At 39.5% G+C, this 115343-nt stretch carries 114 protein-coding genes, 3 tRNA genes and 1 pseudogene (2 of these 118 only partly in view); 93 read left to right on the plus strand and 25 right to left on the minus strand.

What is annotated here, in order from left to right; genetic code table 11:
* The 3 genes from nrdE to nrdH form a co-directional block, all read right to left on the minus strand.
* Positions 1-2034, minus strand: the 5' portion of a protein-coding gene (gene nrdE / locus A2G56_RS00745) for a class 1b ribonucleoside-diphosphate reductase subunit alpha (RefSeq protein ID WP_062707657.1). The gene continues 129 nt to the left of window position 1, outside the view; only the first 2034 of its 2163 coding nucleotides appear in the window; its start codon is at positions 2032-2034; its stop codon lies off the left edge, out of view.
* A gap of 82 nt (positions 2035-2116) precedes the next feature.
* Complete coding sequence (locus A2G56_RS00750; RefSeq protein WP_157761181.1) at positions 2117-2368, minus strand: class Ib ribonucleoside-diphosphate reductase assembly flavoprotein NrdI; 252 nt, start codon at positions 2366-2368, stop codon at positions 2117-2119.
* Between the two features lie 36 nt (positions 2369-2404).
* Positions 2405-2629, minus strand: coding sequence for a glutaredoxin-like protein NrdH (nrdH, locus tag A2G56_RS00755; RefSeq protein WP_062707665.1), 225 nt, complete (start codon positions 2627-2629; stop codon positions 2405-2407).
* Between the two features lie 391 nt (positions 2630-3020).
* On the opposite strand from nrdH, the gene A2G56_RS00760 reads away from it, so the two are divergent.
* The 4 genes from A2G56_RS00760 to A2G56_RS00775 all read left to right on the plus strand — a co-directional run bounded on the left by A2G56_RS00760 (position 3021) and on the right by A2G56_RS00775 (position 7987).
* Entirely contained in the window at positions 3021-3284 is a 264-nt protein-coding gene (locus A2G56_RS00760) for a phosphocarrier protein HPr (RefSeq protein ID WP_003064009.1), read from the plus strand.
* A gap of 4 nt (positions 3285-3288) precedes the next feature.
* Positions 3289-5013, plus strand: a complete 1725-nt coding sequence (ptsP, locus tag A2G56_RS00765) for a phosphoenolpyruvate--protein phosphotransferase (protein WP_062707669.1) — start codon at positions 3289-3291, stop codon at positions 5011-5013.
* A gap of 150 nt (positions 5014-5163) precedes the next feature.
* Positions 5164-6591 carry an NADP-dependent glyceraldehyde-3-phosphate dehydrogenase gene (locus A2G56_RS00770; protein ID WP_062707672.1) on the plus strand — a complete coding sequence of 476 codons (1428 nt, stop codon included), beginning with the start codon at positions 5164-5166 and terminating at the stop codon, positions 6589-6591.
* A 94-nt stretch (positions 6592-6685) separates the two neighbouring features.
* On the plus strand, positions 6686-7987 hold the full coding sequence (locus A2G56_RS00775) for a polysaccharide deacetylase family protein (RefSeq protein WP_062707675.1): 1302 nt from the start codon (positions 6686-6688) through the stop codon (positions 7985-7987).
* Positions 7988-8035: 48 nt separating this feature from the next.
* Here the strand turns inward: A2G56_RS00775 and A2G56_RS00780 are convergent, their stop codons facing one another.
* Complete coding sequence (locus tag A2G56_RS00780; protein WP_062707678.1) at positions 8036-9121, minus strand: DEAD/DEAH box helicase; 1086 nt, start codon at positions 9119-9121, stop codon at positions 8036-8038.
* A gap of 93 nt (positions 9122-9214) precedes the next feature.
* On the opposite strand from A2G56_RS00780, the gene udk reads away from it, so the two are divergent.
* The 6 genes from udk to A2G56_RS00810 all read left to right on the plus strand — a co-directional run bounded on the left by udk (position 9215) and on the right by A2G56_RS00810 (position 13592).
* Positions 9215-9844: a uridine kinase gene (gene udk, locus A2G56_RS00785; RefSeq protein ID WP_062707679.1), complete on the plus strand. Its 630-nt coding sequence runs from the start codon at positions 9215-9217 to the stop codon at positions 9842-9844.
* Between the two features lie 69 nt (positions 9845-9913).
* Entirely contained in the window at positions 9914-10189 is a 276-nt protein-coding gene (locus tag A2G56_RS00790; RefSeq protein WP_062707682.1) for a DUF1294 domain-containing protein, read from the plus strand.
* Between the two features lie 77 nt (positions 10190-10266).
* A complete protein-coding gene (locus tag A2G56_RS00795; protein ID WP_062712299.1) occupies positions 10267-10764 on the plus strand; it encodes a GAF domain-containing protein in 498 nt (165 codons plus the stop codon).
* On the plus strand, positions 10764-12434 hold the full coding sequence (dnaX, locus tag A2G56_RS00800; protein WP_062707685.1) for a DNA polymerase III subunit gamma/tau: 1671 nt from the start codon (positions 10764-10766) through the stop codon (positions 12432-12434). Before A2G56_RS00795 ends, dnaX begins: the two co-directional genes overlap by 1 nt.
* Positions 12435-12698: 264 nt before the next feature.
* Complete coding sequence (tnpA, locus tag A2G56_RS00805; RefSeq protein WP_062707688.1) at positions 12699-13163, plus strand: IS200/IS605 family transposase; 465 nt, start codon at positions 12699-12701, stop codon at positions 13161-13163.
* A gap of 231 nt (positions 13164-13394) precedes the next feature.
* Positions 13395-13592: a DUF3272 family protein gene (locus A2G56_RS00810; RefSeq protein WP_062707691.1), complete on the plus strand. Its 198-nt coding sequence runs from the start codon at positions 13395-13397 to the stop codon at positions 13590-13592.
* Here A2G56_RS00810 and birA read toward each other — a convergent pair.
* Positions 13573-14505 carry a bifunctional biotin--[acetyl-CoA-carboxylase] ligase/biotin operon repressor BirA gene (birA, locus tag A2G56_RS00815; protein WP_062712301.1) on the minus strand — a complete coding sequence of 311 codons (933 nt, stop codon included), beginning with the start codon at positions 14503-14505 and terminating at the stop codon, positions 13573-13575. The genes A2G56_RS00810 and birA overlap by 20 nt on opposite strands.
* Before the next feature lie 324 nt (positions 14506-14829).
* Here birA and metK point away from each other — a divergent pair, with 324 nt between their 5' ends.
* The 6 genes from metK (at position 14830) to A2G56_RS00845 (ending at position 21865) form a co-directional block, all read left to right on the plus strand.
* On the plus strand, positions 14830-16017 hold the full coding sequence (metK, locus tag A2G56_RS00820; RefSeq protein ID WP_062707693.1) for a methionine adenosyltransferase: 1188 nt from the start codon (positions 14830-14832) through the stop codon (positions 16015-16017).
* Positions 16018-16766: 749 nt separating this feature from the next.
* On the plus strand, positions 16767-18029 hold the full coding sequence (locus A2G56_RS00825; protein WP_062707697.1) for a UDP-N-acetylglucosamine 1-carboxyvinyltransferase: 1263 nt from the start codon (positions 16767-16769) through the stop codon (positions 18027-18029).
* 179 nt (positions 18030-18208) lie between these two features.
* Complete coding sequence (locus A2G56_RS00830) at positions 18209-18781, plus strand: GNAT family N-acetyltransferase (RefSeq protein ID WP_062712303.1); 573 nt, start codon at positions 18209-18211, stop codon at positions 18779-18781.
* Entirely contained in the window at positions 18756-20042 is a 1287-nt protein-coding gene (gene spxR, locus A2G56_RS00835) for a CBS-HotDog domain-containing transcription factor SpxR (RefSeq protein WP_062707700.1), read from the plus strand. The genes A2G56_RS00830 and spxR overlap by 26 nt, the downstream gene beginning before the upstream one ends.
* Positions 20043-20067: 25 nt before the next feature.
* A complete protein-coding gene (locus tag A2G56_RS00840; protein WP_062707702.1) occupies positions 20068-20928 on the plus strand; it encodes a methionyl aminopeptidase in 861 nt (286 codons plus the stop codon).
* Between the two features lie 10 nt (positions 20929-20938).
* Complete coding sequence (locus A2G56_RS00845) at positions 20939-21865, plus strand: YihY/virulence factor BrkB family protein (protein ID WP_062707704.1); 927 nt, start codon at positions 20939-20941, stop codon at positions 21863-21865.
* 35 nt (positions 21866-21900) lie between these two features.
* On the opposite strand, the gene A2G56_RS00850 is transcribed toward A2G56_RS00845, so the two are convergent.
* The 5 genes from A2G56_RS00850 to yghU all read right to left on the minus strand — a co-directional run bounded on the left by A2G56_RS00850 (position 21901) and on the right by yghU (position 25982).
* Positions 21901-23160 (minus strand): ISL3 family transposase, encoded by a 1260-nt coding sequence (locus A2G56_RS00850; RefSeq protein ID WP_062707495.1) that lies wholly within the window; start codon positions 23158-23160, stop codon positions 21901-21903.
* A 133-nt stretch (positions 23161-23293) separates the two neighbouring features.
* On the minus strand, positions 23294-23734 hold the full coding sequence (locus tag A2G56_RS00855; RefSeq protein WP_062707706.1) for a GtrA family protein: 441 nt from the start codon (positions 23732-23734) through the stop codon (positions 23294-23296).
* A gap of 1 nt (position 23735) precedes the next feature.
* Positions 23736-24677 carry a DHH family phosphoesterase gene (locus tag A2G56_RS00860; protein WP_062707707.1) on the minus strand — a complete coding sequence of 314 codons (942 nt, stop codon included), beginning with the start codon at positions 24675-24677 and terminating at the stop codon, positions 23736-23738.
* 1 nt (position 24678) lies between these two features.
* Positions 24679-25122: a GNAT family N-acetyltransferase gene (locus A2G56_RS00865; RefSeq protein WP_062707710.1), complete on the minus strand. Its 444-nt coding sequence runs from the start codon at positions 25120-25122 to the stop codon at positions 24679-24681.
* 92 nt (positions 25123-25214) lie between these two features.
* The gene (yghU, locus tag A2G56_RS00870; protein WP_062707713.1) at positions 25215-25982 is read right to left on the minus strand and encodes a glutathione-dependent disulfide-bond oxidoreductase; all 768 of its coding nucleotides are present in this window, start codon (positions 25980-25982) and stop codon (positions 25215-25217) included.
* Positions 25983-26246: 264 nt separating this feature from the next.
* Here yghU and A2G56_RS00875 point away from each other — a divergent pair, with 264 nt between their 5' ends.
* From A2G56_RS00875 to A2G56_RS00895, 5 genes are all read left to right on the plus strand, one after another.
* On the plus strand, positions 26247-26690 hold the full coding sequence (locus A2G56_RS00875; protein ID WP_062707716.1) for a flavodoxin: 444 nt from the start codon (positions 26247-26249) through the stop codon (positions 26688-26690).
* Positions 26691-26804: 114 nt separating this feature from the next.
* Positions 26805-28016, plus strand: coding sequence for a chloride channel protein (locus A2G56_RS00880; RefSeq protein ID WP_062707719.1), 1212 nt, complete (start codon positions 26805-26807; stop codon positions 28014-28016).
* A 128-nt stretch (positions 28017-28144) separates the two neighbouring features.
* The gene (rplS, locus tag A2G56_RS00885; protein WP_062707722.1) at positions 28145-28492 is read left to right on the plus strand and encodes a 50S ribosomal protein L19; all 348 of its coding nucleotides are present in this window, start codon (positions 28145-28147) and stop codon (positions 28490-28492) included.
* Between the two features lie 71 nt (positions 28493-28563).
* Positions 28564-29235 (plus strand): beta/alpha barrel domain-containing protein, encoded by a 672-nt coding sequence (locus A2G56_RS00890; RefSeq protein ID WP_062707725.1) that lies wholly within the window; start codon positions 28564-28566, stop codon positions 29233-29235.
* Between the two features lie 52 nt (positions 29236-29287).
* Positions 29288-29359: transfer RNA gene (locus A2G56_RS00895), tRNA-Arg, on the plus strand.
* A gap of 39 nt (positions 29360-29398) precedes the next feature.
* Here the strand turns inward: A2G56_RS00895 and A2G56_RS00900 are convergent.
* The 6 genes from A2G56_RS00900 to A2G56_RS00925 form a co-directional block, all read right to left on the minus strand.
* Positions 29399-30493, minus strand: a complete 1095-nt coding sequence (locus tag A2G56_RS00900; protein ID WP_062707728.1) for a tyrosine-type recombinase/integrase — start codon at positions 30491-30493, stop codon at positions 29399-29401.
* 121 nt (positions 30494-30614) lie between these two features.
* Positions 30615-31391 (minus strand): DUF1828 domain-containing protein, encoded by a 777-nt coding sequence (locus tag A2G56_RS00905; protein ID WP_062707731.1) that lies wholly within the window; start codon positions 31389-31391, stop codon positions 30615-30617.
* A 26-nt stretch (positions 31392-31417) separates the two neighbouring features.
* On the minus strand, positions 31418-31891 hold the full coding sequence (locus A2G56_RS00910; RefSeq protein ID WP_237334424.1) for a DUF6978 family protein: 474 nt from the start codon (positions 31889-31891) through the stop codon (positions 31418-31420).
* 158 nt (positions 31892-32049) lie between these two features.
* Positions 32050-32808: a hypothetical protein gene (locus A2G56_RS00915; protein ID WP_062707734.1), complete on the minus strand. Its 759-nt coding sequence runs from the start codon at positions 32806-32808 to the stop codon at positions 32050-32052.
* Between the two features lie 121 nt (positions 32809-32929).
* On the minus strand, positions 32930-33892 hold the full coding sequence (locus tag A2G56_RS00920) for an ImmA/IrrE family metallo-endopeptidase (RefSeq protein WP_062712320.1): 963 nt from the start codon (positions 33890-33892) through the stop codon (positions 32930-32932).
* A gap of 118 nt (positions 33893-34010) precedes the next feature.
* On the minus strand, positions 34011-34364 hold the full coding sequence (locus tag A2G56_RS00925; protein ID WP_237334425.1) for a helix-turn-helix domain-containing protein: 354 nt from the start codon (positions 34362-34364) through the stop codon (positions 34011-34013).
* Positions 34365-34588: 224 nt separating this feature from the next.
* Here A2G56_RS00925 and A2G56_RS00930 point away from each other — a divergent pair, with 224 nt between their 5' ends.
* The 50 genes from A2G56_RS00930 to ezrA all read left to right on the plus strand — a co-directional run bounded on the left by A2G56_RS00930 (position 34589) and on the right by ezrA (position 76305).
* On the plus strand, positions 34589-34804 hold the full coding sequence (locus A2G56_RS00930) for a DUF739 family protein (protein WP_062707739.1): 216 nt from the start codon (positions 34589-34591) through the stop codon (positions 34802-34804).
* Between the two features lie 191 nt (positions 34805-34995).
* On the plus strand, positions 34996-35601 hold the full coding sequence (locus A2G56_RS00935; protein WP_062707742.1) for a BRO-N domain-containing protein: 606 nt from the start codon (positions 34996-34998) through the stop codon (positions 35599-35601).
* A 208-nt stretch (positions 35602-35809) separates the two neighbouring features.
* Positions 35810-35995, plus strand: a complete 186-nt coding sequence (locus A2G56_RS00940; protein WP_062707745.1) for a helix-turn-helix domain-containing protein — start codon at positions 35810-35812, stop codon at positions 35993-35995.
* A 168-nt stretch (positions 35996-36163) separates the two neighbouring features.
* Positions 36164-36811: a hypothetical protein gene (locus tag A2G56_RS00945; RefSeq protein WP_062707748.1), complete on the plus strand. Its 648-nt coding sequence runs from the start codon at positions 36164-36166 to the stop codon at positions 36809-36811.
* A gap of 88 nt (positions 36812-36899) precedes the next feature.
* On the plus strand, positions 36900-37136 hold the full coding sequence (locus tag A2G56_RS00950) for a hypothetical protein (protein WP_062707751.1): 237 nt from the start codon (positions 36900-36902) through the stop codon (positions 37134-37136).
* 1 nt (position 37137) lies between these two features.
* A complete protein-coding gene (locus A2G56_RS10540) occupies positions 37138-37284 on the plus strand; it encodes a hypothetical protein (RefSeq protein ID WP_157761182.1) in 147 nt (48 codons plus the stop codon).
* Positions 37284-37505, plus strand: a complete 222-nt coding sequence (locus A2G56_RS00955; protein WP_062707754.1) for a hypothetical protein — start codon at positions 37284-37286, stop codon at positions 37503-37505. Before A2G56_RS10540 ends, A2G56_RS00955 begins: the two co-directional genes overlap by 1 nt.
* Entirely contained in the window at positions 37498-37731 is a 234-nt protein-coding gene (locus A2G56_RS00960) for a hypothetical protein (protein ID WP_062707757.1), read from the plus strand. Before A2G56_RS00955 ends, A2G56_RS00960 begins: the two co-directional genes overlap by 8 nt.
* Positions 37732-37798: 67 nt before the next feature.
* Positions 37799-38332: an HNH endonuclease signature motif containing protein gene (locus A2G56_RS00965; protein WP_216634353.1), complete on the plus strand. Its 534-nt coding sequence runs from the start codon at positions 37799-37801 to the stop codon at positions 38330-38332.
* A complete protein-coding gene (locus A2G56_RS00970) occupies positions 38316-39635 on the plus strand; it encodes an AAA family ATPase (protein WP_062707760.1) in 1320 nt (439 codons plus the stop codon). The genes A2G56_RS00965 and A2G56_RS00970 overlap by 17 nt, the downstream gene beginning before the upstream one ends.
* A 27-nt stretch (positions 39636-39662) precedes the next feature.
* A complete protein-coding gene (locus tag A2G56_RS00975) occupies positions 39663-40721 on the plus strand; it encodes an ATP-binding protein (RefSeq protein WP_062707762.1) in 1059 nt (352 codons plus the stop codon).
* 35 nt (positions 40722-40756) lie between these two features.
* Positions 40757-40894 carry a hypothetical protein gene (locus tag A2G56_RS10545; protein WP_157761183.1) on the plus strand — a complete coding sequence of 46 codons (138 nt, stop codon included), beginning with the start codon at positions 40757-40759 and terminating at the stop codon, positions 40892-40894.
* Positions 40891-41475: a hypothetical protein gene (locus A2G56_RS00980; RefSeq protein ID WP_082785082.1), complete on the plus strand. Its 585-nt coding sequence runs from the start codon at positions 40891-40893 to the stop codon at positions 41473-41475. Before A2G56_RS10545 ends, A2G56_RS00980 begins: the two co-directional genes overlap by 4 nt.
* Positions 41475-43055: a DEAD/DEAH box helicase gene (locus A2G56_RS00985; protein WP_062707765.1), complete on the plus strand. Its 1581-nt coding sequence runs from the start codon at positions 41475-41477 to the stop codon at positions 43053-43055. Before A2G56_RS00980 ends, A2G56_RS00985 begins: the two co-directional genes overlap by 1 nt.
* 7 nt (positions 43056-43062) lie before the next feature.
* Positions 43063-43302, plus strand: a complete 240-nt coding sequence (locus A2G56_RS00990) for a hypothetical protein (RefSeq protein WP_062707767.1) — start codon at positions 43063-43065, stop codon at positions 43300-43302.
* Positions 43299-45557: an AAA family ATPase gene (locus A2G56_RS00995; protein WP_062707768.1), complete on the plus strand. Its 2259-nt coding sequence runs from the start codon at positions 43299-43301 to the stop codon at positions 45555-45557. Before A2G56_RS00990 ends, A2G56_RS00995 begins: the two co-directional genes overlap by 4 nt.
* A 407-nt stretch (positions 45558-45964) precedes the next feature.
* Positions 45965-46261 carry a DUF3310 domain-containing protein gene (locus tag A2G56_RS01005; RefSeq protein ID WP_082785083.1) on the plus strand — a complete coding sequence of 99 codons (297 nt, stop codon included), beginning with the start codon at positions 45965-45967 and terminating at the stop codon, positions 46259-46261.
* Complete coding sequence (locus A2G56_RS01010) at positions 46254-46649, plus strand: RusA family crossover junction endodeoxyribonuclease (protein ID WP_062712332.1); 396 nt, start codon at positions 46254-46256, stop codon at positions 46647-46649. Before A2G56_RS01005 ends, A2G56_RS01010 begins: the two co-directional genes overlap by 8 nt.
* Before the next feature lie 2 nt (positions 46650-46651).
* Positions 46652-46867 (plus strand): hypothetical protein, encoded by a 216-nt coding sequence (locus A2G56_RS01015; protein ID WP_418080404.1) that lies wholly within the window; start codon positions 46652-46654, stop codon positions 46865-46867.
* Positions 46868-46869: 2 nt separating this feature from the next.
* A complete protein-coding gene (locus A2G56_RS10725; protein ID WP_172793777.1) occupies positions 46870-47016 on the plus strand; it encodes a hypothetical protein in 147 nt (48 codons plus the stop codon).
* The gene (locus A2G56_RS01020; protein WP_062707776.1) at positions 47013-47306 is read left to right on the plus strand and encodes a hypothetical protein; all 294 of its coding nucleotides are present in this window, start codon (positions 47013-47015) and stop codon (positions 47304-47306) included. Before A2G56_RS10725 ends, A2G56_RS01020 begins: the two co-directional genes overlap by 4 nt.
* 90 nt (positions 47307-47396) lie before the next feature.
* On the plus strand, positions 47397-47816 hold the full coding sequence (locus A2G56_RS01025) for a transcriptional regulator (RefSeq protein ID WP_062707779.1): 420 nt from the start codon (positions 47397-47399) through the stop codon (positions 47814-47816).
* Between the two features lie 111 nt (positions 47817-47927).
* Positions 47928-48458 carry a terminase small subunit gene (locus A2G56_RS01030; protein WP_062707782.1) on the plus strand — a complete coding sequence of 177 codons (531 nt, stop codon included), beginning with the start codon at positions 47928-47930 and terminating at the stop codon, positions 48456-48458.
* On the plus strand, positions 48442-49716 hold the full coding sequence (locus tag A2G56_RS01035) for a PBSX family phage terminase large subunit (protein WP_062707786.1): 1275 nt from the start codon (positions 48442-48444) through the stop codon (positions 49714-49716). Before A2G56_RS01030 ends, A2G56_RS01035 begins: the two co-directional genes overlap by 17 nt.
* Before the next feature lie 10 nt (positions 49717-49726).
* Complete coding sequence (locus A2G56_RS01040) at positions 49727-51238, plus strand: phage portal protein (protein ID WP_062707789.1); 1512 nt, start codon at positions 49727-49729, stop codon at positions 51236-51238.
* Positions 51219-52586 (plus strand): minor capsid protein, encoded by a 1368-nt coding sequence (locus tag A2G56_RS01045; RefSeq protein WP_062707792.1) that lies wholly within the window; start codon positions 51219-51221, stop codon positions 52584-52586. Before A2G56_RS01040 ends, A2G56_RS01045 begins: the two co-directional genes overlap by 20 nt.
* Positions 52587-52588: 2 nt before the next feature.
* Entirely contained in the window at positions 52589-52831 is a 243-nt protein-coding gene (locus tag A2G56_RS01050; RefSeq protein WP_062707793.1) for a hypothetical protein, read from the plus strand.
* A gap of 222 nt (positions 52832-53053) precedes the next feature.
* Positions 53054-53635, plus strand: a complete 582-nt coding sequence (locus A2G56_RS01055; RefSeq protein WP_062707796.1) for a DUF4355 domain-containing protein — start codon at positions 53054-53056, stop codon at positions 53633-53635.
* 6 nt (positions 53636-53641) lie between these two features.
* A complete protein-coding gene (locus tag A2G56_RS01060; RefSeq protein WP_062707798.1) occupies positions 53642-54529 on the plus strand; it encodes a phage major capsid protein in 888 nt (295 codons plus the stop codon).
* 5 nt (positions 54530-54534) lie between these two features.
* Positions 54535-54882, plus strand: a complete 348-nt coding sequence (locus tag A2G56_RS01065) for a phage head-tail connector protein (RefSeq protein WP_062707801.1) — start codon at positions 54535-54537, stop codon at positions 54880-54882.
* 9 nt (positions 54883-54891) lie between these two features.
* Entirely contained in the window at positions 54892-55170 is a 279-nt protein-coding gene (locus A2G56_RS01070) for a hypothetical protein (protein WP_062707803.1), read from the plus strand.
* Complete coding sequence (locus tag A2G56_RS01075) at positions 55167-55511, plus strand: HK97-gp10 family putative phage morphogenesis protein (RefSeq protein WP_062707806.1); 345 nt, start codon at positions 55167-55169, stop codon at positions 55509-55511. Before A2G56_RS01070 ends, A2G56_RS01075 begins: the two co-directional genes overlap by 4 nt.
* Before the next feature lie 9 nt (positions 55512-55520).
* The gene (locus A2G56_RS01080; protein WP_062712338.1) at positions 55521-55877 is read left to right on the plus strand and encodes a hypothetical protein; all 357 of its coding nucleotides are present in this window, start codon (positions 55521-55523) and stop codon (positions 55875-55877) included.
* A 15-nt stretch (positions 55878-55892) separates the two neighbouring features.
* Positions 55893-56462 carry a phage major tail protein, TP901-1 family gene (locus tag A2G56_RS01085; RefSeq protein WP_062707809.1) on the plus strand — a complete coding sequence of 190 codons (570 nt, stop codon included), beginning with the start codon at positions 55893-55895 and terminating at the stop codon, positions 56460-56462.
* Between the two features lie 76 nt (positions 56463-56538).
* Positions 56539-57027, plus strand: coding sequence for a tail assembly chaperone (locus tag A2G56_RS01090; RefSeq protein ID WP_062707811.1), 489 nt, complete (start codon positions 56539-56541; stop codon positions 57025-57027).
* 98 nt (positions 57028-57125) lie between these two features.
* Positions 57126-57335 (plus strand): hypothetical protein, encoded by a 210-nt coding sequence (locus A2G56_RS01095; protein ID WP_237334426.1) that lies wholly within the window; start codon positions 57126-57128, stop codon positions 57333-57335.
* Positions 57336-57350: 15 nt separating this feature from the next.
* Entirely contained in the window at positions 57351-61796 is a 4446-nt protein-coding gene (locus A2G56_RS01100) for a tape measure protein (RefSeq protein ID WP_062707817.1), read from the plus strand.
* Positions 61797-61805: 9 nt separating this feature from the next.
* Positions 61806-62648: a phage tail domain-containing protein gene (locus A2G56_RS01105; RefSeq protein ID WP_062707820.1), complete on the plus strand. Its 843-nt coding sequence runs from the start codon at positions 61806-61808 to the stop codon at positions 62646-62648.
* A 15-nt stretch (positions 62649-62663) separates the two neighbouring features.
* Entirely contained in the window at positions 62664-67010 is a 4347-nt protein-coding gene (locus A2G56_RS10030; protein ID WP_062707823.1) for a gp58-like family protein, read from the plus strand.
* An 18-nt stretch (positions 67011-67028) separates the two neighbouring features.
* Complete coding sequence (locus A2G56_RS01115; protein WP_062707826.1) at positions 67029-67238, plus strand: hypothetical protein; 210 nt, start codon at positions 67029-67031, stop codon at positions 67236-67238.
* Positions 67235-67777 carry a DUF1366 domain-containing protein gene (locus tag A2G56_RS01120; RefSeq protein ID WP_062707828.1) on the plus strand — a complete coding sequence of 181 codons (543 nt, stop codon included), beginning with the start codon at positions 67235-67237 and terminating at the stop codon, positions 67775-67777. Before A2G56_RS01115 ends, A2G56_RS01120 begins: the two co-directional genes overlap by 4 nt.
* A gap of 4 nt (positions 67778-67781) precedes the next feature.
* Complete coding sequence (locus tag A2G56_RS10730) at positions 67782-67949, plus strand: CD1375 family protein (RefSeq protein ID WP_172793778.1); 168 nt, start codon at positions 67782-67784, stop codon at positions 67947-67949.
* Between the two features lie 37 nt (positions 67950-67986).
* On the plus strand, positions 67987-68286 hold the full coding sequence (locus tag A2G56_RS01125) for a hypothetical protein (RefSeq protein WP_062707832.1): 300 nt from the start codon (positions 67987-67989) through the stop codon (positions 68284-68286).
* A gap of 1 nt (position 68287) precedes the next feature.
* A complete protein-coding gene (locus tag A2G56_RS01130; protein ID WP_062707836.1) occupies positions 68288-68542 on the plus strand; it encodes a phage holin in 255 nt (84 codons plus the stop codon).
* Positions 68543-68552: 10 nt separating this feature from the next.
* Entirely contained in the window at positions 68553-69281 is a 729-nt protein-coding gene (locus tag A2G56_RS01135) for a CHAP domain-containing protein (protein ID WP_062707838.1), read from the plus strand.
* Positions 69282-69416: 135 nt separating this feature from the next.
* Positions 69417-70547: a Fic family protein gene (locus A2G56_RS01140; protein WP_062707842.1), complete on the plus strand. Its 1131-nt coding sequence runs from the start codon at positions 69417-69419 to the stop codon at positions 70545-70547.
* Positions 70548-70743: 196 nt separating this feature from the next.
* Positions 70744-70875, plus strand: coding sequence for a hypothetical protein (locus A2G56_RS11045; RefSeq protein ID WP_257721917.1), 132 nt, complete (start codon positions 70744-70746; stop codon positions 70873-70875).
* A 250-nt stretch (positions 70876-71125) separates the two neighbouring features.
* Positions 71126-72274 carry an FtsW/RodA/SpoVE family cell cycle protein gene (locus tag A2G56_RS01145; protein WP_062712342.1) on the plus strand — a complete coding sequence of 383 codons (1149 nt, stop codon included), beginning with the start codon at positions 71126-71128 and terminating at the stop codon, positions 72272-72274.
* A gap of 255 nt (positions 72275-72529) precedes the next feature.
* Positions 72530-74482 (plus strand): DNA topoisomerase (ATP-hydrolyzing) subunit B, encoded by a 1953-nt coding sequence (gyrB, locus tag A2G56_RS01150; protein WP_062707845.1) that lies wholly within the window; start codon positions 72530-72532, stop codon positions 74480-74482.
* 98 nt (positions 74483-74580) lie between these two features.
* Positions 74581-76305 (plus strand): septation ring formation regulator EzrA, encoded by a 1725-nt coding sequence (gene ezrA, locus A2G56_RS01155; protein ID WP_062707846.1) that lies wholly within the window; start codon positions 74581-74583, stop codon positions 76303-76305.
* A gap of 19 nt (positions 76306-76324) precedes the next feature.
* On the opposite strand, the gene A2G56_RS01160 is transcribed toward ezrA, so the two are convergent.
* Both A2G56_RS01160 and A2G56_RS01165 read right to left on the minus strand, forming a co-directional pair.
* A complete protein-coding gene (locus A2G56_RS01160; protein WP_062707848.1) occupies positions 76325-76843 on the minus strand; it encodes an NUDIX hydrolase in 519 nt (172 codons plus the stop codon).
* Between the two features lie 49 nt (positions 76844-76892).
* Positions 76893-77348: a DUF1694 domain-containing protein gene (locus A2G56_RS01165; protein ID WP_062707851.1), complete on the minus strand. Its 456-nt coding sequence runs from the start codon at positions 77346-77348 to the stop codon at positions 76893-76895.
* Positions 77349-77495: 147 nt separating this feature from the next.
* Between A2G56_RS01165 and eno the strand changes: the two genes are divergently transcribed.
* Positions 77496-78797 (plus strand): surface-displayed alpha-enolase, encoded by a 1302-nt coding sequence (gene eno, locus A2G56_RS01170; protein ID WP_018380799.1) that lies wholly within the window; start codon positions 77496-77498, stop codon positions 78795-78797.
* Between the two features lie 1191 nt (positions 78798-79988).
* Here eno and A2G56_RS10875 read toward each other — a convergent pair.
* The 3 genes and pseudogenes from A2G56_RS10875 to A2G56_RS11095 form a co-directional block, all read right to left on the minus strand.
* Positions 79989-80249: pseudogene (locus A2G56_RS10875) on the minus strand (transposase); the annotation flags it as partial.
* Between the two features lie 439 nt (positions 80250-80688).
* Positions 80689-80997: a hypothetical protein gene (locus A2G56_RS01180; protein WP_062707860.1), complete on the minus strand. Its 309-nt coding sequence runs from the start codon at positions 80995-80997 to the stop codon at positions 80689-80691.
* A gap of 1215 nt (positions 80998-82212) precedes the next feature.
* A complete protein-coding gene (locus tag A2G56_RS11095) occupies positions 82213-91209 on the minus strand; it encodes a hypothetical protein (RefSeq protein ID WP_062707863.1) in 8997 nt (2998 codons plus the stop codon).
* Between A2G56_RS11095 and A2G56_RS10735 the strand changes: the two genes are divergently transcribed.
* The 10 genes from A2G56_RS10735 to A2G56_RS01240 all read left to right on the plus strand — a co-directional run bounded on the left by A2G56_RS10735 (position 91178) and on the right by A2G56_RS01240 (position 99783).
* On the plus strand, positions 91178-91582 hold the full coding sequence (locus A2G56_RS10735) for an LPXTG cell wall anchor domain-containing protein (RefSeq protein WP_172793775.1): 405 nt from the start codon (positions 91178-91180) through the stop codon (positions 91580-91582). The genes A2G56_RS11095 and A2G56_RS10735 overlap by 32 nt on opposite strands.
* A 615-nt stretch (positions 91583-92197) precedes the next feature.
* Positions 92198-92470: a 30S ribosomal protein S16 gene (gene rpsP / locus A2G56_RS01195; RefSeq protein WP_062707871.1), complete on the plus strand. Its 273-nt coding sequence runs from the start codon at positions 92198-92200 to the stop codon at positions 92468-92470.
* Positions 92471-92480: 10 nt separating this feature from the next.
* Positions 92481-92720 (plus strand): KH domain-containing protein, encoded by a 240-nt coding sequence (locus A2G56_RS01200; RefSeq protein ID WP_062712344.1) that lies wholly within the window; start codon positions 92481-92483, stop codon positions 92718-92720.
* 66 nt (positions 92721-92786) lie between these two features.
* A tRNA-Gln gene (locus A2G56_RS01205) sits at positions 92787-92858 on the plus strand.
* A gap of 52 nt (positions 92859-92910) precedes the next feature.
* Positions 92911-92982, plus strand: a tRNA-Glu gene (locus A2G56_RS01210).
* Positions 92983-94391: 1409 nt separating this feature from the next.
* Entirely contained in the window at positions 94392-95657 is a 1266-nt protein-coding gene (locus A2G56_RS01220) for a hypothetical protein (protein WP_062707874.1), read from the plus strand.
* Positions 95644-97179 carry a glycosyltransferase gene (locus A2G56_RS01225; RefSeq protein WP_237334427.1) on the plus strand — a complete coding sequence of 512 codons (1536 nt, stop codon included), beginning with the start codon at positions 95644-95646 and terminating at the stop codon, positions 97177-97179. The genes A2G56_RS01220 and A2G56_RS01225 overlap by 14 nt, the downstream gene beginning before the upstream one ends.
* 354 nt (positions 97180-97533) lie before the next feature.
* Positions 97534-98052 carry a ribosome maturation factor RimM gene (rimM, locus tag A2G56_RS01230; RefSeq protein ID WP_062707879.1) on the plus strand — a complete coding sequence of 173 codons (519 nt, stop codon included), beginning with the start codon at positions 97534-97536 and terminating at the stop codon, positions 98050-98052.
* A complete protein-coding gene (gene trmD, locus A2G56_RS01235) occupies positions 98042-98773 on the plus strand; it encodes a tRNA (guanosine(37)-N1)-methyltransferase TrmD (protein WP_062707882.1) in 732 nt (243 codons plus the stop codon). The genes rimM and trmD overlap by 11 nt, the downstream gene beginning before the upstream one ends.
* An 11-nt stretch (positions 98774-98784) precedes the next feature.
* On the plus strand, positions 98785-99783 hold the full coding sequence (locus A2G56_RS01240) for an NAD(P)/FAD-dependent oxidoreductase (protein ID WP_062707885.1): 999 nt from the start codon (positions 98785-98787) through the stop codon (positions 99781-99783).
* Positions 99784-99912: 129 nt separating this feature from the next.
* Here A2G56_RS01240 and A2G56_RS01245 read toward each other — a convergent pair whose 3' ends face one another.
* Genes A2G56_RS01245 through A2G56_RS01260 form a run of 4 tightly spaced genes read right to left on the minus strand, consistent with a single transcriptional unit; the run spans position 99913 to position 103070 of the window.
* Positions 99913-100572, minus strand: coding sequence for a Crp/Fnr family transcriptional regulator (locus tag A2G56_RS01245; RefSeq protein ID WP_062707889.1), 660 nt, complete (start codon positions 100570-100572; stop codon positions 99913-99915).
* 55 nt (positions 100573-100627) lie between these two features.
* Entirely contained in the window at positions 100628-100906 is a 279-nt protein-coding gene (locus tag A2G56_RS01250; RefSeq protein WP_062707893.1) for a hypothetical protein, read from the minus strand.
* 11 nt (positions 100907-100917) lie between these two features.
* Complete coding sequence (locus A2G56_RS01255) at positions 100918-101148, minus strand: heavy-metal-associated domain-containing protein (RefSeq protein WP_062707897.1); 231 nt, start codon at positions 101146-101148, stop codon at positions 100918-100920.
* Positions 101149-101171: 23 nt separating this feature from the next.
* Complete coding sequence (locus A2G56_RS01260) at positions 101172-103070, minus strand: heavy metal translocating P-type ATPase (protein WP_062707900.1); 1899 nt, start codon at positions 103068-103070, stop codon at positions 101172-101174.
* A gap of 222 nt (positions 103071-103292) precedes the next feature.
* On the opposite strand from A2G56_RS01260, the gene A2G56_RS01265 reads away from it, so the two are divergent.
* From A2G56_RS01265 to A2G56_RS01315, 11 genes are all read left to right on the plus strand, one after another.
* Positions 103293-104006 carry a DeoR/GlpR family DNA-binding transcription regulator gene (locus A2G56_RS01265; protein ID WP_062712350.1) on the plus strand — a complete coding sequence of 238 codons (714 nt, stop codon included), beginning with the start codon at positions 103293-103295 and terminating at the stop codon, positions 104004-104006.
* Positions 104003-104914, plus strand: a complete 912-nt coding sequence (gene pfkB, locus A2G56_RS01270) for a 1-phosphofructokinase (protein WP_062707903.1) — start codon at positions 104003-104005, stop codon at positions 104912-104914. Before A2G56_RS01265 ends, pfkB begins: the two co-directional genes overlap by 4 nt.
* The gene (locus tag A2G56_RS01275) at positions 104911-106890 is read left to right on the plus strand and encodes a PTS fructose transporter subunit IIABC (RefSeq protein WP_062707906.1); all 1980 of its coding nucleotides are present in this window, start codon (positions 104911-104913) and stop codon (positions 106888-106890) included. Before pfkB ends, A2G56_RS01275 begins: the two co-directional genes overlap by 4 nt.
* Positions 106891-107856: 966 nt before the next feature.
* A complete protein-coding gene (locus A2G56_RS01280; RefSeq protein WP_062707909.1) occupies positions 107857-108723 on the plus strand; it encodes a fructose PTS transporter subunit IIA in 867 nt (288 codons plus the stop codon).
* Positions 108724-108810: 87 nt separating this feature from the next.
* Positions 108811-109416, plus strand: coding sequence for a glucosaminidase domain-containing protein (locus A2G56_RS01285; RefSeq protein ID WP_062707912.1), 606 nt, complete (start codon positions 108811-108813; stop codon positions 109414-109416).
* A gap of 117 nt (positions 109417-109533) precedes the next feature.
* Positions 109534-110055, plus strand: coding sequence for a hypothetical protein (locus tag A2G56_RS01290; protein WP_062712353.1), 522 nt, complete (start codon positions 109534-109536; stop codon positions 110053-110055).
* 63 nt (positions 110056-110118) lie between these two features.
* A complete protein-coding gene (locus tag A2G56_RS01295; RefSeq protein WP_062707920.1) occupies positions 110119-110499 on the plus strand; it encodes a DUF1149 family protein in 381 nt (126 codons plus the stop codon).
* Positions 110499-111347 (plus strand): DegV family protein, encoded by an 849-nt coding sequence (locus tag A2G56_RS01300; protein WP_062707923.1) that lies wholly within the window; start codon positions 110499-110501, stop codon positions 111345-111347. Before A2G56_RS01295 ends, A2G56_RS01300 begins: the two co-directional genes overlap by 1 nt.
* Before the next feature lie 114 nt (positions 111348-111461).
* Positions 111462-112229 carry a 4-hydroxy-tetrahydrodipicolinate reductase gene (gene dapB / locus A2G56_RS01305; RefSeq protein WP_062707924.1) on the plus strand — a complete coding sequence of 256 codons (768 nt, stop codon included), beginning with the start codon at positions 111462-111464 and terminating at the stop codon, positions 112227-112229.
* On the plus strand, positions 112229-113431 hold the full coding sequence (locus tag A2G56_RS01310; protein ID WP_062707927.1) for a CCA tRNA nucleotidyltransferase: 1203 nt from the start codon (positions 112229-112231) through the stop codon (positions 113429-113431). The genes dapB and A2G56_RS01310 overlap by 1 nt, the downstream gene beginning before the upstream one ends.
* 47 nt (positions 113432-113478) lie before the next feature.
* A protein-coding gene (locus tag A2G56_RS01315; RefSeq protein WP_062707930.1) for an ABC-F family ATP-binding cassette domain-containing protein crosses the window boundary here: on the plus strand, positions 113479-115343 show its 5' portion. 7 nt of this gene lie beyond the right edge of the window; only the first 1865 of its 1872 coding nucleotides appear in the window; it begins with the start codon at positions 113479-113481; its stop codon lies beyond the right edge, outside the window.

Below are 115343 nucleotides of genomic sequence, written 5' to 3' on the forward strand. Positions count from 1 at the left end.
TGTTTGTTTAGTGTCGCTACCTTTCCATTCATAGAGACCAATTGGAATGTCGCTTCGCATGAAGAGTGTCAATGACAAGCCTTGATCAACGTGCTCAGTAGCAGCAGCATAAACATCGATAACTTTACGCATATTCATATCATAGGCTGATTTGTAGTAGGGAATAGTGTCTGTTGAAAGTCCTGCAGCTGGGTAATAGATTTTTCCAATTTTCTTCTCTTGGCGTTCTTCAACGCGTTGCGTAATAGGATGGATCGAAGCAGAGACATCATTGATGTAAGAGATAGAACCGTTAGGAGCAACAGCTAAGCGGTTTTGGTGGTAAAGCCCATCTGCCATAACTGCCTGACGAAGAGCTTCCCAATCTTCAGCTTGAGGAATGAAGTGGTCTTTGAAGAGCTCTTTAACCAAATCTGATTTCGGTACAAACTGGCCAGTCACATACTTGTCAAAATAGCTACCATCAGCGTATTTTGACTTGTCAAATCCAACAAAACTGGTTTGGCGTTCACGCGCAATTTCATTGGATGCGACCAGTGTCCAGTAGTTGAGTAACATAAAGTAAATATCAGTGAACTCGATTGACTCTGGGCTTCCATATTCAATGTGTTTCTGAGCAAGGAAAGAGTGAAGTCCCATCGCTCCCAGTCCAAAAGTATGGGCTTGATCATTACCATTTTTAATAGACGGGACAGCCTCGATATTTGACGAATCGGTAACAAAGGTTAGTGCACGCGTCATGGCCTTGATAGAGCGACCAAAATCAGGCGAAGTCATCATGTTAACGACGTTGGTTGAGCCAAGGTTACATGAGATATCAGTTCCCATTGAAAGGTAATTTTGCCCGTCATCGATGAGACTTGGTCTTTGCACTTGAAGAATCTCTGAACACAAGTTTGACATGATGATTTTACCATCGATAGGATTAGAACGATTGGCAGTGTCAACATTAACAATATAGGGATAACCAGACTCTTGTTGCAATTTGGAAATCTCTGTTTCTAAATCACGAGCTTTTATTTTTGTTTTCTCTATATTGGGATTGGCTACCAGTTCATCGTATTTTTCAGTGATATCGATGTAGTTGAAAGGGATGCCGTATTCTTTTTCGACACTATATGGGCTAAAGAGGTACATGTCTTCATTTTTGCGAGCCAATTCGTAGAATTTATCAGGAACTGTTACGCCAAGTGAGAGGGTTTTAACACGTACTTTTTCATCAGCGTTTTCTTTCTTAGTAGAAAGAAAAGCAATGATATCTGGGTGGAAAACATTGAGATAAACCACACCGGCACCTTGACGTTGTCCTAATTGATTAGAATATGAGAAACTATCTTCAAATAATTTCATCACTGGAACAACGCCAGAAGCAGCTCCGGCAAAGCCTTTGATAGGTGCACCAGCTTCACGAAGGTTGGAAAGAGAAATGCCAACACCGCCACCGATACGTGACAGTTGGAGAGCTGAGTTGATGGAACGACCGATTGAGTTCATATCGTCAGTAACTTGAATCAAGAAACAAGATACCAACTCACCACGTCGGCTACGTCCAGCATTGAGGAAAGAAGGTGTAGCAGGCTGGTAGCGTTGGTTAATCATCTCTTTAGCTAAATCACGCGCTAGTTCCTCGTCTCCATCAGCGAAGTAGAGGGCATTAAACATCACACGATCTACCATGCTTTCAAGGTATGACTCACCATCATTTGTTTTGAGAGCGTATTGTTGATGGAATTTATAGGCAGCCATAAATGACTTGAATTGGAAGCCTTCGTTTTCTAATTCTTGCGCTAATGATTCGATAAAGGCTTGGCTATATTTTTGGATAAAACCTGTTTCGATGTAGTCGTTTTCAATGAGATAATTGATCTTTTCTGTAACGGAAGAAAAGGACATCATGTTAGGTTTGACATTTTCTTCAAAGAAAGCAGCGAGAGCTTCTTTATCCTTATGTAAAGGAATTTGTCCATCAACGGGACGGTTAATTTCATTATTTAAACGGAAATAAGTAACATTTCCTAAATCTTTAAGACTCATTTGATAAGATTCCTTTTACTATATTAGTGTCAATTGACGTGCCACTAAATTCTAATTTATAAAGTAGCGGTAGGTGATATGTTTATGATAATTCCCTAGCTTCTCGACAAAAATCAGAACCGAAATTTCGATTGCCAATGCTAATAATGCCGTGGCGATAGGCTGAATTGTCCTCAATAAAGTCTTCGACATAATCAACGTTATCATTGTATGTAGGGATGATTAAAACAAATTTATCATGACACTGGGGTGGTTGCCCATGTGCGGTTAAGAGCACTTTATCATCCTGGGCAATATCAAGTTTGTCGATGAATCTGGCCGTCTGACCAGTCAAAGTGTGAAAAGCAACTTTCAATGGGATAACCTAATGCTAAATGATTTCTTTAAGTTTAGCGGGCTGGAATCCAGAGAAAACAATATCACCAGCTTGAATGACTGGAGCCGATGCAAACCCTAAACTTTTAACATATTCGATGTGTTCAGGTTCTTCGTCAATATTGATCTCTTTGAAAGAAACGCCTTCTTTTTCTAAGAATTTTTTAGTCATTTTACATTGCATACAATTATTTTTTGAAAAAATAGTAATATTACTCATTTAATAACTCTCCTTTTTAAGTACCACAATAGCATACCCAAAAATGATATAAATTGCAATAGATTGCTATCAACAAAACACAAAATATAGTTATACATTTTTGTTATACCCCAATATATTGTGTTTTATTGAAAATGCGAAGAAAACAGACGAAGACAGTATTCTGGCCGATAGTTACCTAAAAGTAGCTGATGATTTCTTTCTATAGCGTTTGAAAAAGCTATCCTTGTCTTTTGAGGTTGATAATGTAAGTAGGTGGAAAGCAACTTGTAAATTTTTTCAATCAAGATTATAAAATCTTGAAAAAAAAAATAGCTTATGATATAATTGGAAATTGTAAGGGTTATCATGGATGACTCAAAAATTAAAAAGAGAAAAAAGGAGAACCATCATGGCTTCTAAAGATTTTCACATTGTAGCAGAAACAGGTATTCACGCTCGTCCAGCAACTTTGCTCGTTCAAACAGCTAGCAAATTCGCTTCAGACATTACTCTTGACTACAAAGGTAAAGCAGTAAACCTTAAATCAATCATGGGTGTTATGAGTCTTGGTGTTGGTCAAGGTGCTGACGTGACTATTTCTGCAGAAGGTGCAGATGCTGATGACGCTCTTGCTGCAATCGAAGAAACAATGACAAAAGAAGGATTGGCATAAGAAAATGACAGAAATGCTTAAAGGAATTGCAGCATCTGATGGTGTTGCTGTTGCTAAAGCATACTTATTGGTTCAACCGGATTTGTCATTTGAGACTGTTTCAGTTTCAGATACAGATGCAGAAGAAGCTCGTCTGGATGCAGCTCTAGCGGCGTCTCAAGACGAGCTTTCTGTTATCCGTGAAAAAGCCGTAGGTACGCTTGGTGAAGAAGCAGCATCCGTTTTTGATGCTCATTTAATGGTTCTTGCTGACCCAGAAATGATTGGTCAGATTAAAGAAACAATTCGCGCAAAACAAGTTAACGCAGAAGCTGGTTTGAAAGAAGTTACTGACATGTTCGTAACGCTTTTTGAAGGTATGGAAGATAACCCGTACATGCAAGAGCGTGCAGCTGATATTCGTGACGTTGCAAAACGTGTCTTGGCTCACCTCCTTGGTGTGAAGCTCCCAAACCCAGCAACGATTAGTGAAGAGTCAATTGTTATTGCTCATGACTTGACCCCTTCAGATACCGCTCAACTTGATAAGAGTTTTGTTAAAGCTTTCGTAACTAATATCGGTGGTCGTACAAGTCACTCAGCTATCATGGCTCGTACTCTTGAGATTGGTGCTGTTCTTGGAACTAACAACATTACCGAACTTGTCAAAGATGGCGATATTTTAGCTGTTAATGGTATTACTGGTGAGGTTATTATTAACCCAACACAAGATCAAATTGCCGAATTTGTCGAAGCTGGTAAGGCTTATGCTGCACAGAAAGCTGAATGGGCTCTTCTTAAAAATGCGCAAACGGTCACAGCTGATGGCAAACATTTCGAATTAGCTGCTAATATTGGTACACCAAAAGATGTTGAAGGTGTTAACGATAATGGTGCCGAAGCGGTAGGACTCTACCGTACTGAGTTCTTGTACATGGATTCTCAAGACTTCCCTACAGAAGATGAGCAATATGAAGCATACAAGGCTGTACTAGAAGGTATGGACGGTAAGCCAGTTGTGGTTCGTACAATGGATATTGGTGGTGACAAGGAACTTCCTTACTTTGATCTTCCAGACGAAATGAACCCATTCCTTGGTTTCCGTGCGCTTCGTATCTCAATTTCTGAAACTGGTGATCAAATGTTCCGTACGCAGATCCGCGCTCTTCTTCGCGCATCTGTACATGGTCAATTGCGCATCATGTTCCCAATGGTTGCTTTACTGAAAGAATTCCGTGCAGCAAAAGCAGTCTTTGATGAAGAAAAAGCTAACTTGCTCTCTGAAGGTGTAGCAGTAGCAGATGATATCCAAGTAGGTATCATGATTGAGATCCCAGCAGCAGCTATGCTTGCTGATCAATTTGCTAAAGAAGTTGACTTCTTCTCAATTGGTACAAATGACCTTATCCAATACACTATGGCAGCAGACCGTATGAATGAACAAGTTTCATACCTCTACCAACCATATAACCCATCAATCCTCCGCTTGATTAACAATGTTATCAAGGCAGCTCATGCTGAAGGTAAATGGGCAGGTATGTGTGGTGAGATGGCTGGTGATCAACAGGCTGTACCACTCCTTGTCGGAATGGGTCTAGATGAGTTCTCAATGTCAGCAACATCAGTACTTCGGACACGTAGTCTGATGAAATCACTTGATTCAGCTAAAATGCAAGAGTATGCTCACCGTGCTCTTACAGAATGCTCAACTGCTGAAGAAGTTCTTGAACTTCAAAAAGAATATCTATAATTAAGGACTAAGAAGAGGGAAACCTCTTTTTAGTTTGTTTAAACTATTCAATAAAACACGAAAGTTCTAGTACGTTAGGTATCAAATAATTGTATTCCCTAGATAAAGTGTTAAAATAGAAAACATACTAAGTGTGAAGGAGGCAAGGATTTGTCTAAACAATATAAAAACCTTGTCAATGGAGAGTGGAAGCTTTCTGACAATGAAATTAAAATTTACGCTCCAGCAACAGGAGAAGAACTAGGTTCTGTTCCAGCTATGAGTCAAGAAGAAGTAGACTATGTGTATGAAACTGCAAAAGCTGCGCAACCAGCTTGGCGTGCACTTTCATACGTGGAACGTGCAGCTTATCTCCACAAAGTAGCAGATATTCTTGAGCGTGATGCAGAGAAAATCGGTGAAGTTCTGTCGAAAGAAATTGCTAAAGGTTACAAAGCAGCGGTTAGTGAAGTAACTCGTACTGCTGATATTGTTCGTTATGCAGCTGAAGAAGGTGTTCGCATGCAAGGTGAAGTCTTAGAAGGCGGTAGCTTTGATGCAGCAAGTAAGAAAAAAATAGCGATGGTACGTCGCGAACCTCTTGGTTTAGTACTGGCTATCTCACCTTTTAACTATCCTATTAATTTGGCTGGTTCGAAGATTGCTCCCGCGTTGATTTCAGGGAATGTTGTTGCCCTTAAACCACCAACGCAAGGGTCAATATCTGGTCTTGTCTTGGCTGAAGTGTTCGCTGAAGCTGGCATTCCAGCAGGTGTCTTTAGTACCATTACAGGTCGCGGTTCAGTTATCGGTGACTACATTGTAGAACATGAAGCCGTCAACTTTATCAACTTTACAGGATCAACAGCAGTTGGTGAACGGATTGGTAAAATGGCTGGTATGCGCCCAATTATGCTCGAACTCGGCGGTAAAGACTCAGCTATCGTCCTTGAAGATGCTGACCTTGAGATTGCTGCTAAAAATATCGTAGACGGTGCCTTTGGTTATTCGGGGCAACGTTGTACAGCAGTGAAACGTGTTCTGGTTATGGATAGTGTCGCTGATCAGCTAGTTGATATTATTCGTGAAAAAGTTCTTAAATTGACAGTTGGTAGTCCTGAAGAAAATGCAGACATCACATCGCTTATCGATACTGCTGCTGCTGACTTTGTTGAGGGCCTTGTAAACGATGCTGTTGAGAAAGGGGCTGATGCCAAGACTGACATCATTCGTGAAGGAAATCTTATTTGTCCAATTCTTTTTGATAAAGTGACAACTGATATGAAATTGGCTTGGGAAGAGCCATTTGGTCCAGTCCTCCCAGTTATTCGCGTGTCTTCTGTTGAAGAAGCTATCGACATTTCAAATAAGTCTGAATACGGTCTTCAAGCTTCTGTCTTTACAAATGACTTCCCGCTTGCTTTCTCAATTGCAGAACAACTTGAAGTGGGTACAGTGCATATCAATAACAAAACACAACGTGGTACAGATAACTTCCCATTCTTGGGAGCTAAAAAATCTGGTGCGGGTACGCAAGGGGTTAAATACTCTATTGAAGCCATGACAACTCTAAAATCTGTTGTTTTTGATATCAAATAATAGCGAAAGGTCGTTCTAATCATTAGAGCGGCTTTTTAAATTTTTCTTGTTTTTTTTAATGTCACTCTTTATAATGGAAGAAAGGAGATTAAGAATGAAGAAAATTGTACTAGTACTTGGATTTGTTGCTGCTGTGCTTTCATTGGTATGGTTTATGGGGAAATCGTTTTATGTTCAGCAGCGACAAGAGAAAATCATGACATTTGTCGAAGATTTTCAAAAAGAAATTAATCGCGAGATTCCAATCTCAAATGGTCAAGAAGTATGGCGTCATAAAGAGTCTTGGATCTATTTTAATACTGGCGGTGAGGGAAGCTATGTGCAGAAGAAACTAGAAGAATTCATGCCAGAAAAGAACCAATTAGGACAATATGACAATCATGACATTAATCATCTCCACTTACTTTATCCTAAAAAAGTGGCATCAGATTTAGAGCATGTTTCTGAATTACAATTAAAGAAATCGTCTTACAAAATTGATTGGTTTGATATTAAAAAGGAAAAAAAGACAAACTTAAAGTCACTTTATTTTAAAGATGGGGCTTATAAAGATCCCTTTACGCTAAATGATTTGATTAAAGATAAAGCTGCCTTTCGAAAAGTAATCGAGACCACAGCCCAAGATAAGTCGTGGTCGCAAGACAGAAAAGAGACTATTTTAAAACCCTTTGAGAGTGATGATTGGTCGGAGATTCCATTTTCTTATAAAAAAGATCAGTTAGTCTTAACAAAAGATCTTAGCCTACCTATCAATCGTTTTTTAGATTCTGTTCAGGGAAAATACCTTAAAGGGGACGCCTTAAAAACTTATCAAGCTTACGTCGCTAAAAATCGCCAAAATCTTAAGAGAGTCGCTTTGACTTTTGATGATGGTCCTAACCCAGCGACAACGCCCAAAGTTGTTGATATTTTGAAGCGATATAATGCTAAAGCGACCTTCTTCACTATTGGTCAAAAGATAGCAGGACAGGAAGAATTACTGAAAAAAATGGTTGATCAAGGAAATGAAATTGGTAACCATACATGGACTCATCCTAATTTGACAACTTTGTCTGGTGAAGCGGTCAAACAAGAAATTAATGATACAAATGCAGCTATTGAGAAGGCTATTAAGCAAAAGCCAACTCTAATGCGTCCGCCATATGGTGCAACCAATACCATGGTTCAGTCTGCTGCGGGGATGAAAGAAGTTATGTGGACGGTTGATACCTTAGACTGGCAGAGCCATTCCACACCTGCCATAATGAAAAAGGTACAGGAGCAGTTAAAACCTGGAGGTATTATTTTGATGCACGACATTCATCAAACTTCGGTTGATGCCTTACCATCAGTTTTAGAATACCTTAAATCACAAGGCTATGAAGTTGTCACAGTCAGTGAATTGAATGGTTATTAATAATTGGAAATGTACTCAAAAATAGCAGTCAGGCCAAAGGCCTAGCTGCTATTTTTTTAAGGTTAAAGACTGATTTTTGAGTTGTAATTCTTGGACAGAAGCCATTCTTTTGAGTTTTTTTAAATCTTCTTTGTGAGTAACAAGCGAGATAACCTGCCCTTCTTTACCCATGCGTCCAGTACGTCCAGCCCTGTGAGTATAAGTGTCACGATCACGAGGGATATCAAAATTAATAACGGTTTCAAGGTTGTCAATATCAATACCTCTAGCGACAAGATCGGTGGCCAGCAATAGAGTGAGGTCATGATTTTTAAATTTCTCCAAAATGACTTTTCGCATTTTGACGTTAATATCACTAGCGAGAGAAATGGCAGAAGTACCGATAAACTGAAGACGCTCTTCAACGGCTCCTAAATCAGATAGATGATTAAAAAACGTAAGTCCCCGAAAATCTGGGATATTACTTAGTTTGCGCAATAGCTCCAAACGATCGCGTTTCTCAACACTAATGTAGTAGTGTTTAATAGTGGTGTTGTCTTGATTGGAAAGATCGATAATTTTTGTATTTTCAGCTAGACTATCGCTGCTTATTTTTTGTGTGGCTGAGAGATAGACCATCTGATGATCGCGTGGCACATGATTGCTTATTTTAGTGACAAATGGCATTTGTGATTCACTTAGCAGTTCATCATATTCATCCAAAACAATGGTATTGATGTTCATCATTTTCACTTTTTTTAGTTTAATCAATTCAAAGATGCGACCAGGTGTTCCAATGATAATCTCTGGTCCTTTTTTTAGACGTTCGATTTGTCTTTTCTGACTAGATCCTGAAAGAAGCAACTGAGGTGTTAATCCGATAGGCTCGGCCCAAGTTTTAGCAACATCAAATAATTGACCAGCTAATTCACTATTTGGGGCGAGTATCAGCAATTGTTGTGCCTTTTTAGGTGTTAGGTTCAAAAGCAGAGGCCACATATAGGCCAATGTTTTACCAGTACCTGTTGGGCTAATACCTAGAATATTTTCGCCAGCAGATAGTGGTGTAAATAAGTCATTTTGGATGGGGGTTGTTTCTTTAAATCCAAGACTAGTCAGTTGATCTTGCCATTCTTTAGGAAGTTGTTTAATCATGAAAAGTTCCTTTATTTTTCTGTAGATTTGCTTTATATTATAGCATGATTTGTGATATAATAGCTAACAATGTTGTTAAAAATGGAGCGAACAATGCGTAAAAAACCTATTATTATTGGTGTTACTGGTGGTTCTGGTGGTGGAAAAACCAGTGTTTCTCGAGCAATTTTAGCTAATTTTACAGACGAAAAAATTGCCATGATTGAGCATGATTCTTATTACAAAGATCAAGCACATTTAACGTTTGATGAACGTGTGAAGACTAACTATGACCATCCGCTTGCTTTTGATACTGACTTGATGATTGATCAGTTAAATGAACTCATCGAAGGTCGGCCTGTGGATATTCCAGTTTACGATTACACTCAACATACCCGTAGCAGCAAAACTTATCGTCAAGAGCCACAAGATGTTTTTATTGTGGAAGGAATTCTTGTTTTAGAAGATAAGCGTTTGAGAGATTTGATGGACATCAAGTTATTTGTGGATACAGATGATGATATCCGTATTATCCGTCGTATCAAGCGTGATATGGAAGAGCGTGGCCGTAGTTTGGATAGTATTATCGATCAATATACCAGTGTTGTTAAGCCGATGTATCATCAATTTATTGAACCAACTAAGCGTTATGCAGATATTGTTATTCCTGAGGGCGTTTCAAATACAGTTGCACTTGATCTCATCAATACTAAGGTGGCAAGTATTTTAAGTGAATCTCATTAATCAAGCGTCAGTGATAAAATCGGTGGGCCAACGAAATATAGTTCACCGATTTTTTAGTAGGGAGAGAAGATGGGCATCGTGTTGGTGGCGGTTTTACTTATTTGGAATCTAATGGTTTTTGTAGCTTATGGATATGATAAACAGCAAGCTGTCAGGGGAAATTGGCGATTATCAGAGCGATTTTTACTGACGATCACGCTATTGTTTGGCGGCTTTGGTGCTTTACTTGGAGCAAGACTATGGCATCATAAAACACAGAAGTGGTACTTTGTGTGGACATGGTGGTTGGGTATATTAGTAACACTTGGCTTACTCTGTCTTTATTTCTATAGAGCAAGTTTGTGATGAGACACAGAAACGGATGTCTTTAAAGTTAGAGTAGAAGTATCAAGTTAGAAGTTAAATATGATATAATAATGCCTATGAACAAGAGTACAAAAAAAGATAATTACGAGATTCTTTTAGCCCAAGCTCGTGGGTTATTTGCTAATGAGACTAACGCTTTAGCTAATCTTTCCAATGCTTCAGCGATGATAAGAGCGACACTGCCTAATACTGTTTTTTCAGGATTTTACCTGTTTAATGGTCAGGAGTTGATCTTGGGACCTTTCCAAGGAAATGTTTCCTGTGTGCATATCGCACTTGGAAAAGGTGTCTGTGGCGAAGCAGCGAAGACGAATGAAACGCTTATTGTTGAGGATGTTACTAAGCATGCCAACTATATTTCTTGCGATTCTGCAGCAATGAGTGAGATTGTTGTTCCGATGGTGAAAGGGAATAAACTAGTTGGTGTTCTTGACTTAGATTCTAGTGTTATTGGTGATTATGATGTCATTGATCAAGAATACTTGGAAAAATTTGTTGCTATTTTGCTTGAAAAAACACGTTTTAATTTCCAAATGTTTGGAGTAGAGGAATAATGTATCAAGCCCTTTATCGCAAATACCGGAGCCAACGCTTTGATGATATGGTTGGGCAGACGGTCATTTCGACAACCTTAAAAAAAGCCGTTGCTTCCGGTAAAATTAGCCATGCCTATCTGTTTTCTGGTCCACGTGGAACTGGAAAAACCAGTGCAGCTAAAATTTTCGCAAAAGCCATGAACTGTCCTAATCAAGTTGATGGTGAGCCATGTAATCACTGCGATATTTGCCGTGATATTACCAAAGGTAGTCTTGAGGATGTCATTGAAATAGATGCGGCGTCAAATAATGGCGTTGATGAAATCCGTGATATTCGTGACAAATCAACCTATGCCTCAAGTCGGGCGACTTATAAGGTTTACATCATTGATGAGGTTCACATGTTATCCACCGGGGCCTTCAATGCATTGTTAAAAACCTTAGAAGAACCGACGGAAAATGTGGTCTTTATCCTGGCAACAACAGAACTACATAAAATTCCGGCGACCATTTTATCACGTGTTCAGCGTTTTGAATTTAAGGCTATCAAGTTGGCTGAGATTAGTCGTCATATGGCGACTGTTTTAGAAGAAGAGTCGATTACTTATGATAAGGATGCTCTAACCCTCATTGCCCGCAGGGCTGAGGGTGGGATGAGAGATGCCCTGTCTATTTTAGATCAGGCACTTTCTTTATCAACGGACCAGGGTGGTGTCACTCGAGAAATTGCCGAAGAAATCACAGGATCAATCAGCCTATCCAGTTTGGATGCCTATGTCGAAAGTTTGATGATCAGTGACACAGCTGCAGCCTTACACCATTTGGACATTATTTTTGACCAAGGAAAAAGCATGAGCCGCTTTGTGACAGATTTGCTACAATATCTAAGAGATCTTATCATTGTCCAATCAGGCGGTGAAAACACACACACGAGCCCTGTTTTTGAAGCTAATTTAGCTTTGGAAACACAACTTATTTTTGATATGATTGATGCTGTAACTGTCGGTTTGCAACAAATCAAACAAGGAACCCATCCTAAGATTTACGCTGAGATGCTGACCATTCGTTTGTCTGAAAAAGTGGCCAAGGGACCGAAAAACTCCGACCTACCAGATACTGTTTGGCAGGAAATCAAAGAAATGAAAAATGAAATAGTGCAGCTGAAAAAAGCCTTGTCTGAAAAAGCTAATCAGCCAGCTGCTATTTCTGAAACGAGACCGGCTAAACGCATGACACGCTTTAAAGTGGATCGGGAAAAAATCATGACGATCATGCAGGAGACAGTTGAAGATGCTGAAAAATCACGCCAGTATTTAGAGGCTTTGAAAACCTCTTGGAATGAAATTTTGGATTCAATTACACCGCAGAATCGTGCCTTACTGCTAGGTTCTGAGCCAGTTTTAGCGAATAGTGAAAATGCCATTTTAGCTTTTGATGCTGCCTTTAATGCAGAACAGGTAATGAAACGCACTGATTTAAATGATATTTTTGGAAATATCATGAGTAAAGCAGCTGGTTTTTCTCCTAATATTATGGCTGTTCCCAAATCGGATTTCAACAGTATTCGTACAGAATTTGCCAAACGCATGAAGTCGGCTAAAGAAACAACAGAGACTGAAGAAAAACAAGCGGTTATTCCAGAGGATTTTGCCTTTTTATCAGATAAAATTTCGACAGTAGAAGATTAAGGAATCAGTCTTTATTTACAGAAAGTGCTTTACGATAAGCTAGTTTAAAATAGTCATCTTTTAGTTAAAAAAGAGAAGGATAGGCTGAGCTAGTTATCCTTCTCTTATGGTTTATGTGGCTTTAAGCCCAGTCTCGCTCCGATAGGTGCGAGACAAATAAACCACCCGCTATGCGGGTGCGCATCGACTGTTATACAAAAAAATCTCCAAACGCGATACAATAAAGGTGTTCAAGCCTACTGTAAAGCGAAAGGAGATAATGATATGGCACAAAAGGCACATAGTTTATCACACACAAAATGGATGTGTAAATATCACATTGTGTTTACCCCTAAGTATAGACGAAAAGTCATTTATAATCAATATAGAAGCAGTTTGGGCGAGATATTTCGCCGATTATGCAGTTATAAGGGAGTAGAAATTATAGAAGGACATCTGATGCCAGACCATGTTCATATGCTAGTGAGCATCCCACCACGAATAAGTGTATCAAGTTTCATGGGATACTTAAAAGGTAAAAGTGCCTTAATGATGTTTGATAAACACGCCAATTTAAAATATAAATTTGGGAACCGCCATTTTTGGGCAGAGGGATATTACGTGAGTACGGTTGGTCTCAATGAAGCCACGATAAAGAAATATATTCAAGAACAAGAGAAGCATGATATAGCACTAGATAAGTTGAGTGTGAAAGAGTATGAAGATCCCTTTAGGGATAGTGGCAAGTAGTACCACTGCCTCTTTGAGAGGCTAGCGACGGGTCAAGAGCAGTGAGGCTTGAACAAAGTGAAAGCCAGCGTCTTTAGGCGCTGGCTGGTAATGTGGGCTTATAGCCCCGGTTCAAACCACCCGTTAGACGGGTGGTCATGATTATACTCTTTAATGATGTGTCTTTGGTCCAATGCTTTTTAACAGGAAAAGACTTTTGCCCAGATTTTTTCTTTTTGTTATAATAGGACTATGCCTTATTCACAATTTTTCGTAGTGGCCTTAATTTGTGCACTGGAAACTTATTTTTTTAATCAAGCCATGATCAATGGTCAGTATTTACTGGCTTTTTTCTGGGGATTGATGCTTTTTAGAAATCTGCGTCGCGTTCAGCTGGTTTCCCGTTTTACTAAACGTTTGATGGAACAGATTACCAAGAAGAAAGACTGATTTCACCACTAGCTAAGGTTAAGGTTTGCCCATCATTCATTTCTAAAACCAAATGCCCTTGGTCAGTGATATCTAAAACCTTGGCTGTCATTGATTGGCCGTCTTTTTCATAAGTCACTTGTTTGTTTAAAACAAGTGATTTTTCTTTATACACTTTGATGTGGTCGCGTTCTGGGATGTCAAAGAACAATCGCCAAATTTCACAAATCAACTCATTACGAGTGATACTTGGATTTTCAGTGAAGAGCGAGGTAGCAATATCTTTCAGTTCGTAAGGGAATTCAAGAATGTGAAAATTAAGCCCAACGCCAATGAAAACATCCGTTACTAGACCTGTTTCAACAGAGGTGACAGCTTCCGAAAGGATGCCAGCTACTTTTTTACCATCTAAGAAAATGTCATTAACCCATTTAATATCTGGGGATTTATCAGTTAATCTTGAAATGGCTTTGACAATGCTAGAGGCTACAAGGACCGTATAAGGTGGAAGTTTATCGTAAGATGCATTGGGTTTTAGGTGGAGAGTCATGTAAATGCCACCATTTTTTTCCGCATGGAAATGACGGCCTAATCTCCCTCTAGCTGCCGTTTGGTTGGGTGCCAGATAGAGGTGAGGCGCTTGGGCGCCATTTAGAGCTGCTGTTTTAGCATCTTGTTGGGTTGATTCACTACTGGTTAAGTAAGTCACAGGAATGTTCAATGCATCAGAGATAAGGTCTGAAAGAAGTAAATCACCAGAACGGATGCGATAGCCTTTTTTTTTGACAGCTTCGATAAGGATACCATTTTCCTCTAAGGTTTTAATAGCTTTCCAAACAGCCGCTCTAGAGATATTGAGTTCTTGAGCCAGTGTTTCTCCTGTAATAAAATCTTCTTCTAATAAACGTTGGTAAATATTTTCGTAGGTTTTCATAAGTTTAGTATAGTACATGCTAATCTTCTTGTCAGTAGTTTTCTCGAATTTTGGTAAAAAGATTAACAATAGCAATATTTATGATACAATAATAAGCGTTATTAAGTCCCGATAAGGCAGCTTTTGGTAATGTTTCTTTTTCTATCTGTCGTTCATATAGTAAGCCGTGCTAGAATATTGTCTACATCCTTACTGTCTCATTTAGAAAAAGGTTGTCATTTCAAAAAATACAGATTGACTGTATTTCAAGGCTGGTTCTTTGTAACCTAGTAACATGTCGCAGGACATTTCCTGTAGCCAACATTTTTTAAGGGGGACATTTTTATGTCAGAACGTAAACTTTTCACGTCTGAATCTGTTTCGGAGGGACATCCAGATAAGATTGCAGACCAGATCTCAGATGCTATTTTAGATGCTCTGCTGGAGCAGGATCCAGATGCCCATGTCGCAGCGGAAACAGTTGTTTATACGGGTTCCGTTCACGTTTTTGGTGAGATTTCAACATCAGCTTATGTCGATATTAACCGTGTGGTTCGTGATACAATTGCTGAGATTGGTTACACCAATGCAGAGTATGGCTTTGCTGCAGAATCAGTCGGTGTTCATCCGTCATTGGTTGAGCAGTCTGCCGATATTGCTCAAGGTGTCAATGAAGCCTTGGAAGTCCGTGAAGGGGATAAAGATGATTTAAGTCTCATTGGAGCAGGTGACCAAGGTCTCATGTTTGGTTTTGCTATCGATGAAACACCCGAATTGATGCCGTTACCGATTTCTTTATCACACCAATTGGTTCGTCGATTGGCTGAATTACGTAAATCAGGAGCCATAGCTTATTTGCGTCCAGATGCTAAATCGCAAGTTACTGTCGAGTATGATGAAAATGATAACCCTGTTCGAGTTGACACGGTTGTCATTTCAACACAGCATGATCCAGAAGCAACGAATGAGCAGATCCGCAAGGATGTCATTAATCAGGTGATTAAATCTGTCATTCCAGCCCAATACCTTGATGATGACACAAAATTTTTCATCAACCCAACAGGGCGCTTTGTTATCGGTGGCCCACAGGGAGATTCTGGCTTAACGGGTCGTAAAATTATTGTTGACACTTACGGTGGTTATAGCCGTCACGGTGGGGGAGCATTCTCCGGAAAAGATGCCACTAAGGTTGACCGATCAGCGTCTTACGCAGCTCGTTATATCGCTAAAAATATTGTGGCAGCTGGTTTAGCTAAGAAAGCGGAAGTACAGTTGGCCTATGCCATCGGTGTGGCTCAGCCTGTGTCTGTACGTGTGGATACTTTTGGAACATCAACTGTTTCTGAAGCAGCATTAGAAAAAGCTGTTCGTGAGATTTTTGATCTTCGTCCTGCTGGTATTATCAAGATGTTAGACTTAAAACGTCCCATTTATAAACAAACAGCAGCTTACGGACACATGGGGCGTACCGACATTAATCTCCCATGGGAAAAATTGGATAAGGTTGACGCGTTGAAAGCTGCCGTTAAGTAACGAAAACATAAGATTAAAAAAATCTCACCTCAAACAGACAAACTTTTTTGGGAAGGTTTGTCTTTTTCGTTGTCTCTTTAGAAGTGGTTTCCAAAATGATGAAGTCAACAGTCTGTCCCATTTATCCAATAGGAAAGATTTTGTATGATGATTCCAACTAAAGATAAGGAATAAATCAAATGACCTCATTTTTGAAATGGTAGGATTTTAGCCTATTCTTTTGTATGGTTATGATAATGCCTAGTTGTTTAGAAGCGTACTGTAAACGTCTTTTCTTGTGTGGTTATCACAAATGAAATGATAAAGAGATAAGGTCTAACACTCAATGAAACTCACAAGCAGTCTAGGTGACGTCTGTGCAGATTGAACTGAAGGTCATCAATTCAAGTCAACAAGGGCTGATTTTGAGTTTCGAAGCGTATAAAGCTTTTATTATCAACTAATAGCCCTTAACCACGACTCTTTTGCAGTGATATAGCTACTCGATTTTAAACCGCAATAGCATGGGAATGTGTCTAAGCCATTATGGCAAAAGTAGAGGCTTTTCGATAGCTTTCTATTTTAAAGACAAAAGGTGTTGTCTTTTTAAATCATTGGTTTTGAAAAAGAATGGGTCAATAAGCTAAAGATACGTTGTTATTGATTGGGGCAGTATTGAAAAAATTAAGTTATTTGAATTTGGCAGCTTCCTATATTTATGATAGAATGGAAGGGTTGAATTCATGTATTAGTTAAGAAAGTATTAGTTTATGCGTAAAATTGTTATTAACGGAGGGAAACCTCTACAAGGTGAGGTGGCCGTTTCGGGCGCCAAAAATAGTGTTGTCGCTTTGATTCCAGCTGTTATTTTGGCTGATGATGTCGTGATTTTAGATGGTGTACCAGCTATCTCGGATGTTGATAGTTTGGTTGAAATCATGGAAATCATGGGAGCTAGTGTAAAACGCTATGATGATACTCTGGAAATTGATCCTCGTGGTGTTAAAAATATCCCAATGCCATATGGTAAAATTAATAGTTTGCGAGCTTCCTATTATTTTTATGGTAGTCTTTTGGGTCGATTCGCTGAGGCTACTGTTGGTTTGCCAGGTGGCTGTGATCTCGGACCTCGTCCGATTGATTTACATTTAAAAGCCTTCGAAGCGATGGGAGCGACAGTCTCTTATGAAGGTGAGTCAATGCGCTTAGCAGCGAAAAATGGTGATCGTCTTCATGGAACTCATATTTATTTTGATACTGTGACCGTTGGTGCTACTATCAATACCATGCTGGCAGCGGTGAAGGCACAAGGCCGTACGGTGATTGAAAATGCCGCTCGTGAACCTGAGATTATTGATGTTGCTACTTTATTGAACAATATGGGAGCACGTGTCCGTGGGGCAGGTACCGATGTGATCACAATTGATGGTGTGGACCATTTAAGCGGCACACGCCATCAAGTCATTCCAGATCGTATTGAGGCGGGGTCTTATATTGCCTTGGCAGCAGCCGTAGGTAGCGGTATTAAAATTACCAATGTACTATATGAACATTTGGAGTCTTTCATCGCTAAATTGGAAGAGATGGGTGTTCGTATGACGGTTGAAGAAGATTCCGTCTTTGTTGAAAAACAAGATGCCCTAAAAGCAGTTGCTATTAAAACATCTCCTTACCCAGGATTTGCCACCGATTTGCAGCAACCATTGACGCCTTTATTATTGAAAACAAACGGACGTGGCACAATCTTTGATACCATTTATGAAAAGCGTGTGAATCACGTTCCGGAATTAGCCCGTATGGGAGCAAACATTTCAGTTGTTGGAGATCAGGTTGTCTATGACGGGCCAAACCAACTAACAGGGGCAGAAGTAAAAGCAACTGACTTACGAGCAGGTGCTGCGCTTGTCACAGCTGGTTTGATGGCTCAGGGACGTACAGAGATTTCAAATGTTGAATTTATCCTGCGTGGTTATTCTAATATCATCGAAAAACTACGTGCTCTAGGAGCTGATATAGCATTAATTGAAGAATAAGATGAAGGTTGAGGTTTGGAGTCTCAACCTTTTATGGTAAATGAGTGCAGGATGAACATAGTCTTTTACTGAATCTTAAGCTTAAAGAGAGTGCTATTTTTGTGAAAGAACTCGTTATTTTAAGGCTAACTTTACCTTCTGATATAGAAACAGTTCAACTGTTGTGCTATAATTTTAATATGTCAGTAGTATTAAAATTAGCACAGTTTGCCACTTTTGAAACGGATCGGCTATTTTTCCGGCCTTTTAGCTACCACGATTTAGAGGATTTTTCAGAAATGGTGTTAAACCCTCGTGTGACGACTTTTATACATCCAGGCTATCAAAGCCGACATGAGGTTGCAGAATTATTGGTCGAAGCGTTTATAAAAGAGCCTTTAGGGAAATGGGCAATCGTTAATAGAAAAACGAATAAAGTGATTGGTGCTATCCGTTTAGAAAACAGAGATGACTTGCAAAAACGAGTAGAGATGAGCTATTTTTTGTCAGAAGAATTCTGGCATCAAGGGTTTATGTCGGAGAGTCTCAGGACCTTACTTGCCCTTTGCTTTAAGGAATTTGAGATGCGTGCTATTGATATTATTGTTCATGAGGAAAACATAGCAAGTCAAGCTTTAGCAGAGGCTTGTGGGTTCAAAATAAAAGAACGTTTTAAAGGAAGCGACCGTTACACTCATAAAATGAGGCGGTATACCCGTCTGGAATTGCAAGGTGAGGATTATCAATATGAGCAAACATCAGGAAATTCTTGATTACTTAGAGAATTTAAGAATTGGTAAACGTGTCAGTGTCCGGAGCATTTCTAATCACTTGAATGTTAGTGATGGAACTGCTTATCGTGCGATTAAAGAAGCTGAAAATAGAGGGATTGTTGAGACCAGACCTAGAAGCGGAACTGTACGGATTGAAAATAAGAAAAAAATCAGTCTGGAAAAAATCACTTTTGCTGAAATTGCCCGTATTAGTGACTCAGAAGTGGTGGCTGGCCGAGAAGGGTTGTCACAAGAATTCAGCAAGTTCTCGATTGGCGCCATGACGCGAGAAAATATTTTAGACCATTTGGTCACTGGTGGTTTGCTTATCGTTGGTGATCGTGATGATATTCAATTATTAGCTTTGGAACATGGAAATGCTATTTTGGTGACAGGTGGTTTTCCAATTTCTGAGAAAGTCAAAACGACGGCTGATCAATTAGCGATTCCTGTCATGGTAACAACCTATGATACCTTTAGTGTTGCTACTTTAATCAATAAGGCTATTTCAAACGTTAGAATCAAGACGGATATCAAAACAGTTGGTCAAACCTATCTAGCCAAAGATGAGTACGGCTTTTTACGGGATAAGGACTTAGTATCTGCCTACCATGATTTGGTCAAAGAAACGAACCATGTTCGGTTTCCTGTTGTCGATAGTAAAAATCGTGTGGTTGGTATTGTTAGCATGCGAGATGTTATTGGGATGGATCAGCAGTTGCAGATTCGGAAGGTAATGGCAAAAACACCAGTAACCACAAATCCTAACATCAGCTTAGCAACGGTTAGTCAAAAGATGGTTTTTGAAGACTTTGACATGCTTCCTGTTGTGGATAAATCCAAAGATTTCTTAGGTGTTGTGACACGCAGACATGTGATGGAGACCTTGAAAAATCTGTCTAAAACGCATATTCATAGTTATAGTGAGCAGTTTGCTTCAAATTTAGAAACGTTAAAAGATGGCCAATTTCAGTTTGTGGTTGAACCACATATGATCGATAATACGGATAAATTAGCTTATGGTGTTTTAACAGAATTTTTGAAAGAAGCAACGATGTCCCTTTTAACGAAGCGCCACCAAAAGAATATCATTATTGAACAAATGATGGTATACTTTTTAGAGGCTTTGCAAATTGATGACGTCTTAACCATTACAACCAAGGTTATTGCAGAGAGCCGCCGCAGTATGACTCTCGATATTGATGTGACATCAACCGAGCAGTTAGTGGCGAAAGCACTTGTTACAACAAAAATGACTTAAAGATTGAATAGTAGGAGAATAAAAAATGATAACGTTAAAATCAGCGCGTGAAATTGAAGCGATGGATCGTGCAGGAGACTTTTTAGCTAGTATCCATATCGGATTGAGAGACATCATCAAGCCAGGTGTTGACATGTGGCAAGTTGAGGAGTATGTTCGTCGTCGCTGTAAAGAGGAAAATGTACTGCCCTTGCAGATTGGTGTTGATGGCCACCTTATGGATTACCCTTATGCCACTTGCTGTGGTCTTAATGATGAGGTGGCTCATGCCTTTCCGCGCCATTATATATTAAAAGATGGCGATCTTTTAAAAGTAGATATGGTTTTGAGTGAGCCTTTAGATAAGTCTGTTCTTGATGTTGCCAAACTGGATTTTGATAATGTTGCTGAGATGAAGCAATATACGGAATCTTACACCGGTGGTTTAGCTGATTCTTGCTGGGCTTATGCGGTAGGTGACGTTTCGGATGAAGTGAAAAACCTGATGGATGTTACCAAAGAAGCGATGTATATTGGTATTGAGAAGGCCCTTGTAGGCAATCGCATCGGTGACATTGGTGCTGCTATTCAAGAATATGCTGAAAGCCATGGTTATGGTGTTGTTCGTGACTTAGTTGGTCACGGTGTCGGTCCAACCATGCATGAAGCTCCAAATGTCCCTCATTATGGTACAGCCGGTAAAGGACTTCGTCTCAAAGAGGGAATGGTTTTGACCATTGAACCAATGATTAATACAGGAACTTGGGAAATTGATACAGATCTGAAAACTGGTTGGGCGCATAAGACACTTGATGGTGGTCTTTCTTGTCAATACGAACACCAGTTTGTTATTACTAAAGATGGTCCTGTTATTTTAACTAGCCAAGGTGAAGAAAGAACTTACTAGAGAGATTCCCGTGAAAAAATTCATTTCAAAACTACAATCCAGTGATTTTGTTAAATACTTTTTACAGTTGTTCCGATCCTCAGAGATGGATTTGTCCAGTATAGCAGTGGCATACTATCTTCTTTTAACCATATTTCCCTTTTTTGTGCTTTTAGCTAACATCTTTCCTTATATCAATATTAATACTGATCAGATATTGGTTTTCTTGCAGGAGAATTTGCCAGAAGAATTGTATCACACCACAGCTAATATTGTTGTCAATATTTTCAATGAACCGAATACTGGCTTGGTCTGGATTTCGATTGCAACTGGTTTATGGACCATGTCCCGTAGTATGACTTTTCTGCAAAAATCCATCAATAAAGCTTATGGTGTTCAGGATCACCGGGATATTGTCTTGGGGTATCTTTTTGGCTTTTTATCAAGTCTTGTTGTGATTCTCTTTTTGGCAATAGCCATTCTTTTATCGACTTTTGGTAAGGCTGCTTTACACCTGCTTTATTCAAATTATCCATTTGATCGCAACTTGTTTGATCTTCTGATGAGTTTGACGCAGCCAGTTACGGCAATAGTGTTTCTGATTGCTTTGGGGATTTTATACTATATTTTACCAAATGTTCATATCCGACATATCCGATACATTGTTCCAGGTACGGTGTTCACAGCTATCGTTTTTATGACCATGACCAGTCTCTTTGGACGTTATGTCACGTCAATGATGGACCGCTTGGACAATCTTAGAATGTTTGGCTCGATTACTATTTTGGCATTCATGCTCTGGTTTACGGTATTTGCTAAAGTCATTATTTTTGGTGCTATTTTAAATGCTTCTTATCAGAAAAAATACATGGATGAATTTGAAACACGTGATGGTAATGTCATTAGTCTTATTAAGAATACGCTAAATAACGATGAAAAAGAAAAACAAGTTGATTAACGGCTCTTTGTCAACTGTAGTGGGTTGACTTATAGTTAACACCGAGAGAGGACCAGTTTGGTCTTCTCTTTTGTTGTATTCAAAGCAAGATAAATCCGTTTTTTGAAGTTTTCGAAGTTCCTAAAGCCAAAAGCATTTCGCTTAATGACTTTAATAAGGTTGTTGGTCGCCTCTAGTTTGGCATTGGAATAAGGTAGTTTCAGGGCGTTGATAATCTTTTCCTTGTCTTTTAGAAAGGTTGATAAGACGGTCTTGAAGATGGGATGGACTTGTTTGATGGTATCAGAAATGAGTTCAAAGAAGTGTTTCTCCTGCTTTTCTTGGAAATGAAAGAGAAGGCATTGGAAGAGTTCATAGTGGTGACGTAGCTCATCAGAGTAGCTCAAAAGACGTTGCACAATCTCTTGATTGGTCAAGTGCATGCGAAAAGTTGGACGATAAAACCGTTTATCGTTTAGGTTACGACTATCTTGTTGGATGAGTTTCCAGTAACGTTTCAAGGCCTTATATTCGTGAGATTGACGCTCAAATTGGTTCATGATTTGGATACGGAGACGGTTCATAGCGCGAGATAAATGTTGAATAATGTGGAACCTATCGAGAACAATCTTCGCCTTAGGAAACAGTGTCTTAGCGATGTCATAGTAGGGACTAAACATATCCATGGTGATGACTTTAACACGACTGCGCACCTTGTGAGAATACCGCAAAAAATGATTTCTGATGACAGCTTGCGTCCGACCATCAAGGATAGCGATAATCTTGTTAGCATCGAAATCTTGGGCAATAAAGCTCATCTTTCCCTTCTTAAAAGCATACTCATCCCAGGACATGTTCTCGGGTAACCAGGTTAAATCGGTCTTGCACTCAAAGCGGTTGAGCTGCCGATAGACGGTTGACACAGAGACAGACAGGTCTTCAGAGATTTTTGTCATTGCCTCACGACTCATGAGTTTGTCGGTGATTTTGTGGTTAATGATGTTGGGAATCTGGTGATTTTCTCTGACCAGAGAGGTCTTAGCAACAGCCATTTTCCCACACGCTTGACATTTGAAGCGACGCTTTTTGAGACGAATCAGTACTTTACAACCCGCCATTTCCAGATAGGGAATTTTGCAAGGCTTTTGGAAATCGTACTTTGTCATTTTTCCTTGACAAACAGAGCATTGAGGGGGATCATAATCTAACTTGGCATGATACTCTCTGTGAGTGAAGAACTTGTCAAATGTCTTTTCAAAAGTGATGTTAGGGTCTTTAATGTCGAGCGAATCTTTGATATAATCTAGTTGTTCCATATGAGTCTTTCTAATGAGTGGTTTAGTCGCTTTTCATTATAAGTCATATGGGACTTTTTTTGCTATATTCAAAAAGACTCCATAATCTCCGAGAAGAATTTACCCACTACAGAAATTATAGAGCCTGATTAACTCAGCTTGTTTTCTTGTTTTTAAAGACGAAAAATTTACTAATGATGTAATTGACAATAACAATAATGACCTGCGCGATAAGCGATTCAATCAGGTTAACCTTGTTTAGATCCTGTCCAACGAATTGACCGATAATACCGGGGAATTGTTCCACCAACGTAAAAGCTAAGGCTAAGTCGATGAGTAGCGTGAATAGTCTAGCACCAACAAATGAAACCAATCGTTTTGGCCAACCGTTTTTTTCTTGTTTGAAAACAATGCTATCATTGGTAAAAAAGGCGAAGAGAATGGCGATAGCATTGGCAAGGACAGCTGAGAGTGTGGCCTGATGGCTGAGTGAGAATAAGAGTGTTCTAGCAACCAAGTAGACCACGGTTGTTAGAACACCGAAAATCAGGTAGGCAATCACTTCATTATTGAGTAATCTTTTGAAAATAGCCATCTTAACTCTCCTTGTTGTCAATAGCAACAATCATTTCTTGGAAAATTTGGTCATTTTCTTCCAAGCTATAGGAGTTTGCTCCGCTGGCTAATGGATGACCGCCGCCATCATGTTTTTGAGCAATCGTATTAATAATGACAGTTTTACTACGCATGCGAACACGGTAGGATTGTCCATCAGCTTGTTGGACAAAGATGGCCCAAGATTGGACGCTATCAATTTTACCGGGAGTCCCAACAATAGCAGACGATTCTGCTTCAGTAACGTCAAAGGCTTTGAGAATCTCTTGAGTCAAGGTGACACGAGCTGCCCCGTTCTCTGAAATATCCAAGTGATCTAAAACATATCCTTGTAATTTAGCAATTTTTAAAGGGAACGAGTCCATTTGTCGAGCCATACCAGCAAAGTCTACGTCAAATGCTCTAAGTTCAGCTGCTATTCGCATGGTTTTAGCAGTCGTTGCTGGGTAGAGAAAACGTCCAGTATCACCAACGATACCAGCATAAAGAAGGCGAGCGGCTTCCGCTGTTAATTGTAGGTGAGTTTCCAGAGCAAATTCAGTGATGATTTCACTAGCGCTTGAAGCATCACTATCGACATAGGAAATATCACCATAAGTATCTTCATCGGGATGGTGGTCGATTTTAATCAGAAACTCTCCCTGATGGTATCGATTATCGTCAACACGAGGTTGATTGGCTGTATCCGTGACGATAACCAATGCCCCTGTATAGGTGTCATCAGTAACCTCATCCATCTTGGCCATCCAAGACAGACTTGGCTCATTAAAGCCGGTGGCTAAAACTGTTTTTTCTGGAAAATTATAACGAAGGATTTCCCTTAGTCCCAATTGTGAACCAAGCGCATCAGGGTCAGGTCTTTGATGACGATGAATAATAATGGTTTGGTAGTTTTTGATGGTTGATAAAATATCTTGAAACATACTAGTCTTCCTTTGTTTTCAATAACATGTCAGTGTGGGGGATGTCATCTTCTAAATAAGAACCTGAGATTTTTTCAAAGCCAAAACTCTGGTATAAGGGACACAAGTGCGTTTGGGCTTGAGCAAAAAGGTCTTTATTTGGAAAATTAGATTGACAGACTTTAATGGCCTGTGCCACCAATTCACGTCCTAGGTTTTGGTTACGATGCAACTTTGTAACCAAAACTCGCCCTAATTTAATGGTTGTTTGATCGGGTATTAGTCGGCAGTAAGCCTTAAGTTGTTCATTTTCATCCATCTGAAAGAGGTGGAGAGCTATCTTGTCTTGCTCATCAATTTCGGGATAGGCGCACGCTTGTTCGACAACGAAAATATCGACACGGGCTTTGTAGATTTGGAATAATTCTTGAGTGTTCAATTGGTCAAAGTGTTTTACTTGCCACATCTATTAGACACCTCCTAGATAATGTTATCCTCATTATAACATGAAAAAAGAATTGAGCCTAAACTCAATTCTTTGAAACAGTTTTAAGACCATCATTTGTATTCAGCATCAAGTCCACGTTGAACTGCTGGACGTTCTGCGATTTTCTTAGTCCATTTGATCAGGTTTGGATAAGACGTGATATCAAGAAAGACATCGGAACCATCATAAAGGTTCCCTTCAGCTAGTCGACCATACCAAGACCAAATAGCAATATCAGCAATGGTATAGTTGTCACCTGTGATGTAAGGCTTGTTAGCGAGTTCTTTATCTAAAAGATCGAGTTGACGTTTTGTCTCCATAGTATAACGATCGATAGCATATTTGATTTTTTCCGGCGCATAGTGGAAGAAGTGGCCAAAACCACCTCCAAGAAATGGCGCAGCCCCAGTCTGCCAGAAGAGCCAATTAAGCATTTCAGTTCGTTCTGGGTGTGAGGAGGGGATTAAGGCTTGAAATTTTTCGGCTAAATACAGCAAGATATTAGCAGACTCGAAAACCTTAATGTCTTTGTTTTCTGTTAAATCCAGCATAGCTGGAATTTTAGAGTTTGGGTTGATGGCAACAAAGTCAGAGCCGAATTGGTCACCTGAAGAGATGTCAATCTTGAACATATCATAATCCACGTCTATACCAAGTTCTTTCAACTCTTCAAACATGATCGCAACCTTTATACCGTTTGGTGTCCCCAAAGAATAAACTTGGAAAGGTTTTTCACCGCGGGGTAACTGTTGCTCAAAACGACTTCCGGCCGTAGGGCGGTTAAGTCCTGAGTATTCTTCTGGTTCCTGCCAGACTTTTGGTAATTGGTAATCAGTCATGTGAGACCTCCTTAAGCTTATTGAGATAAGCCTAGCAAAAATAAAAAGTGATTTCAAGTGAGGACACTTACAATCCGCGGCTGTACGCATCGTAATATTTATCAAAAATAATACCTATCGCTACAATACCTGAACTTTGAAATACAAAAAGTGATTTTCACTAAAAATCTTTCATACGTTTGTCCTACTTATGATGAAATAGATTTGCGAGCCAATTGGAAAATATGATACAATAACCAGAGATATAATGACACGGAGGAACATATGGCTTTAGCAAAAGTGGTTTATGCCAGCATGACAGGTAATAATGAAGAACTAGCTGATATTATTACTAACAAATTAGAAGAATTGGGACACACGGTTGAGATGGATGAGTGTACCATGGTTGAAGCTAGCGATTTTGAAGACGCCGATATCTGTATCGTTGTGACCTATACTTATGACGATGGTGAATTGCCAGATGAAATCGTTGATTTTTATGAAGAATTGGCTGATCTTGATTTATCAGGAAAGGTTTATGGTTGTGCAGGATCGGGAGATACTTTTTACGATGATTTCTGTACTTGTGTGGATGATTTTGATAAGCAATTTGCTCTAACTGGTGCCATAAAAGGGGCTGAGTCTGTCAAGGTTGATTTAGCTGCAGATGATGAGGATATTGACAACTTAGAACGTTTTGCAGAGGAACTATCTGCGCGTGTCAATTAAAAATAGGGAATGATTGTCCCCTTGCGAAACCCAATTGGTTGATATGCTGATGACGTCTACGGCTTTTGTTGTAGTCTCATTGGCTTTTTTATTGGTGTTTAGAAAGGAAATGCTATGAAACAGCAAAGTCGTTATTACCGGTGTTTGCTCAGTTTAGAAATCGCCGCGTTAATAGTTGGGGTATTGGCAGGTATACTAACGACCCTCTTTGGCAGAAACTTACTATTTGTCTCGGAAATAAGAACACAGTTTCCTTATTGGACCATTCCCTTTTTAGGTTTGGTAGGACTTTTGATTGTCTTTTTATACCAGAAATTTGGCGGAGACAGTTTCAAAGGTATGAGCCTGGTCTTTGAAGTGGAACATGATAAGCGTGAGAAAATTCCTAAACAGTTGATACCACTAGTTATGGTAACTACTTGGTTAACCCATCTCTTCGGTGGGTCGGCCGGTCGCGAAGGGGTAGCTGTCCAGCTTGGCGCAACTATCGCAACGACAGTTACAAGTTTTCGCTTCTTAAAAAATTATCGAAAAGAACTGCTGGTGATTGGTATGGCGGCAGGATTCGGTGGTCTTTTTGAGACACCTATGGCAGCATCTTTCTTTGCTTTGGAACTCCTAGTTATTGGAAAATTGCGGCTCCATCTTTTTCTACCAGTGTTCACAGCAGCTTTTATAGCTAGTCAAACCAGTCATTTTTTAGGTTTAGAGAAATTCAGTCATCTCATTCGATCGGATTTACCGTTAAATTTCTTAACAGTTGGAAAATTGCTGATTGCCGGTCTTTTCTTTGCCTTAATCGGAAAATTATTTGCGCTTAGCCTCCTTTTTATTAAGGCTAGGTTGACTAAGGTAGTACCAAATCCGTATGTTAAAATTGCTATTGGGGGATTGATATTATCTGTTATTCTTCTTATTTTGGAACACGGACGCTATTCTGGACTAGGGACTAACCTCATTGATGCTAGCTTTCTAGGTGGTAAGATTTATGCCTATGATTGGATTTTAAAGTTATTTTTAACAGTTGTGACTATTGCATTGGGGTTTCAAGGGGGAGAAGTAACACCCTTATTTTCAATTGGAGCCAGTTTCGGGGTAATTCTAGCACCTCTTCTAGGATTACCGATAGAGTTATTAGCTGCTCTTGGCTACGTTGCTGTATTTGCTAGTGCGACCAATACTATTTTAGGTCCGCTCTTAATCATGGGAGAAGTTTTTGGTTTTGCCAATACGCCTTATGCTTTTATCGTCTTAACTATCGTTAGTTGTTTACAATGCTTACCATCTATCTATCACTTGCAGAAACATTCTATGGAAACGGACTGAAAAGCTATTATGATGCTTTACAAATAGTCTGAGAAGTGGTACAATATCGTTTGTGTGTAATGGACGCACGAAATACGGCTAATCCGCTGAGACAAGTACTTACGATTAGTAAGATAAGGAGAATAAAAATGAATCCATTAATCCAAAGTTTGACTGAAAGTCAACTTCGTACTGATATTCCTGAGTTCCGCGCTGGTGACACTGTTCGCGTACATGCGAAAGTTGTCGAAGGTAACCGTGAACGTGTTCAGATCTTTGAAGGTGTTGTTATTTCACGTAAAGGTCAAGGGATTTCAGAAATGTATACTGTTCGTAAAATCTCTGGTGGTATCGGGGTAGAACGTACTTTCCCAATCCACACACCACGTGTTGAAAAAATCGAAGTGACTCGTCACGGTCGCGTTCGTCGTGCTAAACTTTACTACCTACGCGCATTGCAAGGTAAAGCTGCACGTATCAAAGAAGTCCGTCGTTAATCTGACGCGATGTGTCTCGAGCTCTTCCTTTAGGGGAAGAGTTTTTTATTTAAAAAAGAAAGAGCGAGTTAATGGCAGAAAACATACCATCTATCCGATCAGAATTAAGACAAGAAATTGTGGAAGTTCCAAAAGCTATCAAAGGCTGTTCAGGCATTGAAATCTATGGGCGAAAAATCAAGTCTGTTATATTTACCACAGATGTTTCGATTATTGCTAACAACGATGCAGATGCTATCTTGGCTGTCTATCCATTTACCCCGAATCCCGCTATTTTAAAAAGTATTATGATGGTGTCACATGTTCCTGTTTTGGCGGGAGTCGGAGGTGGCTTAACAGCTGGCCAGCGCTCTGCTAATATGAGTCTCTTTTCGGAAGCAGAAGGGGCGACTGCTGTTGTTGTTAATGGACCGGCTGATTCGGCAACCATTCAAGATATTAATACTTTTGTCGATATTCCCATTATCTACACTGTTGTCACGGAAACGGCAGACATTGCCTCGCGTCTCAAGGCAGGTGTTGACATTCTAAATGTTAGTGGTGGAGCTAAGACAGTTGACATGGTCAGAAATATTCGCCAAACTTATCCTCATATCCCAATAATGGCGACAGGTGGACCAACAGAAAAGAGTATACAGGAAGTGATTGCTGCGGGAGCAAACGCGGTAACTTATACCCCTCCTAGCAATGGCGAAATCTTTAAAAAGAAAATGGAAAAATATCGAGAAGAAGTTAAAAAGTAGTAAGGCAAAAACTTGCAAGTGGCGAGAGACTAAGGTAAAATAGAGATACTTGGTCTCCTTAGTTAAATGGATATAACAACTCCCTCCTAAGGAGTCGTTGCTGGTTCGATTCCGGCAGGGGACAATATAAAACACAAAGAACCCTTGATTTGATAGGGTTCTTTTATTTATCGTTTGAATTAAGGGGCAGATTAGGGGCAAAATTATCAGTAGCTTTATTGATTAATTGTTGCATATTGATTGTTGTATGACTGTAGATGGCTAAAGTGGTTTTAGGGTCGCTGTGTCCAACACGATCCATAATCGCTTTTATCGGTACCCCATTTTCAGCTAGATAAGAGATATGGGAGTGCCTAAAAATGTGCGTATGGTAATTACCGTAAGCCTTTAGTCTCTTATTGACATAAGCTATATTGATTGGCGCACCTTGACTATTCGAAAACACAACATTAGTCGATAACTTCAGATTACGTTTTACGATTTCCATGACATTTTCCGAAACAGATATTTTCCGTCTTGATTTATCAGTTTTAGTGGTGGTAGTTTCACCGATTTGAAAATCAAAGGTGCCATCAATCAGAATTTTGTTATTATCAAAATTTATCTTATCTTTTGTTAACGCTGCTAACTCACCGTATCGAACACCAGTTAAAAACATAAATAAAACGATGTCTGCGATTCTGTTTTCGTTATTTGACATAAGTCTACCTACAAGTTCAGAAACTTCGTCAGAAGTCAAAAATAGAGGTTTATCTGGTTTATATTTTTCTTTTGGTTTTGGTACTAGGACACCATCTGTCGGGTTGGTTGTCAGATAGTCCATCTGAATAGCATATCCTAAGACAGCATGTAGTCTTTTTCGACACTTTGCGACAACAGAATAAGACAATGTTTTTTGTAGCTCATCTAAGACACTGCGAACAAATTTTTTATCAATTTTAGATATTATTGTATCAGCAGATATTACCTTTGCTAAATGACCGTCAGAGACGATATAACCACGTCTAGTAGAATCTTTGACACTTGGCAGCCATTGGGCCAGATATTCTTTTAAAAGCTCTCCATAGGTCAATTGTGAGATATTAGACTGTGTTAATTTATCAGCTATCTTATCTTGTAAAATTAGAGTAGCTTTATTCCTGGCTTGAGCCGTATTTTTATCTAAAATTGTAGATACTCGTCTCAATTTATTGGTATATGGGTCTTTATAACGTTCAAAATATTTATATCTACCGTCTGATAGTTCTTCAATCCACATTGATTTTCACCTCATTTCTATGTTAAAATGGGTACAATAAAGAGGGCTTTTTATTGCCTGTTCTTTATTGTGTGATTTATCCCTACACTCAAGCTTTGGTCGGTGAGAGTGTGGGGATTTTTTATTTACCTAATTTTAATTCTAATTCTTGCTTATCAGCAAAATTCAAAACATCAATGTTGTATTCTTGTAAGGCAACTAAATGATCTTCCTTGATATTTTTGAAACCTTCATCACTAACAATAATATACAACTGCTCCTTGTCGCCGTATTCGCGTTTGCGAAACTCCGAAGTGTCTAACCAGCTCGCTAAGATTGTATCAACTTGTTGCTTTGTGATGTTATTATGAACTCTTGTAATCTTCGATACACCTTTACTTATAAAAACAAAATTGAAGCGATGTTCTAATCGTGACTTACCAGCTATTGAGAAGGATGGAAAAACAGCGTAGTTTTCGTTTTTTATGAAATAATGTTTAACATCATCTAAGAATTGAGATTTGACATTGCCTGGGCTAAGCTGGATAAAATCATAAACATTTATCAAAAGTTGAGTCATATCATGGATTGATTGTCCTAGATGACTTTTAGTTGTCACTTTTTTTATGGCATTATCAAACAATTCAAATCCATTATATTGTAAAAGCGACTGAAGTAGTTCCCGACGACGTCCTTTTTTTGTAACGTCAATTCCATTGACAGATAAGTTCCAAATAGTAAAACCATCATCTGTAATCGTCAATAGTTTTCCGTCTGATTTAACACTAAATCCGATAGCTTCACCAAAAGGATCTACGAAAGGAGTTATGACTTCCGTATGATTGTCAGATATATTATTGAATACTGCATTTTCTTTAACAAAAGATAAATATACTTCCTTGATTTCATTTGCATTCATACCATCCACCCCCTTTTTCTTAAAAATTATAGCAAATCCTCTTGGATATTGATAGATATCCTGTCAGTCTGCTGCGTATTTGTAAAGTCTAGTAATTCAGTCAGTATTATAAGAAAATCATCACTATTTGAGATTGACTCATATGGCAATGGGTATGCCCTGCAGTGTGTTGTTTCATCCGCTTTTTGGTAGTATTCTTCTTCAGAAAAAATGTTGACACGATTGCCCCAAATTTTATCACCGTTAGCATTTTTATGGAATTTGTTATTTAAGTTTATTCTGACGAGGGTATAATTATGTTCGGTTTCTCTTAAATGAAACACTTTACTATCGGCGCTATAAAAATAGTTTAAGATAAATCTTCTATTTTCAGAACCAACTAGATCGATTTCTCCATTGCTTCTTTCGGTTAGAGTCCTATCATGCCTAGCGACTACGCTTTTTAATAGTGTAATAAGTCTTTGTGCTTCTAAGTCCGTCATTAATAATTCTTTTATCATTCTATTTCCTTAAACTTCCAATGGATTGCGCCTTGTTTTTTATTAGTGCCGAAGTTTTTTTATCCATCACTTTATCAGCAACGGTTTTATGCGGTCGTTGGTCGGTGAGAGTGTGGCGTAGTTTTTTGTCTTTCTGAAATGACGTGGCAATTGTTATGCTAATTATTCTTAATTTTTACTTTCATTTTCCTATCTAGGATACCGCCTTCTGATGCTAAAGTAGTGCCATCTTCAGCTTTGACATAAAGGGCTGGAGAACTTGCATAACTCAAATCATAACCATTATCAATAGCCCACTCTTTAAAGTAGTTTTCCTTTGCTTGAAAGAGTGAATCGGCTATTTTTTGAACAGTTGAAGTTGATTCATATTTAAAGTCTTGTGGGACATAAATATAGATTAAATTGTCATCGTAATATTCAACATTCAAGCCAGTAGGTAGCCCATTGTTTGCTAAGGTTTGATTAAGGTTGTTAAGGAATGCAGAAGCGAAAGCAGCATTAGATTCTTTGGTATATTCAGGTCCATCATTTTTAGTTGTCGGCTCAGTTGAATTTTCTGTTTTAGTTTCAGAACTTTCGATAGTAGTCTTGCTATCACTACTACGAGATGTCGAAGTTTCCGTGGTTTTAGAAACACTAGAACTAGAAGATGAGATAACACTTGAAGAAGAAGTCATTGTAGAGGTGTTTTTATTATCCTTTAGAACAGCTGGTGTTAGAAATATTGATCCGAACAAACCAATAGCTGCCACTATAGCTGAAATATTCCTTTTTTGTGTATTAGGTTTCTTTGTACTAAAATACCAAGTTGCAACGAGACCACCAATAAAAACTGCAGGCATCAAAATAGCAATAATAGCGAGCAATAGTGCCACTGCTAAAATAATTAGTATTATTTTAAGTGGATTCTTTTTCATAACATTTCCTTTCTAGTTAGCTTTTTATGCGATTCAAACCATTGCGCATTAATTAAATAATATTAGCTAGATTATAATACTCGTCAATAACTATGCTTTCATCTGAGATGGTTTTTTAAAATTAAAATGTCATTTCATCAAATTCTTTTTTTTCGATATCCCAATTTCTTAATATTCCTTGAAAATAGTATGTTGATTTACCTCCGCAATCAGGACAGTATCTAGAATTCCCAGCTAAAATTTTCTTGCATCCATCTTCTAAAAAATTTGCAACAGGATAGGGGTTACCCAAAATATCAAAGTTATTATCATAGTCACCTATACAAATATTTTTAGTGTAAGCACCACAAATATTGCAATAATCACCTCGTTCTAATTCTTCGTTTTCACAACGAGGACACTTTTCAGGGATACCGTCATTATTTAAATTAAATTTGGTATATCTCATCCTTACTCTCTCCATTTCTCTGTTTTCTAGATAAGCCTCAAGTGTTGTCAAGCCCTTATATTGCTTCATTGAACATATATGACAAAAACTGGAATTTCTATTAATTTTACTATGACAAGATTTGCAAATTCTAGTCGATTGACTTGTAGCAATATAAGGTAGAAATTTTTCTTCAACAATGTGACCGTCTTTGACTAAACCAAAACTTTTCATTGAGTTAAGGTTTTTAATTACGTAATTAGCCACCGTATACGAAACATTAAAGACACTTCGAATAAAATCTGCATCCATGCGGTGAAAAAACATAACATAGTTTCCCAAAACAGGAAAAGGAACAAGTAAATGTTTAGCAAAGAAATTCGCTTCAGTTTCAAAACGATTGTATTCTTTGTCTGTCAAACTGTATCTTGAGAGAATAGTCTTATCAGTCTTTTCGTTGTGCTTGAGAACATAATGACCGAGTTCGTGAGCAATGGTGAAACGAATACGTTCCTTGCTATCTATCGTATCATTGTAAAGCAGAATGTAGGTATCAGTCGTTGTTCGATACCATAGTGCGCCATCTTCGCTTTGAAGCAATTCATACACTTCATTGAGTTGTAAGTTTCTATCTTTAGCAAACCTTGAATACTTCATCAAATGAATATTGTCAATTTGATTGATGATATGTAAAAGGTCGACTGGTAATCTGCCGTTCGTGTATCTTTGTAAAAAGTCATAAGCCTTATTTTTGAGACTTTTATAGTCGATGTTGTTAGATGTCGTGCTCGTTGTCACCACCTCCATTTAAAACATCTTGGAATGTTAGATCCATAAGTTGAAGCAAACGCTCTTGATCAGATACACTCAATGATTTGGCTTTGCGCTGGATCATTTTGTATTGTGGGGTTTCAATAATTTGATCATCTTGTTTTTCATTGTTCATTGGGATATCATACCCCATTAACCAAGATTCACTTACATCTAATGTCTTAGCCAAAAGCAATAATTTGTTTTGGTCAGGAGTAGAATAACCGGAAATATATTGAGAAAGTGAACTTTTGCCCATTTTTATTCCTAGTTTTTCTTGAAAAGGGAGAGACTGATTTAAAATATCAACTTGTCTCATATTTCTGTCGGACATTATCTGTTTTAATCTTTGAGACGTAGTATATTTCCTCATGTTGTTTTACCGACCTTTCTTACCGACTATTATATAGTACAATGTACAAAAGTTCAAGTATAGAAACAAAAAAGTTTAAAAAGATGAACAAAAGTGCTTGACTTTAAAATTTATAGGGTTATAATAAAGACATAAAGTTTAAGTACTTAAACAAAAAAGAAAGGAGATTTATGGCGTACGACTATTCAAAACTAAACGGTAAGATTGTTGAGAGATTTAAAACTCAGTATAACTTTGCAAACGCTATGGGATTATCTGAACGTACAGTATCATTGAAATTGAATAATCAAAGATACTGGAAAAATAATGAAATTTCAAAAGCCAGTGAGTTATTAGGTATTTCCGATGACGAAATCAGTCTTTATTTTTTTGATCTAAAAGTTTAAATATTTAAACAAAAGGTGAATGGTATGAACCTAGAAGAACGAGTGGCGAAGCTTGAGAAATAACTTGACACAATTCATTACCAAGAGCCCAAAGTAGGTCTCTTGGTATCGCAGAGAACTTATACTGCCATCATTGACCAGAACGTTAAGCTGGAGAGTGGTGGTTTAGAAAATCAAGGAGGAATAGCTTATTGAAAATAGAAAACTGGAACGGATACGAAATCCGCTTTGTCGATAAAAATGGAGAGTGGTGGGCTATATTAGCAGACATTGCTGAAGCTTTGGAGTTGAAACCTAAGCGTGTAAAAGAGCGTTTAGATGATGAGGTCGTTTCAACCGACCACGTCTTCGATATCCTTGGTCGTAAACAAGAAATGTTAATTGTTAACGAATTTGGCATTTATGACACTATCTTTTCAAGTCGTAAGAAAGAAGCCAAGGCATTTAAGAAGTGGGTTTTCGAAACCATCAAGCAACTTCGTCAATCTGTCGGTCTTGAAGGGTTTGAAGTTTTTCGAATGCTTGATAAAGAACATCAAAAGCAAGCGATGAAAAACTTGCAGCACGCAGTTTCCAAACCGGTAAGAACAGACTTTATCAAAGCGAATATTATTGCTAACAAAGCGGTATCTAATAAATTTGGTTATCCAAAGATGATTAAAAAATCTGAAATGACACCGGAAATGTTAGTAGCAAGAGAGCCAATCTTGGATGACACTGTAGATTTGATGGGCGCTAAAGATAAATTTGATTTACCAATCAGTGTGTCAGATAAGATTTATCAAAAACACACATAAACATTCATATTCTCATGCAGGGAGGTAGAGATGAGACCAAATAGATGGCCTTACAGTAAAAAAAGACCAGTTTTTAAGCCAGCCGTTTTGAATTCGAGTAATGTAAAATCAAAAATCACTTTTAAAAATAATACAGTGATTATTGAAGCTCAATCCATTACAGGAGTGTAGGAACCATATGTTGTGCTTTATAAGCAAAGGAGAAGATATGTGGGAAAAAATTGAACAGTGTTTGATTGAAAAGAATATGACAATGTACCGTCTCAGTAAAGAAGTAGGACTAAATCAGAACAGCCTACTTGACTTAAGAAGTGGACGTAAAAAGTCACTTAAATTTGACGATGTTGTCAAAATAGCTGACGCACTAGACATCAGCTTGGATTATTTTAGATAAACCACTCTCTCGCAGGTAGCCACGACGCTATCAAGCAGATCAATAAATAATTTCCATACCTAATTAACTGCTAATACGATGTGTTCTAAAGTGTCTCCAATAATTAATATTTTACACAAGTCTTGGTAGCGTCACGGGTGCCTGTGAGAAAAAGAAAAGGAAACTAAAATGACTAAAAAATATGAATTATTGACAGAAGACACAATTGAAGTGTTTGGCAGGAAACTATTTAGAATCAAAGCGCTTGTTAGCTTTGGGGTCGTCAGGAAAGGCGAACTCGGTGGTTACATCGAGAAAGAAAGCAACCTTTCTCATGAGGATAAGGCTTGGGTTTACAGCCATGCTCAAGTTTATGGCGATGCAGAGGTATCAAGCGATGCAAGGGTATACGGCAATGCAATGGTATTCGGCGATGCAAAGGTTTACGGCGATGCAGGGATATTTGGCAATGCAAGGGTATATGACAAGGCAAAGGTTTGCGGCGATGCAAAGGTTTACGGAGATGCAAGGGTATACGGCGATGCAGAGGTATCAAGCGATGCAAGGGTATACGGCAATGCAATGGTATTCGGCGATGCAAAGGTTTACGGCGATGCAAGAGTTAAGTTATCAAAAGATTACATTGTTTTTAAAAACACATGGTCTAGCTTTAGATGGTTTACCTATACAAAATCTAACAAAATGTGGCGTGTTGGCTGTTTTTATGGGACAGGTCAGGAGCTGATTAAAAAGGCTTATAAAGATAGCAAAACTTCTGGCAAATGCTACGAAGCATATGTAAACCTTGTTTTGGAGTTAGAAAAAATCGAAAAATAATGCGGGGCACCAAAAAAAGTCCGATTGCAGTCGGACTCAGAACAAAAAATATTCACTTAATTATACCACAAAGAAGAAAGGGATTGTTATGTTAGCAGTTTTAAAAAATGGCATACAAGTGCCTTACGAAGAATTATGGCTAAACGATGAAGATTTAGCAGAATTTGCTGGTAAGTCAAAAGAAACGATTCAGAAGCAGTTACGTAGAATGTACAAAGTGAAAGAGTATCGCCCATATATTGATAAAATCGGCGGTCGTTCTACAAAGTTATCAGCATATGAAAAATGGCGTAAGTCGGAAAATATCAAGATTAAAGGAGCATAGTATGAAATTGTTTAACAAAAAAACTAGAGTGCAAAAAGCATTTACGATTATTGCAACATTTATCGACAAAGCAGATATTTCAGATCAAGAAAAAACGCGTTTGAAAAATCTGTTGCTTAATATCAAAACTTATACAGGAGCGGCTTAATGTTTGAAGTAGAAAAGAAACCCAAAAACACATATTCGCGTATTAGATGTGCGAACGATATCTATGATCAGATCGCTGACATTGCCGATGAATGTGATTTAACACTAAAGCAAGTCACTGATGCATTGCTTGGTTATGCACTAGCTCATTCACAAGTGATTAGCTCAGAAAAGACTATAGTAGAGAGTAAATTGATTGTAGGAGAAATTGAAAATGACTAAAAATAAATTATCTGATTTAAATGATCACTTATTCATGACTTTAGAACGTCTAAGTGATGAAGATCTTAGCACTGAAGAGTTAGAGCAGGAAGTAGAACGTTCTAAGGCTGTCACTAACGTGGCAACGAAGATTATTGATAACGGCAAGCTAATTCTTGATGCTCAGAAAGTAGCTGCTGAATATAACGGACGATCAAACGTTAACTTGGAGCTGCTGAATGGTTAGATGTAAAAGATCAGGGTTACTAACTGATGAACAACGTAGGTATTTTATTAAGATCCAAAAAGGAAAGATGGCCAAAGACGTTGCTCAAAAAATGAATAAAAAATTTGGGTTAAACCTTACTGCACAGCAGATAAAAACGTACAGGGGAAATCATAAGATTGATTCCGGGCTAACAGGACATTTTCCTAAAGGCAATGTGCCGTTCAATAAGGGTAAAAAATTCCCTAATATGCCACCTAATAGCGGGCAGTTTAAAAAAGGACACAAACCAAGCAATTGGTATCCTGTAGGCACTGTCAATAAAACTACTGATGGTTATCCTAAGATAAAAGTAGCTGAACCTGATAAATGGGAGCTTTTGCATCGGAGAGAGTGGGTTAAGCATAACGGGCCTATTCCTGATGGTCATCGCGTTGCTTTCCTAGATGGGAACAAAGAAAATTGGAAAATTGATAATCTTACCTTGCTCAACAGTAACGAACTGGTAAAGATGAATAAACATCATTATTTTTCAGAAGATCCAGAGCTTACGAAGGTTGGTATTGGTGTGGTTAAAGTGAACAATAAAATACAGGAGTTGAATAATGTCAATAACAATTAATAAGCTTGAAATTGAAAACGTCAAGCGAATCAAAGCAGTAAAAATCGAACCATCAGCAACTGGTTTAACAATTGTAGGTGGTAATAATAATCAAGGTAAAACAAGCGTATTAGACGCAATTGCCTGGGCACTAGGCGGTAATAAGTACAAACCTAGCCAAGCCATGCGAGAAGGGTCACAAGTACCACCTACGCTTAAAATTACCATGTCAAATGGTCTTGTCGTAGAGCGTAAGGGAAAGAATGCTAGTCTAAAGGTTATTGACCCTAATGGCCAAAAAGGCGGTCAGCAGTTGCTGGATAGCTTTGTAGAAGAGTTAGCTATCAACTTGCCTAAATTCATGGAAGCTACAGCAAAAGAAAAAGCTGATACCTTGTTACAAATCATTGGGGTTGGTGATCAGTTAGTTGAGTTAGAGCTTAAGGAAAAGCAGATTTATGACAATCGTCATGCTATCGGTGTCATCGCTGATCAAAAGGAAAAATTCGCTAAGGAACAACCTTATTATCCTGACGCACCGAAAGAGCTAGTTTCGATTTCTGAGCTTATTCAACAGCAACAAGCTATCTTAGCTAAGAATGGCGAAAATGCTCGTAAACGCCAGAATGTAGCTGTCATTGAGCAGAACTACAACTTTAAGCAACAAGAAGTTGAAGAACTCAAGAAGAAATTGCAATTAGCTGAAGAACAACTTGAGCAATTATCTAGTGATCTACAAGTAGCTAAAACAGATGCAATGGATCTACATGATGAAAACACTGAAGAGATTGAAAATAGCATTGCAGCTATTGATGACACAAACCGCAAAGTTAGAGCTAATCTTGATAAGGATAAAGCAGAAGAAGACGCCAAGGCCCAACGGGAACAGTACAACGAACTCACAATCCAAATTGAAGCAGTACGACAAGAAAAACGTGATTTGTTAACTAATGCCGACTTGCCACTTGAAGGTCTCGCTGTAGATGATGGGAAATTACTTTACCTTGGCCAAGAATGGGATAACATGTCCGGTTCTCAACAATTGATGGTAGCGACTGCTATTGTTCGAAAACTCAAACCTGACTGCGGTTTTGTCTTGATTGATAAGCTAGAGCAGATGGACAAAGTAACGCTTGATCAATTCGGGGGATGGTTAGAACAAGAAGGTCTTCAAGCAATCGCTACTAGAGTTTCTACTGGTGAAGAATGTGCCATCATCATCGAAGATGGATATTCAGTGAAAAATAAAGTTCACAGTTTTGAAACTGCAGCAACAGGTAGTTTTGCCGAAACAGTAGCACCAACTTGGCAAGGTGGATTTTAGATATGTAATACATGGGGGTAGAAATTAATGCAAATTACAAGAGGAAAACGTGCCAGGGCACAACGTGTAGTCATCTATGGACCAGAGGGGATTGGTAAGTCTAGCTTTGCAGCCCAATTCCCCGAACCTTTATTTATCGATACGGAAGGGTCAACTGACAACATGGACGTAGCACGTTTAGATAAACCGACAAGCTGGACCATGCTACGTAATCAAATTGCTTGGGTCAAGTCTAATCCAACGTGTTGTAAAACCTTAGTCATTGATACCATTGACTGGGCAGAGAGCTTAATTGTTGCTGATGTCTGTGCCCAACATGGTAAAAAAGGGATTGAGGACTTTGGTTACGGAAACGGCTACACCTATGCTCGTGAAGAAATGGGACGTTTTTTGAACTTACTCCAAGAACTTATTGAACTTGGTATCAATGTGGTACTGACTGCCCATGCTCAGATGCGAAAGTTTGAACAACCTGACGAAATGGGCGCTTATGACCGCTGGGAACTTAAGTTAGGTAAAAAGACTAGCTCACAGACCGCACCAGTCGTTAAAGAATGGGCTGATATGGTACTTTTTGCAAACTATAAGACCATCGTAGTTAATTCAGACAGCAATAAGAAGAAAGCACAAGGTGGTAAACGTGTGCTCTATACTCAACATCACCCCGCATGGGACGCCAAGAACCGTCACGGCCTACCAGAAGAAATGCCACTAGATTATGCAGGGATTGCGCATATCTTTGCGTCACAAACCCAGACGCAAACGGGACCAGCACAGGGACAAATCGCACATGAACCCGTACATGTGGACCAACCGACAACGATGTCAACACCAAACCAGACTACTGACATCAGTCCACTTATTCCAAAAGCTCTACAAGACTTGATGATTGGTAGCCAAGTATCGCAAGATGAACTGTTACAAGCTACCTACGTTAACGGTATTTATCCGTTAGGAACGACAGTAGAAGCGATTGATCCAGACTATTGGGAATACGTCATCACAGTGTGGGATAAAGTGGTAGCAGTTGTCAATGAAAAAGTGAGGGTTAATCCGGATTTACCCTTCACCGTGGAGGGGGCGTAGATTCTGGGTTTTAGAAGCAATAGCGAGGTTTAATCATGGAAGATAAAGAACTTACCGCGGTTTTTAAAAATGGATTGTCTGAAGTCTATGGAGACAATATTCCAAATAACTTAACATTTACTCAATTTATTAAAGATATCAACAGAAAGATTAAACAGGAGAATATAAAATGACAGATTTTAATAACAACGTAGAACGCGAATTCGATTGGAATGACACGCTTGTCAATGACGGTAATGAATTCATCTTGCTCCCTGCCGGAGAGTATGAATTTGAAATTACTAAATTTGAACGTGGTCGTTTCAACGGATCAGAAAAGATGCCAGCCTGTCCAAAAGCTGAACTCACATTTAAGATTGAGTCTCCTCAGGGCACAGCATTTGTATCTGAACAACTCTTACTACACTCTAAAATGGAATGGCGCTTATCTGCATTTTTCGCAGCTATCGGTCAAAAGAAAAAAGGCCAACCATTGCAAATGAACTGGAATACAGTTATCGGTTCTAAAGGTCGCTGTAAAGTAATTGTCAACAAGTACACTAACCGCGATGGTGCAGAGCGTAAAAATAACCGTATTGACAGCTATATCATGCCAGAAGGTTACGAAACTGGAGCGCAACAAACATCACAAACTCAACCAGCACAACAACAGCCACAAGCACAACAAACTAGCTTTTTCCAAGGTAATACTACTCAACTAGCCCAACCACAACAGCCTACACAACCAGCTAATGGTGGATTTGGAGGGTTTTAATGCAGCTTAGACCGTATCAAGAAGCAGCACGGTCAAAAGTACAACAGGAGTGGGAAGAAGGCAGGAAGCGGACACTTCTTGTCTTACCTACTGGCTGTGGGAAAACGATTGTTTTTTCGAAAATTATCGAAGACCGTGTTAGACGTGGAGAACGTGTTTTGGTACTGGCTCATAGGTCAGAACTCTTAGAACAGGCTAGTGATAAACTCAAGACCGCAACAGGATTAGGAACTGCTCTAGAGAAAGCAGAAAACACGTCAATCGGTTCCTGGTATCGTGTTGTAGTTGGTTCAGTTCAAACGATGCAACGAGAGAAACGACTTAGTCAGTTTCCAGCTAATCACTTTGACACTATTGTGATCGATGAAGCGCACCACGCCATATCAGATGGTTATCAACGAGTTTTAGAACACTTTGACACCGCTAACGTCTTAGGAGTTACAGCAACTCCAGACAGAGGAGATATGAAGAATTTAGGTAGCTACTTTGACAGCTTAGCCTATGAATACTCGTTAGTTGATGCCATCAAGTCTGGTTACTTATCTAAAATTTCAGCGGTTACTATTCCGTTGGAGTTAGACTTATCAACAGTTTCTCAGCAAGCTGGGGATTTCAAAGCTAGCGACATTGGGACAGCATTGGATCCATACTTAGAACAAATCGCTGATGAAATGCTGAAACAGTGTTCCGATCGTAAGACAGTTGTTTTCTTGCCATTAGTCAAGACTTCTCAGAAGTTTAGAGATATCCTAAATACTAAAGGTTTTAGAGCAGCAGAGGTCAACGGAGAATCAAAAGACCGTGCTGAAATCCTCGAAGATTTTGACAAAGATAAGTACAACGTGCTTTGTAATTCAATGCTTTTGACAGAGGGCTGGGACTGTCCGACAGTAGATTGTGTAGTAGTTCTAAGACCTACTAAAGTAAGAGCTTTGTACAGCCAAATGGTAGGCCGTGGGACTCGCTTAGCCCCAGGAAAAGAAAACCTCTTGTTATTAGATTTCTTATGGCACACAGAACGCCATGAGCTTTGCAGGCCGGCACATTTAATCACTGAATCTGATGAAGTGGCTAAGAAGATGACAGAGAATGCTGAGGAAGAAGCTGGAACAGTACTGTCTTTGGAAGATATGGAAGTAAAAGCTGTTGAAGATGTGGTTGCTCAACGTGAAGAAGCACTGGCTAAACAGCTTGAAGAAATGCGAAAACGTAAGCGTAAGCTTGTTGATCCATTGCAGTTTGAAATGTCTATCCATGCCGAAGATTTATCTGACTATGTACCGTCGTTTGGTTGGGAAATGGCTCCAGTGTCCGACAAGCAAAAACAGGCTTTAGAAAAATTTGGGATTTTCACTGATGAAATCGGAAATGCTGGTAAAGCTGCTAAGTTATTAGACCGACTTAGCAAACGTCGTGATTCTGGACTGACAACTCCAAAACAAATACGTTTCTTAGAGCAACGTGGTTTTAGAAATGTTGGTACATGGCAATTTGAGAATGCTAAAAATCTCATTGACCGCATAGCAGCCAACGGCTGGAGGATTCCAAGAGGTGTAGATGTAGCAACTTATCAAGGATAAAACACACATGCACATGATTTTTAAACGCAAACACTTAGCTAAAGGAGCTATTGTTGTTGATTATCAACATCAAGCAACGACTCCTAGAGATTACTGCGACTTGTTAAATCAGTTTGAATTATCTGATGAAGAAATCGCACAAAAGACAGGTATCGACTGTCGAAGAGTCACAAGGATTAGATCCTATGATTTACCATACGAAGATGAAATGAAACAGATTGAAAGGATATTTAAACATTTAAGATGACAGAAGGAACTTTTGATTTGCTTCCGCTGCTTGAATACATTGACCCGTCAATGCTGTCATACCAAGAGTGGGTCAATGTGGGGATGGCTTTGAAACACGAGGGCTATACCGCAGCGGACTGGGATCACTGGTCACAAGCTGATAAACGTTACAAGAAATTTGAATGTTTTACAAAGTGGGAAACATTCAACGGTAACGGATTAGGTACAGTGACTGGTGCAACGATTACACAAATGGCAAAAGACAATGGATGGGTATCTGAGTATAAAAGTAACAACGAAGACTCACACGAGCTAAGTTGGGACGATACTATCGATCGTGATTATCGTATCGTTGATAAAAACTGGATTGAGTCTAAAGAAATCCAAGAGCCTAAGAATTGGCAACCTGTCCAAGATTTGATCAGATATTTAGAAACGCTATTTGACTCTACAGATTTAGTGGGCTATGTGACTTCTACTTATCCTATTGAGACGGATGATGGCACTATTTATAAGCCTACTCAAGGCAATTATGACCGTACTGCTGGAGAGCTTATTCAAGCGCTACAAAAGAATGGCAATGACATCGGAGCAGTCTTTGGAGATTACAAGGAAGAAGCTGGCGCGTGGATTCGATTCAATCCGCTAGATGGCAAGGGGGTCAAGAATGATAATGTGACAGACTTCCGTTATGCATTGATTGAGTCTGACAGCATGGATTTAGGTAAGCAGTACGCTCTTTTTAAAGAGTTAGAGTTGCCTATCGCAACACTGACACACTCTGGAAAGAAATCACTGCATGCTATCGTGAAAGTTGATGCAAGAGATTACCAAGAGTATCGCAAGCGTGTTGATTATATCTATCAAATCTGTAAGAAAAATGGATTAGACATCGATACCCAAAACCGTAACCCTAGCCGTCTATCTCGTATGCCTGGTGTGACTCGAAATGGTCACAAGCAGTTCTTGATTGATACTGAAATTGGTAAAGCTAACTATGAAGAATGGTATCAATGGATAGAGGACTTAAACGATGATTTACCTGATCCAGAGACCCTAGCTGATGAATGGGATAACTTGCCAGAGCTAGCTCCTGAATTGATTAAAGGTGTGCTACGGCAAGGACACAAGATGTTGATTGCTGGTCCTTCAAAAGCTGGTAAATCCTTTGCCTTAATAGAGTTATCTATCGCTATTGCAGAGGGGACTGACTGGTTAGGGTGGCAGTGTGAACAGGGGAAAGTCCTCTATGTCAACTTAGAGCTAGATAGACCGTCAGCTTTACATCGTTTTAAAGATGTTTATGAAGCTATGGGACTACAACCTAGTAATGTAGCAAATATTGACATTTGGAATCTCCGCGGTAAGACAGTACCGATGGACAAGTTAGCGCCGAAGCTAATTCGTAGATCGCTTAAGAAGAACTATCAAGCAGTTATCATTGACCCTATTTACAAAGTTTTGACTGGAGACGAAAACTCAGCAGATCAAATGGCCCATTTTACTAACCAGTTTGATAAGGTGGCTACTGAACTTGGCAGTAGTGTGATTTACTGTCACCACCATTCAAAAGGTAGCCAAGGCGGTAAGAAGTCTATGGACCGTGCTAGTGGTTCTGGAGTCTTCGCCAGAGATCCTGATGCATTGATTGACTTAGTAGAGCTAGAACTCACAGAAGAGCTAGTTAAAGCTAGATCAGAAAAAGCTGCAGCTAAGATTTACCAAAAAGCGCTGCAAGAGAAAGCTCTTGGTTATTATCAGCAGGAAGTGACACTAGACGATTTGGAAAGCAGATATCAAATGCAACAACATTTTGACAAAGCTATTCCAGACATCTTGATCAAACAACCATACCTGGAAGCAATCAAAAAAGCTCAGCATAAAGTAGAGGTTGCGACTGCTTGGCGAGTAGAAGGCACTTTACGAGAGTTCGCTAAGTTTGCCCCTCGGAATATGTGGTTCAGCTATCCTAAGCATGAGCTTGATAACGTCGGTGTATTAGCTGATATCCAGCTAGAAGAAACAGGTCCGACTTGGAAGAAGAATATTAATAAAGCCGAGAAAAGTAAGAAAAGGACTTCTGAAGAAAAACAAGAAAAGTTATTTAATGCTATTCAAGTATTAGATGACGGTCTCGAACCAGTTTCTATTGATGATGTAGTGGAATATTTTTCAACCGAAGAGAAGCCTGTGAGTGAAAAAACGGTCCGTAGATGGATCAAAAATTCAGGTCAATATGAAGTCGAAAAAGGCAAAATATTACCCAAAAAATGACGATTAGGACATGGACAAAACCAAAAATGTCCGTGGACAAAATCATGGACAAAACCAAAAAAAATTGGTTTTGTCTGTCCCAAAAATTACGGACAAAACCAAAAAAATTATGTCCCTAAAAATGTCCGAGGGACATAGGGACAAAACCAAAAATGTCTCTAAGGAATCGCTCAACCACAAGGGTTTGAGCGTGTTGCGGACAAAACCAAAAATGTCCCAAAAATTAGGGACAGAATTAGGGACAGAAAATAATATATATTCATATATTATTTTTGGGAAATGTCCCAATTGGTCAATGGGTACATGAACAGGAACAAGGGGGCTATGCATCCGCCCCTTGTAACCCTGTAACCATGTCCCCTGACATTGACTAAGCGCGTGGAAAAGAAAGAAGGTAAAAAATAAAAATGGATATTTGGAAAGAAAGAGATCCGTCAACTGGTGAGATTATCACTTGTGATTTTATCCCTGGAACGGACCCAGTAGAAAAACCAAAACACTATCAAGGTAAGTATAACCTGGAAGCTATATCAGTCATTGATAATTTTATCGGCGATTTGAGTGGTAAGTCAGCATGGGCTTGGGGAAATATGATTAAGTACGTTCTACGCTTCCAGTCTAAGAACGGTTTAGAGGACTTGAAGAAAGCTCGTAAAAACCTTGACTGGCTGATTGAAGAATTGGAGAAGAAAGATGATTGTTGAATTTTTCTTGCCTATGGAGAAAATCCCAACGACGACTCACCAGCAGAAGAAAGTAACTGTCAGAAATGGAAAGCCACATTTCTACGAGCCTGAAAGTTTGAAGAATGCCAGGGATAAGTTTACAAGTCTTTTAGCTCAACATGTACCGCCTGATAAACTGGACGGACCTATTCGGTTGACGGTCAAGTGGTTATTTCCCAAAATCAAAGAGAGTACCAATGGTCAGTACAAAACGACTAAGCCGGATACGGATAATTTACAAAAGCTCCTCAAAGATTGTATGACTAATCTTGGGTATTGGCATGATGATGCTCAAGTAGCTAGTGAGATTGCTGAGAAGTTTTGGGCTGATACGGTTGGTATTTATGTGAAAGTGGAACGTCTATGAGAATGAATTATATTGATTTTTTTGAAAAAGAGGTCCCAAACTGGATGAGAGCTAGCAATCAGAAAATGCAAGAATTCGGATTCAACACGGATCCTTACTGGCAATGGGTTGTTTGGTCTATGGGTGAAATTTGTAATAAATACAACAATGATGAACTAGTCAGTAATCAAATGAGTATGATATTTGATTGGTTAGATGAAAAAGCGAAAGGAGGGTAGGTGTGCATTATACCGTTACCGTTTATCAAAATAATAAGGTTATTGAGACATATTATTTTGAATCACATTTTTTAGCTCGAGTGAAACGCCATCGATTGGAGTTGACGTTTCCGAAAGAATTGTATGATATCAGAATTGAGGAAGTATGAAAGATTTGTTTAAGTATACCTTGCCTGTCCTTCCCTGGATAATTATCACCATACTATTTGCTTGGTTGATTACCAATGACTCAAGATTAGAAAATAAAATCGAATCATTGGAGGTTAAACGAGAACAAAAATTACCTGAAGCATTCGGTGGGGTAGGGTATATCTCGAAAGTTGGCGAGGACTATATAGACGTTGTCGGCTACGGTAGATTTTTAATTACTCCTGACGAGAGTCAGTTTTTACAAGTAGGCGATAAAGCGCCTGCGTATATTTTGGAGAGGGGACAATAAAAAGCAAATAGCAAAAAAGACCAGCACTGGCCGGTCTCCGTGTTAATAAGCATCGTAATCTTATTATACCACGGAGGTCGATTGTAGCCAATGAAGGATACACTAACAAATTCACAACTTAAAGCACTTGATGAGTGGCTGTTTAATTGGCAACACATTGATAAAAAGATTGCCATAAGAAAGCTGGAGCTGCAGACAGATACAAACGCTGAAGTAGACGATAATATAGGTGGTGGGAAAGCTAATCATATTTCCAGAGTGACTGAGACGGTAATTGCTAGATGGGACTGTGACCAAACCCTAAAAGGGTTAGAGAATTTCAAAGCTGCAGTCATTGAAACGTTAGACGTTCTTGATTCGGAATTGACAGCTATTTTTTATTTGAGATGGGGAACTGGTTCAATCAACACTTGGGAAGAGATTGGAGATAAGCATCACTTGTCTAGAAAGTCTATTTATCGCAAACGGGAACGGATTTTAGAGATTTTTTCTCAAAAAATCGGAATGTGACACAAAAAAGGCTATTAGTGTCACCTAAAAAGTGCTAAAGTGATAGTATGAGTTTTAAAGGTAAGGAAAGAGAGATCCCTTGCCTTTTTTGTTTACGGAAAGGAGGTAGCAATGTCTCAACAAAATCAAAAATTAATCGATGAATTAAAAACTTACGCGCTGGATTTAATGTCGGACTGGTCTACCTCCCGAAGTAGACAGAAAGCATTTATCTTAAATTACATGGCTAATGGCTTTTCAAATGCTACTGAAGCGGCTAAAGAGGCTGGTTTTAGTGAAAAAAGTGCGCATACTACAGCACATAAAATGTTAACAGGTTCTGAAAAGTTCCTACACATCCCCCCAGTGGTTGAAAAGCTAAAAATAGCCTTTGATGAACGACAAACGGAGCTGTCAATTTTATCAAATTTAGAGATAGAACAGTTCTGGGCTGATGTTGTTCGTGGAAAAATAAAAGATGTTAAATTAGTTGGTGTTGGCGAAGGTGCACAGGCTGTCAAAGAAGTGCCAGCGGACCTCTCTATTCGTCTGAGTGCTGCTGACAAGGCGGCTAGATCTAAAGGGATGTATCAAACTAATATCGACATTACCCAGCGTAACATCGATATTAAAGTAGGAGATTGGGATGCTGACGAAGAATAAACCTAAAATAAATATCTCTATCGAATATCCTAGTAGAGTATTCAACAAACACATTTACGATAAACTCTATGACTATGATACCTTCACGGAAGTCCATTATGGTGGAGCTTCGAGCGGTAAAAGTCATGGTGTGATTCAAAAGATTGTATTCAAATCCTGTCAAGACTGGAGGCACCCTCGCAAGGTGCTTTTTTTGCGTAAGGTCGGTTCAACCGTCTATGATTCAATCTTTGAGGATGTCAAACAATGTCTTAGCACTTGGGGATTGCTGGATAGGTGCAAAGTTAATAACTCAGCTTATCGGATTGAGTTGCCAAATGGCGCTCAGTTTATTTTCAAGGGCTTGGATAACCCAGAGAAAATCAAATCCATAAAAGGAATCTCTGATGTCGTCATGGAAGAAGCGAGTGAATTTACCTTAGATGATTACACTCAGTTAACCTTACGTCTACGTGATCGCAAACATAAGCAAAAGCAAATCTATCTGATGTTTAACCCAGTGTCTAAAGTGAACTGGACCTATAATGCTTTCTTTGTAAAGTCACCTAAAAATACAGTTGTCTATCATACGTCTTACAAAGATAATCGTTTTTTGGATGAAGTGACTAAAGAGAATATCGAAGAGTTGGCCAACAGGAACGAAGCTTATTACAAGATATACGCTCTTGGTGAGTTTGCCACCCTTGATAAGCTGGTCTTTCCAAAGTATGAGAAAAGACTACTTAACAAGGATAAGCTAACGCATTTACCGTCTTACTTTGGCCTTGACTATGGTTTTATCAATGATCCATCAGCTTTTATGCATATCAAGATTGATGATAAAAATAAGAAACTCTACATCATGGAGGAATATGTCAGAAAGAACCTGACAAATGACAAAATAGCTGAAGCTATCAAGGGTTTAGGCTATGCCAAGGAAGAGATCAGAGGAGACTCTGCCGAAAAGAAATCGAATCAGGAGTTGCGTAATTTAGGTGTACCTAGAATGATTGATGTTCAAAAAGGACCAGGGACAGTTATGCAAGGCATACAGTATCTTTTACAGTATGACATCGTTGTAGACGAACGTTGTGTAAAGACTATTGAAGAGTTAGAAAATTACACTTGGCAAAAAGACAAGAAAACGAATGAGTATATCAACAAGCCAGTAGATAGTTATAACCATTGCATAGATGCCATTAGGTACGCTGCACAAGATAGGATTTATCAAAATAAATCAGCTAAAAAACGCATGGAAAATGCTAAGTATTATTTTTAAAAGGTGACTTATGGAAGTGAATTTTTTAAAAGGTACACGTTTCAGTCCCCAATCCAATGATCAAATTATCATGAGAACCGAAGACTACGAGATTGTTGATTTTGAATCAGAAAAATGGATTGAGCAACTAAAACGCTATGTATCAAGACATAAAACACAACTCGAACGCTTGAAAGAATTAAAAAGATATTATCTTGGTGATAACAATATCAAGTATAGGCCAGACAAGACAGATCAATTTGCTGCTGATAATAGGATAGCTAGTGATTTTGCTAAGTATATTACTATTTTTGAACAGGGTTATATGCTTGGTAATCCGGTTGAGTACAAAAACGAAGATGATACAATTCAACAGAAAATCGAAGACTTTAGTTCTGTCACAAATGAGGAATATCACAATATTGAGTTGATGACAGATTTATCAATTTATGGTCGTGCTTATGAATTGTTAGCTACTTACAAACAGGATAAATCAAGCCCAGTTCAAATCAAATTATATAAGCTTGATCCGCAACAAACATTTGTTGTTTATGATGATACTCACGAAAGAAATTCTCTTTTTGGTATTAATTATTACACAGTTGATTATGGTGATGGCCACAAAAAAGAAGTTTACGTAGTATACACAAGCAGTACTGTTTATATCTACAATGATGATAATCAAGAAACGACAGGTATGCATTTGGTAGAAGACGAGAAACACTTCTTCAATGGTGTACCTATCAATGAATATAGCAATAATAGCGATCGTACAGGAGCGTTTGAGAATGTATTAGATGCGATTGACGCTTATGACTTATCACAGTCCGAATTAGCGAACTTTCAACAAGATAGTAACGATGCTATTTTAGTAATTACAGGAAATCCTTATACGGGAGCTGATGAAAAAGATTACTTTGAAGATGGTCGTATTAATCCGAATGGGCGCCTGGCTATTTCGATTGGCTATAAAAAAGCTAAGTTGCTTATTCTTGATGATAATCCTAACCCAAATGGTGCTAAACCTGATGCCTACTATCTCAAGAAAGAATACGATGCTACAGGTGCTGAAGCTTACAAGAATAGATTAGTCAAAGACATCTTACGTTTTACTTTTACACCAGACAGCACAGATGAGAATTTCTCAGGAGTTCAAACAGGGGAAGCCATGAAGTATAAGCTGATGGCTTCTGATAATTATAGAGCTAAGCGTGAAAGGCTTTTTAAGAAAGGACTCATGAGACGACTGAGGCTTGCTGTCAATATTTGGAGAATCAAAGGAAGTGATTCTGTAGCTTATGAAGCAATCAATCAAACTTCTATTACCTTTACACCAAATATACCCAAAAATAACAATGATCTAGTTGCTATTGCTAAAACGTTGTATGGTATGGTTAGTGATCAAACGATTTTTGAAATCTTAAATCTTGTCACTGGTGTTGATGCTGAAAAAGAATTGGAACGTTTGAAAGAACAAGAAGATAATCAAGAAGAACCTAGACCTAGACTAGGAGGTATTGAGGATGGCCAAGAATCATCTTGATTACTGGAAAAATCGTATTGATGATATTTTACGTTATGTAGATCAGACTGATTTTGATTTCTTCGCAGAATTAACTAAGTTATATGCTGATGAATCCGCTCAGATTCAAAAAGAACTCTATTCTTTTTATGGAAAGTATGCTGATGAAAATGGCTTGACTAAGGACCAGGCAATGAAACGCTTGATGAAAGAAGATTTGTCTGATTACCAATCAAATGCCAAAGAGTATTTTGAACAGGCTAAAAAAGACCCTGAACTATTAAAACGACTCAATGAGCAGTACACATCAGCTAAAGCGACGCGGTTAGAAATGTTAAACCTAGAATTAGCTTATCGTATTGGTTTATTAAACGGTAAACTACAAAAGAGTTTTGGTAGTTACTTGAAAAGTGTCGCAAGTTATGCTTATCGTAAAGCCATGGGCGGCCATGGGGTAGGTATTAATACTCCAGCTATCGAAGAACTGGCCAGAACGCCTATAAATGGTCGTAATTACTCTGAAGATTTATGGAAACATACTGACAACCTAGCCAAGGATTTGAAAGAAACTTTACGCCGTGGTTTTATTCGTGGTGAAAATCCACGAGTCATGGCACAAGCTATCGCCAGCAAATACAATGTCGCTAAAAGTAGAGCGCAGACCTTAGTCAGAACCGACGGTACAGCAGTCATTGCTAATTCAGTAGCTAGACGTTATCAAGATGCAGGATTGAAATATTATCGCATCATGGTTCATTTAGACGAAAGAACAACAGAAACTTGTCGTGCAATTGCCAAAGAGGACAAGCGTTACGAATTATCTGAGTTTAAAGCTGGTGTAACAGCACCACCTTTTCATTATAATTGTCGTTCAGGGATTATTCCAGATGGTGATGAATTGGATGATGCATCGCTTGATTCTGTGGAAGAAAAGTCGTATAATCAAGGCATGAAGAGCAGTGGCGCCATATCTTCCAGAAGGGGAGATATTAAAAAACAACAAGATGAATTTGCTGAACGTTATTATAATCAGTTGCGTAATTCGAAAAGGAATTTGGTTGTTTCTAAAATATCAAAACGTAGCGGAGTAGATAAAGAAACAGTTTATACTGCTTTAGAACATATTCTGGATAATCAGTATATGTTATGGGACAGTGAGGAATTTGAATATCGAATGAGAACTTTTTATCCTCATTACGATATGGCAATATCTCTTCAGCGTTTGATGATTGGCGATATTGTTGAGAATGATACAACGATGCTTAAGCATGAAGCTTTAGAGCATTACTATATGAATGTTTTTAAAATGGACTATGACGACGCCCACAAATTAGCTAACCAAAAATATAACTACGAGGAAGGTGATTAACCATGGCTAAAATTGATGCTCAAATGATTTCGCTTTATAAAATTAAAGATACAGAGAAGGAACGTCAATATTCAGCTATTAGTGGAACCAGCAAAGGGATCGCTACTGTGGATAAAACGACCTCTGTTTATAGTTATGATGGGGATAACCTTGGTAAATTCTCGGATTTTGTAAAAGATACTTTAACTCTAAGTGTTTTAAAAGGAAAAACACTACCTGATAAAATTGTCCACGGCTTTGGTTGATAATTATTTCAAGCACCAAATGGTGCTTTTTTAAATACTTGAAAGGAGATATCATGTTAACAATGTTATGGCAGCTTATCTGCTTTTTTATTTTTGTCAATTATAGCTGTTGTAGAAGAACAAAGACCTTGACGGGTCTTTTCTTTTTGTCCAAAACGTGCTGACGACTTTAAAAGCTGGATGGAATAGTCAGACATGACTTAAAACAAGGAGGGCTGTCTTATGGCAGAAGAAACTAATAACACAGAAGTAGTTGAAAATGGAACAGTCGACACTCCAGAGACTACTACTGAAGAAAGCAAAACGTTCACTCAGCAAGAGCTTGATGATATTGTTGAAGCTCGTGTCGCTCGTGCAGTTAAGAAAGCACAAAAAGACGCAGAAGAACAAATTCAAAAGGCTCAATCGGAAGGTGAGCGTCTTGCAAAACTCTCTAAGGATGAGCGTAACAAAGAGGAACAGGCTAAGCGTCTATCTGAATTGGAAAAACGTGAACATGATTTAGCAATGAAGGAGCTAAGTATCGAGGCACGTTCGCTATTATCTGAAGAAGGCTTGCCTGCAGAGTTTTTAAATATCGTCATGGCTGATACTGCAGAGTCAGTTAAAGATAATATTTCAAATCTCCGCACAGTGTTTGATGAAGCAGTTGAGAAACGTGTTGATGAACGATTAACGCAGTCTAGAGTTAAGACTGGCTCAACCGCTGGTGCAATGTCTAAACAGGATATTATGGCTATCTCTGATACAAATGAACGTCAGCGTTTAATTGCAGAGAACATGCATTTATTTAAGAAAGGATGATAAAACATGGCAGAAACTAATCTTACAACCATGAATGATTTAGGAGAAATTAAATCAATTGATTTCGTTAATAAATTCTCCACCAACATCAATGAACTTTTAAAACTTTTAGGAGTGACACGTCGTGAAGCATTGTCTAGAGACATGAAAATTAAGACTTATAAATGGACTACGACTGTAGATGAAACTTCGGTTGCTGAAGGTGAAACAATTCCACTCTCAAAAGTTACCTACGCTCCAGATAAGGAATATGAAGTAGCATGGATTAAGAAACGTCGTGCAGTATCGGCTGAAGCTATCGCTCGCCATGGTGCTTCTATGGCTATTGATCAAGCAGACGCTAAATTGATGCGTGAAATTCAAAATAAAATCAAAACTGATTTCTTTACCTTCCTAAAATCTAAACCTACTAAGGTTACAGGAACAGGTTTACAAGGAGCTTTGGCTCAATCGTGGGGTAAGCTAGCAACATTCAATGAGTTCGAAGGGTCACCGATCGTCTCTTTTGTTAGCTCACTTGATGTCGCTGATTACCTTGGCAATACTGGTGTAGGGGCTGATGCTTCTAACGCTTTTGGTTTAACACTTTTGAAAAACTTCCTTGGTATGCAAAATGTTATTGTTATGCCATCAGTTCCAAAAGGAAAAGTATATTCTACTGCGGTAGATAATCTTGTGTTAGCATATCTTGATGTTAACTCTAGTGATCTTGGTAATCTATTTGCTGATTATACTGATGAAACTGGTTTAATTGCTGCTGGTCGCGATCGTCAATTGAATAATTTAACTTACGAGTCAGTATTCTTTGGTGCTAATACACTTTTTGCAGAAGTTCCAACTGGTGTCATTGAAGCAACTATTGAAGCACCGGCGCCTAAAGTAGCAGGAGCTTAATCGTCATGGATAAAAGTGGTATTTTAGATGAAGTTAAACTCTTTAAAGGTATCACTGATAGCTTACAGGATGATTTAATTTCGTTAATTATTGACGATAGCATTGATAGGATTTTGGCAGAAGTTAATAGTATGCTAGATAATCCTATTAGTGAATTACCTAATTCGCTAACTTTTATAGTCAGAGATGTGGCTATAAAACGGTATAACAAGTTGAATTCAGAAGGTACAAAAGAAGATTCAGAAGAAGGTAGGTCTTTTAAGTGGGAAAATTCATACTTGGACGAGTATCGCAATATTCTCGCTAACTTAGGCAGGTCTTATCGAGCGAGAGGAATCGCTAGATTTATGTAAGGAGTGCTTATGATTTATAACGAAAGGGTTATTTTGATAAGTGAAAAAGAAGTTGATGATTTCCTTGGAAGTAAGAAAGTCAAAGATAAATCTCAACCAATCCCATGCATGCGAGGGACATTAACCAATGCAGAACAAATGGGATTATTTGGTAAATATGATCTGAATGCTTTTAAACTACACTTACAAGGAATATATCGTGATTTTTCATCAGTAATCTATGATGAGCAAGAGCGCCTCATCAAAGGAAAAACTTATCACAAAAATAGTACGGTTATCTATTTATGAGTATTACTTACAAAATTAAGGGCCTTGGACGGTTCGAACGGATGGTTAGACAGAAAAGTCGCAAAGCACAGGTAGCGGTTGAGTCTGAACTCAATCGCTCAAGTTTACGTGTCGAACGAAATGCTAAAATTTATGCTCCCTGGGATACAGGTTGGATGTCTAACTCTATATACAGCATGTATCAAGATGTTTTGAAGTATGTTGTAGTTAGTCCTGCTGAATACAGCATTTACGTTGAAAAAGGGACACGTAAGATGATGGCTCAACCATTCATTCATCCTGCACTACAAGAAGAAGCGCCGATTTTGATGAAACGGTTATCGAAAATGTTTGGGAAGTAGGTGGTAGTTATTACTTTTTCGCCATCAACGTTACATTTAAACTCAATAAAAACAAGGTTGGACCCCTTAGGGATTCCGACCTATTTTTATTTGCCTGATAGCTCTGTTTTAGAGCCTTTTTTGGTCATTGGTACAAATAGTAGCGATACCACTAAAACGGCTCAAACGGGACTATTAATTGAAGATACAACAGTATCTATTGATATCTTTTTACCTAATAATAGTCGAACAAATGCTGAAGATATAAAAAGTAAAGCTATACGGCTACTTGGTAGAAATAAACTAACAGCTAATGTATTGATGGATAACAGTATAGGACGTGAGGTCTATCATATTTCCATCACATTAACTGAAGCTATTTTATAAAAAGGAGAAAATGACATGTCAGTTACAATTACAACTGGTAAACCAATTGTAGGAAGCAAGATTTTTTACTTTATTCAATCTGTGCATGCCAAAATTGGAGATCCAGCGACATTACCAGCGTATCGCACGGACGGTACAACAACTCTCGGCGGAGAATATCTGGATGAGCAGACGCAACAAGGGCGCTTATTAGAGAAATCAACAGATGAGCACACTATTGAGTTAACAACGTATTTTGCACCAACAGATCCATCAGTTAAAACAATTGAAGATGCATCACGTTCTGGTGATAGTATTAAAATTTGGGAAGTCATCGTTGATGAATCAGTGAAGACACAAAATGAGGAACAACTAGATGTGTATCCTGCTAAGTTTGGATATGCTAAAATTGGTGAAATTGAACGTTCTGCAGGAACAACTGATTTTGTAGAGATGAGTTATGAAGCTAATATTGTTGGTGCTTTGAAAGATGGGCAATTTCCATTGACTGAAAAAGAAGTTGCACTGCTAAACTCAGTCTATGATTATCAAAATCCTGGTGAAACTACGGGTGATTACGATTCTATCACCAAACAACAAGATTAATGGTTATTGGATTTAATGGGTACAGGGTAGTAAAACTTACTGCCCTTTTTATTTTTAATTAAAAACGAGGTTACTAATGGAAATTACAGTTAAGAATGCAGTTGCTGATATCACGTTTAATTATGGCATGATGTTTAAAGTTGATAAGGAGATGTCCACAATTAATCCACAAACTGGAGAGCGAAATAATGATGGTGTCGGTGCTTTGTTTACCAAAATTATCAATCGTTCTGATGATGGTCTTGTATCGCTTATTCGTTTGGCTTTGCCAAAATCTGCCAAGAAAGTATCTGAAGAAGATATCGTCTCGGCTATCGGTAATTATATCGAGGAAAAGATGGATAATGATGGACTTGATGAAGCGGAAGCTTATCGTTCTATTTTTGAGGAAGTCAAAACAGAAATGGTAGATTCTGGTTTTTTCAAAGAGAAGATTTCAACCTATATTCAGAATATGGAAAAGGCGTTACGTTACATGGAAGCTCAGGAAGACAACGAGGACAAAGCTCTCCAAGTGGCAGCAACAGAAGAAATTATTGGTACGATGAAAAACGCACTATCTTAACAGAGTGTGCTAGTTTAGGTTTTACTGAGTTAGAAACCATTTATAATTGCAATAAATGGGAATTAGATGCCATTTTAGAAGGGCTTCATCACAAAGTGGTGACAGACAGAGAAAACCTATCTGGTTTAGCTCTTGAATTACGATACACCTTAAATGCTAAAAGCGTTAAAGAATCAAAACTCAGTAAGAGAAAACAACACGATAAGATTGCTCAAATCTTCAATCCCAAGGCTAATCAAGCTCAAGCTAAATCTGATTTAGTTAAGAAGATTGAGCAACTGAATAACCATTTCATGAATAAAAAATAGATAGGAGGTGATGTTGTGGCGGTATTTGATGGGTCTATTTATGCTTATATTGGAGCAGATACTAGAGACTATGAAGCTGCGATGAACAGGTTTGTGTCAGCTACCCAGAGAGGGTTCCAGAAAGCGCAAAATGCTGCTGTTAATAGTTCGAATGCCATTGTACGTATGGTTGGTCAAATCATGTCCCAATTAGCTAATAATGGACAGTCGTTAGGGCAGAGACTTGGCAAAGCTTTTTCGACTGGTGTCAATTTATCTTTGGGACAACTGCAAAGAATGGCAGCTAACATCGGCCAACGTTTACCTGAACCGATAAAGAATGGTTTGCAAAAAATGGTGGGCTATATCCAGCCCGCTTTTAGCAAAATTTCTGCGAGTTTGTCTGGTTTTGCAAATAAGACGAAAATGCAGTTATCAAATGCATTTGATATCGGTAAAATACGGTCACTCTTTGCTAAGTTAGCTTCTAGTACCGATGATTTAACAAGTAGAATATCTGTTAAATTGACCGCTCTTGCTGGGAATTTTAATAGAATTGCTAGTGGTCTGCCTGCTCCTTTTGCATCAGCTTTTACTAAACTTTCTTCGCTAACGTTAACATTTGAAAATAGTATCTATCGTTTAGGAGCGAGACTATCTAATGCTTTAGGTGGTCAAGTCCTAAATCCTGCCTTGCAATCGTGGTCTAGCTTTTTTAGTGGCCTTATATCTAAAGCTAACAGTACAGCAGATAGAATCAGTAATAGTTTTACTGGGAAAATTTTGACTTCTATGACCAGTCTATCAACCAAGATGGCTAGCTCCTTAAGTTCAGGTTTTTCAACTCTTGGATCGAGGGCAACGAGTGCTTTAAATGGCATTAGTAGTAAGTTTGCTAGCGCCAGTTCAGCGGGTCAAAAGTTAGGTAGTACAGTTAAGAGTATCATCTCAGCTTTTAGTTTAATGGCTATTGCTAAAAAAGGCATCGACATGGTTAAAGGTGCGCTGGATGGAGCGATTAGCCGTGTTGATACGATGAATCGTTTCCCTAAAACGATGGCTTTATTTGGCTACTCTGCGGAGCAGTCTAAATCTGCTATAGATAAACTATCTGCTGGTATCGACGGATTGCCTACACCACTTGACAGCGCCGTCAAGAGTGCTCAACAGTTGTCAATTACTACAGGCAGTCTTGATAAAGGAGTTGATTTAGCCCTTGCTTTTAATAATGCCATGATTGGCTACGGGGCAACAACTGAAGGTGCAGAACAGGCGCTTAGACAGTTCAACCAATCCTTAGGTTCAGGTAAAATCCAAGCCGAAGAATTTAATTCTGTCAGTGAAGCGGCACCAGGGTTGATGTCTAAAATGGCTGAATCATTTGGCTTCGGAGCAGATGGAGTACAAGAACTAAAAAGTGCTCTGTCTAGCGGTGAGATTACAGCTCAAGAATTTGCGGACAAGATGATTGAGCTTAATAATGCTCAGGGTGGTTTTGCCCAAATGGCACAAACTTCAGCGGGCGGTATTAGGACAGCGTTTGGTAATTTGCGTACAGCCGTTGTTAAAGGCGTAGCTGATATGATCAGTAAGTTTGATGAAGCTGCTAAGGCAAATGGTCTTAAAACAATTGCTGAAACACTATTATCTTTTAAACCTGCTATTAATGGTGCTTTTAATACTGTTAACGCTTTGATTCCCAACTTGGTTGCAGCCTTTGCTCGTGTCAAAAAAGCTATCAACATTGACTTTTCTGGCTTTACTAATGGTGTTAAGAATGCTTTTGATTTAGTTAATCGAGCGCTTGGCGAATTTGCCAAAACAGGACAGGTTACGCAAGGAACGATTGATCAAATCAAATCTAAGTTGAGTGAAATCGGACCAAAAGCCATTGCAGCATGGGCAATGTTAAATCCTGCAACAGCAATCGCAACCATTCTTCCCTTACTATCTGGACTTGGTAAGATTGGTGTTCTTTTAGGCGGTTTAGGCGCAAAAATTGGCATTTTTGGTGCTCTTTTAGGAAGTGCTTTTAGTGGTGCAGGTGGCTTAATTGGTGCTTTAGCAGGTAAGATGACTGGACTAGTTGGCGTTTTTGGTAGCGCTGCAAGTACAGGTATGTCAGTACTTGGGTCGATGACAACAGCGATGGCTAGTATTGCTAGCATTGCCATGGCAACTATTGGACCAGCAGCTATACTTGGTTTGGTTGTTGCGGGTCTTGGTTTGATTAATAGTCAATTTGGATCACAGATTGATGCAATGCTTAATTTGGTAACTACTAAAGGACCTCAAGTAATACAAAACTTTGTTACCGGAATAGTTTCTGAGTTGCCAGCTCTAATGGCTAGCGGTGCAGATTTGATCGCTAAACTGGCGACAGCCATAGCAACAATGCTACCAGTGATTATCCAAGCAGGAGTAAGCATTATTGGAGGTCTGTTGTCTGGACTTGGACAACAAGCACCATCTATTATTAGTTCAGCACTACAAATTGTAGGATCGTTTATCAGTAGCTTACTGACTGCAATACCTCAGTTGCTTGCGATTGGGATGAGCTTTTTAGCTAACGTTGTTGATGGAATTGTTCAAAACATCCCTCAAATAGTAGCCCAAGCACAAAATATTATTACCAGCTTCACGTCTAGTTTGAGCCAAAACTTGCCGACTATCTTATCAAAAGGTATTGAGATTATTACCAACTTGATAAACGGTATTATGCAGTTGGTTCCTCAGTTGCTACCAATTGCAGGGCAAGCTATTTCCAGTTTTATTCAAGGAATTGTTTCGGCACTCCCACAGTTGCTTCAAGGTGGCATTCAGATAATTGTATCCTTGGTTCAAGGGATTATCTCGAATTTGCCAACGATTGTTCAGACAGCAATGTCTATTTTGCAATCGTTCGTGAGTGGACTAATGCAAGCTATACCGCAATTAATAAGTGCAGGTATTCAGCTTATTGCTCAATTAGCAATGGCGCTCATCCTAGGATTACCTCAAATTATCCAAGCAGGTATCCAGTTGATTATGGGGCTTGGTCAAGCGATGTTGGGTGCGATTCCTAGCGCACTTTCTGGTGTTTGGGATGGTATAAAGAGTGGTTTCAAAGGAGCTTTTGACTTTATAACGGGTAAGAGTAGTGAAACAACTGCTAAGGTTAGCGCAGATACAACGTCGGCAGCTGCAACAGTTAATACAACCACTTCGACTATGGCATCAAATGTCGGGTTGAATATGCAAACATTAAGTAATAATGTTTCTGCTAACATGACGAATGCTAATACTAACGCTACCACTCAAGCTCAAAGTATGGCAACTAATGTCAATGCGTCTGCGGCTAATATGTCTTTGTCTGCTCAGAATCAAACGTCAGCTTTAGCAACTGGTGTTGGGGCGAATATGGGTCTTGCTAACACTAACGCGGTAACACAAGCACAAGATATGGCAGCTGGCGTTAACACTGCAGCATCAAATATGAGCTTTGATGCTGTCGCTCAAGCACTTAGTTTATCAACTGGTGTTGGCACTAACATGGCAACTGCGAACTCGACAGCTACGTCTCAAGCAAGTGCTATGAATAGTGGGGTAAGTGGTAATATCTCCACAATGGCCAATAGCGCTAAAGGTTCTATGTCAGGATTGTCTAACAATGTGACATCAGAAATGAATAAAGCAGCAAGTTCGGCGAACTCAAGTGCTAATAAAATGGCTTCGTCTATCCAGAGTGCATTTAACAAAGCTAAATCAACTGCGCAATCAGCTATGAATGGGTTGAGCAGCACAGTACAATCTGGATTTAATAAGATTTCATCAACGGTTCAATCTCAAACTAATAAGATGAATAGCACAATGACATCAGCGTTCAATCGTATGAAGTCAAATGCTCAATCAGCTATGAACGCATTGAGTTCTTCTATTAGCTCTGGCATGAATAGAGCTGTTTCTGTGGCGACAAGTGCTGGCAATCGTATTGTTTCTATTTTTAGAAATTTAGTTGGTCAAATGACATCAGCCGGTGTTATGGCTGGCTCAGGTTTTGCCAATGGACTAGCTAGTTCTGCTGGAAGAATTTATGCTATCGCCAATTCAATAGCAAGTAATGTCGCTGCTACTATTCGGCGCGCTTTAGACATTCACTCACCATCACGAGTTACAACAGCTTTGGGTGGATTCACGGGAGAAGGATTTTACAATGGTATGGCCAGTTGGATGAGTGCTATCAACGATATGGGTAATGATTACGCTAACGCAGTCACTGATCAAAAATATGGTGTAAAAAGTGAGATTATAACCTCGGCACATGTAAGTAACCAAGGTGTCTCATCTTCAATTGATGCATTATCTGATGAGGTACGAAATACAACAATAAAAGAACCGATATTTGAAGTTCACAACGAAATTGTCGGCGATGAAATCTATACAAGTGTTAAAGAAAAAGAATCTAGGGAACAAACTAAAGATTCTTATTTTATTTATAACTAAGGAGGAAACATGGATCTACTAATTGAAAAAGGTTCGGAGGCTGTGAAACTCTCTGAGCTTGGTCTTTATAATATCGCAATAGCTGAATCATCTTCCTCTACAAGCTTGTCTAGGCGAAATGTTAAAGGCCGTAATGGTTTTATTTTTGACGGAGTCACTTTTGATGACAAAACAATCAGTGTATCAGCACGTATTGCAGTGGAAAACTTACAAGCCTATTATCAAAAGATTGATGACCTTAGAGGTTTTTTATATAATGCTGAACCATTTTATATTACGAAAATGGTGTCGACTAATGCAGATTTATATGATTTTGAATTACCTGGTCAAAAGGAAGGTGATTTTTTAAATCAGAAAGTTGTTTTAACTAAATGGCATTATCGTCATAAAGTTGTCATGGACGATGATATTGGCTTTTCATTTATGGGCAAAAGTTCTCAAGGTCTTAAATATAATGTTTCGTTTAAATTCATCACGGTTGAATTACCTTATGGTGAAACGATCCCTAAAACCATGACACTGTCAGGAGGTACAGTCCCATATGCAGGTACAGCCAAATTAAGTCAATTGGAATGGCCCTTTGTCGTAGAAATGATCTCTTCAGGTAACCAAGCGGGCTTTTATTTAGAAATCGATGGAAGACGATTTACTTATACTCAGATTGGGGATCTTAATTCTGGCGATACATTTAGATTGACAGGAATTGAAACCCGTAAAAATGGCTCAGTTGTCAATAATAAGACCAATTATGCTTATTTTGAATTAACACCCAAAAGGAGCGGAACGGTGAAATATGAAACTAATTTCAACGGAACGATCAAGTTGTTAAACTTTGTTGAATTATATCAATAGAAAGGAGAGCGTTATTTGTACACATTTTTAGATCAATTCGACAACGAATATGGCGCAATCGCAACGATTGAGGTTACAAATGCTGTTAACGGCGAGAGGTCAATCAAAGGTGACATTTATTCTAACGATACAGTTCTTAATAACTTAGATAAAGGTTGGCGCTTGCGGTTCCAAGATGAGTATTTTGTCATTGTATACGCTAAACCCAAGGATCTTGGAGACAAGATTCAATTATCATTTGATGCAGTTCATCAGTTCTTTTGGGATTTTTCGAAAAAGGTCGCCAATGAACAGTTGAAGGATGGTTCGCATACATTTGAAACGTATTTAAATTTTATCTTTAAGGATACTGATTATCGCTTTAATTTAGAAGAAAATGTAAAAGCTTTTGAAAAACAATCGTTTGGATACAAATCTAAATTAGCATTATTCAACGATATTATTTCTGCCTCTGGTCTAGAGTTCCAAGTAAATGGTAAGGTTGTGAGAATCCTAGAAAAAACTGGGACAGACTTATCAACAGTTGTTCGAAAAAACTTCAACATGAATGAATTAACCATCGAAAAGCATATCGATGGTTTTATTACTTATCAAAAGGGTTTTGGAAAATGGCATGATCCTGATGATCATAGTAAAGGTCGGCTTGAGGTTGAATATGAATCCCCATTAGCTAAAGAATTTGGTCGTTTGGAAGGGGAACCTGTTGTTGATGAGAGATACACTGATACTAAATCTTTATTGTCTAGAGTCCGCCAGAATGTAGAGGACTCTTATATCATATCTGTCCAAATTGATCTTGAAGATTTAACACGAGCTGATTATCATTACAAACAGCCTATCGCTGGTGACTATATTATGGCTATTAACGAAACACTAGGTTTTCAAGAGAAACTCCGCATCGTTTCGTTCACTAGCCAGTATGATTCTAAAGGAACTTTGATTTCTCACAAAGTCACTTGTAATGATTTAGGGTCAGTTAAAAAACAATCAACGTCGTATACAAAGTTATCTAAGTCAGTTACTGCAGCTAATGAACAAGTTCAGGGAGCTTTAATCACAGCTAACAAAGCTTTGGTAACCGCAGATGGTAAAAACACCGCTTATTTTGGGACAGAGTTTCCTCTTGATAATCCAAAAGGAAGTTTAACCAAAGGTGATATTTTTTACCGAAAAGTCGGCGATAGAACTTTGATGTATTTTTGGAATGGCAGTGACTGGGAAGATAACCCTGTTTTAAATGATGTTGAATCTTTTAAAAGGGATATTGACTCTCAATTTAAAACAGTAACCGAAACCATGCAACGCAATGATGCTGAGCATCAAAAAGGCATTGATGATTTGCTTGCAAAAGCTGGGGTTAATAAATCGTTGGCTGAAGAAGCTAAGCGGATTGGTAACCAGGCTAAGCTGGATGCTGCTAATGCTTTATCAAAGGCTTTAGATTATAAAAACGAAGCTATTACAGAAGCGCAGAGGCTAGACACAGTTGAGAGAGAAGCAACAGAGACTAAGCTGGCAACTGCTAAAAGCCAAGCTGTGGCAGAAGCTAACAAGCTAGTTGAGACAGCCAAGAGCCTCTTAAACGATCAGGTTTCTGGAGTTTCAACTGACCTGAACCAAACCAAGGAAGCAATCAAGCTACTAGCTACTAAGACCTCCGTCGACGATTTGACAGGTCGTATTTCATCCGCTGAATCTAGTTTGAAAGTCCAAGCTAATCAGATTGCTAGTCGTGTCAAGACAAGCGATTTTGACCAAGCTAAAGAACGGTTGAGCACTGCTGAGAGTTCTATCACTCAGTTGGGTAATCGGATTACGACTGAGATTAGTGAGACGGTGGCGAAGATACCAAGTGAGATAGGAACAAGGAATTATTTCAGAGGGTATAAGTACAATGAGGAAATAACTTTGAATAGCTACCAAGGTGTAGGTAGTTTTACTCAATTTTATGACCGAATCACTTATAATCTATCTGAATCGGACGGGAAAACCTTCACAATTTCGTTCGAGGCTATCTCTCCAAATGGAGAAACTCCATTGGAAATATATAATCGCAATGAAAATCCTCAATATTTCAATTTTGCATCAAGAAGAATCGGGATAATAGGAAATACGTGGCATAAGTTTACTAGGACAGTAACTGTTTCCACACAAACTATTTCCAACTCAACTAATTCCAACAGGCTTGAGATCTACGCTCCAAGTAAAACAGGTGTCAAAGTTCGTAATATCAAAGTTGAATTGGGCGATGTTGCAACAGACTGGTCCCCAGCTCCTGAAGATATGGTATCAGAGATTGAGAATGTCAAAACAACTATTACCCAAACTGCTGAAGGTCAAGAACAGTTATCAACCAGACTGACAGAAACACAGGGTAAAGTAAGTAGTGCTGAAACTAAAATTACCCAGCTTATCGGCAATGTCAGTTCGAAAGTTAGTCAAACTGATTTTGATAATGTTAAGAAAATCATACAAAATAATAGTACATCTATCACTCAAAATCAAAATGCTATCAACCTTAAAGCTGATAAAACTGTCACAGATAGACTTGCTCAATCTGTCGAACAAACAAAAGCAGATTTGAAGATTACATCTGATGCGGTTGCAACTAAGGTATCCAAGTCAGATTTTGATGCAACCACCCAACGATTAAATAGTGCTGAAACAATCATTCAGGCTCAGGCTGGTCAAATCGAACAGAGATTAACAAGAACGCAAGTAGAGCAAGCTATTACGTCTAAAGGATATGCAACAAATACCACCGTCCAAAATCTCGTCAAAGAAACGACAGATGGTTTTGAGAGGAAAATCAGCCGTGTAGAAAGCAAAATACCGACAGATTATGACAATCAAAATCTTTGGATAAAATCAAAATCTAGTGGCTATTCGGCAGTAGAAAAATTGCCAGATAATCACATTACTCAGCAATCAGAGTGTTACAGACTAAATAACGGAACACAGCTAATTTTTAACATCGAACCAGAATACAGTGCTAGGCTTTATCGAAAAGTTACATTTAGCGCTTGGGTTAAATACAGCGATGTCGTTCGAGGTGATAATTTTTGGAATGTATTTAATTGCTTCAAGCACGTTATATATCGTAGAAATAGTAAGACTGGCGCAGAATCATCTGTTGATTATACTACTCCCCGATCGTTTGAAGGGACGTCTGACTGGAAGTATATAAGCTTTACCCTTGATTACTCCACACAAACACAGTATGACCAACTAAAAACAAGTTTGGCTTTCAGAATGGAAAATGCAGCAAGTGGAACAGCGTGGGTCACTGGTGTAAAGGTTGAGATAGGAGATAGAGCAACTAGATACAGTCTGGCTGTAGAAGATACGATTACCGTAACAGAATTTAACGAAGTCAAAGATACAGTTGACAGTCATACTCGTACCATAGGCGATATGCGAGGTAATATTGGGTCTGTCGCTATGACAGCTAGCGGATTGCTGGCTCGGGTAAGTAGTGCAGAGACAGACTTAAGTACAGTACAGTCTCAACTTGCTGGCTCGTGGGCAGTACGTAATCTGACTAGTTCCGGAACGGTGCTTAATCAATTAAATTTAAACCGTGATGGGTCTGTAAAGATTGACGGTAAATTAGTCCAAATCACTGGAACCACCTATATCCAAGATGGTGTTATTACATCTGCTAAAATAGCTAACTTGGATGCGGCTAAGATAACCACTGGAACACTCAACGCAGCCAATGTCAATATCGTCAATCTCAATGCTAATAAGCTGGTTGGACTTGACGCAAACTTTATCAGATCCAAAATCGAATTGGCAATGATCGACTGGATGAAAGGTAAGACAATCACAGCGCAAAACAATGCCATGAGAATTAATCTTAATGATGGGCAACTATTGTATTACACTGATCAAGCTGCTATGAAACGGGTTTTGGACGGTTATCCAAATCAGTTCGTTAAATTTGCGACAGGTGAAGTTACTGGAAAAGGACGAGCTGGCGTAACTGTTATTGGCTCAAATCGCTATGGCACTGAGTCGTCTGACGACGGTGGGTTTGTAGGTATTCGTGCTTGGAACGGAAGCATCATTGATAAGATTGATGTTGTTGGCGATAAAGTACATCTTGCAAGCTCTGCATTTGAATCAGCGGATGGTTGGGAAGTTATCACATTGCCTAATAAACTAACGATAGATGCTTATAACATCAATCATCGTGTGTCATCAAGAGTAAAAGTAGGAGACGTTTGGCTATGGAAAAATAGCACAACTTATTCTAGTGTTAAGGACACGCTTAATTTGATTATTGATAATCTAGTGATACTACATAATAACAAAACGACAGCAAAAGATTATAGTTACACCTTGCCAGGCAAAATTTAAATTTAGGAGACAAAAAATATGAATGAAAACATCCAATCAAAACTAGCCATTGAAATTGCGAGTAAGTCTATTACAATCGCTACTTTAGAGAGTCAAAACGAAGAATTGCAATCGCAGCTTAATCAGTACATGACGAAGTCACAAAGTGATGATGAGTTGATCAAAGAGTTGAAAAATAAGTTGAACGAATCTGACATTGACAGCGAAGTTTTGGAGGAAGACGAATGAGAGCTTGGAACGTTGTAGGAAAATATCCCGTTTATGATGATGGCGGGGAAATAACGCATACCGAAATTGCTATTGCCTCAACAACTGGTGGCTATGCGACATATACCGAACGTGTTGTCGGCAATCACATAGATAAAGCAGAAGTGGAACTGGTGGAACTTTGTCGTGAGGCACATTTTAAGTCCGAATATGCTAATCGGGCTATGGCTGAGAGCGTGCAAAAAATTGACGAAATGGAAACAATTGTCAAAGATGCCAAGCAATTTATGACCGAGTCTACCAAAAAATTCGAAAACATGCAGACAGCTCAGTCAGAACTTGTTGAGCGATTGAGCAAGGCAGAAGAAGAACGAAATAGTCGATTTAGTGCTATTGAAGGCAAGTTCCAGATCCTGAATGGATCCATGATGGAGATGTTGACTGAGTTTTACGCCAACGCGGAAGAGAGCGAGGTCATAGAAGATGAAAATATTGAAAACACTGATAAGGTCGGCGGTAGCGACAATTCTACCGATAACTCAGAAACAGAAAAGGAGTAATAACATGATGGTATTATTAATAGCAATGAATATTGTAGACGAACACTTTGATTTTTCGTTTAAAGACGTTCCGCGCATCTTTAAGAAGCGTGTCAAAGCTCAACTTGAACTTATGGGACATCCCGAACTGGCAGATGATAATGTTATTAATTTTGTGCCTAAAGAGGGATAAGATTTGCCAATAAACATGCAGAAAGGTTGGTGAGTATTTGACAGTAGAAGAATTAGTACGCATTTTAGGAGCGGTGCTTGGTGTTGTCTTATCTATTGCTAGTGTCTGGGGGTTGATTGTCAGCCCCTTTAAGTCTGCCCTCAAGCGCAATGATGAGACCATGCTAAGCCTGCAAGACACTATCAAAGAATTGGCTTTTGAACTCAAAGAATCCCAAAAAGATCGCGAGAGTATCCATAAGCAACTGGACAGGCACGATGAGCGTATAGGAAAGAACGAAGATGCGATTATCGTCAATAACGAACGCATCTCTACTTTATTCAAAGAAAGGAAATAACATGGAAATTAACTGGAAATTACGACTTAAAAATAAAAACTTTTGGCTATCAGCCATTCCAGCGGCCTTGTTGGTTGCTCAAGCTTTTGCGGCTATCTTTGGTTATACGTTAGAGGTCGATGACTTTGGCGCTAAGTTGTTGGTGTTTGTCAATGCCGTATTTGCGCTATTAACCATTACAGGTATTGTCAACGACCCAACCACCACTGGTTTAAATGACAGCTCACGAGCTATGTCTTACCGTGAGCCTAAATAGGAGGTGCTAGATGACAACAGCAAACGAAGTCGTCAGTTGGGCAAAAAACCTCGCTAATCAAGGCGGCGGTGTGGATTACGACCACGCCTACGGCACCCAATGCGTTGACCTCCCTAACTGGATTTTAGGCAAGTTTTTTGGTAAGTCCATTTGGGGAAATGCCATTGATTTATTAACAAGCGCTAAGCAAGCGGGATATATCGTGATCAACGATGCGACCGGTGTTAATCCTAAGGCAGGGGATCTATTTGTCATGCGGACTTATGCTCATCCATATGGCCATACTGGTCTCGTTATCGCCGATAGCGACGGGCATACTCTCAAAACTATCGAGCAAAACGTGGATGGTAACGCCGATGCGCTTGTTATCGGTGGTCCTGCTCGCTATGTAACGCGTCAATTTAATCAATGGGACGGTAAGGTCATCGGCTGGATTCGTCCGCCATACAGTAATACAAGTGCACCAAAAGCAACGCTAGCGACTGCTGGCAAACTTAAAGACGAGCGAGCAACCTTTACCGTAAATGTATCACTATTAAACGTCCGTGATAAACCATCCGTTAAAGGTAATATTGTAGCGCAATATGGTAAAGGCATGTCACTTAACTATGACAGCGTCTACGTCGCTGATGGTTATATCTGGGTATCGTACATCTCACGCACTGGAGCACGTCGCTATATCGCTTGCGGAGTCGCACAAGGTAATCGCAACATAGCGCCTTATGGCACGTTTAAATAAAATAGATTAATCGTAATTAAGACAAACCCTCGCTGATGCGGGGGTTTTTATTTTTGTTATATTTTTTGTTGAAATATGTAATATAAAACATTATAATATATTTAATTTGAAAAAATATATTAAAGGAGATGGGAGATGGCTATTCAAGGTATAGATAAACTTCCTGTAAAATTGACAGAAAAAGAAGCTGTAATGCTCTACAAGAAGTTAGCAGAAGTTAATAAAGTTCTTGGTAAATTAGATGCTGTTCTGTCCTCTTCGATTATCAATACATCTATTTTAAGTTTGTTATCCTACAATGAATCAGTTCAGTCAACAAGAATTGAAGGGACGCAGGTAACTTTCCATGAAATCATGGAGACGACTAGAAGCGGTGCTAAAAATTGGCAACAAAGAGAAGTTTTCAATTACAAAGAAGCTATTGATGACGGTTTTAAAGCTATTCGCGAGGGCGACGCTATAAGTACACGCTTATTGAAAAAATTACATAAGACCTTGATGTCAGACGAAGCTAGAGGTACAACCGCAAACGGAGGGGAGTTTCGAAAAATCCAAAACTTTATAGGTCCAGATGATAAAATTGAACATGCTTCGTATATACCAATAGGAGCTAATGAAATTGCTGAGTATATGACTAATTTAGAGTTTTTTGCCAATGGCGAAGCTCATTCAAGTTTAACGCAAGGCTTGGAAATTGATTCTGAGTATGTTAATTATGACAGTGATGCTCTATTGCGAATAGCAGTAGTTCATGCACAGTTTGAATCTATTCATCCATTTTTAGATGGTAACGGTAGATTAGGTCGTATTTTGATTGCCTTGATGGCAGTAAAAGAAAATCTTCTCGATTATCCTGTATTTTTTGTTAGTGAGGAGTTAGAGAAAGAAAGAATCAGATACTATAATGCCTTAAATGCTGTCAGAGGAGAAGAACCAGATTGGATTCCATGGTTAACCTTATTTCTAAATGCTAGTGAACAGATGGCAAAGAACATTCTAAGAAAAATAAATAATGCAGACAGTCATGCAAAATCAGGATTACAAAAATGCCATTCTCAGGCTCAAAAGGATGTTTGGTTAAGTACCTTTAATCTTCCTATTGCAACTCCTAAGCAATTGGCTGATTTAACTGGATATCATCCTGCAACAGTAAAGAAATCGCTCGACAAGCTTGTTGAAAACGGGTTATTAGATAGGGATAATACAGTTAAAAGAAATATTCCTTACTATAACTATGAGTTACTTAGAGTTATTTCCAACTTTTAGTACTTCCGTGAAAATAAAAAAAGGGGGCAAAAAAGGGGCAAAAAGAGTTCAAAAGTGATTTAAATCGACCTTTTTACCAAACGTTTTTCCTTGTAAATTCCGTTTTCTACCTTTATAATATGTTTTAGATACTGTTTATTAAGTCCGGCAGGGGACATGACCTCTTATGATAGTAAGTGGAAAGAAAGGAAGTTTTATGTTAAAAAAAGATACGTTAAAAACAAAAGAGAAGCGTCAATCATTTAAAGTGATGGATGTTGTTAAACTGATCGCCTTACTTATTCCAGTTGTTCAATTATTACGTCAAATGAAAAAGGGACGAAAGTAATGTGATGGCATAGAACCGGCAATAACCTTGTCGGTTTTTTGATATGACTTTTTTTAAAAAGTTATCGTCTTTTACATTAGTTAATTTTTGAGATTTTGAAAGCGACTTTTATTAGCATTGTTCTGTGTAAATTTGCTCCAAAACTAAAAATTCATGATATAATGAAAAGCACTTTAAGTAAAAAGAGGTTTACTAAAACTTGAAACACGCATTTAATAGACGGGTTGATTTTATCTTAATCATACCTGTTATGTTATTACTAGTAGTTGGCTTTGTTTCCATATATATTGCCACAAGCAATGATTATCCTGACAAGGTTACTCAAGTCATGCTGCAACAGGGAGCTTGGGTGATCATTGGATTGATGTTTGCCTTTGTCGTCATGCTATTCAATACCGAGTTTCTCTGGAAGATTAGCCCTTTTTTATATTTGCTTGGATTAGGGCTGATGGTTTTACCCTTGTTTTTTTATAGTTCCTCACTAGTAGAATCTACTGGGGCTAAAAACTGGATTACAATTGGTAATACTACCTTATTTCAACCGTCAGAATTTATGAAAATTGCTTATATCTTACTATTGGCAGAATCAGCCTTGTGGTTTCATGAGCGTTATCTAGAGCAAACTATTAAACGTGATTTGCAATTACTAGCTGTCTTTTTAGTGGTTACCATTCCAGTTTTGATTTTGCTTGGTTTGCAAAAAGATTTTGGAACAGCCATGGTCTTTTTATCTATTTTAGTTGGGATGAGTTTTTTATCAGGTGTTAGTTGGAAAATTGTGTTAAGTGTCTTTCTGACTACCTTAGTGTCCTTATTGATTTTTCTCTTAGTTTTTTTATGGGAACCAGGTCGTGAATTTTTATACCACATGGGAATGGATACCTATCAAATTAACCGAATATCTGCTTGGTTAAAACCATTTGATTTTGCAACAAGTATTGCTTACCAACAAACCCAAGGCATGTTATCTATCGGAAGCGGCGGTGTCCTTGGCAAAGGGTTTGGCGTTCTTGAATTATCAGTACCTGTCAGAGAGAGTGATATGATTTTTACTGTCATTGCTGAAGACTTTGGCTTCCTTGGTGCAGCGGTTACTCTAGCACTTTATTTAGTACTTATTTACCGCATGATTATCATTACATTAGAGTCTAACAATCAATTTTATACCTATATTTCTGCTGGCTTTATCATGATGATTCTCTTTCATATTTTTGAAAATATTGGAGCAGCAATTGGTATTCTCCCACTAACAGGAATCCCGTTACCGTTTATTTCACAGGGAGGTAGTTCACTTATTTCTAACTTAATTGGTGTTGGTCTTGTCTTGTCAATGGCTTATCAAAATCAACGTCAGAAGGAAGAAGCGAGAGAAGAGCGCTATAGCAAGCTTACAAATTGATCATTGTTGACTTCATGTGAAAGAAATGCAGGATTGCCAAAATTAAGACTTAAAAACTAAGAAACTTTTTTGAGAAGCTGATAGCCTATTAGCTTCTTTTTTCTTGCTAAAAATACGGTAAAATAGTAAGAATTATGATATAATGTAAGGTATGGTTGCTTGTCTGTGGTTATTCTAATATCATGCTTAAGATGAGCAAAAAAACGTTGTAAAACAAGCAATTGGACTTATTCATAATAACAGAAAGAGTAGCAAATGACTGAAGAATTAAAAGACTTGCAAAATAAAGCCAACGAATATGATGCTAGTCAAATCCAAGTTTTAGAAGGATTGGAAGCTGTCCGTATGCGTCCAGGGATGTATATTGGTTCAACATCAAAAGAAGGACTTCATCACCTTGTTTGGGAAATTGTGGATAATTCTATTGATGAAGCCTTGGCAGGATTTGCTAGTCACATTGAAGTTTTTATCGAACCAGATAACTCGATTACCGTCGTCGATGATGGTCGTGGTATTCCTGTTGATATCCAAGAAAAAACAGGTCGTCCAGCTGTTGAAACGGTCTTTACGATTCTTCACGCGGGTGGAAAATTTGGCGGTGGTGGCTATAAAGTTTCTGGTGGCCTCCATGGTGTTGGATCGTCTGTTGTTAATGCCTTATCTGAGCAGCTGGATGTTAAAGTTCATAAAAATGGTCAAATTCATTATCAAGAATACCGTCGTGGTGTGGTGGTCGATGATTTAGCTGTTATTGGTGAAACTGATTTACAAGGAACGACTGTTCACTTTACACCAGACCCAACAATTTTCACAGAAACAACCGAGTTTGATTATGCGAAATTAGCGAAACGCGTTCAAGAGTTAGCCTTTTTGAACAAGGGTCTACGTATTTCTATTACAGATAAACGTGAAGGTATGGAAACGAGTAAGGAATACCATTATGAAGGTGGTATTTCGAGCTATGTAGAGTATATTAACGAGAACAAAGAGACCATTTTTGACACGCCAATCTTTACTGATGGGAAAATGGATGGTATCACTGTTGAAGTTGCTATGCAATACACAACGTCATACCACGAAACAATCATGAGCTTTGCGAACAATATTCATACTCATGAAGGCGGAACACATGAGCAAGGTTTCCGGACAGCTTTGACGCGTGTTATTAACGATTACGCTCGTCACAATAATATTCTTAAAGAAAAAGACGATAATTTGACTGGAGATGATGTCCGTGAAGGATTGACAGCTATCATTTCTGTTAAACATCCCAACCCTCAGTTTGAAGGCCAAACCAAGACAAAACTTGGAAACTCTGAAGTGGTAAAAATCACTAACCGTCTCTTCAGTGAAGCTTTTAACCGTTTCTTACTAGAAAACCCACAAGTTGCTCGTAAAATTGTGGAAAAGGGAATTTTGGCGTCTAAGGCTCGCATTGCGGCAAAACGCGCGCGTGAAGTAACCCGTAAAAAATCTGGTTTGGAGATTTCTAACTTGCCTGGTAAGTTAGCAGACTGTTCTTCCAATAACGCTAGTCAAAATGAACTGTTCATTGTTGAGGGGGACTCCGCTGGTGGTTCTGCTAAATCGGGTCGAAATCGTGAATTTCAAGCGATCCTACCAATCCGTGGTAAAATTCTTAATGTTGAAAAAGCAACGATGGATAAAATTTTAGCCAACGAAGAAATTCGAAGTCTTTTTACAGCTATGGGAACTGGTTTTGGCGCAGAATTTGATGTTTCAAAAGCTCGTTACCACAAATTGGTCATCATGACTGATGCAGATGTGGACGGTGCCCATATTCGGACCTTATTATTAACTTTGATATATCGCTTTATGCGCCCAGTGCTGGAAGCAGGATATGTTTATATTGCTCAACCACCAATTTACGGTGTAAAAGTTGGTAGTGATATCAAGGCTTACATCCAACCAGGTGTTAATCAGGAAGAGGAATTAAAACAGGCGTTGGCTGAACATAGTCAAGGACGCTCAAAACCTTCTGTCCAACGTTACAAAGGTCTTGGTGAGATGGATGATCATCAACTCTGGGAAACAACAATGGACCCTGAAAATCGCCTCATGGCACAGGTTTCAGTTGATGATGCTGCAGAAGCAGATAAGATTTTTGATATGCTAATGGGCGATCGTGTCGAACCTCGTCGTGAGTTTATCGAAGAAAATGCTGTTTACAGTACGCTTGATATCTAGGTGATGCCCTAGTAAAAAAGAGGTGCAGAGAGCTTTTAAGTATGATATAATCGTTATGCTAAAATGCTTATAAAAGGAAGACTACTAAGGAGAAATACATGTCGAGCGGAATAGTATTAGTGATAGTAGCAATCGTTGTATTAGTGATTGTCGCCTATCTTATCGCCGTGTTAATACGAAAGAGAAACGATTCGTTAATCGCGAAACTCGTTCAAGAAAAAACAGAAATTGAAAAATTACCAGTTGTTAGTGAAATTGAAGAAGTTAAATCACTTCATCTGATTGGTCAAAGTCAGGCAAATTTTAGAGAATGGCAGCAAAAATGGAATGACATTTCATCAAATTCTTTAAAAGAAATTGAGAAACAATTATTCGATGCTGAAAATCTTAATGATACCTTCCATTTCTTTAAAGCGAAAGCAGAGATTGACAAAGTTGAAAGTCAATTATCACTTATCCATGAAGATATTGCAGCTATCCGAGAAGCTCTTGATATTTTAAAAGCACAAGAGGAAAAAAATAGTGCCCGTGTTAAACATGCATTGGACCTGTATGAAGAGCTGCAACGCTCTATTAACGAAAATAGTGATAATTATGGCGCAACCATGCCGGAGATTGAAAAGCAATTAAAAAATATTGAGACAGAATTTTCACAATTTGTGACACTCAATTCTTCAGGCGATCCTGTGGAAGCAGCAGCACTTTTAGAAAAAGCAGAAGAACATACGATTGCTTTGGGACAGATTTCTGAAAAAATTCCTGCTATCGTTACTAAACTGGAAGATGATTTTCCTGATCAGTTGGATGATTTAGAGAATGGTTATGCAAGACTTCTTGAAGAGAACTACCACTTTAAAGAGAAAAATATTGAAATTCGTTTCCAAAATATTCGAGACTCTATTCGTTCAACATCAAATGGGTTAATTAGTTTAGATCTTGATCAAGCTAATGAAGATAATGAGGATATCCAAGAACGTATTAATCAACTTTATGATATCTTTGAACGTGAGATTGAAGCTCATGGAAAAGTTGTTAAAAACAGTAAGATTATTCCCGATTATTTGGCTCATGCCAAAGCTAACAATGTGCAGCTTAATAATGAGTTAAATCGTCTATCTAAAAAATATATCTTGAATGATGGTCAAAGTGTCAATATTCGTCATTTTTCAGAAGAACTTAATATTATTGAAGAGAAGATTTTGCCGGATATCATCAATCTTGAAGAACAAGAGCAGCCTTTTTCATTGCTTGAAGGGCGCTTAGAAGAAGCTTTAAAGACATTAGCACGTATTGAGAATTCTCAATTAGAAGTTGCTGAAGAATTAGAATCAGTAGAACGCACAGAAGCAACAGCACGTGAAAAGTTAGATTATTATATTAATAAGCTTCATATGATTAAACGTTATATGGAAAAACGTCATTTACCAGGCATTCCTCAAGAGTTTCTGAGTGTTTTCTTTACAGCAAGTGCGCAATTAGAAGCCTCGATGGAGGAGCTAAGTCGAGGTCGCATCCATGTTGAAACGGTTGCACGTATGACTGAATCCGCAACAGCTTCGTTGGATATGCTGGAAGATACAACTTATCGTGTCGTTCAAAATGCAGCCTTAACAGAACAGTTGCTCCAATACTCAAATCGCTACCGTAGTTTCGAACCAGGCGTTCAAAGTAGTTTCGAACATTCGTTAAAACTTTTCGAGCAGGATTATGATTACCAAGGTTCTTTTGAAGAAATTTCATATGCCTTAGAGACAGTTGAACCAGGCGTAACAGACCGTTTTGTAAACTCTTACGAAAAAACACGTGAAGAAATTTTATTATAACCAAAAAACGAAGTATCGATTACTTCGTTTTTTCTAATGTCCATTTTCCAGTGTTAATAAAACGTTCGATAAGCTCTTTTTGTTTAGGAATGATAAGATTTTTTTCGCAAAAAATGTCTAACTCTGCTAAGGGAACCCACTTATAGGCAGTTGTTTCTCCTGCTTGCAAAGTAATATCCTCTAATTCTCCTTGATAGATAGCGTGGTAATGATGATAGATTGAAAACTGTTTGGGCTCGATTTTTTGACCAATAAAGTCAAAAAAATCAAGGGCTAAACCTGTTTCTTCAAGAACTTCTCGTTTGATAGCATCTAGAGAAATCTCTCCTTTTAAAGCAGACCCTCCGGCGCTTGCTTCATAGTAATTAGGGTATGTGGGTTTATCAGAATCTCTTTTCATAAAAAGAATACTACCATTAGTCGATTGAACGATGCATTCAACAACAAGGTGGAAAAGACCCTCGGGAATGATTTGTCCCCTAGTTAGTATCTGACCAGTTTTTGTTACAGTTTCATCATAGGCATCCCAAAATTCCATGTTTGTTCCTTTCTACAAGGCTTCATTATTTTTTAGAAAAAATCAATTCCTATTTGCCAAAAATACGTTTAAAGATACTTTTTTTTACTTTAGAATCTTTAGAGTTTTTTGCTGTCACTGATGAGTCAAAAAGTGTTAACAGATTGGTTTCTTGACGATCAACAGCATGGTCGGTATATATGACAACACCAAAAGGAGAAGTGGTTATTTTTTCTTCTATAATAGTGGCTGATAAGTTTTTTTCTTTAGCAGTTTTCAAAAAGATCATTTGATTTTCTTCGCTGATTTGAGATGAAATTTTGACTTTAACACTTTTTTTATCTTTAATTTCTTTGTCTAAAGCAGTCTTGAAAAGCGAAAGTATATTTTTAGCAGAGACATCTTCAATGGATATTGTAGCAAGGACTCTTTCTTTAAAAGTACCAAGGTAATAGCGTTGCTCATCTGGATTGAGTACTAGGCCACCCGCTGATCGTTCCATAATTTTTTGGTTCACATCTGTCATTGTTTTCTTCCTTATGTTTTTGTGTTTAAGTTTATTGTACTATAATTTTCAATTTTTCTGAAAAGATTGTCTTTTGATTTGAAGAAAGTCTTTCATTGTGGTATTATTAACATGTAAAATATTTAAACTCATAAGGAGAGTATTATAATGTCAATTATTACTGATGTTTACGCTCGCGAAGTCCTTGACTCACGCGGTAACCCAACACTTGAAGTAGAAGTATACACTGAATCAGGTGCTTTCGGACGTGGTATGGTTCCTTCAGGAGCTTCAACTGGTGAACATGAAGCTGTTGAACTCCGTGATGGCGATAAATCTCGTTACCTTGGTCTTGGTACTCAAAAAGCTGTTGACAATGTAAACAACGTTATCGCAGAAGAGCTTATTGGTTATGATGTACGCGACCAACAAGCTATTGACCGTGCGATGATCGCTCTTGACGGTACTCCAAACAAAGGTAAACTTGGTGCTAACGCAATTCTTGGTGTTTCTATCGCTGTTGCACGTGCAGCTGCTGATTACCTTGAAATTCCGCTTTACAGCTACCTTGGTGGTTTCAACACTAAAGTTCTTCCAACTCCAATGATGAACATCATCAATGGGGGATCACACTCAGATGCTCCAATTGCTTTCCAAGAGTTCATGATTGTACCTGTTGGAGCTCCAACATTTAAAGAAGCTCTCCGTTGGGGTGCTGAAGTATTCCATGCTCTTAAGAAAATTCTTAAAGAACGCGGACTTGTTACAGCTGTTGGTGACGAAGGTGGATTCGCTCCTAAATTTGAAGGAACTGAAGATGGCGTTGAAACTATCCTTAAAGCTATCGAAGCTGCTGGCTATGAAGCTGGTGAAAATGGAATCATGATTGGTTTCGACTGTGCATCATCTGAATTCTACGAAAATGGAATTTACGACTACACTAAATTTGAAGGTGAAGGTGCTGCTAAACGTACTTCAGCAGAGCAAATTGATTACCTTGAAGAATTAGTGAACAAATACCCAATCATCACGATTGAAGATGGTATGGATGAAAATGACTGGGACGGTTGGAAAGCTCTTACTGAACGGCTAGGTGGACGTGTACAGCTTGTTGGTGACGACTTCTTCGTTACAAACACTGACTATCTTGCACGCGGTATCAAAGAAGAAGCTGCTAACTCAATCCTTATCAAAGTTAACCAAATCGGTACTTTGACTGAAACTTTTGAAGCTATCGAAATGGCTAAAGAAGCTGGATATACTGCAGTTGTGTCACACCGTTCAGGTGAAACTGAAGATTCAACAATCGCTGACATCGCTGTAGCTACTAACGCTGGTCAAATTAAAACTGGTTCATTGTCACGTACAGACCGTATTGCTAAGTACAACCAATTGCTTCGTATTGAAGATCAACTTGGTGAAGTTGCGGAATACAAAGGTCTTAAATCTTTCTACAACTTGAAAAAGTAATCTCTTTATGGGATTAAAGGCTTAAAAACCTTAAGATAAAGCACTTTGGGGCATCATCCCAAGGTGCTTTTTAGAATTTATTGCTCTTTGTACTCCCCTAATGAAAATTAGGTGTAGTAAGAGGGTAATCCAAGAGGGGTTACCCCTTATAAATTATTGATAGCTGTTTCATAATTTGAGACAGCTTTTTTGCATTTTAGATTGGTAGCCAGAATACACCCGTAGAGTCAATGGTAGGACCTTTTCGTGATGGGTTGCTCGTGATTTAGTAATAACCGAATAATGTCGCATTTCTCTTAGACTGATTTTGAACTTCTTTTGGACACATAAAAACTACCTTTATAGTGTATAGTAAATTGTTGTTTTTTTATATTGGGAGTAAATCACTTTTGACCGAGTTTCTGGACGAGTTGTAGTCTAAAAATAACAAGTTGCCGTCTTTTCAGCGGTTCTAAGTTGGAGTTGATTTCCTTCTCAGCCCTTTAAAATGTTGCTAACACTGTTTGTTGATAGTATCAGAAAATGCTTTTATAACAGCTCCACTATCATTGTGAAATAGAATTGTTATTGTCTTTGGATTTGCTGAGACAGGGTCAATCACTCCGTCTGTATAAAGACGATTATTGAAAGCAGAAACTTTATTGTGGCCTATCTCTTTGGGTATATAATCCATTGTTAAATCATTTAAAATATCATGCATTAGCTGATCAGAAAGGCTATCTCTTGTATCATAATGAAGGTGAAAGGTATTTCTGTTGCATTATGCTACCTGACAAATTTCTTTTATTGAAACTGGTTTTTATTATTATGAGATAGCAGATCTAAATATACCGCTTTAATTTTTTGTTCAGTTCTTGTGGAAATGTAACGTTTTTCTGTATCATTTTTATAAAGTGTTTTTTCTTGGCTATTTAAGCGCATAATTATTGGTGTTTAATCATTGAGACTGTTATGAATCCAGCGGTGGTTTCTGCAGTGACTATAATTTTTTGTTTTAAAGGATAATTTGTCCAGTGTACGGAATGTCCCCTGTTGGCTAAACTCCAGTTTGAAGCAACAATCGGTACTTTCAGTCATGACATTGTCATAAGGATAACCTGTTTGACTTAGTGAACTTCCAATATTTAAAGTAATTAATTTGAAATTAGTATACTTTGACTAAGAGCAGTTCATTTTAAAGTTTCTGAATTGTCAAATTAAGCTAGACTGATTTATTTTACTCAGAAAAAGATGACAAGGTGCTTGATAGTTTAGAGATTTTCTAGGAATTCTATTTCTCTTATCAGCTATAGCAGATAAGACCGTTTGAGAAATATCATTAAAATCCATTTGCTTAGGAAGACCGTGTTGCCTTAATAGACCATTAGAATGCTCGTGTAATCCCCTCTATCCTGGGCAACCAAGATCAGCAAAGAAGATGTCAATGTCGTGCTGATCAGAAATGAATTTCCAGCTTCTTGATGGTATACCTCTATCATAACGAGTTCATTTGTGGTAAGATGCCTTTTTCTGTCTAGTTTAATTTTACAAATTGGGTAGTTGTCGTTATAAATGGCTTTGTGGTAAAATAATAGAATGTTTTATACTTTTATAAAACGAGAGAGTAACCTTTAGATTAGGAGAAAACGTTGAAACGTAAACAATTTAATAAAGACTTTGACGAAGTTAATCGTCGTAGCTATGTCAAAATGCACAAAGCGGGCAAGAATTGGGTTAAGACAGTGATGTCTCAACTCAGTCTTTTTCGTGTGGCTGGTAGTGATAAGTCAACTGCTGTTCGAATCAAGAGCATGCCGACAGAGAGTCTATCAACGACAAATATGGCGACTCTAAAACTGCTGTTAGCAGCCGGCGCAGTATCTGGTGGAGTAGTGCTTGCGGACACCGCAGTTCATGCTGATGAAACGACAGAAGCTACTACTGACTCTAGCCAAGGTGCCACCACACAAGGTGATGTTTTTGTTGTGGAAACAATGACAACAGAAGTTGTTGAAGGACCAGCTGATAAAGAGGCTACTGATACAGAAACACCTGTCGGTTTTGAGTCTAATGAGATATCCTCGTCTATGGCACAATCACAGTCTTTGAGTGAGAGCCAGTCTATCAGACAATCAGAGAGTTTGTCTGTATCTGAGTCGGTATCTATTTCAGAGTCGGCTTCTACCTCACTATTAGCTTCAACAGCAGCCAGTGAGAGCATGTCTATAGGAGAAGCTAAAGCAGATACTCCTGTAGTTGTTGAAGATAAAACTAAGTCTACAGAAACAAGTAAGCTTGGGGATGCAGCTGACCTTGTTAATCCAGCAGCAGTAACAGATGAGACACCAACAGCAACTGACTCTAAGAGTTCAACAGCAATCGTTACAGATGTTAATAGCAGTTCGTTGGCAGTAGCGCCATCTGATGTTCAGGCAGCTGAAACATTGGCAACAACTTCTGATGCAGCTAGTACAGGATTGGTAGCAGCAGCAATAACAACACCGACAACAAAAGAAAAAACAACTGATCAAGGACTTGTTGAAGATGCTAGTTCAGTAACTTCTAATCAAAAACGGGTGGCAGGTGTTGCTTACAAGGTTCAATACGTTGATCAAAATGGCAAGGTGATTGCATCAAGTGCTCATATGATTCCTGTTGAGACAACTAATGCCAAGGGAGAAAAGGTTTCTGCTACCATTACAGAATTAGCTGATTTAAGTAAGATACCGGGATACGTCTTGGCAGACGGTCAAGCGCCGCTTGTAACGCAGACTGTTACAGAAAGTGCCAAAGATACCATCACATTTAAAGTCATTGAATCGGACAATGCTGTCCTAAAGCCAAGAAGCTATACAGGTTTTAGAGCATCGACGACAGGTACAAAGACGACCTTTACCATCGCTGACTTTACCAATGGGGGACGGCAGTACTATTGGTCAGGCGGTGATAGTAATAAACTTTTAAACACTATCGTTGGTGTTACAGGTGTTTATGACTCAGCTACAAAGACGATCACTTGGAAAGTTGTTTACGATCCAACTGATGTCTTGAAAACAAACACATGGACGAATACTAGGACAGGTGGTGCCTATACTGGTCTTTATATTGATACTAGTAGTGACCCTAATCTAGGTAATCCAACCAATGTCCTTGTTGATGGTCAATCAACAACTGTTGTTTCAGGGTCTAACACTGGAAAAGAATATGTATCCAAAACAAAATCAACTGGAGTTACGTCCCATGAAATAACTTTCACAACTTCTTATTCAGGTTCAGTTAAGGATTTAGCTACCTTAGGCATAAAAATGATCGCAGGATCATCAAAAAGTCCTACCTTTTATGAAGATGGTACGAACGAGAAAATTGGACGTTACAACTCACAATCTGCACCATATGTAGTATCGAACAACAGTGGAGCGACAGCTATTGGTGGTTATCAAGTAAATGGTGTTAACGCAGATGTTATTGATAAAATCGAGTCAGAGTCCGCATCAGTATCGACTTCAGCGTCAGTTAGTGAAGGATCGACGTCGCAATCAGCAAGTACTTCAAAGTCAATATCAGAGAAATCAGACAGCGAGTCAGTAAGTGCATCGACGTCTAAGTCATTATCAGAGAGTACATCAACTGCCAAGTCAGAATCGGTGAGTGCGTCGACGTCTAAGTCATTATCAGAGAGTACATCAACTGCCAAGTCAGAATCGGTGAGTGCATCGACGTCTAAGTCATTATCAGAGAGTACATCAACTGCCAAGTCAGAATCGGTGAGTGCGTCGACATCTAAGTCATTATCAGAGAGTACATCAACTGCCAAGTCAGAATCGGTGAGTGCATCGACGTCTAAGTCATTATCAGAGAGTACATCAACAGCCAAGTCAGAATCGGTGAGTGCATCGACATCTAAGTCATTATCAGAGAGTACATCAACTGCCAAGTCAGAATCAGTAAGCACGTCTAAGTCAGTTTCAACAAGTGCTTCAGCATCGCTATCTGAAAGTGTTTCAACATCTAAGTCAGGCTCGACAAGTGCATCTGTTTCAACTTCTGAGTCAACCAGTGCGTCAGTGTCTACGTCAGGCTCAGCAAGCGCCTCCGTAAGTGCATCTGTTTCAGTTTCCGAGTCAACCAGCGCGTCAGTTTCAGTATTTGAGTCAACAAGCGTGTCAGTGTCTACGTCAGGCTCAGTAAGTGCCTCAGTCTCTGTTTCAGAATCGGCCAGTGCGTCTGTTTCCGTTTCCGAGTCAACGAGTGCGTCCGTTTCCGTTTCCGAGTCAACAAGCACCTCAGTGTCTACATCAGGCTCAACAAGTGCGTCTGTTTCCGTTTCTGAGTCAACCAGCGCGTCAGTGTCCTTATCTGAATCATTAAGTACATCAGTTTCAGCGTCTGAGTCAGCAAGTGCGTCAGTTTCCGTTTCAGAATCAGCAAGCACCTCAGTGTCTACATCAGGCTCAACAAGTGTGTCTGTCTCAGTTTCAGAATCAGCAAGTGCGTCAGTCTCAGTTTCAGGCTCAACGAGTGCGTCCGTTTCAGTTTCAGAATCAGCAAGTGCCTCAGTCTCAGTTTCAGAATCAGCAAGTGCGTCAGTTTCCGTTTCTGAGTCAACCAGCGCGTCAGTTTCCGTTTCTGAGTCAGCAAGTGCATCTGTTTCAGTTTCCGAGTCAACCAGCGCGTCAGTTTCCGTTTCTGAGTCAGCAAGTGCATCTGTTTCAGTTTCCGAGTCAACCAGCGTGTCAGTGTCTACGTCAGGCTCAGTAAGTGCGTCCGTTTCCGTTTCAGAATCAGCAAGTGTGTCAGTCTCAGTATCTGAGTCAACAAGTGCATCTGTTTCAGTTTCCGAGTCAACCAGCGTGTCAGTGTCTACGTCAGGCTCAGTAAGTGCCTCCGTCTCAGTATCTGAGTCAGCAAGTGCGTCAGTCTCAGTTTCAGAATCAGCAAGCGCCTCCGTCTCAGTATCTGAGTCAGCAAGTGCGTCAGTCTCAGTATCTGAGTCAACCAGCGTGTCCGTTTCTGTTTCTGAGTCAACGAGTGCGTCCGTTTCAGAATCAGCAAGTGCGTCAGTCTCAGTATCTGAGTCAACAAGTGCGTCAGTCTCAGTATCTGAGTCAACCAGTGCGTCAGTTTCTGTTTCCGAGTCAACCAGCACCTCAGTGTCTACATCAGGCTCAACAAGTGCGTCAGTCTCAGTTTCAGAATCAGCAAGCGCCTCAGTCTCAGTATCTGAGTCAGCAAGTGCGTCTGTTTCTGTTTCAGAATCAGCAAGCACCTCCGTTTCAACTTCAGAATCAGCAAGTGCATCTGTTTCTGTTTCCGAGTCAACCAGTGCGTCAGTCTCAGTTTCAGGCTCAACGAGTGCGTCAGTCTCAGTTTCAGAATCAGCAAGCGCCTCAGTTTCTGTTTCAGAATCAGCAAGCACCTCCGTCTCAGTTTCAGAATCAGCAAGCGCCTCAGTCTCAGTTTCTGAGTCAACGAGTGCGTCAGTCTCAGTATCTGAGTCAACCAGTGCGTCCGTTTCTGTTTCAGAATCAGCAAGTGCATCTGTTTCCGAGTCAACCAGTGCGTCAGTCTCAGTTTCAGAATCAGCAAGTGCGTCCGTTTCAGTATCTGAGTCAACGAGTGCGTCAGTTTCCGAGTCAACAAGCGTGTCAGTGTCTACGTCAGACTCAGCAAGTGCCTCAGTCTCAGTATCTGAGTCAACCAGCGCGTCAGTTTCTGTTTCTGAGTCAACAAGCACCTCAGTGTCTACATCAGGCTCAACAAGTGCGTCAGTCTCAGTTTCAGAGTCAACCAGTGCGTCCGTTTCTGTTTCAGAATCAGCAAGTGCATCTGTTTCCGAGTCAACCAGTGCGTCAGTCTCAGTTTCAGAATCAGCAAGTGCGTCCGTTTCAGTATCTGAGTCAACGAGTGCGTCAGTTTCCGAGTCAACAAGCGTGTCAGTGTCTACGTCAGACTCAGCAAGTGCCTCAGTCTCAGTATCTGAGTCAACCAGCGCGTCAGTTTCTGTTTCTGAGTCAACAAGCACCTCAGTGTCTACATCAGGCTCAACAAGTGCGTCCGTTTCTGTTTCAGACTCAGCAAGTGCTTCAGTTTCCGTTTCAGAATCAGCAAGCGCCTCAGTCTCAGTATCTGAGTCAGCAAGTGCGTCCGTTTCTGTTTCAGAATCAGCAAGTGCCTCCGTCTCAGTATCTGAGTCAACGAGTGCGTCAGTTTCCGAGTCAACCAGCGTGTCAGTGTCTACGTCAGGCTCAACCAGTGCGTCCGTTTCTGTTTCAGACTCAGCAAGTGCGTCAGTCTCAGTTTCAGAATCAGCAAGCGCCTCCGTCTCAGTATCTGAGTCAGCAAGTGCGTCAGTCTCAGTTTCAGAATCAGCAAGCGCCTCCGTCTCAGTATCTGAGTCAGCAAGTGCGTCAGTCTCAGTATCTGAGTCAACAAGCGTGTCCGTTTCTGTTTCTGAGTCAACAAGCACCTCAGTGTCTACATCAGGCTCAACAAGTGCGTCTGTCTCAGTATCTGAGTCAGCAAGTGCATCTGTTTCTGTTTCAGGCTCAGCAAGTGCCTCAGTCTCAGTATCTGAGTCAACGAGTGCGTCCGTTTCTGTTTCAGAATCAGCAAGTGCATCTGTTTCTGTTTCCGAGTCAACCAGTGGGTCAGTCTCAGTTTCAGAATCAGCAAGTGCGTCAGTTTCTGTTTCCGAGTCAACCAGTGCGTCAGTCTCAGTATCTGAGTCAACAAGTGCGTCAGTTTCTGTTTCCGAGTCAACCAGCACCTCAGTGTCTACATCAGGCTCAACAAGTGCGTCAGTCTCAGTTTCAGAATCAGCAAGCGCCTCAGTCTCAGTATCTGAGTCAGCAAGTGCGTCTGTTTCTGTTTCAGAATCAGCAAGCACCTCCGTTTCAACTTCAGAATCAGCAAGTGCATCTGTTTCTGTTTCCGAGTCAACCAGTGCGTCAGTCTCAGTTTCAGGCTCAACGAGTGCGTCAGTCTCAGTTTCAGAATCAGCAAGCGCCTCAGTTTCTGTTTCAGAATCAGCAAGCACCTCCGTCTCAGTTTCAGAATCAGCAAGCGCCTCAGTCTCAGTTTCTGAGTCAACGAGTGCGTCAGTCTCAGTATCTGAGTCAACCAGTGCGTCCGTTTCTGTTTCAGAATCAGCAAGTGCATCTGTTTCCGAGTCAACCAGTGCGTCAGTCTCAGTTTCAGGCTCAACGAGTGCGTCCGTTTCAGTTTCAGAATCAGCAAGTGCCTCAGTCTCAGTTTCAGAATCAGCAAGTGCGTCAGTTTCCGTTTCTGAGTCAACCAGCACCTCAGTGTCTACATCAGGCTCAACAAGTGCGTCAGTTTCTGTTTCCGAGTCAACCAGCACCTCAGTGTCTACATCAGGCTCAACAAGTGCGTCTGTCTCAGTTTCAGAATCAGCAAGTGCTTCAGTTTCCGTTTCAGAATCAGCAAGCGCCTCAGTGTCTACATCAGGCTCAACAAGTGTGTCTGTCTCAGTTTCAGAATCAGCAAGTGCGTCAGTTTCTGAGTCAACCAGTGCGTCAGTTTTCGTTTCAGAATCAGCAAGCACCTCAGTGTCTACATCAGGCTCAACAAGTGTGTCTGTCTCAGTATCTGAGTCAACCAGTGCGTCAGTCTCTGTTTCAGAATCGGCCAGTGCGTCTGTTTCCGTTTCCGAGTCAACGAGTGCGTCTGTTTCCGTTTCCGAGTCAACGAGTGCGTCCGTTTCAGTTTCCGAGTCAACAAGCACCTCAGTGTCTACATCAGGCTCAACCAGTGCGTCTGTTTCCGAGTCAACCAGCGCGTCAGTGTCCTTATCTGAATCATTAAGTACATCAGTTTCAGCGTCTGAGTCAGCAAGTGCGTCAGTTTCCGTTTCAGAATCAGCAAGCACCTCAGTGTCTACATCAGGCTCAACAAGTGTGTCTGTCTCAGTTTCAGAATCAGCAAGTGCGTCAGTTTCTGAGTCAACAAGTGCGTCCGTTTCTGTTTCAGAATCAACAAGCACCTCAGTGTCTACGTCAGGCTCAGCAAGTGCCTCAGTCTCAGTTTCCGAGTCAACCAGCGCGTCCGTTTCCGTTTCAGAATCATCAAGTGCGTCCGTTTCCGTTTCAGAATCAACAAGTGCGTCTGTTTCAGTTTCTGAGTCAACAAGCACCTCAGTGTCTACGTCAGGCTCAGCAAGTGCGTCAGTCTCAGTTTCAGAATCATCAAGTGCATCTGTTTCTGTTTCCGAGTCAACAAGTGCGTCCGTTTCTGTTTCAGAATCATCAAGCACCTCCGTTTCTGAGTCAACCAGCGCGTCAGTGTCCGTTTCAGAATCATCAAGTGCCTCAGTCTCAGTATCTGAGTCAGCAAGTGCCTCTGTTTCCGAGTCAACCAGTGCGTCCGTTTCTGTTTCAGAATCATCAAGCACCTCAGTGTCTACGTCAGGCTCAGCAAGTGCCTCAGTCTCAGTTTCCGAGTCAACCAGCGCGTCCGTTTCCGTTTCAGAATCATCAAGTGCGTCCGTTTCCGTTTCAGAATCATCAAGTGCGTCTGTTTCAGTTTCTGAGTCAACAAGCACCTCAGTGGCTACGTCAGGCTCAGCAAGTGCGTCAGTCTCAGTTTCAGAATCATCAAGTGCATCTGTTTCTGTTTCCGAGTCAACAAGTGCGTCCGTTTCTGTTTCAGAATCATCAAGCACCTCCGTTTCTGAGTCAACCAGCGCGTCAGTGTCCGTTTCAGAATCATCAAGTGCCTCAGTCTCAGTATCTGAGTCAGCAAGTGCCTCTGTTTCCGAGTCAACCAGTGCGTCCGTTTCTGTTTCAGAATCATCAAGCACCTCAGTGTCTACATCAGGCTCAACAAGTGTGTCTGTCTCAGTTTCAGAATCAGCAAGTGTGTCAGTCTCAGTATCTGAGTCAACAAGTGCGTCAGTTTCTGTTTCAGAATCATCAAGCACCTCCGTTTCTGAGTCAACGAGTGCGTCAGTGTCCGTTTCAGAATCGGCAAGCGCGTCAGTGTCCTTATCTGAATCATTAAGTACATCAGTTTCAGCGTCTGAGTCAGCAAGTGCCTCAGTCTCAGTTTCAGGCTCAACGAGTGCGTCCGTTTCCGTTTCAGAATCAGCAAGTACATCCGTTTCTGTTTCCGAGTCAACAAGCGTGTCAGTGTCTACGTCAGGCTCAGCAAGTGCCTCAGTCTCAGTATCTGAGTCAACGAGCGCGTCCGTTTCTGTTTCAGGCTCAGCAAGTGCCTCAGTCTCAGTATCTGAGTCAACCAGCGCGTCAGTCTCAGTTTCAGGCTCAGCAAGTGCGTCAGTTTCTGTTTCCGAGTCAACGAGCGCGTCAGTGTCCGTTTCAGAATCAGCAAGTGCGTCAGTCTCAGTTTCAGAATCAGCAAGTGCATCCGTTTCTGTTTCCGAGTCAACAAGCGTGTCAGTGTCTACGTCAGGCTCAGCAAGTGCGTCAGTCTCAGTTTCAGAATCAGCAAGTGCGTCAGTCTCAGTTTCAGGCTCAGCAAGTGCGTCCGTTTCAGTATCTGAGTCAACAAGTGCGTCAGTTTCCGTTTCAGAATCAGCAAGTGCATCTGTTTCAGTTTCTGAGTCAACGAGTGCGTCAGTCTCAGTTTCAGAATCAGCAAGTGCGTCAGTCTCAGTTTCAGAATCAGCAAGTGCGTCAGTTTCAGCATCTGAATCCTTGAGCACCTCAATCAGTGTGAGTGAGTCAGTTTCAACAGCACATTCACAATCAGACTCAGCATCTGAATCCGATTCACGTTCAATGAGTATCTCAACGTCAGAGTCAATTAGTGCTTCAGAATCTGTTTCAGTTCGTAAGTCAACAGATGATTCAGAATCAATCTCAGCGTCATTGTCAGACTCAAGGTCAACTTCAAATTCAACTGAGTCAGATAGTATTAGTACAAGTGCTTCAGAATCTGTTTCAAAAGTAACCTCAACGTCAGTTTCAGACTCCGTTTCAACATCAGATAGCTTCTCAACGAGCTTGTCAGATATTGTTTCTAATTCCCACATTGATGATTCAAGCTCAGAATCTGTTTCAGACTCCTTATCAGAGTTCGTTTCATCATCCATGAGCGCCTCTGTTTCAGAGTCTGATCGTTCAAGTGAGTCAACAAGCGCTTCAGATTCAGCACGTGATAGCTTGAGCAACTCAGCCTCAGCGTCTAAGTCAGCTTCAACAAGCGCTTCAGATTCTAAGTCGATGTCCGTCTCAACCTCAGAGTCAATGTCAGATTCAGTTCGTGATAGCCAATCGGTAAGTGCTTCAACCTCTGTGTCAGATTCCCTTTCAGCCTCACTATCATTGTCAAACAACCCTGATATTGATAGCGATAGCTTGTCAATGAGCAATTCATCACGTGATTCCGTTTCAACGTCAGTAAGTGAATCATCATCAATGAGTGGCTCGTCACGTGATTCAGAGTCAACTTCTGTCTCGGTTTCAGAATCAACGTCACGATCAACGACTAAATCATTGTCAGAGTCAGCATCAAGCAGCTTAAGCACGTCAGTATCTGATGTTGTCTCACAATCAGATTCCTTATCTGTTTCAACGTCAGAATCAATCTCAGGTTTGGGGAGCGTATCTGTTTCGGCTTCAACGTCGATGAGTATTAGCCAATCAGCATCGATGAGTGCTTCAAGCTCAATGAGTGCAAGCCAGTCAGTTTCAACAGCACATTCACAATCAGACTCAGCATCTGAATCCGATTCACGTTCAATGAGTATCTCAACGTCAGAGTCAATTAGTGCTTCAGAATCTGTTTCAGTTCGTAAGTCAACAGATGATTCAGAATCAATCTCAGCGTCATTGTCAGACTCAATGTCAACTTCAAATTCAACTGAGTCAGATAGTATTAGTACAAGTGCTTCAGAGTCTGTTTCAAAAGTAACCTCAACGTCAGTTTCAGACTCCGTTTCAACATCAGATAGCTTCTCAACGAGCTTGTCAGATATTGTTTCTAATTCCCACATTGATGATTCAAGCTCAGAATCTGTTTCAGACTCCTTATCAGAGTTCGTTTCATCATCCATGAGCGCCTCTGTTTCAGAGTCCGATCGTTCAAGTGAGTCAACCAGCGCTTCAGATTCAGCACGTGATAGCTTGAGCAACTCAGCTTCAGCGTCTAAGTCAGCTTCAACCAGCGCTTCAGATTCTAAGTCGATGTCCGTCTCAACCTCAGAGTCAATGTCAGATTCAGTTCGTGATAGCCAATCGGTAAGTGCTTCAACCTCTGTTTCAGATTCCCTTTCAGCCTCACTATCATTGTCAAACAACCCTGATATTGATAGCGATAGCTTGTCAATGAGCAATTCATCACGTGATTCCGTTTCAACGTCAGTAAGCGAATCATCATCAATGAGTGGCTCGTTACGTGATTCAGAGTCAACTTCTGTCTCGATTTCAGAATCAACGTCACGATCAACGACTAAATCATTGTCAGAGTCAGCATCAAGCAGCTTAAGCACGTCAGTATCTGATGTTGTCTCACAATCAGATTCCTTATCTGTTTCAACGTCAGAATCAATTTCAGGTTTGGGGAGCGTATCTGTTTCGGCTTCAACGTCGATGAGTACTAGCCAATCAGCATCGATGAGTGCTTCAAACTCAATGAGTGCAAGCCAGTCAATTTCAACAGCACATTCACAATCAGACTCAGCATCAGAATCAGATTCACGTTCAATGAGTATCTCAACGTCAGAGTCAATTAGTGCTTCAGAATCTGTTTCAGTTCGTAAGTCAACAGATGATTCAGAATCAATCTCAGCGTCATTGTCAGACTCAATGTCAACTTCAAATTCAACTGAGTCAGATAGTATTAGTACAAGTGCTTCAGAGTCTGTTTCAAAAGTAACCTCAACGTCAGTTTCAGACTCCGTTTCAACATCAGATAGCTTCTCAACGAGCTTGTCAGATATTGTTTCTAATTCCCACATTGATGATTCAAGCTCAGAATCTGTTTCAGACTCTTTATCAGAGTTCGTATCATCATCCATGAGCGCCTCTGTTTCAGAGTCTGATCGTTCAAGTGAGTCAACCAGTGCTTCAGATTCAGCACGTGATAGCTTGAGCAACTCAGCCTCAGCGTCTAAGTCAGCTTCAACAAGCGCTTCAGATTCTAAGTCGATGTCCGTCTCAACCTCAGAATCAATGTCAGATTCAGTTCGTGATAGCCAATCGGTAAGTGCTTCAACCTCTGTTTCAGATTCCCTTTCAGCCTCACTATCATTGTCAAACAATCCTGATATTGATAGCGATAGCTTGTCAATGAGCAATTCATCACGTGATTCCGTCTCAACGTCAGTAAGCGAATCATCATCAATGAGTGGCTCGTTACGTGATTCAGAGTCAACTTCTGTCTCGATTTCAGAATCAACGTCACGATCAACGACTAAATCATTGTCAGAGTCAGCATCAAGCAGCTTAAGCACGTCAGTATCTGATGTTGTCTCACAATCAGATTCCTTATCCGTTTCAACGTCAGAATCAATCTCAGGTTTGGGGAGTGTATCTGTTTCGGCTTCAACGTCGATGAGTATTAGCCAATCAGCATCGATGAGTGCTTCAAGCTCAATGAGTGTGAGTCAATCGTTATCAGCAAGTAAGTCAACATCAATGAACGTCTCAAGTAGTATGAGTATTTCAGTGAGAGCAAATGCTTCAACAAGCCAATCTCATACTGCTTCAGAATCAACCAAGCACCTTCCAAACACAGGTGAGAATAGTAATAACGGTCTTTTGGCAGGATTAGGACTTTTCTTTGGGGCAAGTCTAGTGGCTAAGCGAAAAAAAGATAGAAGATAGTCTTTTGACATAAATAAGATAATGTACTATCTTATTCTTATTGTAGAAAATAAAATTAGCTGTTTGTCAACTGTACTAGGGAGATGCAAAGCTAACACCTAGAGAAGACCATTAGGTCTTCTCTTTTTTGTGTACAACAGGCCTGACGTACTTCTGAGTTGAAAGTTCTAAGTGGGTACCTGATTCCGGTGAACCCAATAGCGACTCACGAGTCTGACGATAGAAACTGAAACCGTCAGAGGAAAGGGTAGTGGAATCGTAGCACTACGAACAAAAACGTGATATCAAGGATTATGTAGTCGATAAGAAGTGTCTACAAAGTAGCAAACTTTCAAAACGTAGTCATCATCTATACGCGTCAATCACGAGAGTAATTGAATTCGGACTAAGGCCTGTATGAAAAACAATTCTTCGCTCTCTGGATTCTTCGTCAAAATTCCTATTTTCACTTAGATTTTACCAAGACATTATCACTTTCGAATGATAAAAATATAAAAGTGTCAAGAAAAAAACTTGACACCATAAAACAACTCTGATATACTGATTAAGGTAAAGCAGTAGGAGTATTCTTGCTGTTGATCCAAATATTAAAACAAAAGAAAAGAGACTTAAAAAATGGCAGTAAAAATCCGTTTAACTCGTATGGGTTCTAAAAAGAAACCTTTCTACCGTATCAACGTTGCAGATTCACGTGCTCCACGTGATGGACGTTTTATCGAAACCGTTGGAACATACAACCCACTTGTAGCTGAAAATCAAGTAACTCTTAAAGAAGAGCGTATCCTTGATTGGTTGTCAAAAGGTGCACAACCTTCAGATACTGTTCGTAACATCCTTTCACGTGAAGGAATTATGGCGAAATTCCACGAGTCAAAATACTCTAAATAATTAAATGCTTATGGACACCATTGAAAATCTTATTATTGCTATTGTGAAACCTTTGATTTCACAACCGGATCACTTAACGATTAAAATTCAGGATACGCCTGAGTATTTAGAATATCATCTTGATTTGGATGCCAATGACATTGGCCGTATCATCGGAAAAAAAGGTCGCACAATTATGGCCATAAGATCGATTGTCTATTCGGTGCCCGTTCAAGGTAAAAAAGTTCGACTGGTCATTGATGAAAAATAAGTTGAATTTTTCTTCAAAAACTATTGACAAGATTTGAAAAAATCGTTAAAATAGTTTTTGTTGTTTTGGGGTATAGCCAAGCGGTAAGGCAAGGGACTTTGACTCCCTCATGCGTTGGTTCGAATCCAGCTACCCCAGTAAAGTAGTATATAGGTATTACTTTAGGATGTTAGTGGTTACTAATAGAAATGGTCCGTTGGTCAAGGGGTTAAGACACCGCCTTTTCACGGCGGTAACACGGGTTCGAATCCCGTACGGACTATTTATTTTTAAGTTATGAAGTTGTTTTTAGTCAAACAGTAGTTCATATCAAGAGAGAATCGTGAGGTTCTCTTTTTCTGTTTGCCAAAAAGAATCGTGAGGTTCTCTTTTTCCGTTTGCCAAAAAGAATCGAGAGCAAAAATGTTTTCATTTTAGTGATCCTGTGCTATGCCACATCTATTAAGTTAGACATTCTCATGTCAGTCAGAAAAACTTGGTATGGCGTTTGGTAGTTCAATGACTTTCTTGGAATCCTGTTTCTTCTATCAGCTATGGCTGATAAGAATTCTTGAGAAAGACCATTAAAATCCATATTCTAAGGAAGCCCATGCCTCCTTAGTAAGCCATTTGACTATTCATTTAATCCACGTTGCCCTGGACCGCCTGGATCCGCAAAGAAAATGTCAATATTATTATGGTTAGCGATAGATTTCCAGTTAGAAAAGTCATTTACCGTCATCAAACGCTATAGACTTAAAGGAAGGGTTAAGAAATTAAGACATCCATTGATTGTTAGCCCCTTCAATATTAGCAATGTTTCATCCTATGGCTTAGAGAACGACCATGGCTTCTGACTGTTTTCTAATTAGCGCAATTATAGTACTCTTTTGCTTCTTACTGACAACAATATAGTTTTTAAGATGTCAAAATACTGTTTCAAACATTGGATCTAACGCTTCCTCTTCATGAATATTTCTTAAAAAAACTTGTTTTCCGTGACTTTCCCTCCCACATTCCATTACTCTTTCCAAGAGAAGGAGTTACTTATCAAAAACGTCGCGATCAGCTAGACGATAAAGGGGGCGGGGCGTATAGTGTATGAAATCTTATCTGGATAGATTTCCTTGATGACATCGAGACTCCAAGTAAGCTCCAAGTGACTTTAGATAACGTCTTTCACAGGTTCGGTAAGTTTACCGCATGGCGATCACAACGTTTTTTTGTTAGTTTGGTAGTGTTCGTAGTGGTCGTAAGACAACTGTCCTTCTTCGAGACAATTGGTAATTTTATAGATCATTTGTTTACGTCCCCCAGAGATTTTACTATATCAGTAACTGTTATTCCTTCTTGATAGTAGGCTTCACCCATATAAACTCGTTAATGTTTTTTCTATCTAACTTAATTTTATAAATTAGATTTTGAAATTAACTAGTACTATGAGGATATTACTCAAAAATGACCCTTTAAAAGCAGTTATAAAAATACATTAAAACAAAAAATTCAAATGTGAAATAAATAATCCACTCTGTAAATGGTTACGAAATGCTCATACAGTTTGATTTTACTGGTAACAATTTGATAACTTTTTGCAATGGTGAATGGGATTAAAATCTCTTTATGATTTATGAAATATTGTTTGTTACTATGATATAATTAACAAGTATATGTATTTAACAAGGAGAAGAGAGTGTGCTCTTAATTGAACGTAATTTAGAAGCGGTTAATCGTGTCAGTGAGATACTAGATTTATCTTTTTTCGATAGGATTATCGTTTTAGAAGATGATGGTTTTCTACCGGATTCGGTAGAGTCATTGATGCTGTTGGCTGGTGGGAATGATTCATCTCTAGAAAAGTCTCCACTCTATCATAATCACTTACTGCTACCAGATTTTTGGGAGGTGGGTATTTATGAGGGGGTAAAGGGCAAGGCCAGCTTTTGGGGAAAGAAAAAAGCAATTCTTGATTTTGCGGCTCCAATAGAAAAACGCTATATTTCCCATATCACTTGGCTAACAGATGATGAGCAACCCTTATTTTGGGAAAATTATAGCCAGTACGGTAAGGTCTTCTTTAAGACTTACCATCCTGAGACGCCGCATGCAGTAAGGATTTATTATGATAACCAAGAGAGAGAATTTGCACAGACGGTTCCTGGCAAGGAAGGTATTATCGTTACCAACAAAGAAGAACTTGACGGCTATTATTCCAATCGGTTAGCTTTTTTAGTCGCTGTTTTACAGGCGCAAGGTGAATCTCGCCAACTTATTACGAGTGATACTAACTTATTAAGTGATGCAGGGACTAATCTTGCTTTTTTAAATAGACAAGAACACCAGAAGATAAATGACTTACCAGAATTGTCAAATCGTATGGTAATTGATGTAACGGAGTATAGCCAGCGGCGAGACAACTTGTATCAAAAGGTGATGACGCAGGCTGTCGGTCCTAAAGAAAAAAAGAGTTTGTTCGTCTTGACGGCTAGTGATGAGGTGGAAGGTTTGCCTTATCTTATTGAGCATTTGCCAGAGTATCATTTGGTTATTGGAGCAAGGACGACGGTTTCATCCACTTTACAGGATTTTAATAAATATGCGAATGTGACAGTTTTCCCAGAACTTAGCGATACTGATGTTAAGTCTTTGTTGCAAAAGTCGTCTTTTTATTTAGATATTAATCATTACCGAGAAGTCGATGAAATTGTCTCTCGAGCGGTTATGGCGAAGCTTTGTCTCTTGTCTTTTAAGACAGTTGCACATCATTCAGAGTATTGCCATAAAGATACTCTGTTCGAGGAAAAGGATGTTGATGCTATGGTGGAAAAATTGAAGCAGCTTGACCGTGATGAGAATTTGAGAGAAAAGATCCTTGATTATCAGATGAAGCAACTCGATTTTCAAGTAATAGATCGCACAGCGCTAATTGGTAGTGATTGGAGAGAGAATGACGCTTTATAATTTTAATATATTAGTAGGATTTCAAATTTCAGGTGTGGAGTATGCTCAAGGTTATCGTTCGAAGCTGTTAAATCAGCTGGATGAGGAAAATTACTATATTTTTACAGAATTACCAAATTGGGAATACGTTCGTCGCTACAGTGAAGTGGTCGGTATTCCTATAGAGCAACTCATGTCTGTTCACATCTCTTTTCTAGAGGATGCCAGTTTGAAGCCAAGCGTAACCTTGTCAGATATTCGTCATCGCTACCCACATTTTGATCAAGCAGATTTTCATAAGAAGGAAGGTCTACACCTCAATTTTTATCAACAAGGCAAACAATCGATTGCAGTTAGCTTTTTAGATGAGGAATCTGATATTGTCGATTATGTCACACTATTTGCGGAAGGGATGTTACTGCGAAAAGATATTTATACGAATCGCCATATCTATAGTGAATATTATTCCCCTCAGACGATTGATGGTCAGTATCAGGCGGCTTTGTATAGGCGAGCTTTTTTAAGTCCTGAAGGAAATCTGGTCTATGAAGAAGTCATTAAAGAAGGAAATTCGACGTTTGTCTTTGCGAATCATCGTCACTATTTAACCAAGTATGATCTTCTTGATGCCTTTGTTAAAAGGTTGGACTTAACAGAGAAGGATTGGTTGCTTTTAGATCGCAGTCAGCATTTTGACTTTGCGCAAGTGGTGCTGAAAAATAAGGGAAAAGCAAAAGTGGCAGCTATTATCCATTCAGAGCATTATTTTCCTAGAAATTATGATGCTTCCTATTTGTTTATTAATTATGAATATTATTACATTATCAAGTATGCCAAGGACATTGATGTCTTTGTGACTTCAACAGCGTTGCAGAAAGAAAGGCTGGGACAACTCATTTTTGAAGAAATGGCAGTTAGGCCTCATATGGCTGTTATCCCTGTGGGAAGTGTATCAGTAGCTGAGTATAAGGAAACTAACCAACATACCCCCTTTTCCATGATGACGGCTTCTCGTTTTGACTCTAGAAAGCATATCGATTGGCTGATAAAAGCAGTTGTTCTTGCTAAAAAGGTTATTCCTGACTTGATTTTTTATATTTATGGTGAGGGATCGTTAATGCCAAAATGCCGAGAATTAATCATTGATTTAGAAGCAAGAGACTATATCTTACTAAAAGGGCATGTTCCCTTGGAGGAAGTGTATCCTTCTCATGAGTTGTATCTTACTGCATCAACTTGGGAAACATTTGGCTTGAGTATCTTGGAGGCGGTATCACACGGCTTGCCAATCATTGGTTTGGACGTACCTTATGGTAATCAGACCTTTGTCACGTCTGCTAAAAATGGGTATTTAGTTCCGTTTGACCATGAAGAAGACGAATCAGTGGTTATCATACAATTGGCAGAGGCGATAGTGACTTATTTTAATCAAGGAGAGCAGGTGAGGCAACAGTTTAGACACCAGTCACTTGAAGTTGCTAGTCGCTTTAGTGAAGAGACCGTCCTAGAAGGTTGGAAGAAGTTGCTGGCAGGTGGTAACTGATACTTGACATTAACGATTTTTATGCCTCAGCCTTGTGACATTATTTCATTAGACATCTAGGCTCTTAATTGCTTAACAGTAAGTAGCTAGTATTCGTTTGCTTGTTCTAGCTTTAGCGTCCCCTGCTACACATGATTGAAGATGGCAATTTTCTTAATAAAGGCAAGTAACTTTTTTAGATTTTTCTGCGGACATCTATTTTACTTTTAGAGTATTGGTGCTTTAGGGGTTGATTCGTTAAAAGGTGATTAGTAGCTAGTGAGATAGTCGAGTGACGGCAAGGACGCTGATAAGATTTGAAAAAGGGACTATTACTTGGTTATAGAGTGTGAAAAAGATAAAGTAGAGGTAAGAATGAATTATTTTAACGTTGGAAAAATTGTGAATACTCAAGGTTTACAGGGTGAATTGCGTGTTCTTTCTGTGACAGATTTTGCAGAAGAACGCTTTAAAAAAGGCAGTCAGCTGTCTATTTTTGATGATAAGGATCATCACCTTTTGGATGTGGAAATTGCTAGCCATCGTAAGCAGAAAAATTTTGATATTGTCAAATTTAAAGGTCTCTATCATATCAATGATGTTGAGAAGTACAAGGGAACGATGTTGAAAGTTGCTGAAGACAATCTTACGGATTTAGCCGAAGATGAGTTTTATTACCATGAAATCATTGGTCTTGATGTTTACGAAAATGATGTTTTAATCGGACAAATCAAGGAAATCATGCAGCCAGGTGCCAATGACGTTTGGGTGGTTAAACGAAAAGGTAAAAAAGATCTCTTACTTCCTTACATTCCACCGGTTGTGCTTAATGTTGATGTTGCTGGTAATCGTGTGGATGTTGAGATCATGGAAGGTTTAGACGATGAAGATTGATATTTTGACGCTTTTTCCAGACATGTTTGCTCCTCTAGAGCATTCCATTGTAGGTAAGGCCAAGGAACGTGGATTGCTAGATATCACCTACCATAATTTTCGTGAAAATGCAGAAAAAGCACGACACGTAGATGACGAACCGTATGGCGGTGGTCAAGGAATGTTGTTACGAGCGCAACCTATTTTTGATACCTTTGATAAGATTGGAGCTAAAAATCCTCGTGTTATCTTGCTAGATCCTGCTGGGCGTACCTTTGATCAGTCGTATGCGGAAGAGCTATCGCAAGAAGAAGAGTTGGTTTTTATCTGTGGCCATTATGAAGGTTATGATGAACGGATTAAGACTTTGGTAACGGATGAGATTTCTATCGGAGATTTTGTCTTAACAGGCGGTGAATTGGCTGCTATGACTATGATTGATGCAACGGTTCGGCTTATTCCTGATGTTATTGGTAAGAAAGCCAGTCATCAAGATGATAGTTTTTCATCGGGGTTGCTGGAGTACCCACAATACACACGTCCCTATGATTTTCGTGGTATGAAGGTTCCAGATGTGCTCATGAGTGGGCACCATAAAAACATCCGGCGCTGGCGGTTGGAAGAAAGTATCCGTAAAACTTATCTACGCCGGCCGGACCTTTTGGAAACTTACACCTTTACCAAAGAAGAAGCTGACATATTAGAAAACATCAAGCGAGAGCTTGACGATACGCAAGACTGAGAAAGGCTAAAATGACGGAAAAAAACATTTATGACATTACCATCATCGGTGGGGGACCTGTTGGGCTTTTTGCCGCCTTTTATGCTGGACTTCGTGGCATGAAGGTTAAAATCATTGAAAGTTTGTCTGAACTTGGCGGTCAGCCAGCTGTCCTTTATCCTGAAAAAGTAATTTATGATATTCCTGCCTATCCAGCCATTACGGCAGGAGAGTTGTCGGAAAATCTCATCAAGCAAGTGGAACGTTTTGAAGATCGGACGACCATCTGCCTTAAAGAAGAAGTGCAAACCTTTGAGAAAAAAGAAGGTGTCTTTAACATTCAAACTAATAAGGCAGAGCATTTGTCAAAAGCGATTATCATCGCCTGTGGTAATGGGGCTTTCGCACCACGTCCACTTGGCTTGCCAGATGAAGCTATCTATGCCGAGGATAATCTCTACTACAATGTCCATCAAGTCGATCCTTTTATTGGAAAAAATGTGGTCATCTGTGGTGGTGGTGATTCTGCTGTTGATTGGGCTAATATGCTAGAGCCAGTTGCAGCCAGTGTCACCATTGTTCATCGTAGAGATGCTTTTCGCGCACACGAGCACAGCGTTGAGATCATGAAAGAGTCGTCTGTCAAGACTATGACACCCTACCTACCAATGGCCATCATTGGGGAAAATGGCAGAGCAACCAGCTTACGTGTTCAAAAAATCAAGGAAGAAGAAACCCTCGATTTACCATTAGATGCCTTGATTGTCAGTTTTGGATTTTCAACCAATAATAAAAACCTTAAAAATTGGAACCTAGATTACAAACGTAATCGTATCTTTGTAGACCAAGTCTTGAAAACCAGTATGGATGGTGTTTATGCCATCGGAGATGTTGCTGAATACCCAGGTAAGGCAGATTTGATCGCTACAGGGTTTGGAGAAGCACCTACGGCAGTCAACGAAGCCATCAACTACATTTACCCAGATCGTGACAATCGGGTGGTGCATTCAACATCATTGATTAAAGAGTAAGGGCATCATTGGTGTCCCTTTTAGTCCTCACCAAGAAAGTCAAAAGCGTACTTGGTGAGGAGCAGTATTAGTTAACTGTTGACAATAGAGAAAAAATCCAAGATAAGTGCCTTGGATTTTTTTGGTGTTTTAATAGTCTTCCAACCCTTCTAAATCTAGAACTTTGATGGTTTTTAAGTCTCTTTCGATTAACGTTTTGTTTTCGAGTACTTTGAATTTCCGCGATAAGGTCTCAGGACTAGTTCCTAAAAAGGTTGCCAATTCTTTCATTTTCATTGGCAGTTCAAGGTAGTGACTATCTGACGCCTTAGCTAGATTATAGAGATAGAAAGCTAAGCGTTCTTCTACTTTTTCCATGCTAAGAAACTGTGTTTGCTGTTCCAGCTGGTGTGTTTTTTCAGCATTGATAGACATTAAGGTTAAGGTTAACTGAGGATAATTTTCCAAAAGTTGGACAAAGTCAGATCGTTTCAGCAAGCAGATTTCAGTTTTTTGTAAGGCTTGACCAAAGAGGTTATCATTTGTGACGCCAAATAGGAAGTGATCACCTTCATAGTCTCCGGGTTGAGCGATGCGAAGCAGTTGCTCCCGTCCATTATTAGTCAAACGATAAACTTTCATGGCTCCTTTAGCGACCAGAGCCAACTGTGCTTCATGGTCTGGCGAAAAAATCAGATCACCTTTTTGAAACACTTGGTGATGCATCAGCTGTTCAATACGCTCTTGATCGTCGATGGGAAGGTGGTTAAATAGTGGAACCAGAGAGACACAAAGATGGTCGTGCGTCATAGTCATTTCCTTTCAAAACTAAAATCAATACCCTTTTCTTTTATTATAGCACAGGTCACGCTTGTGCTAATTGAAAAGCTTTTTCAAGCAAACGATACGTTTTTTCAAAGGTAGGACAAACATCATCTGGAATAGCAAAGTGATGTGTCATCCTATCAAGCTCTTGAAACTCTGCTTTGTAAGGATGCTGGTTAGTCACATGTTGCTGAATGTTGTGATAAAGATTTTTGACCTCAAAAACTTCAGGGTGATGTTTACCGTGAACTTTTGTAATAGCACTGGTATAGAGGTCCAGTTCTTCTTGGTGTTCTTTTAAAAATGTTTGTAAATCCATGAGTGTCTCCTTTAAGCAGATACTTTCGTTTTTAAAACCTTATAACCAATAGTTTCAATAGCAGCGGCAATCGTTTTAGCATCGGTTAATGATTCATCAAATCGCAGCTTAGCTTTGCTGGCATTGAAAAGTACTTTAATACTGTTTCGATCAACTCCATCAACACGACTAATGGCTGCCTTGATTTTTTCCATGCAAGAGGGGCAGGCTAATTCTTCTAATTGAATGACTAATTGTGACATAGGATTACCTTCTTTCTTTTGTATTAGTTTACCAATTCTTTGTTCTGGCTTCCTTGATAAGTATCAAGTTTTTGTGATTTTCCAAATGTTAAAAGGCGCATACCGTTTAAAATAACCACTAAAATACTAGCTTCGTGAACAAACATGCCGACGGTCATGCTGACCCAATCGCTAGCTAACAACCCGGTCAGAAGAATGGCTACAACAAGGAGGGCTATGGCAATGTTTTCTCGCATGTTACGATTAGTTGCTTGGCTGAGTCGATGGGCAAGCGCAAGACGTGTAAGATTGCCTTGCATGAGTATTAAATCAGCGGTTTCCATAGCGACATCTGTACCGCTACCCATGGCAATACCAAGATCAGCCCGTGTGATTGAAGGGCTATCATTGACCCCATCACCGACAAAAATGACCTTATGACCCTTATCTTGTAATTGACGAATGTATTTTTCCTTGTCTTGAGGTAGGAGATTTCCCATAACGGTTTGAATGCCAGCTTCTCTAGCCACGAGTTCAGCCGTTTCTTGTTGGTCTCCTGATAGCATGGCAATCTGCTTAAAACCTTGCTTTCTCAATGATTGAATGACTTGTGGTGCTTCTGGTCTCAAAGCATCTTTGATGCCTAGTGCTAAAAGGATTTGGCCATCCAAAGCATAAAGTACGATAGAATGGCCTGTCTGAGACAGTGAGTGAATGTTTTTTTGCACTTGACTAGGAAGTTTGATCTGTTTTTCCTGCATGAGCCAAGCGTTTCCAACTAAAATCGTATGCTGATCAATGGTAGCTGACAGCCCTCCACCTCTAATCGTTTCCAAATCTTCGACATTATAGGTTTTCTCTACGGCTATATCATTTAGGATTGCCTGAGCTAAAGGATGCTGGGATTCTTTTTCTAGACTCACGAGATAAGACCATTGAGTTTTTGATACCTCTGTAAAAGTTTCAATGGCATTCACACGAGGCTTCCCTTGCGTTAGGGTACCTGTTTTATCAAAAAGGATGGTATCTGCCTTACTAAATGTTGACATGGCTTCACTTCCTTTAAAGAGAATACCTTGTTTAGCCCCATTTCCAATACCAGCGACCATTGAAACAGGAACGCCAATAACCAGAGCACCTGGACAACCTAACACCAAAATAGTGATGGCTAATTCTGTATTTTTAGTTATGATAAAGGTTAAGAAAGCTAGCAGAAGAACCAGCGGTGTATAGTATTTTGAGAAACTGTTGATAAACTTTTCAGTATCAGTTTTAGAATCTTGGGCTTCCTCTACTAGTTCGATAATTCTTCCAAAAACGGTATCGTCACCAACTTTTTGTGCGATGATGGTGATGCTGCCATTTTCGAGAATGCTTCCGGCAAATACTTGATCTCCCACTTCTTTTTTGAGCAGGTCGGATTCTCCAGTAATGCTAGCCTGGTTAAGATAGGCACTACCAGAAAGGATTTGTCCGTCAACAGGAACCTTATCTCCCGTTCTAACCAGAAGGTTCTGACCCTCTTCAACATCTTCGCTGGCAATTTCTTTTATCTGGCCATTGTCTAAAATTAATCTTGCTTTTTCAGGGGCTAGATCGAGTAATTCTTTGATAGCAGATCTCGTTTTTCTCAAGGTTCTTTGTTCAAGGAATGCTCCTAAGAGAAAGAGAAAAGCGACCATTGCTGATTCTTCATAATTTTGAATCAGAAAGGCACCAATGATGGCAATGGAAACCAAAATATCGATAGAAATAACTTTGATTTTGAGAGATTGGTAAGCCTGGATGAGAATGGGCAGAGCTCCTAAAATAGAAGCTAACAGTAGTAGCAGTTGCGAGAAATAGTGTTGTTCAAACACAAAGTGGCTGATAAAACCTAAACTAATGAGTATCGCCATAATAATTAATAGCTGTTTTTTGAGTTTTAAAATAATACCTGTCATCATGTCTCCTTTCTTTTGTCTTAACTATATCAAGTAACTCGCAAAAAATAATTGATACCTCTCAAGAAATAGGAAAATCCTGAAAAAGAATGAAAGTGATAGAAAATGATAGAAAATGAATGTTTTTATTGACCTATTCACAAAAAAGAGTATAATAATATCCGTAAACGATTGCAGAAGGAGGTGGTTGCCATCTTAAAGACAGAGCGAAAACGGCTGATTATGGAGAAAATAGCTCTCGAGGATTACGTTGTTTTAGAGGATTTGGTTGAGCTATTAGACACGTCAGAATCAACGGTAAGACGAGATTTAGACGAATTGGAGGCGCAAGGGAAGCTTCATCGTGTCCATGGTGGTGCTGAAAAAATACATACTCTTCAAGATGAGCCCAATATTCGTCAGAAATCTATCAAAAACATTCAAGAAAAAAAGGCATTAGTCCAAAAGGCTGCTGAACTCGTGCAAGATGGCGATGTGATTTTTCTGGATGCGGGTTCAACAACAGAACTTTTGATTCCATTGTTAAATCATGAGGGATTGACTGTTGTTACTAATGCTATTCACCACGCGGCTAAGCTTGTGGATAAAAACATCAAAACCTTAATTATTGGTGGCTTTATTAAAAATACAACAGATGCTAGTGTCGGGCAAATTGCAGTAGAGCAAGTGCAGCGCCTTAATTTTGACAAGGCATTCTTGGGCATGAATGGTATTGACGAAGAGCATATCACGACACCTGAGATGGAAGAAGCTGTTGTAAAGCGTAGCATTATTGCTAGCGCTAAAAAAGCTTATATTCTAACCGATTCTTCTAAATTAGGGCATGCCTCTTTTATTAATGTCGCCTCGCTTAAAGATGTCACCATTATCACTAATCATTGTGATCATCCCCTTTTGCCAATTATCAAAGAAAAGACAGGAGTTATTGAAGTATGATTTATACCGTTACCTTAAATCCGTCTATTGATTATATCGTTCGCCTTGATGCTGTAGAGGTTGGACAGGTTAATCGTATGGACAGTGATGATAAATTCGCTGGCGGTAAAGGGATCAATGTCAGCCGTGTTTTGAAACGTTTGGATATTGATAATACTGCCACAGGATTTATTGGTGGATTTACTGGCCAATTTATCACAGATGAATTGGAAAAAGAAGGTATCTCAACAGCCTTTGTTCCAGTTTCACAAGATACGCGAATCAATGTTAAAATCAAAGCGGACCAAGAAACAGAAATTAACGGTACAGGACCTGTTATCGCAAAACAGGAATTGGAAGCCTTGAAGGATCAGTTAGCCCGCTTGACGGCTGAAGATGTTGTCGTCTTTGCTGGTTCTGCGCCAAGTAACCTAGGAAACCAAGTTTATACAGAACTTTTACCAATTGCCAAAGAATCTGGTGCAGCTATCGTTTGTGACTTTGAAGGACAAACGCTTATAGATTCGCTTGCTTATCAACCACTTTTGGTGAAACCTAACAACCATGAACTAGAAGCTATCTTTGGTGTGACCTTAGAATCACTTGGTGACATTGAAAAATATGCTCGTAAAATTCTTGACAAAGGGGCGCAAAATGCCTTGATTTCAATGGCTGGAGAAGGAGCCCTTCTAGTGACTGAGGATGCAGCTTACTTTGCTAAACCAATCAAAGGTCAAGTGAAGAATTCTGTTGGTGCTGGTGATTCGATGGTGGCAGGCTTTACTGGTGAATTTGTTAAATCAGGAGATGCCCTGGAAGCTCTCAAGTGGGGAGTTGCTTGTGGAACGGCGACAACGTTCTCAGATGACTTAGCAAGCATTGACTTTATCAAAGAAACTTATGAAAAAGTAGAGGTAGAAAAAAGATGAAAATTCAAGACTTATTGAACAAAAATGTAATGATCTTGGACCTTCAAGCTGGCGCTAAAGAAGCTGCCATTGATGAGATGATTAATCGTTTGGTTGCAGAAGGCGTGGTTAGTGACTTTGCAACATTTAAAGAAGGGATCATGGCGCGTGAAGCCTTGACGTCTACTGGGTTGGGTGATGGTATTGCGATGCCTCACGCTAAAAACGCAGCGGTTGTAGAGCCTACGGTTCTTTTCGCTAAATCAAGTTCAGGGGTTGACTATGAAGCTCTTGATGGTCAGCCAACCGATCTCTTCTTCATGATTGCAGCTCCAGAAGGGGCCAACGACACTCACTTGGCAGCACTTGCGGAATTATCAAAATACTTGATGAAGGACGGGTTTGCTGATGAATTGCGTCACATTAACACTCCTGATGGTGTGATTGCAACCTTTGATGGGGCAGAAGCTGCTGATAAAGAAGCTGAACAAGCTGATATGGCGGCACTAGCTGATGTCACTAAACTACAATCAAGTGATCAAGACTTTATCGTTGCAGTAACAGCGTGTACGACTGGTATTGCGCACACTTATATGGCAGAAGAAGCCCTTAAAAAGCAAGCTGCAGAAATGGGAGTTGCTATTAAAGTAGAAACAAATGGTGCTTCAGGTGTTGGTAATAAATTAACGGCAGCTGATATTGAAAAAGCCAAAGGTGTTATCGTTGCGGCTGATAAAGCAGTTGATATGCCTCGTTTCAACGGTAAACCATTGATTTCACGTCCAGTTGCCGAAGGCATTAAAAAACCTCAAGAATTAATCCAAACCATTCTTGATGGTAAAGCGGAGACCTATGTCGCTAAAGAGGGTTCACAAGTAGCAGCGTCGGAAGAAAAGACAAGCCTAGGTGGTGCTTTTTACAAACACCTTATGGGCGGTGTTTCTCAAATGTTGCCATTCGTTATTGGCGGCGGTATTATGATCGCCTTAGCCTTTCTTTTGGATAATCTTCTTGGTGTGCCTAAGGATCAATTAGCCAACTTAGGGTCATACAATGAAGTGGCAGCGCTCTTTAAAGCAATCGGTGGGGCAGCCTTTGGTTTCATGCTCCCAGTTCTTTCAGGGTTTATTGCCTACTCTATTGCTGAAAAACCAGGTCTTGTGGCAGGTTTTGTAGCCGGTGCTATTGCTAATAGTGGTCTTGCCTTTGGTAAAGTGGCTTATGCTGCTGGTGGTGAGGCAACACTTGGACTTGCTGGCGTGTCATCAGGTTTCCTTGGTGCCCTTGTTGGTGGTTTCCTTGCCGGTGGTGTTATCCTTGTCCTTCGCAAGGCTCTTGCTGGTATGCCTCGTTCACTTGATGGGGTTCGCTCAATCCTTCTCTACCCACTTCTTGGGGTAGCAGTGACAGGATTCCTTATGCTCTTTGTTAATATTCCAATGGCTGCTATCAATACGGCACTTAATACCTTCCTTGAAAATCTTTCAGGTAGTTCGGCTATCTTAATGGGACTTCTTGTTGGTGGTATGATGGCAGTTGATATGGGTGGACCAGTTAACAAGGCTGCTTATGTCTTTGGTACAGGAACACTTGCTGCTACAGTTTCTAACGGTGGTTCGGTCGTTATGGCTGCCGTTATGGCTGGTGGTATGGTACCTCCTCTTGCGGTCTTTGTGGCAACTCTACTCTTTAAAGAAAAATTCACAGAAGAAGAACGAAACTCAGGCTTGACCAATATCGTTATGGGGTTATCATTTATCACCGAAGGCGCTATTCCGTTTGGTGCTGCTGACCCAGCTCGTGCTATCCCAAGCTTTATTGCCGGTTCAGCCCTAACAGGTGCTCTTGTTGGTCTTGCTGGTATTAAATTGATGGCACCACATGGTGGTATCTTCGTTATTGCTTTGACTAGTAACCCACTTCTCTACTTATTGTTTGTTGCTATTGGTGCAGTGGTCTCAGGTGTTCTCTTCGGATTACTCCGTAACTCTAAATAATCCATTTATCAGTAGAAATAAACTAAGCGTTCTATAATTGAGTATATGGGAAAACTTCCAGAGTCTAGATTGACTCTGGAAGTTTTGCTATCAGTAATTGTCTTGTCTGTTTTTAGACCATGGCAAATGTACCTCAAGAACGTCCTTGTTTGCGGGAGCTTCCTTATTAGAAAGATGCTCTAGAAGATAAGTACTCTATTTCTCAGTGTTTAAGTCATGTTGCTGACTGACGAAACCAATGTAGCGTTGACCGTTTGGTCAACGTTTTTTAGTACGACACAAACAGTGGATCTCTAGGTGATAGGTCTCTGTGGATTCTTTTGTTATCGTGAAACGCAATAGTACTTATCCAGCCTGTCTATCGGGCTTGGCAAGCAGGGGCAGCAGTTGATCCTAAGACAAGCTATATGCTAATGCTGATTAGGTGAGCTAACTTTCAGACAAGGCACTGATACGCTTCAAAAATCAAAAGCAGATGTATTGCCTTTATTTGATAAACTTCAGTTCTATAGTCGAATGAATTAACTTTGAGACAAAGAACTGAGATGCGGGTAGCACTTGAGTAGAGCAAGACGAAAGTGACGATGTTTCAACCTTAATTCAAAAGACGACACTGTTATGGGTGTTTGTCGTTTTTGGGTCCTCGTCGTAAAACGGTGGGAAAGTTTTCTATTCAAAACCAGTTCGCATCAAAAGAGAACTGGGTACTGATTGAGATACCAATTTTTGAGAGGTATGCGTTAACAGTTAGCTGAGTTACTGCGTGTCGATTGGCAGGCACAGTGGCGTGAGATAGACTGGGCATTGGTTTTTTACGTGATTAAAAAAACACAAAATGAACACGCCTTCTAGATCAGTTTTGTGATGAAACGTGTTATGATAAAGAACAACAAGGGTATTGGATTTTGTAAAATGAGAAACAAAAACTAAAAATAACCAATGACAGTTTTCAAAGGAGGAAGCAGAGTGTCAATCAAAGCATTATTACACAAAGATTTGATGATTATGGAGTCAAAAGCCGTTTCTAAGGATGTGGCTCTGGATGAGATGATTGCTAAATTAGCGGCGCATGGCATCATCCATGATAGTGACTTGTTAAAAAAGAGCATCATGGTTCGTGAAGAACAAGGAGTGACAGCGCTCGGACATGGCATTGCGATGCCTCATAGTAAGCATGTTGTGGTAGATAAACCGGCAATCTTATTTGCACGATCTTCACAAGGCATTCCCTACAAGGCAGCGGATGGTCAGCCTGTTGATCTTTTCTTTATGGTGGTGGCTCCTAGTGATGCAGAAGCTGTATCATTAGAAGCTATCGCTGATTTATCAAACTATTTGACTAAAGACGGTTTTGCGGAGCAGTTACGCCAAGCTAATTCAGAACAAGATGTTTTAACACTGTTTGATGATTTTTCAAAGCTTGATAAGGCAGAAGCCGTTGCAAAGAAGAACAGTCACTTTGGTGATTTTATCGTCGCTGTAACAGCCTGTGCGACGGGGTTGATTCATACCTATATGGCTGAAGAAGCCCTTAAAAAAGCAGCTGCGAATAAGGGAATGACGATTAAGGTTGAGACAAATGGTGCCAGTGGCCTTAAAAATGTTTTGACTGCTGATGATATTTCACGAGCCAAGGGGGTTATTATCGCTTCTGATAAGGAGATTGATTTAGTACGTTTTGCAGGTAAAAAGCTTATCTCTCGTTCTGTTGTTGACGGTATTAAATCAGCTGATGACCTCATTGAACTCTTATATACAGATGAGGCACAAGCAGTCGAAGTAAAGGAAGCTTCATTAAAAGACAAATTAAAACAGACATTGTTTGGAAATTAAAACCATTGTGATAATCAGATGAGCTGGTCTTGTCTGGTTTTTAGTTTGTCTTCTTTTTTACTTATGCTAAAATAATGGAGACTTGATATGGGGGTGGCAAAAGTGGTAAGACGAAGGAGAAAAAGGAAGTTTCCTATAAGAACAGTTTTACTTGTTATTGCCATGACTTTTGCGATAGTGATATTCATCAAGCAAGTATTACCAGAACGGACGGAGTCAGTGCCAGAATCATCAGTGTCAGAGCAGTTTATTCGAGAACTTGGTCCTAAGGCCCAAGCGATCGCAAGAGATAATGATTTGTATGCTTCGGTAATGATTGCGCAAGCTATTCTGGAATCCAATAGTGGGCAGTCTAGTCTTAGCCAATCACCACATTATAACTTTTTTGGAATCAAAGGTAATTATCAAGGACAGTCAGTTGCTTTGGAAACCTGGGAGGATGATGGTCGAGGGAATCCTTATACCATAACTGCTGACTTCCGTTCGTATGGTAGTTTAGAAAATAGCTTAGAAGATTATGCTCGTTTTTTAGAGAGAGATTTTTACCGTGGGGTACATAAGAGTAATACCCTGTCCTACCATGATGCTACCAAGGCACTGACAGGAACTTATGCCACAGACACTTCCTATGGTAGGAAACTCAACAATCTCATAGAAACCTATCAATTGACAAAGTATGATTCGCTTTGGTAATTAGTCACGTCGGTAAAGGTTTCTATCTCTTTGAGGAATGATAGCCTATGAAAGGAGACTATTAGCAAGTAGTTCCCATTCTAGTTTATTCCTATGCTTTTTGGTATAATGGTTGTCATGAAAACATTAAATGAAGTTTATGGTGAACATGCTGAAATGCCCTTTATTTCACCAAAATATGAAGCTGAATTATTGAGAAAACCGATTGCCAAACGTCAAATGGAGAGAAATAAAGAAGGTTTTCTTCCGGGACATATTATTTTATTGTGGCGGATTCAGTTTGGGACTTATACAACTAAAAGCCCTCACCATAAATATTTTTACACCACTTATGGTATTGATGCCCAAAAAGAGTTAGAAGACCTTATTTCAAAAGGGTATGTTCGTATCAACTCAGCTTTTGAATCCATCAAGCTTGTCTCGGCACCTATTGTAAAGGATTTTCTAAAAGCAAAAGAAGTCAAAGGCTTGAGCAAGATGAAGCGATCTGACTTGGATGCGGCGCTGAAACAATATTTCACGGAAGAAGAGTTAGGTGACTTGTTTGATGAGCGGGCTTATAGTCTGACCCAGAGTGGCGAAGATTTATTAGCTAAATACCCTGATGTTGTGGCCAAACACCCCCAGAAGAAGTATTAGTAAACTTTTATTTTATAAAAGCATGTGCTATAATAATCCTAATTGTATCTAGAGGAGAAAACTATGGAAATCATACGCGAAAAAGAATTTGTTAATCAATACCACTATAATGCCCGTAACTTGGAATGGGAAAAGGAAAATGGGACACCAAAAACGAATTTTGAAGTGACCTTCCAGTTGATCGAAAAGAATGTTGAGAAAAACGAGACAACCATTGTGGCTGTTCTACAATTTACGATTGTTCGTGATGAATTTATGATTTCTGGCGTTGTTTCTCAAATGGTTCATATTAAAAATCGTATTGTCAATGAACCAAAAGAATTTTCTCAAGCAGAAGTTGAATCACTAGCAGCCCCTCTTCTTGATGTGGTCAAACGTATGACTTATGAAGTAACTGAGATTGCTTTGGATCGTCCAGGTGTTAAATTGGAGTTTAATAGTTAATGAAATTAGCAGTAGTAACAGATAGTTCAGCAGCTCTTCCACAGTCGATTGAAGGGCATGCTGATCTGTTTTGTTTAGATATACCTGTCGCTATTGATGGTCAGACTTATGTGGAAAGCCGAAAGTTGACCATGTCAGAGTTTTATGAACAAATGGCTGCCAATGAGGAACTGCCAAAGACCAGTCAGCCGAGTTTGGCAGAGCTCGATGATCTTTTAATGACCTTGCAGTCCAAAAATTATACTCATGTTATTGGGCTCTTTTTATCAAGTGGTATCTCTGGTTTTTGGGCTAATAGTCAGTTTCTAAAAAACGAGTATAGTGATCTTGTCTTAGCCATTCCTGATACAAAAATCACATCCGCACCGCAGGGGCAAATGGTAGAGACTGCCTTGACCTTAGCGCAGGAAGGGTGTGACTTTAATCGTATTTTAGAGAAGCTAAATGAGCAGATCGCGGGGACGAAAGCTTTTATCCTGGTTGATGATTTGAATCATCTGGTTAAAGGAGGACGCTTGTCAAATGGATCGGCTCTACTAGGCAATCTGTTGTCTATTAAGCCAATCCTTTATTTCAATGATCAAGGTGTCATCGAAGTTTTTGAGAAAGTTCGTACTGAGAAAAAAGCTATCAAGCGCCTGGTAGAGATAATCAAAGAAGAGACGTCTGATGGTGATTTCAATGTTGCTATTATTCATGCTAATGCTGAAGATAAAGCAAAAGAGTTGTATCAACACCTAAAAGAGTCTGGTTTTGACGAGACCTTATCTATTGTGCCTTTTGGTAGTGTCATTGCAACGCATGTCGGTGAAGGGGCTATTGCTTTTGGAATAACTCCAAAAGTTTAATGACACAAAAATGATGGTCTCGATGAGAATGAGTAGTTTGGGGAAGTTGAGGTTTTCTGTAATATCAGAAAAAACTCACTCCCTTTTTAAGAAGATAGAAATAGGAGACTGAGGATGGCTATTAAAGTGATTGTTGCCGGCTTTAAAGGACGTATGGGGTCTACTGCAGTTGAGATGGTCAAATCAGATAAAGATCTTGAATTAGCCGCTTTATTGGATCCCTTTGCGACTGAGAAAGTTCTTGATGGCGTGCCAGTTTTTACTGATAAAAATGACTTAACCGGCTTTGATGCCGATGTTTGGGTTGATTTTACCATGCCGAAGGTAGCCTATGAGAACACACGTTTTGCCTTGGAAAATGGTTTTGCTCCAGTTGTGGGGACAACAGGATTTACAGAAGAACAAATAGCAGAATTGGAAGCTCTTTCTTCTGAAAAAGCACTTGGTGGCTTGATTGCACCCAATTTTGCCATTGGAGCCATTCTTTTGATGGAATTTGCAGCCAAGGCGGCACAGTATTTTCCAGATTTAGAGATTATTGAATTGCATCACGATAATAAAAAAGATGCTCCTTCTGGAACGGCGGTTAAAACAGCTGAATTGATTGCTGAGAAGCGTCAGTCTAAATTACAGGGTGCCGCAGATGAAGTTGAATTGTTAAGTGGTGCCCGTGGTGCTAAGTACGATGGTTTCCGCATTCACAGCGTCCGTTTACCTGGTCTAGTGGCTCATCAAGAAGTCATCTTTGGAGCTCAAGGAGAAAGTCTGACCCTACGTCATGATTCTTATGACCGTTCTTCTTTCATGAGTGGTGTCAATTTAGGGATTAAAGAAGTGGTAACACGTCGTCAACTGGTTTATGGATTGGAAAAATTACTCTAATGAAGTTAGAAAAACTACCAATTGAGTTTGAGGAAGCCCTGCCTCTTCTCGAGAAGATTAAAAAGGCTGGTTTTGAAGCCTATTTTGTTGGTGGGTCGGTTCGTGATGTCTTGCTGAATCGTCCTATCCATGATGTGGATATTGCGACTTCGTCTTATCCTGAAGAGACTAAAGCTATTTTTGAACGCACGGTTGATGTTGGGATTGAACATGGGACAGTTTTGGTTTTAGAAAATGGTCATGAATATGAAATGACGACTTTTAGAACTGAGGATGTCTATGTGGATTACCGTAGACCATCAAGTGTTTCGTTTGTTCGTTCTTTAAAAGAGGATTTGAAACGGCGTGATTTTACTGTCAATGCCTTTGCCTTAAATGAGGATCGTGAAGTTATCGATTTATTTGATGGTTTAACAGACTTGGAAAATCGTGTGTTGCGTGCAGTAGGCATTGCTTCAGAACGTTTTAATGAAGATGCCTTGCGTATCATGCGGGGGATTCGTTTTTCAGCTAGTCTTAATTTTGATATTGACAAACAAACCTTAGCAGCTATGTCAGCTTGTGCGCCACTGTTAGAAAAAATTTCTGTTGAACGTAGTTTTATTGAATTCGATAAATTATTGATGGCGCCCCATTGGTCGAAAGGTTTGGATGCCTTGATAGCAACTGGTGCTTATCACTATTTACCTGATTTTCAAGGGACGGCTTCTAAGTGGCGAGCTTTTCAAACCTTAATTAAAAAAGATTATCAATTCCTAAGCTCAGAGCAAGCTTGGTCAGCCGTAATGATTGTTTTAGCTATTGCCCAACCCAAGGGATTTTTGAAAAAATGGAAAACATCCGTTCAGTTTCAAAAAAGGGTGACCCAGATGATTGACGTTTTTCAAGCACGACAATCATCGCCTTTAACTAGCTGGCAGGTCTATCAATATGGTAAGGAGCTCATCCAAGAAGTAGAAGCTTTAAGGACGGCATTTGGAATGGAAGCAGACTTTGACAGGTTAGCAAAGCTAGATCAGGACTTGCTTATCCATGACAAACATGACATTGTTGTCAATGGTGGGATTCTCATGTCTGAATTAAACCTCAAACCAGGGCCTGATTTGGGGAGAATGCTTAATCAAGTTGAACAAGCCATTGTTAAGGGAGAACTGTCCAATGACAAAGAGGCCATTTTTAACTTTGTCAAAAATAAGATATAAATAAGAGGAGGCCTTGCCTCCTTTTGGTACGTAGAAAAGGGTATAAAATGACTGATTTTATTGTTGAACAATTAACCAAATCTGTGGGAGATAAGACTGTTTTTAAGGATATTTCCTTTATTATTCATGATTTGGACCGTATTGGGATTATTGGGGTTAATGGTACGGGGAAAACAACCCTTTTAGACGTTATCTCTGAAAAGCTAGGTTTTGATGGCGATGTGTCACCATTTATCAAAGCAAATGGTTATAAGATATCCTACTTAACACAAGAGCCTGAATTCGATGATAGTAAAACGGTTTTGGATACGGTCTTGTCATCTGATTTGCGCGAGATGCGCTTGATTCGTGATTATGAGACAATCATGGCTAATTATTCAGAAGATAGGCAGGCTGAACTCGAAAAAGTCATGGTTGAGATGGATTCTCTTGATGCTTGGACCATTGAAAGTGAGGTCAAGACAGTTCTTTCCAAACTTGGCATTGGTGATTTGACACAAAAAGTGGCTGATTTGTCAGGTGGTCTTCGCCGTCGTGTGCAATTGGCACAAGTCTTACTTGGAAATGCAGATTTATTGTTACTAGACGAGCCAACCAACCATTTGGACATTGATACGATTGCTTGGTTGACGAACTTTTTGACTAATACTAAAAAGACTGTCCTTTTTATCACCCATGACCGTTATTTTTTAGATAATGTGGCGACGCGTATCTTCGAATTGGCAGATAGTAACCTGACAGAATATCAGGGAAACTACCAAGATTATGTGCGCTTGCGTGCCGAACAAGACGAGCGTGATGTGGCTGCCATGCATAAGAAAAAACAGCTCTACAAACAAGAATTAGCCTGGATGCGCACTCAGCCTCAAGCTCGCGCGACTAAGCAACAGGCTCGTATCAATCGTTTTCAAGAATTGAAAAAAGATGTCCATCAGGATATTAGTTCGGAAGATTTGGAAATTAATTTTGAAACCAGCCGTATCGGAAAGAAAGTCATCAATTTTGAACACGTGGATTTTTCCTACGGTGCTACTAAACCCATCCTTTCTGATTTTAATCTGATTATCCAAAATAAGGATCGTATCGGGATTGTTGGGGACAATGGGGTTGGGAAGTCAACACTGCTTAACTTGATGACGGGTGACTTGACGCCAACGGCTGGTAAGTTAGTTATCGGTGAAACGATTCGAATTGGCTATTTCTCGCAACAAATTAAGGACATGGACGAGAGTAAACGTGTGATTTCATACCTACAAGAAGTGGCAGATGAAGTCAAAACAACAGTAGGGACAACTAGTGTTAGTGAGCTATTGGAACAATTTCTTTTTCCACGTTCAACGCATGGTACTCAGATTGCTAAATTATCAGGGGGTGAGAAAAAACGCCTTTATCTCTTGAAGATTTTGATCGAAAAACCCAATGTGCTTCTGCTGGACGAACCAACTAATGATTTGGATATTGCGACCTTAACCGTTTTAGAGAATTTCCTATCAGGATTTGCTGGGCCAGTGATTACAGTTAGTCATGACCGATACTTCTTGGATAAGGTTGCCAATAAAATCCTGGCTTTTGAAAATGGCGATATTAGAGCTTTTTATGGCAATTACACGGATTATCTCGATGAAAAGGCCTTTGAAACGAACAGCTCTGCCATGCTCGCCAAATCACAAGCGCCAAAGACAGAAAAAACGCGTCAAGAAAAGAAACGCATGTCCTATTTTGAAAAGCAAGAGTGGGCAAGTATCGAGGACGACATTGCCCAGTTAGAAGAAGCCATTGAAGCGATTGAGGCTGCTATGTTAGAGAATGCCAGCAATTATGGTGAATTGGCAACCTTACAGCGTGTCTTAGACGATAAAAATGAAGCGCTACTTGAAAAATACGAGCGTTATGAGTATTTGAGCGAGTTAGA

Source organism: Streptococcus halotolerans (assembly GCF_001598035.1).
In the GTDB taxonomy this organism is placed as follows: domain Bacteria; phylum Bacillota; class Bacilli; order Lactobacillales; family Streptococcaceae; genus Streptococcus; species Streptococcus halotolerans.

Excerpts from the sequence above, each read along its gene's own strand:
- udk (WP_062707679.1), top strand. The coding sequence starts at position 9,215 with ATGCGTAAAAAACCTATTATTATTGGTGTTACTGGTGGTTCTGGTGGT.
- A2G56_RS00850 (WP_062707495.1), bottom strand. The coding sequence starts at position 23,160 with ATGGAACAACTAGATTATATCAAAGATTCGCTCGACATTAAAGACCCT.
- gyrB (WP_062707845.1), top strand. The coding sequence starts at position 72,530 with ATGACTGAAGAATTAAAAGACTTGCAAAATAAAGCCAACGAATATGAT.
- A2G56_RS10540 (WP_157761182.1), top strand. The coding sequence starts at position 37,138 with ATGAAATTGTTTAACAAAAAAACTAGAGTGCAAAAAGCATTTACGATT.
- A2G56_RS01020 (WP_062707776.1), top strand. The coding sequence starts at position 47,013 with ATGAAAGATTTGTTTAAGTATACCTTGCCTGTCCTTCCCTGGATAATT.
- A2G56_RS00965 (WP_216634353.1), top strand. The coding sequence starts at position 37,799 with ATGGCCAAAGACGTTGCTCAAAAAATGAATAAAAAATTTGGGTTAAAC.
- A2G56_RS01255 (WP_062707897.1), bottom strand. The coding sequence starts at position 101,148 with ATGTCACAATTAGTCATTCAATTAGAAGAATTAGCCTGCCCCTCTTGC.
- A2G56_RS01005 (WP_082785083.1), top strand. The coding sequence starts at position 45,965 with ATGGATATTTGGAAAGAAAGAGATCCGTCAACTGGTGAGATTATCACT.
- A2G56_RS01260 (WP_062707900.1), bottom strand. The coding sequence starts at position 103,070 with ATGACAGGTATTATTTTAAAACTCAAAAAACAGCTATTAATTATTATG.
- A2G56_RS00890 (WP_062707725.1), top strand. The coding sequence starts at position 28,564 with ATGGCAGAAAACATACCATCTATCCGATCAGAATTAAGACAAGAAATT.
- A2G56_RS01120 (WP_062707828.1), top strand. The coding sequence starts at position 67,235 with ATGAGAGCTTGGAACGTTGTAGGAAAATATCCCGTTTATGATGATGGC.
- trmD (WP_062707882.1), top strand. The coding sequence starts at position 98,042 with ATGAAGATTGATATTTTGACGCTTTTTCCAGACATGTTTGCTCCTCTA.
- A2G56_RS01085 (WP_062707809.1), top strand. The coding sequence starts at position 55,893 with ATGTCAGTTACAATTACAACTGGTAAACCAATTGTAGGAAGCAAGATT.
- A2G56_RS01140 (WP_062707842.1), top strand. The coding sequence starts at position 69,417 with ATGGCTATTCAAGGTATAGATAAACTTCCTGTAAAATTGACAGAAAAA.
- ezrA (WP_062707846.1), top strand. The coding sequence starts at position 74,581 with ATGTCGAGCGGAATAGTATTAGTGATAGTAGCAATCGTTGTATTAGTG.
- A2G56_RS00960 (WP_062707757.1), top strand. The coding sequence starts at position 37,498 with ATGACTAAAAATAAATTATCTGATTTAAATGATCACTTATTCATGACT.
- A2G56_RS00910 (WP_237334424.1), bottom strand. The coding sequence starts at position 31,891 with ATGATAAAAGAATTATTAATGACGGACTTAGAAGCACAAAGACTTATT.
- A2G56_RS00940 (WP_062707745.1), top strand. The coding sequence starts at position 35,810 with ATGTGGGAAAAAATTGAACAGTGTTTGATTGAAAAGAATATGACAATG.
- A2G56_RS00780 (WP_062707678.1), bottom strand. The coding sequence starts at position 9,121 with ATGATTAAACAACTTCCTAAAGAATGGCAAGATCAACTGACTAGTCTT.
- A2G56_RS01090 (WP_062707811.1), top strand. The coding sequence starts at position 56,539 with ATGGAAATTACAGTTAAGAATGCAGTTGCTGATATCACGTTTAATTAT.
- A2G56_RS01045 (WP_062707792.1), top strand. The coding sequence starts at position 51,219 with ATGGCCAAGAATCATCTTGATTACTGGAAAAATCGTATTGATGATATT.
- A2G56_RS01075 (WP_062707806.1), top strand. The coding sequence starts at position 55,167 with ATGAGTATTACTTACAAAATTAAGGGCCTTGGACGGTTCGAACGGATG.
- A2G56_RS00905 (WP_062707731.1), bottom strand. The coding sequence starts at position 31,391 with ATGAATGCAAATGAAATCAAGGAAGTATATTTATCTTTTGTTAAAGAA.
- A2G56_RS01245 (WP_062707889.1), bottom strand. The coding sequence starts at position 100,572 with ATGACGCACGACCATCTTTGTGTCTCTCTGGTTCCACTATTTAACCAC.
- dnaX (WP_062707685.1), top strand. The coding sequence starts at position 10,764 with ATGTATCAAGCCCTTTATCGCAAATACCGGAGCCAACGCTTTGATGAT.
- A2G56_RS00865 (WP_062707710.1), bottom strand. The coding sequence starts at position 25,122 with ATGTGGCAAGTAAAACACTTTGACCAATTGAACACTCAAGAATTATTC.
- A2G56_RS00840 (WP_062707702.1), top strand. The coding sequence starts at position 20,068 with ATGATAACGTTAAAATCAGCGCGTGAAATTGAAGCGATGGATCGTGCA.
- A2G56_RS01290 (WP_062712353.1), top strand. The coding sequence starts at position 109,534 with ATGAAAACATTAAATGAAGTTTATGGTGAACATGCTGAAATGCCCTTT.
- A2G56_RS00995 (WP_062707768.1), top strand. The coding sequence starts at position 43,299 with ATGACAGAAGGAACTTTTGATTTGCTTCCGCTGCTTGAATACATTGAC.
- A2G56_RS01115 (WP_062707826.1), top strand. The coding sequence starts at position 67,029 with ATGAATGAAAACATCCAATCAAAACTAGCCATTGAAATTGCGAGTAAG.
- A2G56_RS10730 (WP_172793778.1), top strand. The coding sequence starts at position 67,782 with ATGATGGTATTATTAATAGCAATGAATATTGTAGACGAACACTTTGAT.
- A2G56_RS00810 (WP_062707691.1), top strand. The coding sequence starts at position 13,395 with ATGCCTTATTCACAATTTTTCGTAGTGGCCTTAATTTGTGCACTGGAA.
- yghU (WP_062707713.1), bottom strand. The coding sequence starts at position 25,982 with ATGACTGATTACCAATTACCAAAAGTCTGGCAGGAACCAGAAGAATAC.
- A2G56_RS00775 (WP_062707675.1), top strand. The coding sequence starts at position 6,686 with ATGAAGAAAATTGTACTAGTACTTGGATTTGTTGCTGCTGTGCTTTCA.
- A2G56_RS01055 (WP_062707796.1), top strand. The coding sequence starts at position 53,054 with ATGGCAGAAGAAACTAATAACACAGAAGTAGTTGAAAATGGAACAGTC.
- A2G56_RS01050 (WP_062707793.1), top strand. The coding sequence starts at position 52,589 with ATGGCTAAAATTGATGCTCAAATGATTTCGCTTTATAAAATTAAAGAT.
- A2G56_RS00875 (WP_062707716.1), top strand. The coding sequence starts at position 26,247 with ATGGCTTTAGCAAAAGTGGTTTATGCCAGCATGACAGGTAATAATGAA.
- A2G56_RS01065 (WP_062707801.1), top strand. The coding sequence starts at position 54,535 with ATGGATAAAAGTGGTATTTTAGATGAAGTTAAACTCTTTAAAGGTATC.
- dapB (WP_062707924.1), top strand. The coding sequence starts at position 111,462 with ATGGCTATTAAAGTGATTGTTGCCGGCTTTAAAGGACGTATGGGGTCT.
- A2G56_RS00760 (WP_003064009.1), top strand. The coding sequence starts at position 3,021 with ATGGCTTCTAAAGATTTTCACATTGTAGCAGAAACAGGTATTCACGCT.
- A2G56_RS00975 (WP_062707762.1), top strand. The coding sequence starts at position 39,663 with ATGCAAATTACAAGAGGAAAACGTGCCAGGGCACAACGTGTAGTCATC.
- A2G56_RS00920 (WP_062712320.1), bottom strand. The coding sequence starts at position 33,892 with ATGAAGTATTCAAGGTTTGCTAAAGATAGAAACTTACAACTCAATGAA.
- A2G56_RS00830 (WP_062712303.1), top strand. The coding sequence starts at position 18,209 with ATGTCAGTAGTATTAAAATTAGCACAGTTTGCCACTTTTGAAACGGAT.
- A2G56_RS11045 (WP_257721917.1), top strand. The coding sequence starts at position 70,744 with ATGTTAAAAAAAGATACGTTAAAAACAAAAGAGAAGCGTCAATCATTT.
- A2G56_RS00860 (WP_062707707.1), bottom strand. The coding sequence starts at position 24,677 with ATGTTTCAAGATATTTTATCAACCATCAAAAACTACCAAACCATTATT.
- A2G56_RS01180 (WP_062707860.1), bottom strand. The coding sequence starts at position 80,997 with ATGCTCTCACTGGCTGCTGTTGAAGCTAATAGTGAGGTAGAAGCCGAC.
- rimM (WP_062707879.1), top strand. The coding sequence starts at position 97,534 with ATGAATTATTTTAACGTTGGAAAAATTGTGAATACTCAAGGTTTACAG.
- rplS (WP_062707722.1), top strand. The coding sequence starts at position 28,145 with ATGAATCCATTAATCCAAAGTTTGACTGAAAGTCAACTTCGTACTGAT.
- A2G56_RS00945 (WP_062707748.1), top strand. The coding sequence starts at position 36,164 with ATGACTAAAAAATATGAATTATTGACAGAAGACACAATTGAAGTGTTT.
- A2G56_RS00795 (WP_062712299.1), top strand. The coding sequence starts at position 10,267 with ATGAACAAGAGTACAAAAAAAGATAATTACGAGATTCTTTTAGCCCAA.
- A2G56_RS01030 (WP_062707782.1), top strand. The coding sequence starts at position 47,928 with ATGTCTCAACAAAATCAAAAATTAATCGATGAATTAAAAACTTACGCG.
- A2G56_RS00790 (WP_062707682.1), top strand. The coding sequence starts at position 9,914 with ATGGGCATCGTGTTGGTGGCGGTTTTACTTATTTGGAATCTAATGGTT.
- A2G56_RS00970 (WP_062707760.1), top strand. The coding sequence starts at position 38,316 with ATGTCAATAACAATTAATAAGCTTGAAATTGAAAACGTCAAGCGAATC.
- rpsP (WP_062707871.1), top strand. The coding sequence starts at position 92,198 with ATGGCAGTAAAAATCCGTTTAACTCGTATGGGTTCTAAAAAGAAACCT.
- A2G56_RS01225 (WP_237334427.1), top strand. The coding sequence starts at position 95,644 with ATGACGCTTTATAATTTTAATATATTAGTAGGATTTCAAATTTCAGGT.
- A2G56_RS01105 (WP_062707820.1), top strand. The coding sequence starts at position 61,806 with ATGGATCTACTAATTGAAAAAGGTTCGGAGGCTGTGAAACTCTCTGAG.
- A2G56_RS00880 (WP_062707719.1), top strand. The coding sequence starts at position 26,805 with ATGAAACAGCAAAGTCGTTATTACCGGTGTTTGCTCAGTTTAGAAATC.
- A2G56_RS01275 (WP_062707906.1), top strand. The coding sequence starts at position 104,911 with ATGAAAATTCAAGACTTATTGAACAAAAATGTAATGATCTTGGACCTT.
- A2G56_RS01200 (WP_062712344.1), top strand. The coding sequence starts at position 92,481 with ATGGACACCATTGAAAATCTTATTATTGCTATTGTGAAACCTTTGATT.
- A2G56_RS00990 (WP_062707767.1), top strand. The coding sequence starts at position 43,063 with ATGCACATGATTTTTAAACGCAAACACTTAGCTAAAGGAGCTATTGTT.
- birA (WP_062712301.1), bottom strand. The coding sequence starts at position 14,505 with ATGAAAACCTACGAAAATATTTACCAACGTTTATTAGAAGAAGATTTT.
- A2G56_RS01135 (WP_062707838.1), top strand. The coding sequence starts at position 68,553 with ATGACAACAGCAAACGAAGTCGTCAGTTGGGCAAAAAACCTCGCTAAT.
- A2G56_RS00950 (WP_062707751.1), top strand. The coding sequence starts at position 36,900 with ATGTTAGCAGTTTTAAAAAATGGCATACAAGTGCCTTACGAAGAATTA.
- A2G56_RS00955 (WP_062707754.1), top strand. The coding sequence starts at position 37,284 with ATGTTTGAAGTAGAAAAGAAACCCAAAAACACATATTCGCGTATTAGA.
- A2G56_RS01295 (WP_062707920.1), top strand. The coding sequence starts at position 110,119 with ATGGAAATCATACGCGAAAAAGAATTTGTTAATCAATACCACTATAAT.
- A2G56_RS01130 (WP_062707836.1), top strand. The coding sequence starts at position 68,288 with ATGGAAATTAACTGGAAATTACGACTTAAAAATAAAAACTTTTGGCTA.
- A2G56_RS01025 (WP_062707779.1), top strand. The coding sequence starts at position 47,397 with ATGAAGGATACACTAACAAATTCACAACTTAAAGCACTTGATGAGTGG.
- A2G56_RS01040 (WP_062707789.1), top strand. The coding sequence starts at position 49,727 with ATGGAAGTGAATTTTTTAAAAGGTACACGTTTCAGTCCCCAATCCAAT.
- A2G56_RS01015 (WP_418080404.1), top strand. The coding sequence starts at position 46,652 with ATGAATTATATTGATTTTTTTGAAAAAGAGGTCCCAAACTGGATGAGA.
- A2G56_RS01160 (WP_062707848.1), bottom strand. The coding sequence starts at position 76,843 with ATGGAATTTTGGGATGCCTATGATGAAACTGTAACAAAAACTGGTCAG.
- A2G56_RS01300 (WP_062707923.1), top strand. The coding sequence starts at position 110,499 with ATGAAATTAGCAGTAGTAACAGATAGTTCAGCAGCTCTTCCACAGTCG.
- A2G56_RS01285 (WP_062707912.1), top strand. The coding sequence starts at position 108,811 with ATGGGGGTGGCAAAAGTGGTAAGACGAAGGAGAAAAAGGAAGTTTCCT.
- A2G56_RS01310 (WP_062707927.1), top strand. The coding sequence starts at position 112,229 with ATGAAGTTAGAAAAACTACCAATTGAGTTTGAGGAAGCCCTGCCTCTT.
- A2G56_RS01165 (WP_062707851.1), bottom strand. The coding sequence starts at position 77,348 with ATGACAGATGTGAACCAAAAAATTATGGAACGATCAGCGGGTGGCCTA.
- A2G56_RS00900 (WP_062707728.1), bottom strand. The coding sequence starts at position 30,493 with ATGTGGATTGAAGAACTATCAGACGGTAGATATAAATATTTTGAACGT.
- eno (WP_018380799.1), top strand. The coding sequence starts at position 77,496 with ATGTCAATTATTACTGATGTTTACGCTCGCGAAGTCCTTGACTCACGC.
- ptsP (WP_062707669.1), top strand. The coding sequence starts at position 3,289 with ATGACAGAAATGCTTAAAGGAATTGCAGCATCTGATGGTGTTGCTGTT.
- pfkB (WP_062707903.1), top strand. The coding sequence starts at position 104,003 with ATGATTTATACCGTTACCTTAAATCCGTCTATTGATTATATCGTTCGC.
- A2G56_RS00855 (WP_062707706.1), bottom strand. The coding sequence starts at position 23,734 with ATGGCTATTTTCAAAAGATTACTCAATAATGAAGTGATTGCCTACCTG.
- metK (WP_062707693.1), top strand. The coding sequence starts at position 14,830 with ATGTCAGAACGTAAACTTTTCACGTCTGAATCTGTTTCGGAGGGACAT.
- A2G56_RS01070 (WP_062707803.1), top strand. The coding sequence starts at position 54,892 with ATGATTTATAACGAAAGGGTTATTTTGATAAGTGAAAAAGAAGTTGAT.
- spxR (WP_062707700.1), top strand. The coding sequence starts at position 18,756 with ATGAGCAAACATCAGGAAATTCTTGATTACTTAGAGAATTTAAGAATT.
- A2G56_RS01035 (WP_062707786.1), top strand. The coding sequence starts at position 48,442 with ATGCTGACGAAGAATAAACCTAAAATAAATATCTCTATCGAATATCCT.
- A2G56_RS01250 (WP_062707893.1), bottom strand. The coding sequence starts at position 100,906 with ATGGATTTACAAACATTTTTAAAAGAACACCAAGAAGAACTGGACCTC.
- tnpA (WP_062707688.1), top strand. The coding sequence starts at position 12,699 with ATGGCACAAAAGGCACATAGTTTATCACACACAAAATGGATGTGTAAA.
- A2G56_RS01060 (WP_062707798.1), top strand. The coding sequence starts at position 53,642 with ATGGCAGAAACTAATCTTACAACCATGAATGATTTAGGAGAAATTAAA.
- A2G56_RS10545 (WP_157761183.1), top strand. The coding sequence starts at position 40,757 with ATGGAAGATAAAGAACTTACCGCGGTTTTTAAAAATGGATTGTCTGAA.
- A2G56_RS00985 (WP_062707765.1), top strand. The coding sequence starts at position 41,475 with ATGCAGCTTAGACCGTATCAAGAAGCAGCACGGTCAAAAGTACAACAG.
- A2G56_RS00930 (WP_062707739.1), top strand. The coding sequence starts at position 34,589 with ATGGCGTACGACTATTCAAAACTAAACGGTAAGATTGTTGAGAGATTT.
- nrdH (WP_062707665.1), bottom strand. The coding sequence starts at position 2,629 with ATGAGTAATATTACTATTTTTTCAAAAAATAATTGTATGCAATGTAAA.
- A2G56_RS00915 (WP_062707734.1), bottom strand. The coding sequence starts at position 32,808 with ATGAAAAAGAATCCACTTAAAATAATACTAATTATTTTAGCAGTGGCA.
- A2G56_RS00980 (WP_082785082.1), top strand. The coding sequence starts at position 40,891 with ATGACAGATTTTAATAACAACGTAGAACGCGAATTCGATTGGAATGAC.
- A2G56_RS01145 (WP_062712342.1), top strand. The coding sequence starts at position 71,126 with ATGTTATTACTAGTAGTTGGCTTTGTTTCCATATATATTGCCACAAGC.
- A2G56_RS00825 (WP_062707697.1), top strand. The coding sequence starts at position 16,767 with ATGCGTAAAATTGTTATTAACGGAGGGAAACCTCTACAAGGTGAGGTG.
- A2G56_RS01265 (WP_062712350.1), top strand. The coding sequence starts at position 103,293 with ATGGAGAAAATAGCTCTCGAGGATTACGTTGTTTTAGAGGATTTGGTT.
- A2G56_RS00925 (WP_237334425.1), bottom strand. The coding sequence starts at position 34,364 with ATGAGACAAGTTGATATTTTAAATCAGTCTCTCCCTTTTCAAGAAAAA.
- A2G56_RS01240 (WP_062707885.1), top strand. The coding sequence starts at position 98,785 with ATGACGGAAAAAAACATTTATGACATTACCATCATCGGTGGGGGACCT.